Here is a 115,343-nt window from a genome sequence, read left to right as displayed (position 1 = left end):
GCGTGAACGGGGTTTTTTCCAGCAGGCGGCGGAAGAAATCGCGTTTTTCCTGATAGAAGGCGGCCAGTCCGAGATGGCGCGAGGCATCCTGCATGTACTCGGCGATCGCCAGTTGCGACGGCCCATGCACCGTGAACACATTGAACTGGTGCACCTTGCGGAACTCCGCCATCAACACCGCCGGACCGACCACGTAGCCGATCTTCCAGCCGGTGATGTGATAGGTCTTGCCGAAGCTGGAAACGACGATGCTGCGCCCCGCCAGTTCGGCATGGCCGGACAGGCTGAGGTGCGCCGCGCCATCGAAGACGATGTGTTCGTAAACCTCGTCGGAAAGGATCACGATGTCGGTGCCGCGAACCAGCGCCGCCAACTGCTCGAGATCGGCCGCGGTGAGCAGGCTGCCGGTCGGATTGTGCGGCGAGTTGACGATGATCATCCGCGTTCGCGGCGTGATCAGTTGCGCCACCTGCGCCCAGTCCGGCGCGTAATCCGGGAACTTGAGCTGGGCATAGACCGCCGTGCCGCCGACCGTTTCGATGGCCGGCACGTAACAGTCGTACACCGGCTCGAAGACGATGACCTCGTCGCCCGGCCGGACGAAGGCGGCGATGGCGGTGAAGATGGCCTGGGTCGCGCCGGCCGTCACCGTCACTTCCGACTCGACATCGAAACGCGTCCCGTACAGCGCCGCGACCTTGTCTACGATGGCCTGGCGCAACTCCGGCACGCCCGCCATCGGCGGATACTGGTTGCGCCCGGCGCACATGTGGCGATGCACCGCATCGAACAGCACCGGTTCGGCCTGAAAGTCCGGAAAGCCTTGCGACAGGTTGACCGCGCCACATTCGGCCGCCAGCCGCGACATCACGGTGAAGATCGTGGTGCCCATGGCCGGGAATTTCGAATGCACTGCAAGCTGCTGATTTTCGATCATGGAAGAGACGCCATCAAATAAGGGGTGGGATTACGCCCGGTATTGTTGAAGAAGCCCGGCCATTGATCAAGCAAAACCGCCGCTAGGCCGGCACAGCGGATGACCGGCCCAGCCCTGCTGGGCGATGATTTTCAGCCGATATCCTGCTACCCTGTGGAGTACCCGAAAGCACCATCCGGAGCAGCATGAACAGGTTTCTTCTCGATCGTCGCTACTGGCTCGTCCCGCTAGCCTTGTGGAGCGCGATCGTGCTGGCCTCGCTGGCCTGGAACCTGTTCGTGATCCAGCGCCAGGTGCTCGAACTCAGTACCAGCCAGGGTCGCGAGGTGTTCCACATGATGGACGCGATGCGCCTGTGGAATGCCCGGCATGGCGGCGTTTACGCCAGAGTGACCGAGGACAACCCGGCCAACCCCTATCTCGACGTTCCCGACCGGGACGTGGTCACCCGCGACGGCGTCCGCCTGACGCTGCTCAACCCGGCCTACATGACGCGCCAGGTGACGGAGACCGTCCGCGAACTGACCGGCGTCCAGATCCATATGACCAGCCTCAAGCCGATCAATCCCGGCAACCTGGCCGATCCCTGGGAAACGGCGGTGCTGCGCGACTTCGAGCGCGGCGTCCGGGAACGCGCCGAACTGATCGAGCAGCAGGGACGGACTTTCGTCCGCTTCATGGCACCGCTCGTCACCCGGCAGGCCTGTCTCGGCTGCCATGCCAAACAAGGCTACCGGATCGGCGACATCCGCGGCGGCATCAGCGTCACCTTCGATACCACTCCGTTCGCCGAGCCGCTGCGTCACCAGAAACGCAATTCCCTGCTGGTCCATCTGGTCGGCTGGGCGCTGTTTGCCGCCCTCACGCTGTTTGCCCTGAGCCGCTCGCGCCAGCAGGTCCTCGCCCTGGACCGGGCGAAGAGCGAGCAGGAGGCCCTGGTCGAGCAGCGGACCGGCGAATTGCTCCGCGAAGTGGTCGAGCGCCGGCAGGCGGAAACCCGCTTGCGGCTGCTGGTCGATGCCTCCGGCAACGGCATTTTCGGGCTGGCCGCCAATGGCGAATGCACCTTCATCAACCCGGTGGCCCTGCGCCTGCTTGGCCATGAGCGGGCCGACACCCTGCTCGGCCGGCCGATCCTCGACCTGATCACGCCGGACGCGGCGCGCGATCAGGGCCTGCACGACGCCTTGCGGCTCGGGCAGCGCCTGCACAGCGACGACTGCCTTTTCCAACGGGCCGACGGCACCGCCTTCCATGTCGAAATTCGTCTCGACCCGATCGACGACGAGGGGCCGATCGGCGCCGTGGTCAACTTCGCCGACATCACGCTGCGCAAGGCGGCCGAAGCCAACATCTGGCATCAGGCCAATTACGACCCGCTGACCGGGCTGGCCAACCGCCGCCTGCTCAGCCACCGGCTCGAACAGATGATCTCCGAGGCCCGGCGTTGCCGGGAAATCATCGCCCTGCTTTTCGTCGATCTCGACGGATTCAAGGCGATCAACGATGCATTCGGCCACGAAGCCGGCGACTATCTGCTGCAGCAGACCGCCCAGCGGCTGCAGGCCGGGATTCGCGAAAGCGATCTGGCCGGCCGCCTGGCCGGCGACGAATTCCTGATCGTCCTGCGCCACCTGGCGAGCCAGGAACACGCCGGCGCAGTGGCCGGCAAGCTGGTCGACGCGCTGGCCCTTCCCTGCCATTTCCGCGGCCACGAATTGCAGGTTTCAGCCAGTATCGGCATCGGCCTTTACCCGGATGACGCGAACAACGCCAACGAGCTGGTCAAGAACGCCGATCTGGCGATGTACCGGGCCAAGGAGGGCGGCAAAAACACCTACCGCTACTACGCCGGCGGCCGTTACGGGGCGAGCTGGTCTCCGGCAAGCTGAGAACGGCCGACAAAAACGCGTAACATTGGCGCCGTCGCTCCCCCGAAAACCTTCAACCCAGGCATCGCCCACCGGCCAGCACCGCTCCTGGCAGCGAGCCGCGAACATTTCCCCCGGTTAACTCATGAACATCGACGGCATTCCGACCCGCACCCTGCGCGCCCATCCCGAACGAGGCGCCATCGACATCATCGACCAGACCCGGCTGCCGCACGCCCTGCACTGGCTGCGCGTCGCCACGCTGGCCGAGGCGGCGCACGCCATCCGCGCCATGCAGGTGCGAGGTGCCCCGCTGATCGGCGCCACAGCGGCCTACGGCCTGGCCATCGGGCTGGGCGAAAAGGCAGACGACGCCGGGCTGCAAGAGGCTTTCGACACGCTGTGGGCGACCCGGCCGACGGCGGTCAACCTGCACTGGGCGCTGGCCCGCATGCACGGCCTGCTCGCCCCGCTGGCGCCGGCCGAACGCGGCGCCGCCGCCTGGCGGGAAGCGGCGGCGATCGCCGAGGAAGACGTTGCACAGAACCTGGCCATCGGCCAGCACGGCCTCGGCCTGCTTCGCCAGATTGCCCGGCGGCAGAGCAGCGCACTGAACATCATGACGCATTGCAACGCCGGCTGGCTGGCCACCGTCGACTGGGGGACCGCGCTGTCGCCGGTCTATGTCGCCCACGACGCCGGGCTGCCGGTGCATGTCTGGGTGTCGGAAACCCGGCCGCGCAACCAGGGGCTGCTGACCGCCTGGGAGCTGGCCCAGCACGGCGTACCGCACACCGTCATCGCCGACAACGCGGCCGGGCTGCTGCTGCGCCAGGGCCGGATCGATGCGGTGATCGTCGGCGCCGACCGCATCGCCGCCAACGGCGACGTCGCCAACAAGGTCGGCACCTACCTGAAAGCCCTGGCCTGCGCCGACAACGACGTTCCCTTCTACGTCGCCGCGCCGCGCTCGACGCTCGACTTCGACCTGCCGGAAGGCCGGCACATCAAGATCGAGGAACGCGATGGCGACGAATTCCGCCTGGTGCACGGGCTCGACGCGCGCGGCGTGCCCTCGGCCCTGCACCAGTTGCCGGCCGGCGAAGCGGTCGCCAACCCGGCCTTCGACGTGACGCCGGCCCGCCTGGTCACCGCCATCATCACCGAGCGCGGTGTCTGTCCGGCCAGCCGCGACGGCCTGCTCGCGCTCTACCCGGAAGAAAGCCATGGCTGACCGGCGCGCCGAACTGATCGCCACCGCCCGGGCCATGCAGCCGGCCGGCCTCAATCGCGGCACGGCCGGCAACGTCAGCGTGCGCCACGAGCAAGGCTTTTACATCACCCCGACCGGCATGCCCTATGCCGCGCTTGAAGCCGACGACATCCCGCTGATGGCGCTCGATGGCAGCCATCAGGGCCGGCGCAAGCCGTCCTCGGAATGGCGCTTCCATCGCGACCTCTATACCGGCCGGCCGGAAATCGGCGCCGTGCTGCACGCCCATTCGCCATTCGCCGTCAGCCTGGCCTGCCTGCGCTACGACATTCCGCCCTTTCATTACATGATTGCCCGCTTTGGCGGCGACAGCATCCGCTGTGCCGACTACGCGATTTTCGGCTCGGCCGAGCTCTCCGCCGCTGCACTGGCCGCCATGCGCGACCGCCGCGGCTGCCTGCTGGCCAATCACGGCCTGCTCGTCGCCGGCCGCGATCTGGCCGAGGCCCTGGCCCTCGCCGTCGAACTGGAAGAACTCTGTGAGCAATACTGGCGCGCCTGCCAGCTCGGCCAGCCGGTGCTGCTCTCGGCCAACGAGATGGCGGCCGTTCTGGAAAAATTCGCCGGCTACGGACAACAATGAACGCCAAGCACCACGACCTCTCGCGCTGGATCCACCCGCACCAGTTCTCGACCGGCAACCCGGCGGCCGAACGCGGCACCCGGCTGGTGCTGTGGATCACCCTGGCGACGATGCTGATCGAGATCGTCGCCGGCCTGACCTTCAACTCGATGGCGCTGCTCGCCGACGGCTGGCACATGAGTTCGCACGCACTGGCCATCGGCCTGTCGGCTTTTGCCTATGCCGCCGCCCGCCGCTATGCCAGCGACCCGAGCTTTGCTTTCGGCACCTGGAAGATCGAAGTGCTGGCCGGCTACACCAGCGCCATTTTCCTGCTCGGCGTCGCCGGCATGATGATCTTCGGCTCGCTGGAACGGCTGTGGGCGCCGCAACCGATTCATTTCCCGGAAGCCATCACCGTCGCCGTGCTCGGCCTCGCGGTCAATCTCGTCTGCGCCCTGATCCTCGGGCAAGCCCACGGACATGGCGGACATCAGCACGGGCATGGCGACGATCACGACCACCACCATCACGACGACCTCAACCTGAAGTCGGCCTACATCCACGTCATCACCGATGCCGCCACCTCGCTGCTCGCCATCGCCGCCCTGGCCGGCGGCTGGCTCTATGGCTGGAATTGGCTCGATCCGGCGAGCGGCCTGGTCGGCGCCGTGCTGGTCGGACTGTGGGCGAGGAACCTGCTCAGGCAAAGCGGCCGGGTGCTGCTCGACCGCGAAATGGATCATCCGGTGGTCGCCGAAATCCGTGAGGTGATCGAACAGTTGCCGGCGGCCGGCGACACCCGCCTGACCGACCTGCACGTCTGGCGCGTCGGCACCGGCGCCTATGCCTGCGCGCTCAGCCTGCTGACCCATGACGGCCAACTGACCCCGCAGCAAATTCGCGAGGCCCTCACCGTGCATCAGGAAATCGTCCATCTGACCATCGAAATCCACCGCTGCGATGAATGCGCCTGAGCGCCTGAGGCCGATGGAAACCAAGGCCCCTCTGGGCGGATCGCGCTAGACTCGACAGCCCATGAAAGCCCCATCAACGCGTCCCCAGATTTTCCTGCTGCTGGCCCTCTGCCTCGCCGCCATCTGGATTTCGACGGCGGCCGAACTGAGCCGCAGCAAGAAAAGCGTGCTGCGCGAAGCGGAATCGTCGCTGCTCCTCCAGTCGCAGGCCTTTGCCGAACATAGCCAGTCGACCATCAAGCGCCTCGACGAATTGCTGCTCGACCTGCGCGATTCCTGGCATGGCGATGCCGCCGCCTTTGCCGAACTGGTCAGGCGCCGGCAGGGCATCCTGGCGGATATCGCCATACAGATCGGCATCATCGGCCCCGATGGCATGCTGATCTTCTCCAATCTTCAGCCGATAACCACGCCGATCGACCTCTCCCAGCGCGAACATTTCCGCGTCCATCGCCAGGCTGGCGAGAGCGACCGCCTGTTCATCAGCAAGCCCCTGCTCGGCAAGGTCTCGGGCAAATGGTCGATCCAGTTCACCCGGCCGATCCTGCGCCAGGGGAAGTTCGCCGGGGTCATCGTCGTCTCGGCCAGCCCGGAAGTGTTTTCCGGCTTTCGCGGCTATCTCGAACTCAGCCCGGAAGGGATCGCCACGGTTGCCCGCGACGGGGCGATCCTGGCCCGCCTGCCGGATGGCGAGCCGTACTACGGCAAAACGCTGACCGGAGCGGCCTTTGACCGCCCGGACGCCGGGGGCGCCGGGGCCTTCGTCAAACGCGCCCAGACCGATGGCGTCGAGCGCCTCTACGGCTATTACAAGCTGCCGGAATACCGGATGATCTTCATGCTCGGCGAAAGGCTCGAGACATTGTTCCTGCCGCATGTCGCCCACCGCAACCAGGTGCTGATCACGGCCTCGCTCGTCAGCCTGATGGTCCTGCTGCTCATCGGCCTGGTCTTGCGCTCGCTGCAGGCCCGGGATACGGCAACCCAGGCCTTGTGGGCGAGCGAGGAGCGTTACCGCCAGTTCTTCCAGGTCAATACCGCGATCAAGCTGGTGATCGACCCGCAAAGCGGCCTGATTACCGATGCCAACCAGGCCGCCTTCGACTTCTACGGCTACCCCCGCGACACCCTGCTCGGCATGCCGTTCGCGCGGATCGACGGCCGCTCGGCGGAAGCCTTGGGGCTGGCAGCGAAGAGCGCCGACAGCGAACATCGCCGCTACGACAATTCCCGTCACCATCTGGCCTCCGGCGAAATTCGCGATGTCGAGGTGTATTCCGGCCCGGGCGAAATTGACGGCCGGCCGATGCTGTATTCGATCATTCACGACATCACCGAACGCAAGCGGCTGGAGGCGGAGAGCCGTCTGCTCAGCGCCGCCGTCACGCAAAGCAATGCGGCCATTATGATGACCGATGCGGCCGGCAATATCTCCTTCGTCAACGATGCCTTCGAACGGACGACCGGCTACCCCCGGGCCGAGGTGATCGGCCTGACCCCCCGCCTGCTGCAGTCGGGAAGGACGCCGCAGGCGGTTTACCAGGAACTCTGGCAAACCATCATTGCAGGCCGGACCTGGCGCGGCGAGATCTACAACCGCAAGAAAAGCGGCGAGTTGTACTGGGAAATGACCACCATTTCGCCGGTCGCCGATGCGGCGGGAACGATCACCCACTTCATCGCGGTCAAGGAAGACATCAGCTTGCGCAAGCAGCACGAAAGCGAACTGCTGACCGCCAAACAAGCCGCCGAAGCGGCCAATCTGGCGAAGAGCCAGTTCCTTGCGACGATGTCGCATGAGATCCGCACGCCGCTCAACGGCATTCTCGGGATGGCCCAGATTCTGCTGATGCCCGGCCTGGAGCCCGACGAGAAACAGGAGGCGGCGCGGACCATTCTCAATTCCGGGCAGACGCTGCTGACCCTGCTCAATGACATTCTCGACCTTTCGAAGATCGAAGCCGGCAAGCTGGAACTGGCCCGCAAGGCCTTCGCGCCGACCCGTCTGATCAGCGATACGGCAACCCTTTTCCAGGAAAGCGCGAGAGCCCGCGGCCTCGCCCTGGAAACCAGCTGGCCGGGCAACCCCGATCAGCGCTACTGGGGCGATCCGATCCGCATCCGCCAGATGCTCTCGAATCTGGTCAGCAACGCCATCAAATTTACCGAAAAGGGTTTCCTGCGCATCGAGGGCGAGGAAAGAACCGGCCGCGACGGACAGGTGGTTCTGGTGTTCACGGTGATCGACTCGGGCATCGGCATCGGCCCCGAGCAGCAGGCGAATCTCTTCCAGCCCTTCTCCCAGGTCGACAGTTCGAACACCCGCAAATTTTCCGGCACCGGCCTCGGACTTTCGATCGTCCGGCGGATCGCCGAACAGATGGGCGGCGCGACCGGTGTCACCAGCGAAATCGGCCGCGGCTCGCGTTTCTGGTTTGAAATTCCGGCCGAGCGCGTCGCCGATAATGAGGACAGCCGCCAGAGCGAACGCCAACCGGCCAGCCTCCCGCTCGGCGAAAAGACACCGAAGTCGGCGCTGATCGTCGAAGACAACGGGATCAACCGCCTGGTCATCCAATCCATCCTGAACAAGAACGGGATTGCCACCGTCTGCGTCGAGGATGGGGAACAGGCCGTGCGGGCCATTACCGGCGATGGCCTGACCCCGGATATCGTCCTGATGGACTGCCAGATGCCGGTCATGGACGGCTTTGCGGCGACGCGCCAGATTCGTCAGTGGGAACAGGCGAACAACCGCCCGCCCCTCTACATCATCGCCCTCAGCGCCGCCACCTACGAAGAAGATCGCCAGCGCTGCAGCGCCGCCGGGATGGACGATTTCGTCGCCAAACCGATCGATGTCAAGGCCTTGCTGGCGACGCTCGGCAGACTCGCCCGACGCTAGCCCATCAGCTTCGTTCGCGCCGCTCGCGTTCGAGTTTGTCGATGTAGCGCTGGATGCGATTCTCGGCGGCCGGCGGCAGGTCGTTGAAGCGCAGGCCGACATGCCACTGCTGGCCGCCGGAACGGCTTTTGCGCTCGCTCAGGTTGCAGATCGTGGCGCTGCAAAACAGCTCCTGCGTTTCTTCCGGCAGGGCAAAATGGCAATTCGGCAGAACCATGCCGATCGTCAGATCCTCCGGCAACTCGCTCGCCGAAAGACCGATGCCGGTCACTGAAATGTCGTGAGTCGGCAGGTTGAGCAGTTTGCCGTCCGGCAACCGGCCGAAGAATTGCAGCGGCCGGGTGAGCGGCGTCTGGGCGCGAAACGATTCGCGGCGCTGCAGCCGGACGAGGAATTTCGGCAACGGGGCGGCGAAAGCCGCGGCCCGCTCATGGACGACCTCGACTGCGGCGCCGGTCGAGAACTGGACATGGATGCCACCAGGCCGGCCGATAAAGACATTGTCCTTGCTCTGCAGCAGGCGACGATTGGTTTCCGGGCTGCCGCTGCAATCAAAAATCAGCTGGCCCTTTTCCGGCAGCACGGCAAGCAGCTTGGTCGGGAAAAAATCCCCCTCCAGTTGCACCGTGAAGGAATCGCCATCGCGGACGAAACCGGCCAGCATGAAGGCCACCGGCCGGGCACCGGTAACATGGTAGCGCTCCTCGATTTCCGCTTCGGATAACAGGGCGATCTGAGTCATCGGGTTTCCAGTACACGTAACAGTGAAGCCGTATCGTCGCGGCCCCAGTCTTGCGCCATCAGCGCATTCAGTTGTTGGCCGACGGCCGCGGTCAACGGCATGGCCACCCCGCTGGCGCGGGCCGCTTCGAGCACCAGGCCAAAATCCTTGTGATGCAGCCGGGCTTCGACCCCGGCCGAGAAATCGCGGCGGACCATGCGTTCGCCCATCACCTCAAGCACCCGCGAGGCCGCCGAGCCGCCGGCCAGGGCCTGTTTCACCTTGGCGCAATCGACGCCGGAAGCGGCCGCCAGGCGCATTGCCTCGGCCACCGCTTCGATGGCGGCGACCATGACCATCTGGTTGCAGGCCTTGGCAACCTGGCCGGCCCCGTTCGGGCCGACATGGACGATGCGCCGGCCCAGGCACTCGAGCAGCGGCCGGACCTTTTCCAGCACGCCGGCATCGCCGCCGACCATGATCGCCAGCGTCGCGTCGATGGCGCCCTGGGCGCCGCCGGAAACCGGGGCGTCGAGCATGGCGATGCCCTTTGCCGCGAGTTGGGCGGATATCTGCCGGGCGGCGTCGGGCGCGATGGTCGAGCAATCGATCAGCACCGAGCCGGGCGCCATGCCTTCGCTTAGGCCGTCGGCACCGAGGGCGAGAGCGGCGACATCGGCGCTCGAGGTAACCATCGTGAACACCACCGCGCAGCGCCGCCCGAGTTCCGCCGGCGTCGCGCAGGTGATCGCCGGCAAGCCGTCGGCCGCAGCCGGGCGACGCGCCCAGACCATAAGTTCATGCCCGGCCCGCTGCAGATGCAGCGCCATCGGGCGCCCCATCACGCCGAGTCCGATGAAACCGATCTTCATGCCTGGCCTGAGAGCTTTTCCAGCAATTTGAGCACGGCGATCGAATCCTCTTCGCCCAACCCGGAACCGACCATGGCGTTGAACATCTGGGCCGTCGCGGCCGAGCCCGGCAGACAGAGGCCGAGTTCGTGCGCCGTCTGCATGACGATGTTCAGATCCTTCTCATGCATCCAGCTTTTGAAACCCGGCTTGAAATTGCGGTCGAGCATGCGCTGGCCGTGGTTTTCGAGAATCTTGGAAGAAGCGAAACCGCCGAGCAGCGCTTCGCGCACCTTGCCGCAATCGACGCCGTTCTTGGCAGCAAAGGCATAGGCCTCGGCAACCGCCAGCACGCCCATGCCGGTGACGATCTGGTTGGCCGCCTTGGTCACCTGCCCGGCGCCGCTGGCCCCGACATGGACGATGTTCTTGCCCAGGCACTCGAAGGCCGGCAAGGCCCTGGCAAAGGCGGCAGACGAACCGCCGGCCATGATCGACAGGGTGCCGGCAATGGCCCCGACTTCGCCGCCGGAAACCGGGGCGTCGAGAAAATCGACCCCGGCGGCGGCCAGTTCCTCACCGATCCGCCGGGCGGCGGCCGGTGCGATGGTACTCATGTCGACGGCGACCAGCCCCGCTTCGGCACCGCCGGCAACGCCGCGCATCACCTCGGCGACATCCGGCGCATCGGCCACCATGGAAATCACCAGTTCCTGGCCGCGGGCGGCATCGGCCGGCCCGGTCGCGGCTTTCGCCCCGGCTTCGAGCAGCGGTTGCATCGATGCGGCGCGCCGTGCCCAGACGGTCACCGAATGACCGCCCTTGAGGAGATTGAGGGCCATCGGGCGCCCCATGATGCCTAAGCCGAGAAATCCGATTTTCATACTGAACTCCGAGTCAGGGATGGCCGGATTTTAGCAGGCCACCCGGCCGAAGAATCAGGCGGCGCCTCGGGCAAGCCGGATAATTTCGCTGACGGCGGCGACTTCTTCTGCGACCACCGGCCGGAAGAAGTGGAAACCCTGGACGCGCTGGCAATCGAGGGCCCGCAAAAAATCGGCCTGTGCCGAATTCTCGACGCCCTCGGCTACCAGATGCAGGCCCAGCGAGCGACCGAGCGAAATGATCGAGGAGACCAGCGAGGCGGCGTCGGTGTCCGACTCGACATCGGCGACGAAGGCGCGGTCGATTTTCAGGCGATCGATCGGGAAACGCCGCAGGTAGGCGAGCGACGAATAGCCGGTACCGAAATCGTCGATCGCCAGCTTGACGCCCATCCGCTTCAATTCGGCCAGCGTCTTGATCGATGAGTCGGCGCTGTGCATCACCGTGCTCTCGGTGATTTCCAGTTCCAGCCGCTCGGGCGGCAAGCCGGTTTCGAGCAGGATGGCATGCACCGACTGGGCGAATTCCGGTTGGCGGAACTGCAGCGCCGAGATATTGACGGCAATTTCGCCGATATCGACCCCGGCGTCGATCCAGGCCTTCGCTTGGCGGCAGGCGGTGAGCAGGACCCAATGACCGAGCGGCAGGATCAGGCCGCATTCCTCGGCGACCGGAATGAATTCGCCCGGCCCGATCATGCCGCGGACCGGGTGCTGCCAGCGCACGAGCGCCTCGACGCCGACGATGTTGCCGCTCGGCAGATCGATCTGCGGCTGGTAGTGCAGCAACAACTGATTCTGGGCCAGCGCATCCCACAATTCGGTTTCCAGATGCAGGCGCTTGTTGGCTGCCGCATTCATCGGTTCGGCAAAAAACTGGTAATTGTTGCGGCCATTCGACTTGGCGTAATACATCGCCGTATCGGCATTGCGGACCAGCGTCTCGGCCGTCTCGCCATCGATCGGATAGAGACTGATGCCGATCGACGGGCTGGTATGCAGCAGGTGATCATTGACCTGGCAGGGTTCGGTAAACGCCCGCTCGATCTGGTGTACCAGCTCGACGACGGTTTCGGCCTGATTCGCTTCTTCGAGCACCACGACGAACTCGTCGCCGCCGAGGCGGAACAGCCGGCTCCCGACCTCGAGAATGGCCTGCAGTCGGCGGGCGATTTCGCCGAGCAACAGGTCGCCGGCGTGATGGCCGAGCGAATCGTTCACCGTCTTGAAATGGTCGAGATCGATGATGATCACCGCCACCCGGCTGGCACTGCGGGCCGCCGCGCCAAGCACGTCGGCGAGATGGATGTCGAGGGCGAGGCGGTTGGGCAGGCTGGTTAACGGATCGTGGTGCGCCAGATAGTCGATGCGCGCCTCTTGTGCCTTGTGCGCACTGATGTCGGAGAAGACCGCGACGTAATGCGAAACGCGCTGCTGGCGCCCCTCGCGAACCGCCCGGATGCGCATCTGCTTGGGGTAGATCTGGCCGTCCTTGCGGCGATCCCAGGTCTCGCCCTCCCACTGGCCGGTCTCGGCGACCCGCGCCCAGATCGCCTGGTAGAACTCCGGACCATGCCGGTCGGAACTCAGCATCAATGGCGTCCGGCCGATCACCTCGGCGGCCGGGTAGCCGGTAATTTGCTCGAAGGCCGGACTGACGGTGAGGATGCGCTGCGCCAGATCGGTGACCATCATCGCCTCCGAGGTATGGTCGATGATCATCCGCTGCAAATGAAGCTGCTCGAGCATCTGCCGCAATATGCGGAAGACGAAGCGACCGCCGAACACGGCGAGGACCGAGAGCAGGAAGCCGGCGACGAGCAGCGGCAGCATTTTTGCGGCGACGTCGCCCTCCGTCTCACTGCCCGACAGGCTGGCCGTTGCGCCGCTCGGTCGCAAATGGAGGGCCCATAGATCAAGGCCGATCAATAGCCAGACGAGGGAGATTGCGGCCAACATTACCAGGACGATTTTGTTGCCGCACAGGGCCGGGCGTTGCTTCAAGATTAACTACCAAAACCATAGACGGGGAGGCAGTGTAACCGACCGCCCGCATTGTTTCAGCGACTAATTTTGGCCCCAAAAAATATAGACCAAATGCATATATTACAAGTGCTTACGGCACCTTTTTAAGGTCTGATATTAGTGCCGATTCTGATAATTTTGCTAACCGCAGCAACTGCCGCCGCTACCCTTTTTGACGCCCAGTTTGGTCAGCAATTTTTCCGGCGGACAGAAGCCGGTAAAGCCACTTTGCAGCAGGTTGAAACCGACGAAGGCGGTAAAGGCGAGGAACCACTTGCTGACGAAAATCGGGCTGCCGTCGAATCCGAGGGCCAGCGAGAGCAGGATGAAGAAACCCGCCATGATGCGGATGATGCGTTCAGTGGTCATGCTTGATGCTCCTTGCGAAAGGCTGAGAAATAGAGAACCGGAATCACCACCAGCGTGAGCAGCGTGGAGACCAGGATGCCGAAAATCAGGCTGAGAGCCAGACCGTTGAAGATCGGATCGTCGAGAATGAACAGCGCGCCGAGCATCGCGGCCAACGCGGTCAGCGCGATCGGCTTGGCGCGCACGGCGGCCGACTGGACGACCGCTTCGGCGAACGGCATGCCGGCGGCAACCTGCAGCTTGATGAAATCGACCAGCAGGATTGAATTGCGAACGATGATGCCGGCCAGCGCGATCATGCCGATCATCGAGGTCGCAGTGAATTGCGAGCCGAACAGCGCATGACCCGGCATGACGCCGATGATGGTCAGCGGGATCGGTGCCATGATGATCAGCGGCACCAGGTAGCTGCCGAAGTGGGCGACGACCAGCAGGTAGATCAGGATCAGCCCGACGCCATAGGCCAGGCCCATGTCGCGGAAGGTCTCGTAGGTCACCTTCCATTCGCCGTCCCACTTGACGCTGTAGCCAGCATAGGGATCGCTCGGCTGGCGGATGAACCATTCGCCCAGCGTGCCGCCTTCCTTGAGCTCCATGCCCTTGATCTGCGAGCGGATGTCGAACATGCCGTAGAGCGGCGAATCGAGCTTGCCGCCCATGTCGCCGACGACGTACACCACCGGCAGCAGGTCCTTGTGGTAGATGGCCTTCTCGCGCGCCGCATCGCGCACTTCGACGACTTCCGAAATCGGCACCAGCTGGCCGCTCTGCGCCCGGACGCGGAGTTTCAGCAGGGCATCGAGATTCGACTGCTGCTCGGCCGGCAAGGTGACGCGCACCGGGATCTCGAACTTGCTGTCGGCGTTGTGGGCCGGCGTCACGTCGAGGCCGGCCAGGCCGGTGCTGACCACTTCGATGATGTCGCTCTGCGCCACGCCGAGCAGCGCCGCCTTGCTTTGCAGCACATGCAGCACGGCCTTGCGCGCATCGGCCTCGATGTAGTCGTCGACGGCAACGATGTCCGGCGTCTTTTCGAAGACGGCGCGCACCTGCTTGCCGACGCTCATCTGGCCCTTGTAGTCCGGGCCGTAGATTTCGGCGAGGATCGGCGACATCACCGGCGGCCCGGGCGGCACTTCGACGACCTTGGCGACGCCGCCGTTCCTCTTGCCGATGGTCTCGATGCGCTGGCGCACCGAGACGGCAATCTCGTGACTCTGCCGCGAACGGTGATGCTTGTCGGCCAGATTGACCTGGATATCGCCCTTTTCCGGCACGGCCCGCAGGTAGTACTGACGGACCAGACCGTTGAAATTGATCGGGCTGGCGGTGCCGGCGTAGGCCTGGTAATTGGTCACGTCGTCTTCCCTGGCCAGTTCGCTGCCGATTTCATGCAGCACCCGCGCCGTTTCCTCGAGCGGAGTGCCGACCGGCATGTCGAGGATGACCTGAAATTCGCTCTTGTTGTCGAAGGGCAGCATTTTCAAGACGACGAGCTGGAAGTAGGCGAGCGACACCGAACCGAGAATCAGCAGCCCAATGGCGATGCCGAGCTTGAGGCGCATCGCGGCCCCCTTGAGCGGATCGAGGAAGGGCGTCAGCAGCTTGCGGAAAGTCGAATCCAGCTGGCTGTCGAGTTTCGAGACCGGCGGTACATGGCCAGCGGCGTGCGACTTCATCAGCTTGCCGGCCAACCAGGGCGTGACGACGAAGGCGACGGCCAGCGAAATGGCCATGCCCATCGACGAATTGATCGGAATCGGGCTCATGTAAGGGCCCATCAGGCCTGTCACGAAAGCCATCGGCAACAATGCGGCGATTACCGTCAGCGTCGCCAGGATGGTCGGGCCGCCGACTTCATCGACTGCCGGCGGAATGATTTCCAGCAATTTCTTTTCGGGATAGAGGCCCTGCCAGCGGTGGATGTTCTCGACCACGACAATCGCATCATCGACCAGAATGCCGATCGAGAAAATCAGCGCGAACAGCGACACGCGGTTCAGCGTGAACCCCCAGGCCCAGGAAGCGAACAGCGTGGCAGCCAGGGTCAGCGTCACCGCGACGCCGACGATCACCGCCTCGCGCTTGCCGAGGGCAAAGAAGACCAGCAGTACGACGAAGGCGGTGGCAAAGACCAGTTTGCCGATCAGCTTCTGCGCCTTGTCGGTCGCGGTTTCGCCGTAGTTGCGCGTCACCGTGACCTCGACCCCTTCCGGAATCACCGCGTTTTTCAGGTCGTCGATGCGCTTGATCGCCGCCGTTGCCACATCCGCAGCATTGACGCCGGGCTGCTTGGAAATCTGCATCGTCACCGCCGGGAATTCGCCTTCCTTGCTGCCGAACCAGGCATAGGCCTTGGGCTGATCGGGGCCATCCTCGACCTTGGCGACGTCGCTCATGAATACCGGCTTGCCCTCGTGTACCGAGATCACCAGCTGTTTCACGTCAGCCGCCGATTCGAGATAGGTGCCGGTCTGGACCAGGATTTCGCGGTTGCCGGCGGTCAGGCTACCGGACGACTGCAAGGCGTTGGACATTTTCAATGCGCCGGAGATATCCTGCGGCGTCACGCCGTAGGCGGTCATCCGGTCGGCATCCATCAAGACGCGAATGGCGTGATCCGGACCGCCGATGGTGGACACGTCGCGCGTCCCCTTGATCCGCTTCAGTTCGATTTCGACGGCGCGCGCCACCTGCTGCAGGTCGAAGGCCGAATGCGCCGGATCCTTGCTCCAGAAGGTCAGCCCGACAATCGGCACATCGTCGATGCCGCGCGGCTTGATGACCGGCTCCATGACCCCGAGATTGGGCGGCAGCCAGTCGCGGTGCGAATGCACGGTGTCGTACAGGCGAACGACGGCGTCGTTGTATTTGACGCCGACGTCGAACTGCACGGTGATCACCGCCATGCCGGGCCGCGCCATGGAATAGACATGCTCGACGCCATGCATCCGCGACAGCACCTGCTCGGCCGGCCGGGCGACGAGATTCTCGACATCCTTGGCCGAGGCGCCCGGAAAGACGACCATGACATCGGCCATCGTCACATCGATCTGCGGTTCCTCCTCGCGTGGCGTAACCAGCGTGGCGAACAGGCCGAGCAGGAAGGCGACCAACGCCAGCAACGGCGTCATGCGCGAATCCTGGAAGGCGGCGGCGATGCGTCCCGAGATACCCATAAAAAGCTATTTTCCTTTCAGTTTCATGATACCCATGGCATCAAGAATGAATTTTTCGTAGAAGGTTTCGCTGCTGCCCTTCTTGATCTTGTGCATGAAGTATTTCTCGAAACCGATCTTGGCGACATGCACCCACTTGCCTTCGCCGAACCAGTTGACGTTGCGCGGCGGAATCTGCGGCAGGGCGACGAAAGCCGCGCCGCCATCGCCGAAATCGGCGAGGCAGATGGCGTTCCAGGTGGCCTTCTCGGTCGGCGCCCGACCGTCGAGCGCCGCCCGGACATTCTTCGAAGTCGCCGTGACCATCGATTCGATCATGTAGCCGGTCTTCGGCGTACCGGTCGGCACCGGCGTCACTTCGACCGGCGGAATGGCGACGCAGACGCCGATGGCGTACACGTTCGGATATTTCGGATTGCGCTGGTACTGGTCGATCAGCACGAAGCCGCGCGGATTGGTCAGGCCCTCGATGCCGAAAACCGCATCGATCCCCTTGAAGGCCGGCAGCAGCATCGAATACTTGAAGGGCAGCACGTGCTCCTTCTTCGGCTTGCCTTCATCGTCGTGCTCGGTGACGAACATCTGGCCGGCTTCGACCTTGCTCACCTTGGCGTTGCAGATGGCCTTGATGTGCTTGCTGCGGAACATCGATTCCATCAGTCCCTTCGAGTCGCCGACCCCACCGAGGCCGAGATGGCCGATGTAGGGTTCGGCGGTGACGAAAGTCATCGGCACCTGGTCGCGGATCTTGCGCCGGCGCAGGTCGGTTTCCATGATCATCGTGAATTCGTAAGCCGGCCCGAAGCAGGAGGCCCCCTGCACGGCACCGACGACGATCGGCCCGGGATCGGCGACGAAATCCTGCCAGCTCTTTTCGGCCGTGACCGCGTGATCGACGTGGCAGATCGACTGGGTGTGGCCTTGCGGGCCGAAACCCTCGATTTCGTCGAAAGCCAGCTTTGGCCCGGTCGACAGGATCAGAAAATCGTAGTCCAGGAAACGGCCGTCATCGAGTTCGAGCTGGTTACGTTCCGGATGCAGGCGCTTGACCCCGACCGGAATGAAATCGATATTGCGCTTTTCCAGCACCGGCCCGACCTCGACCTCGATGTCCTCGCGCTTGCGCCAGTCCACCGCCACCCAGGGATTGGACGGCACGAAATGGAATTTCGGATTGTTCGATACGACGGTAATGCGGTCGCCCGGACGGGCGTCGGCGCGCATTTCGAACGCCATGGTCATGCCGCCCAGACCACTTCCTACGATGATGATGTGTGCCATGGATGTCTCGCTCCTCGACGGTGGTGAAAGCAATGCGGCTTTTTGTGAAGCAACCGCTTATTTGCCTGAATTCTGCTTCTGGGCGATGCCGGCCTTCACCGGGTCGGTCACCACCTTGTCGCCAGCCAGCAGACCGGCCAGCACTTCGATCTCGCCCGGCCCGACCAGATCGCCGAGGCGCAGCTGGCGCAGACTCAGGCGACCATCGGGCATCTGCACGTAGACGGCGGCGACTTCGCCCCGGCGCAACACGGCGACCGCCGGGACGGTCAGCTTTTCGGCCTGGCCGATCACGAAATGGACGCGCGCGAACATGCCCGGCGTCGCTTCCGGCAATGGCGGCAGCGCGACGCGGACCTGCGAGACATGGGTCGTCGCATCGGCGGTCGGCAGCAGATTGACGCCGGTGGCGTCGACCCACTTGCCGAGTTCGGGGAACTCGACGCGCGCCGTCCTGACGTTGCGCATTTCCTTCAGCCGGTACTGCGGCACGCTGGCGGTGACCCGCAAGCTGCCCGGTTCGTAGATGGTGAACAAGGGCTTGCCCGGCGTCGCCATGTCGCCCTGCTCGGCGTGGCGCCGGGCGACGATGCCGTTGATCGGCGAGACGATGCTGGCGTGGCTCTGGCTGGCCCCGGCCGCGGCACGATTGGCGGCGGCGGCGTCGAAATCGGCACGGGCCTTGTCGAGCGCGGCCGAACTCATGAATTTCTGGGCGACGAGACTTTTCGTCCGCTCGTAACTGACCTTGGCATTGGCGTACTGCGCCTGCGCGGCGCGGGCCATCTCCTCGGCCTCGCGGGCATCGATGCGCATCAGCAGTTCGCCTTTCCTGACGACCTGCCCGGCATCGGCCTTCACTTCGAGCACGCGCCCCGCCACCTGGGCGCCGACCGTCGTCTGCTGCACGGCCTCGACCAGCGACTCGGCAGGAAAGCTCAGATCGACCAGATGCCGTTTCACCTGCACGACCGGCAAACCCTCGGCCGAGATTGCCGGGGTCGCTGCCACGAAAAGGCCAAGAATCAGGCTGCGAAAGAAGTATTTATTCATGTATATAAGAATACGCTAATTTATATAGCCAGCGCAAGAAGACTCCCCAGCGCAGCGTCGCTCCCTACCCTCACGCCATCTCGATTCCAGAAGGCATCGGGACCACCATCCTGCCTGACGCCCCCCCCTCATTTCCAGACCACGAGCCATCTTTACTCGCGCAAATACGGTCAGTTCATCTTTACCTTATTTTTATACCCCGGCCCCCAATTTCTTGAGAATTTTGATAGTGCTTTTCATACGATGAGCATGTCGCAATACTTATTTGGGGTGTGTTTATGGATCTCGTCTATCTTGCCGGTATCGGGCTGTTCTTCGTCCTGATCCTCGGCCTCGCCGCCGGTTGTGCCCGGCTTGGGGGTGCCAAATGACCTGGCTTTTCGTACTGAGCGGCGCGGTCGCCGTCGGTCTGCTGGTCTACCTGATCGCAGCGCTTATCAATCCGGAGGATTTCTCATGAGCAATCATGCCTGGATTCTGCTCGGGATTTTTCTCGCCATTCTTCTGGTGACCGTCAAGCCATTGGGCACTTACATCGCCAATGTGATGGAGGGCCGCTTCCGTCTCGCCGGCAAGATCGAGAGCCCGCTCTATCGCCTGTGCGGCATCCGTCAGGACGAGGAAATGGGCTGGCTGAAATACGCCTTTGCCATTCTTTTATTCAATCTTCTCGGCTTCCTCGCGGTTTACGCCCTGCAACGCCTGCAGGCCTACCTGCCCCTCAATCCGCAGGCTTTCGCCAATGTCAGCCCGGATTCGTCATTCAACACGGCAATCAGCTTTGTCGCCAATACCAACTGGCAAGGCTACAGCGGCGAAGCAACGATGAGTTATCTGACCCAGATGCTGGGTCTGGCAGTTCAGAACTTTCTCTCGGCTGCCACCGGCATTGTCGTGGTGATCGCCCTGATTCGCGGCTTTGCACGTCATTCGGCGAAAACCGTCGGCAACGCCTGGGTCGATCTGACCCGTGCCACGCTGCATATCCTGCTGCCGCTTTCTGTCCTTTGTGCGCTGGCCCTGACCAGCCAGGGCGTCATCCAGAATTTCGATGCCTACAAGGACGTGACGACGCTGGAAGTAACCAGCTTTGACAATCCGAAACTTGATGATGCCGGTCAGCCGCTCAAGGATGACAAGGGCGTTGCCATCACCGAACCGGCCCAGACGCAAACCCAGACCCTGCCGATGGGTCCGGTCGCCTCGCAGGAAGCGATCAAGATGCTGGGGACCAACGGGGGCGGCTTCATGAACGCCAATTCGGCGCATCCCTATGAAAATCCGACGCCGCTGAGCAATTTCATCCAAATGCTGGCCATCTTCCTGATTCCGGCGGCGCTCTGCTTCACCTTCGGGCGCATAGTCGGCGATACGCGCCAGGGCTGGGCCGTGCTCGCGGCGATGACCCTGATGTTCGTCGCGCTGGCCTATGCCGCCATGCATTTCGAACAACAGGCCAATCCGCTGCTCACCCAACTATCTGTCGATCCAAGCAGTGGCAACATGGAAGGCAAGGAAACCCGCTTCGGCATCGCCGATTCCGGTCTGTTCGCCACCATCACCACGCTTGCCTCCTGTGGCGCAGTGAACGCCATGCATGACTCGTTCACCCCGCTCGGCGGTCTGGTCCCGCTGATCGACATGCAACTCGGCGAAGTGGTCTTCGGCGGAGTCGGCACCGGTCTCTACGGCATGCTGGTCTTTGCCATCCTGGCGGTATTCGTGGCCGGCCTGATGATCGGCCGCACGCCGGAATACCTGGGCAAGAAGATCGAAGCCTTCGAAATGAAAATGGTCTCGATTGCCATCCTGGTCACCCCGCTGCTCGTGCTGGTCGGTACGGCCATCGCGGTGATGGCTGTCGACGGCCGGGCCGGCATCGCCAATCCGGGCGCCCACGGCTTCTCGGAAATCCTCTATGCCTTCACCTCGGCCGCCAACAACAACGGCAGCGCCTTTGCCGGCCTGTCCGCCAATACGCCCTTCTACAACGTGATGCTCGGCATCGCCATGTGGTTCGGTCGCTTCGGGGTGATCGTCCCGGTGCTCGCCATTGCCGGCGCGCTGGCCGCCAAGAAACGCATCGCCGTTGGCGCCGGCACCTTGCCGACCCATGGCCCGCTGTTCGTCACGCTGCTGATCGGCACCGTGCTGCTGGTCGGCCTCCTGAATTACGTCCCGGCGTTGGCTCTCGGCCCCGTCATCGAGCACCTGGTGCTCTGGGCCGCTCACTAAGCGCTTGGGGAGAAAATAATGACACGCAAGACTTTTACCCTGTTCGACCCGGATCTGGCCCTGCCGGCCATCGCCGATGCTTTCCGGAAGCTCAATCCTACTGTGCAGTGGCGCAATCCGGTGATGTTCGTCGTCTACGTCGGCAGCATCCTGACCACCATCATCTGGATGCAAGCCCTTGGCGGTCAGGGCGAGGCGGGCGTCGTGGAAAATCCCGGCTTCATCCTGGCGATCTCCGTCTGGCTGTGGTTTACCGTGCTCTTCGCCAATTTCGCCGAAGCCCTGGCCGAAGGCCGCAGCAAGGCCCAGGCCGCTTCGCTACGTGGCCTTAAAAAAGAAACCTGGGCCAAGAAACTGATGGAGCCACACCATCAGGCCAAGTGGGTACTGACTCCGGCGAGTGAGTTGAGAAAGGATCACGTTGTTCTGATCCAGGCTCATGAAACCATCCCTGCCGACGGCGAAGTCATCGAAGGTGTCGCCTCGGTCGATGAATCCGCCATCACCGGCGAATCGGCTCCGGTCATCCGTGAATCCGGCGGCGACTTCTCGGCCGTCACCGGCGGCACCCGCGTGCTGTCCGACTGGATCGTCGTGCGGGTTACGGTCAATCCCGGTGAAACCTTCGTCGACCGGATGATCGCCATGGTCGAAAACGCCAAGCGCCAGAAGACGCCGAATGAAATCGCCCTGACCATCCTGCTGGTGGCGCTGACCATTGTCTTTCTCGGCGTCACGGTGACCTTGTTGCCGTTCTCGATGTTCAGCGTCGAAGCCGCCGGGGCCGGTACGCCGATCAGCATTACCGTGCTTATCGCGTTGCTCGTCTGCCTGATCCCGACCACCATTGCCGGACTGCTGTCGGCCATCGGCGTGGCCGGCATGAGTCGCATGCTGCAGGCCAATGTCATCGCCACCTCCGGGCGGGCCGTCGAAGCCGCCGGCGACGTCGATGTCCTGCTGATGGACAAGACCGGCACGATCACGCTGGGCAATCGCCAGGCGTCAACCTTCCTGCCGGCCGACGGCGTGACTGAAGCAGAACTGGCCGACGCCGCCCAACTGGCATCGCTCGCCGACGAAACACCGGAAGGGCGCAGCATCGTGGTTCTGGCCAAGCAGCGTTTCCAGTTGCGGGAGCGCGACATCCATGGGCTGGATGCCCACTTCGTGCATTTCTCGGCCACTACCCGGATGAGTGGGGTGGACATGGCTGGGCGCGAGATTCGCAAGGGTGCGGCCGAGGCGATCAAGAAACATGTCGAAGCCCTGGGCGGTGTGTTCCCCAAATCGGTTGTCGGCAAGGTGGATGAAGTCGCCCGCCGGGGCAGCACACCGCTCGTCGTCAGCGATGGCACGCGAATCATGGGTGTCATCGAACTCAAGGACATCGTCAAGGGCGGCATCAAGGAGCGGTTCGCCGAACTGCGCCAGATGGGCATCAAGACCATCATGGTGACCGGCGACAACCGGGTGACGGCGGCCGCCATCGCCGCCGAGGCCGGGGTCGACGACTTCCTGCCGGAGGCAACGCCGGAAGCCAAGCTGGCACTGATCCGCCAGTACCAGGCGGAAGGGCGGCTGGTAGCGATGACCGGTGACGGCACCAACGATGCCCCGGCACTGGCCCAGGCCGATGTCGCGGTCGCCATGAACACCGGGACACAGGCCGCCAAGGAGGCCGGCAACATGGTCGACCTGGATTCGAACCCGACCAAGCTGATCGAGGTCGTCGAAACCGGTAAGCAAATGCTGATGACCCGTGGTTCGCTGACCACGTTCAGTATCGCCAACGACATCGCCAAGTACTTCGCCATCATCCCGGCGGCTTTCGTGACGACCTATCCGCAACTTGCGGCGCTCAACGTCATGGGCTTGGCCAGTCCGGCCTCGGCCATCCTGTCGGCGGTGATCTTCAATGCCCTGATCATCGTCTTCCTGATTCCGCTGGCGCTGAAAGGCGTCAAGTACCGTCCGCTCGGCGCCGCCACGCTGCTCCGCCAGAACCTGGCGATCTACGGCCTGGGTGGCGTCATCGTTCCCTTTATCGGCATCAAGCTGATCGACATGGCAATTGCCGCCGTCGGCCTGGCCTGAGGAGAAATCTCATGAAAACCCTGTTACGCCCCGCTGTCAGTCTATTCGTCCTGCTTACCGCCATCACCGGCGTGGTTTACCCGCTGGCCGTCACCGGTCTCGCCAAGGTCGCCTTTCCCGAGGCGGCCGACGGCAGCCTGATAATCAAGGATGGCAAGACGGTGGGCTCCAGCCTGATCGGGCAGAACTTCACCGATCCCAAGTATTTCTGGGGTCGCCCCTCGGCCACCGGGCCGATGCCGTACAACGCATCGGCTTCCAGTGGCTCCAATCAAGGGCCGCTCAATCCAGCATTGACCGACGCCGTCAAGGGGCGGATCGAGGCCTTGAAGGCCGCCGATCCGGACAACAAGCTGCCCATCCCCGCCGATCTGGTCAACGCCTCGGCCAGCGGCCTTGACCCGCATATCAGTCCGGCAGCGGCGGCCTATCAGGTGGCTCGCATCGCCCGCCAGCGCCATCTGCTGGCTGCCGATCTCAAGGCTCTCGTCAGCCAACACACGGAAGGCCGCCAATGGGGCGTCTTCGGCGAGCCGCGGGTCAACGTCCTGCAACTCAACATCGCACTTGATTCACTTCGCTAAAAACACGGAGAACTATTTATGAAAAAGAATGCCGCTTCCCTTCCTTCCCTGGTCACCCTTGCCGTGACCGCCGCTTTTTCGGCACCGCTGCTGGCCGACGAGGTACCGACCTCCGAGCACACGCTGACCGGCAACCTCGGCCTGTTCAGCAGCTACCGCTTCCGCGGCATCGACCAGACCTTCGGCAAACCGGCCCTGCAAGGCGGCTTTGATTACTCGCATGCCAGCGGGCTCTATGTCGGCAACTGGAACTCCAATGTGTCCTCCGGTGCCGGTTATCCGGAAGGCAATCTGGAAATGGACTTCTACGGCGGCTACAAAGCCAGTTTCGGTGATTTCGGGATCGATGTCGGCGGTCTTTACTACTACTACCCCGGCACGGACTTGACCATCGCCAATAATGGCAAAACCAATACCGGCCGGGTCGACAACACGGAAATCTACCTGGCCGCCTCCTGGAAGTTCATTTCCCTGAAATACTCCCATGCCATCAGCGACTACTTCGCCATGCCGGACAGCAAGGGCACGGGGTATCTGGATTTGTCCACCAATTACGATCTGGGCAATGGCTGGGGCGTGAATGGTCACGTTGGTCGCTTGCATTTCAGGAACGTAAGCAACGGTAGTTATACCGATTGGAAATTCGGTGTGACCAAGGATATTTCAGGCTGGGTGGTCGGAGCCGCCTATGTGGATACCAATGCCAAGGGTGATTGCGGCATTGGCGAATACTATTGTTTTTCCAATTCCCTGAATAACCAGAACAGCCAGAACGGCAGCAAGACCAAGGATGCCGGTCGCGGCATTGCCGTTCTTTCCGTCAGCAAAACGTTCTGATCTGGCGGGGGCTGGATTCAGCCCCCTTTCCAGACACTATGCAAACCTGCATTGAGTGGAGATACCCAGTGAATATGCTCGCCGAGCTACTGTCGACAAAGGACATCATTCTTGACATGGAAACACCCAGTCAAAGCCGGTTGCTTCAGGAAATTGCCCGACATATGGAGCGCATGCATGGCATGCCCCAGGAGTGGGTTTTCCAGAGCCTTTCCCGTCGGGAAAAAATCGGCTCGACGGCCCTTGGCGGCGGAGTCGCCCTTCCCCATGCTCGCGTCAAGGATCTTCAGCATATCCAGGTCGCCTACATCCGTCTCAAATCGCCAATTTCCTACGATGCGCCGGACGGCAAACCGGTCGCCGACATCCTGACACTTCTGGTACCGAAGGAAGCGACCGAGGAACATCTCCGAATTCTTTCGGAAGCGACGCAGATGTTTTCCAACCCGCAGTTTCGCCAGCGCTTGCACACCTGTTCCGATGCCGAGCAAACGCGACAACTGTTCGCTGACTGGCCAGTTCCCGCTTGACCTTCGAACGGCAATCTTTACGTTCTTTTTACAGCCAGACTCCGGAATTTTTCAGAATCTTGAAATCGGCTTGCCTAGTATTGCTGTTACTCCAGACCAGTTAAGGAAAGAAATCATGGATGCCGTCCATTTTCTGTTGGCAATCGCTGCTTTCCTCGTTCCCTTGATGTTGGCCTGGCTGTTTATCAATCGAAAGTGAAGGACAGAATGAACTCAGACCTATGCATCGGTATCGCCTCAACCCACGACTCGCTTGAAATCGCGGCCCTGGAGCCCGGCAAGACTGCCGTCGTCATGAAGTTTCCTGCCACGGGAATCGGCATGGAAGGTATCCGGATCTTTCTGTCTGGCTACGGCAAACCCGTGCGGCTGGCCGTCGCCGGGTTCGCGGCGTTGAGTCTGGCGCTGAGCCTGGGTAGTGCATGCGGCGGAGATACATTCATCGTCTCGTCGGCAACTGCCGAGCAGGCGGTAGCCTTGGCGCGTTATGCAGAACATGCGGCATAAGACACCATGGCACTACACACTTGCCCGGTTTGCGGTGGTCGGCATGAAGTTCACCCGGTACTTGATCGCCTCGCCTACGGCCGGCAACTGACCTGCTCGCCCCACTGCAAGACGGTATTTCCAGGATTGGTGCGGGCCCGAACGCTCGCTGAAATTGCCCAAAACATGCAGGATGAGGGCCACCGGCAAGCTGTCCGACGGTCGGGGGCCGGCGGTCTGTGCCAACAGCCGGGATTGCTTCCGCGATGTCTATGATCACCTCGCCCGGATCAATGCCTCGCTCGATACCATCCGGGACACCATCGGTACCGCGATTCAGGTCAAGCTTTCCATGGTGACCATCGAAGAAAGCGAAGTGAACAAGAAACTGGCCGCCTGGGCCGGTATTTTTGCCGTCGCCACCGCATTTGCCGGCATCTGGGGTGTCAACTTCAAGGCGATGCCCGAGTTGCAATCGGATTACGGTTACCCCATGGCCCTGTTTGCCACCAGCGCCGCCTGCCTCGCCTGGTATTTCAATTTCAAGCGCGTCGGCTGACTTTAGGAAACAAAATCAATGCCAGACCAACGCCCGGACCCCGATCAGTTACTCAGCCGCCTGAATGAAGAGGAGGCCAAGGCCAAGCGCGGCAAACTCAAGATATTTTTCGGCGCCTCGGCCGGTGTCGGCAAGACCTACGCCATGTTGGGCGCCGCCCGGCAACAGCTTCTGGCCGGCGTGGATGTCGTCATCGGCATCGTCGAGACCCACGGCCGGATGGAAACGGAAGTGATGGCCGACGGACTTGAATACCTGCCACTGCGGGATATTCCCTACCGTGACCGTATTCTCAAGGAATTCGATCTGGACGGCGCCTTGCGGCGCAAGCCGGCGCTCATCCTGATGGACGAGCTGGCCCATTCCAATGTTGCCGGCTCGCGCCATGCCAAACGCTGGCAGGATATCGACGAGTTGCTGGCAGCCGGCATCGATGTCTATTCAACGGTCAATGTCCAACATCTGGAGAGCCTGAACGATGTGGTCAGCGGCATTACCGGCATCCGGGTCTGGGAGACGGTACCGGACAAGGCATTCGATGCCGCTGACGAGGTTGTGCTGGTAGACCTGCCCCCCGACGAACTCCTGCAACGCCTGCAGGCCGGCAAGGTCTACCTGGCCAATCAGGCGGAGCGGGCGATTCGCAATTTTTTCCGCAAGGGCAATCTGATCGCCCTGCGTGAATTGGCCCTGCGCCGCACGGCTGACCGGGTTGATAGCCAGATGCTGCAGTATCGGCGCGACCAGCTCGTTTCATCGGTCTGGCAAACGCGCGATTCACTGCTGGCCTGCATTGGCACCGGCTCCGGCGCCGAGAAAGTGATCCGGACAACAGCCCGGATCGCCAGCCGCCTGGAGGCTCCGTGGCACGCCATCTATATCGAGACCCCTGCCTTGCAGCGCCAGCCGGAGCAAAGCCGCCATCGCATCCTGCGTAACCTGAAACTGGCCGAGGAGCTGGGCGCCCAGACGGCAACGCTGTCCGGCGGAGAAGCCGACGAGATGGCGATCAAATATGCGCGCGACCACAATCTGGCAAAAATTGTCGTCGGCCGGAATCATTCGCGTCTCCGGCGCCCCTGGCACCGTTCCTTTGCCGACCGGATCGGCCAACGGGCGCCCGATCTCGACGTACTCCAGGTGGCGCGCTCCAAGAACGAGCAAGATTCCGCCAAGTCGATTCAGGAGAGAGGCGACGAAAACACCTTCGAGCAGTGGTCAGCCTACGCCAAGGCGGCCCTTGGCTGTGCGCTGGCCGGACTCGCTGCCGCCCTGCTCTTCCCGATTGTCGAATTACCCAACATCGTCATGGTCTTTCTGCTGGCCGTGGTGCTGGTCAGCATGCGCTACGGCCGTGGTCCGGGTGTGCTGGCGTCCTTCCTGTCGGTTGCCATTTTTGATTTTGCCTTTGTGCCGCCGCGCTTCTCCTTCGCCGTCACCGACGTGCAATACCTGATGACCTTCGGCGTCATGCTCGCGGTTGGACTGATCACCGGCCAACTCACGGCCGGCTCGAAGTACCAGGCGAAAGTGGCGATGCGCCGGGAACAGCGGGTACGTTCCCTCTATGAAATGTCGCGCGACCTTTCGGCAGCGCTGATGCCCGAGCAGATCGCCGAAATCGGCGAACGCTTCATCGTCGCCGAACTGAGCGCCAAGGCTGCATTCATGCTGACCGATGAGAACGACCAGCTGCAGCCGGCGCTCGCCTCCGCCAATGGTCTTCCTGCCGTCGACATGGGCATCGCCCAGTGGGCTTTCGATCATGCCGAAGCGGCCGGCCAAGGCACGAATACGCTGGCCGCCAGCCCCATCCTGTATTTGCCGTTGAAGGCGCCGATGCGCCTGCGTGGCGTGCTGGCGCTCGAAATGCGCAATACCGACCGCTTGTTGATCCCGGAGCAACGGCGCTTGCTTGATACCTTTGCATCGCTGATCGCCATTGCGCTGGAACGCGTCCATTACGTCGAGGTTGCCCAGAATACAACCGTGCAAATGGAATCGGAGCGCCTGCGGAATTCCGTACTGTCAGCCATCTCCCATGATTTGCGAACGCCGATGAGCGTATTGGTCGGCCTGGCCGATTCGATGTTTTTGACCCAGCCGCCCCCGACCGGGCCACAGGCCGAGATTGCCCGCTCCCTGAAGGAAGAAGCACTGCGGGTCAGTGACCAGGTCAATAACCTGCTTGACATGGCCCGGCTACAGGCCGGCCGGGTCGAGTTGAACCGGCAGTGGCAACCATTGGATGAGGTGGTAGTCAGTGCCCTGAAAACCCTTGAGCGATCCTTCGCCAAATACCAGATCAAGATAGCCCTCGACGAAAGCCTGCCCCTAGTGAATATTGACTCCGTCCTGATGGAGAGAGTCATCTACAATTTGCTGGAAAACACCGTCAAATACACGCCGCCTGGCAGCGAGGTCGAAATCGGAGCCCGTGCCACAGAAAGAAGCATCGATATCTGGGTCGACGATAACGGTCCCGGCTTGCCCGAAGGAAAAGAAGAAATGATCTTCAAGAAATTCGAACGTGGCCAGCCGGAGGGGACGACCCGCGGGGTCGGTCTTGGGCTGGCGATTTGTCGCGCGATCGTCGAAGCACATGGCGGAGAAATACATGCCGAGAATCGCCCGCAAGGCGGTGCCCGTTTCGTCCTCTCGCTGCCCAAAGGCAACCCGCCACAGCTCGACATGGACGATGAACCCGAAGTCCAGGGGGAACACTGAATGTCTGCTGCAACTCCGACCGTAATCGTCGTCGAAGACGAAGAGAACATAAGGCGCTTCATCAAGCTGGCCCTGGAAGCGGAGCACCTGATAGTCCATGAGGCCGACTCGGTAAGCCGCGGCCTGATCGAAGCCGGCACGCGGCAACCCGATCTGGTCGTTCTCGATCTCGGTTTGCCGGATGGCGATGGCATCGACCTGATCCGTGACCTGCGCACCTGGTCGGAAATACCGATTATCGTTCTCTCGGCCCGCACGGCCGAAACGGAGAAGGTGGCAGCGCTCGATGCCGGGGCCGATGATTACCTGACCAAGCCGTTTGGTGCTGCTGAACTGCTGGCCCGCGTCCGGGCGAACCTGCGGCGATCCTCGAAGGCCGGCTCAACAGGCTTGTCGGTATTCGAGTTTGGCACGGTTCACGTCGACCTCGGCAAACGCATCGTTGAGAAAGACGGGCTCCCGATTCACCTGACGCCGATCGAATTCAGGTTACTCGCCTACCTGATTGCCAATCCCGACTCGGTACTGACCCATCGCCAGCTATTGAAGGCGGTCTGGGGCCCTTCTCATGCCGAGGACAGCCACTACGTTCGCGTCTATATGGGGCATCTCAGGAAAAAAATCGAGGGCGATCCGACCCGGCCGAAATACATTCTTACCGAGTCCGGAGTGGGTTACCGCTTTGTTACCTAGCGTGACGCTGCATCTGGTTTTGCACTTAAACGGCAGTTAGCGCGAATGATCATCCGGAGAACGCCCGCACGCTTCCGGGGACACAAGGTCGCGCTGAGCACGACTCGCCAGATGAGGCAATCGGCGGCGGCAGCCCATCGGCCGATCTCGGCGGCTGGTTGGCGCTAGAATCGGGCAGGAGCCGCTCAATGATGGGCGAGCCGGCAGAAAAACATTCGTCAGCAGGGGGGGCCAGATCGTGAGTACAGAAATGCCGGATGCCGACAAGCAGGTCGAACTGTTCCACGGCAGCCTGATCTGGCCGCTGCAACTCGAACCGCTCGCCGCCGACGGGACGGAAGGTCGGCACTGGGAAGTCTTCGGGGCAATGGAAGGGCAGCCCTGGACCCGGGTCGACGACGAATTCACCGCCGACCCGGCGCAGTTCAAGGAGCGCCATTACCGCGAATTCGTCTCCTTCCTGCCCTACGTCCAGCGCTTTCTCTATGGCGAGGGACGTTCCCGGCGCCTGAACCCGGACGATCCGCCGGGCGATTCGCCGGTGCACGTCTATCGCCGCAAGGATGTCGCCGGCCTCCGCCTGACCCTGCAACCGGGCGACGAACCGGTCGAGCTGCACGTCGTGCACCTCGACCTCTATTTCTTCCACGACCTCGACCTCGCCCTGCTCAATATCGAAGTGCGCGGCGACCACCTGCCGCTCGCTACCGTCCGGGAAATCCTCTTTCGCTTCGGCCGGGCCTATCCGTCGGGCTGGGACGAGGCCGGCCGGGGCTTGCACAACGTCCATCTCGCCGAGTGGCTGGATGCCGACGGGCAGGTCATCGCCGTTTCCGACGCCGAGCGCCGCTCGAAATACCTGGAATATGTCTGCGAACATCGCAGCCCGTGCATCTCCGAACACTGGGCCTGCATCCTGCAACCGCTGGTGCTGGCCCATTCCGACGAACCGGGCGAGTTGCGTTACCGGCTGATCGAATACCACCGCATGCCGGTCATGGCCTATCTGGCGATCACCGAGCCGCGGCGCCTGACGCGCGAAGAATGGGTGCGCATCGGGCTGGCCACGGTGCTGCATCCGACCGAGCCGTTGCCGGTGAACGAGCCGGCGGTGCAGGAATTCGAGACGCGCTACTGCCAGGACCGCTATTGGCAGGATTCGGAAAGCGGGCCGAATACCCGTTTCATCTGCACCGGCAACGTCCTGACCGTGGTCGGCAATGTCCGCGATGGCTTTTTTGTCGATGCCGAGCGTGGCGTGCTGGCCCAGTTCAGGCACCAGTATTTCGTCGTCTTCCTGATCGCCCACCTGCACCGGGCGGCCCTGCTGGTCTTTTCCGAAGTGCTGGTCGATGCGGTCAACGATCTCGATATTCGCAACGATTCATCGGTCCGCCGCTTCAAGCAGCGCATCCGGGCCAATTTCGAAACCTTTCTCCGCTTCACCCACCGCTACTGGTTCCACGAGCTGTCCGAGCGCCCGCACGTCCAAGCGCTGTTCCGGCTGTGCTCCAATCACCTGCACAACGATGCGCTGTACGACGAGGTGCGCGACGAAATCCGCGAAATGAGCCAGTACCTGGACAGCGACTCGCAGCGCCGGCAATCGAATACCGTCGTCCGGCTGACCGTGATCACCATTCTCGGTCTGATCGCCACGGTTACCACCGGCTATTTCGGCATGAACATCATTGCTTTCGGTACCGGGCCGATCGGTGAAAGAGTGGCGCATGGCCTGATCGCAACGCTGATTTTCATTGCGCTGGTGCTGTTCGCCGTCGCCCGCTCGAAACGCCTGGCCAATTTCCTCGAGGCGATTGCCGACGAGAAACTCGGACTCCGGGACAAGTTGCGTGCCCTCGCCGGCGTCGTGCTGCCCGGCCGGAGAGAATAATGGTGGAAGCGCTGCAGCGCCCCGACCCGGATGCCCTGCTCGCCCAACTGGAGGCCGAGGCGGATCAGGCCCGACGCGGTAAGCTGAAAATATTCTTCGGGGCCAGTCCGGGGGTCGGCAAGACCTATGCAATGCTCGGCGCCGCCCGCCAGTTAATTGGTCAGGGCGTCGATCTGGCGGTCGGCGTGGTGGAAACGCACGGCCGTTCGGAAACGGCGGCCCTGCTTCAGGGACTGGAACTGATCCCGCTGCGCCAGATCGACTACAAGGGGCATCAACTCCAGGAATTCGATCTCGATGCCGCCCTGGCGCGCGCCCCGGATCTGATCCTGATGGACGAACTGGCCCATTCCAACGCGCCCGGTTCGCGCCACCCCAAGCGCTGGCAGGATGTCGAGGAACTGCTCGGGGCCGGCATCGACGTCTTCACGACGGTCAATGTCCAGCACCTGGAAAGCCTGAACGACGTGATCGGCGGCATTACCGGGACGAAGGTCTGGGAAACGGTGCCGGATCACGTTTTCGACAGTGCCGATGAAATCATCCTGGTCGATCTGCCACACGAAGAACTGCTGCAGCGCCTGAAGGATGGCAAGGTCTATATTCCGCAACAGGCCGAGCGGGCGGTGCGCAATTTTTTCCGCAAAGGCAATTTGCTGGCCCTGCGCGAACTGGCGCTGCGCCGCACGGCGGACCGGGTAGACGACGACGTCCAGGCCTACCGCCGGGAAAAATCGGTGACCACCGTCTGGCAAACCCAGGAATCGCTGCTCGTCTGCCTCAGTGCCGGCCTCGGCAGCAACAAGCTGATTCGCAGCGGCGCGCGGCTGGCGGCGCAATTCAACGTTCCCTGGCACGCCATCTACGTCGAGACGCCCAGGCTGCAACGTCTGCCGGCCGAGGCCCGGGCGCGCATCCTGCGAACGCTCAAACTGGCCCAGGATCTCGGGGCGACGACGGCCAGCCTTTCCGGCCACGACCCGATCGCGGTGGCAGTGGCCTACGCCCGCGACCATAATTTGGGGAAAGTGATCATCGGTCACGACAGCGAAAGACTCTGGCCCTGGCAACGCAGTTTTGCCGAGCGCATGGGCCGGGCCTGTCCGGAACTGGATGTGATTCTCGTCGCGCGCCACCGCGACGAACGGGAAGGCACTTCGCCCGCACTAGCCGACACCAGCCCACCGGATGCTCTTGCCCGGCATTGGCCGGGCTATGCCTGGGCGAGCCTCGCCGTCGCGCTGGTCACGGTCGGCACGGCACCCTTGGTGCGCTATCTCGATCTGGCCAATATCGTCATGGTCTTTCTCCTTGCCGCGGTGCTGGTCGCCTATAAGCTTGGCCGCGGGCCGGGCGCCTTGGCCGCCCTGCTGTCGGTCGCCGCCTTCGATTTCTTCTTCGTCCAGCCCCGTTTTTCCTTCACCGTCAGCGATGTCCAGTACCTCCTGACCTTTGCCATCATGCTCGGCGTTGCCCTGCTGATCGGCCAGCTAACCGCCGGCCTGAAGTTTCAGGCGATGGTGGCGGAGAATCGCGAGCAGCGCATGCGCGCCTTGTTCGAAATGGCCAGGGAACTGTCCAGCGCGCTGACCAACGAGCAGATCGCCGAAATCAGCGAGCGCTTCATCCAGCGGGTGTTCGCCGCCCGCTCCATGCTGCTGGCCCTCGACACCAAGGACAAGCTGGTCCGGATCAGCGAACTGGATACCTTGCCCGAACTCGATGCCGGCATCGCGCAGTGGGCTTTCGATCACAACGAACTGGCCGGCCTGTCCACCGGCACACTGCCCTCGGCACCGGTGCTCTACGTGCCGCTCAAGGCGCCGATGCGGACCCGCGGTCTGCTGGCCCTGCTGCCGACGCTCGGCCAATGGACGGCGGCACCGGAACAACAACGGCTGCTGGAAACCAGCGCCACGCTGATGGCGATCGCCCTCGAACGCGTGCATTTCATCAGCGTCGCCCAGGAAGCCTTGATCCAGATGGAGTCGGAGCAGCTGCGGAATTCGCTGCTGTCGGCGCTCTCGCACGACCTGCGGACGCCGCTGACCGTGCTGACCGGCCTCGCCGATTCGCTCAGCCTGGCCGGCCCGCCCTTGCCCAAGGCGCAGGCCGACATCGCCCAGGCGATTCGCGAAGAGGCGCTGCGCACCAGCGCCCTGGTCAGCAATCTGCTCGACATGGCGCGCCTGCAGTCGGGCAACGTCAAGATCAACCGCGACTGGCAGCCCCTTGAGGAAATCGTCGGCGTCGCCCTGCAATCGCGCGCCCAGCTGTTGGCCGGTCATACCGTCCAGGTGCTGCTGCCGGCAGATTTGCCCTTGCTCTATTTCGATCCGATCCTGATGGAGCGCGTCTTCTGCAACCTGCTGGAGAACGCCGCCAAATACACCCCGGCCGGCAGCACCATTACGCTGTCGGCCAGGCAAAGCGGCGATTCGGTTGAAATCATTCTCGAAGACAATGGCCCTGGCCTGCCGGCCGGCAAGGAAGAAGCGCTGTTTGCCAAGTTTGCCCGGGGCAAGAACGAATCGACGGTGACCGGCGTCGGCCTCGGGCTGTCGATTGTCCGCGCCATCGTCGAGGCCCACGAGGGAACGGTCAGCGCCGAGAATCGGGCGAGCGGCGGGACGCGCTTTGTCATTCGCCTGCCGGCCGGGCAGGCGCCGGAAGTCCCGAAAGAGGTGATCGAGTGAGCCCTGGCGCCAACCCGTACAACGTCATCATCATTGAGGATGAAGTGCAGATCCGGCGCTTCGTGAGAACGGCGCTCGAGGCCGAGAACTGCGCGGTGACCGAGGCCGCGTCGGGCGAACGCGGCATCATCGAAGCCGGAACGCGCAAGCCCGATCTGCTGGTTCTCGACCTTGGCTTGCCGGACTGCGACGGCATCGAGGTGATCCGCGAAATACGCAGCTGGTCGGCCGTGCCCATCCTGGTCCTTTCCGCCCGCAGCATCGAAAGCGAAAAGGTGCGGGCGCTCGATGCCGGCGCCGACGACTACCTGACCAAGCCGTTTGGCATCCCCGAGTTGCAGGCGCGCGTCCGGGCCTTGCTCAGACGGGCCGCCCATTCGGCCGGGACGGAAAGCCCGCAGACCACGCTCGGCGACATCCAGATCGATCTGATCAAGCGGCAGGTCTGGCGCGGCGCCGCTGAAATCCATCTGACGCCGATCGAATACAAGCTGCTGGTGATGCTGCTGACCAACCTCGGCAAGGTGATAACGCATCGGCAACTGCTGCGCGAGGTCTGGGGGCCAAGCCATGTCGACGACACGCATTACCTGCGGGTGTATATGGCCGGCCTGCGCCGCAAGCTCGAGGTCAATGCCAACCTGCCCCGGCATCTCCGCACCGAGCCCGGCGTCGGCTACCGCTTGGTCGAATAGGCCATGCCGCCATTGGGCACCATGCGACGCTTCTAGCGCCGCAACTGCAGCTGGCGCAGGCCAAGATAGACGGCCACTGCCGCCAGCAGCGATACCAGCGAAATGACCGCCGCTTCAATCAGCAGCGAGCGCCGTGAATGCCAGCCCGTCTCGGGTGCAACGCTGAGCATCCATTCGCCGTTGGGGACCGGAATCGCTATGTCGACCGGCCGCTCCAGCGGCTGATCCGAGGAGCTGGCGAAAACATGGCGGACGCTGTTGTCGGGCCGCAAGCGCCAGAGTTCGTAGCGGTATCCGGCGCGTTCGATGGCATCGAGGCGGGTGGCCAGCAATAGTTCGGGCAGCCGGATCAGCACCTGGACCAATCCCCAGAACTGCTCGTTGCCGTCTGCATCCTTGATGAAAACCGGGTTGCGCCCGACGATGCCGACGCCGCCCTGGCGCAAATCGACCGGGCCGGCCAGCCCGAGCTGACGCCGTTCGATCACCTGCCGCGTTTCCGGCCCCTGGACGGGATCGTTGAGCGGACTGAAGCCGATCACCCGCTCGTTGCCGGCCAGCGGCTCGACCGCCCTGATCGTCCCGTCGGGCGCCAGTTGCAGGGCGGCAATGCCGCCAAACTGGCCGATCAGTTCCTTGGCGAGCAAGGGAAAATTGTCGATCTTTCCGTTGCCCTGCCGGATCACCGCACTCAAGGCAATGGCGGCGGACAGCGAACGATCGAGACGGCCGCCGAGATCGTGGGCGACCGCCACGGCCAGTTGGCGGGCCTGGATTTCATGCTGCTGATGGTCCGAACGCTCGATGCCGAAAGCGACCAAGCCGCCCAGCAAGGCCGTCAACAGCCCGGCGAGGGCCGCTGCCAACAAGGCTCGGCGTTGGCCTTGCGCATTCCCGACAGCGGAGATCCAGTAGCGCAAGGTTAACCTCCAAACTTTATCCTGATCCCAGTCTAGCCGGATTTCCAGATGTTGCGACAGCGGGTTTCCCTAACCCACCAGCACGAAGCGGCCCCCAGCGTCGCGGCCACGGTGACCACCAGCAGCCCGCTCCGCCACGTCGCCAGATCATAGAAACGTGCGCCGCCGAACAGTTCCCCCTGCCAGCCGAGATCCATCACCCAGCCGACGAGCGGTTGCAACAGCGCGCCGGCCATGAAGCCACCCATATTGGCGACGCTGGTGGACATGCCGGACAACAGCGGCGGATTGACTTCCTTGGCGCAGGCCCAGGTCAGGCTGAAGCCGGCGGTGGCCAGCCCGAACAGCGCAAAGACGATGTAGGACAAAGTCAGCGGCAGCGGTGTGCAGGAGAACAGCAGCAACCAGATCGCCGCATAGAGGTGCGAGGCCACGATCAGGACCGGCTTGCGCCGCCCGAGGCGGTCGGACAGCGTGCCGATGAAGAAACAGCCGATGGCGAAGCCGCCGAACCACAGCGACAAATGCGTCGCCGCCACGGCCCGGGCCAGGCCGTGCACCTGCATCAGGTAAGGCGTTGCCCAGAGGCCGGCAAAGGTGAAGAAGGAGCCGGACATGCCGGTATTGACCAGGGCGGCCGGCCAGGTATCGCGGTTCTTGAGCACCGACCACAGGCTGCCCAGGACGACTGTCCGGTCGACGCGCGGCCGCGCCACCCCGGCCGAGGATTCAGGGCTGTCGCGCACGATGAGCCAGCACAGGATGCCGAGGACCAGCGACAGCGCGCCGACGCCGACAAACACGCCGCGCCAGCCGGAGACCTGGGCGAGGGCCGAGAGCGGCGCGCCGGCCAGCACCGAACCGAGGTTGCCGACCAGCATGCAGACGCCGACCATGGTCGCGAAACGATCTTCCTCGAACCACACGGCAATCAGCTTGAGCATGGCGATGAAGGTGACCGAAACCCCGAGGCCGACCATGGTCCGGCCGACCAGCGCCAGATCGAGGGTCGGCGCTAGGCCGAACAGGAAGCTGCCCAGCCCGCCGACGATGCCGCCCAGCGCGAGGATCCGGCGCGGCCCGAAGGTGTCGGCCAGGATGCCGGTCGGCACCTGCATCAGCGTGTAAACGTAGAAATAGGTGGCGGCCAGCACACCGAGCGAGGTCGCCGAGGTCTGGAACGATGACGCCAGATCCTGCGCGATGCCGGCCGGGGCAAAGCGCTGGAAAAAGGAGAGAACGTAGGCCAGCGCGACAATGCCGATGACCAGCCAGCGCCGACGCTGCTGTTCCGGGCTAAGGGTTTTCATGCTGGCTCATCGGCAAAAATCCTGTAGAAAAGACGAGAGCCGCCACAGCGACTCTCGGAGTCCCGTCCCCGCCGGAGCGGGTCGGGGAAAACGACTCGAAACGGCGCTTTACTTGAGCGTCAGAATCCACTTGGCCAGCGTCGCCGCTTCGGCATCGGTGACATTGTTCGGCGGCATCGGCACCTGGCCCCACTCGCCCTTGCTGCCGCCCTTGATCTTTGCGGCCAGGGCTGCTTCGACCCCCTTCTCGCCGCCCCGTTTGGCGACGATGTCCTTGTACGACGGACCGACAATCTTTTTGTCAGCCGAATGGCAGGTCAGGCAGTTCTTGGCTTTTGCCAGATCTTCCGAAGCCATGGCGCCACCCGCCAGCAGAAATGAAACCCCGATTATTGCGACAATTTTTTTCATTGTTTTCTCCGGATAGTCATGACCGGCAACACCACCGGCCAGCAGACGCAGTCTAACCCGAGACCGCGGGCGAATATAAGCTCAGGACGCCATCTCGATGAGCAGCGCCTCGATCTCCATGCGGCCGACCGAATTGGCCATGGCGATCAGGACAAAGCCGGGCTTGAGCAGAAAGTCCTTGTCCGGATTGAATTGCCAGTTGCCGTTCCGCTCGCGCACCGCCAGCAACACGTAATTGGCACTGCGCAGCTTCAAGGCGCCGAGCGGCTTGGGAATGAAGCCGGCCGGCACCATCACCTCTTCGACGCGCAGGTTCTTTTCCGACTTGAGCATTTCGTCGAGGAAAGAGACCACGTGCGGACGAATCATTGCCGAGGCGATCCGCATGCCGCCGGTAAAGTCGGGGGAAACGATGGCATCCGCCCCGGCCTTGCGCATCTTTTCGACATTGCGCACTTCCTGGCAGCGGGCGACGACCCGCACGTCGGGTTTCAACTGCTTGGCGGTGATGACGATCATCAGATTACGCGAGTCGTCGCCGGTCACCGCGAAAATCCCCTTGGCGTCCTCGAGATCGGCCGCCACCAGCACGTCGTCGTCGCTGGCATCGCCATGCAGGTAGAGCAAGCCGGGATTCTTTTCCTTATATTCCTCGAGGCGGGAGAGGTCTTCGTCGATCGCCACGTAATGCCGGCCGGTGGCCTCCAGCTCGTGGGCGATGTTGCGGCCGACCCGACCGAAACCGCAAAGCAGGTAATGGTGTTTGAGTTTCTTGATTTGTTTTTCCATACGTTTTCTCCGCAGGGTTCCATTCAGATCGGTTTCGAGCAGCGCGACGGTCACCACCGAGAAGAGCAGCGACAGGTTGCCGGCGCCGAGTATGCCGATGACGACGGTGAGAATCCGGGCCGGCTGGTTGCTCGACATGTCGATGATTTCCGCGAAACCGATGGTGGCCACGGTAATGAAGGTCATGTAGAAACAGTCGAACCAGGAATACTTGCCGTCGGTCAGGTACATGTAGCCGATTGCACCGAACAGATGCACGGCGAAGAGCATGCCGAGGGCGATATAGACCAGCCGGAAGATGTACCCGGTCTGCGAGGGATTGATCACGGACACCGGCCGGCCGCCTAATCGGAAATGGGCACGGACTGGGTCATGAAGATCACCGCCTTGCCGCCATCCATATTGACGTGCAGCGACTCGACCAGCGGCGGATTGATCGCCTGTTCGGCATCCCACTTGACGATGAAATTGGCCCCGGAACCGCCGGAGGCGTCGTTCAGCTCGACAAACAGCTCAAGCGTCCCGAGGGGCGGCAGGACGACCGGCGTCGGCACGCGCTCGCCGAGCAAGGTGCCGTGGGTATCGAAGTAACGGGCCGATACGACGCGCAACGGCCGGCGGGTATCGGTATTGCGGATGCTAACCAGCGTCGACAACAGGACGAACGAGGGCTTGCCGCTCTTTCCCAGGTTGCCATAGAGCATGTGCGAATAGATCGGTAGATAGAGCGTTTGCGCCTTGACCAGCGGCCGCAATTCCTGCCCGACGACGACGCTCGAAGCGCCGCAAAAAAACAGGGCGCAGAGCAGCGCCCGCCATGATTTTTGATGTTTTTTCATCTCTCCCCACCCTTTTTTCGCGGACCGACCATCGCCCGATTGTTCGCCGACCTGCCGCCGATTCTGCCACAACCGTCGCCCAAGCTGCGGCACAAGGGCCGGAGAAGGATTACCATCAGCACAAAAGAGCGACCAGCACGGAGGGGGAATGCAACAGTTCTTCAAGAAGACGGACCTGACCGGAGATTTCTGGGGCGGCCTGGCGGCCATGCTGGTCGCCCTGCCGGCCGCCATCGCCTTCGGGGTCACCATCTATTCGGCCATCAGCCCGGCCCATGCGGCGCTTGGCGCGCTGGCCGGGATCATCGGGGCGACGGTGATCGGGCTGATCGCCGCCATCCTCGGCGGTACCGACCGACTGATCAGCGCCCCCTGCGCGCCGGCCGCCGCCGTTCTCTCGGCCTTCGCCATCGGTCTGGTCCAGGACGGCGAGTCGGCCGGCAACATCGTGCTGATGCTGCTCTTGCTCGGCATTCTCGCCGGCCTGTTTCAGGTGCTGTTCGGCATGGTCGGCATCGGCCGCCTGATCAAATACATTCCCTACCCGGTGGTCAGCGGCTATCTGACCGGCGTCGGGCTGATCATCATCGGCAGCCAGATCAGCAAGCTGTTCGGCACCTCTGGCGAAATCTCCTGGTATCAGAGCGTCACTTCGCCCTGGCTGTGGGACTGGCGGGCACTCGCCGTCGGTGCGGCAACGATTGCCGCGATGCTGATCGGACCGAGCATCACCCACCGCTTTCCCGGCACCATCCTCGGCATCGTCGCCGGCCTCGCCACTTACTTCGGCCTGGCCACCCAGGATGCCAGCCTGCTCGAGGTGGCCGGCAACCCGTTGCTGGTCGGCCCGCTCGGCGCCAGCAGCGAAGGCTATTTCGCCTCGATTGCCGGGCGCTGGCATGAACTGGGCGGCATCCATCTGGCCCAGGTCGCGGCCCTGCTCGGCAGCGCCCTGACGCTGGCCGTGCTGCTCTCGATCGACACCCTGAAAACCTGCGTCGTTCTCGATCAGATGACGCGCAGCCAGCACGAGCCGAATCGCGAACTGATCGCCCAGGGCGTCGCCAACATCGCCTCCTCGTCGATCGGCGGCATTCCCGGCGCCGGGACGATGGGCGCCACCCTGGTCAATCTGTCGAGCGGCGCAACGACCCGCGCCTCGGGCGTCGTCGAGGGCATTTCCGCGCTGGTCTTCGCGCTGCTCCTGAGCAATTTCATCGCCTGGATTCCGGTCGCCGTGCTGGCCGGCATCCTGATCGCCGTCGGCCTGCGCATGATCGACCGCGAACCCTTGCGCTTCATCCAGTCGCCGGCCACCGTCTTCGATTTCGCGGTGGTCCTCGTCGTCATCATCGTCGCCTTGAGCATCGGGCTGATTGCCGCTTCCGCGGTCGGCGTCGCGATGGCGATCGTGCTCTTCCTGCGCGAGCAGATCGGCGGCTCGGTGGTGCGCCACAAGTTCTACGTCAATCAGATGTCGTCGACCTGGCATCGGCCCGAAGCGGAAACCCGCGTTCTTGAGCACAAGGGCGACCAGGCGGTGATCTTCACGCTGCAGGGCAGCCTTTTCTTCGGCACGACGCAACAGCTCAATGCGCTACTCGATCCGGAGATCAAGACGCGCAATTTCATCATTCTCGACATGAAGCGGGTCCAGTCGGTGGACGTCACGGCCGCCCATCTGCTGCGTCAAGTCCGCGATGCGCTGGCCGAGCGCCACGCTCTGCTGATCCTCTCCAATGTCCATGAAAAGCTGCCAAATGGCCGCAATCTGCGCGAGTTTCTCGAACAGACCGGGGTCACCGAGAACAGCGACACGGTGCGCCTGTTCCCCGAACTGGACAGCGCCATCGAATGGGTCGAGGACCGCCTGCTCGGCGAAGAGGAACGCGCCCAGACGGCGCCGGAAGTGGCGCTGCGCCTCGACGAAATGGAGCTATTCAAGGATCGCAAGGACGAAACCCTGGCCGACCTTGAAGCCAGCCTGGAAAATCGCGTCTATGCGGCGGGCGAAGCGATCTATTCACTCGGCTCGCCGGGCGATGCGATCTACCTGATCCGCCGCGGCTCGGTCAAGATTTTCGCCCCGCTCGGTGCCGGGCGAACCCGCCACATCGCCACCTTCGGGCGCGGCGATTTCTTCGGCGGGCAGGCCTTCCTGGACGGCCGACCGCGCGGCAACGACGCGATTGCGGCAAGCGAAACGGAGTTTTTCGTGCTCTCGCTGGAACACTTCAACAAGCTGGCCGACGAGCACAAGAAACTGGCCTTTACGCTGCTGGCGGCGATCTCCCGCTCGCTGGCCATGCGCCTGCGGCATGCCGATACCGAAATCGCCATGCTGCAGGAGTATTGATTCAGCCGGCCGCCAACGGCCGCGCCGAAGGGTCGGTCAATTGACCGGCTTGTCGTTGGGATACTCGATCGCCGTCTTGAGCAAGCTGGACATCGGCAAATCGAGGCGGGCGTTGTTCGGCGGGATCGGGCCGCCGAACCATTGGTCGTAGATCCGCGCCAGTTCGCCGCTTTGCATCAGGCCGCGCAAGGTTTCATCGACCACTTGCTTGGCCGCTGGATCGCCGTAGGGCAGCATGACGGCCCACGGTTCGGCCGCCAGAGCACCGTCGAGCAAGCGATAGTCGGCACTGCCGGCGCGTTGCACGGCCAGCGTCGCGCCTTCGCCGATATAGGCATCGACCTCGCCCTTGACGAAGGCCGCCATGGCTTCGGCCGGGCTGTTGGCCAACTGGTACTGGAGCGTGATATTGCCGCTCAGCGCGGCCTGTTTCACCTGCCGTTCGGCAATGCCGCCGGCCAGAACGACCACACGCTTGCCGGCCAGCTGGTCAAAACTGGCAATCGCGGCACTGTTTTTCACCATCACCCGCGCTTCGTTCACGTACAGCGTCAAGGAGAAAGCGACCTGCTTTTGCCGCGCCACCGAATTGACCGCCCCGCCGCAATCAAGATCGACGACGCCGGTCTTGAGCAGCATGATGCGGGCGTTTTCGGTGACGGCAATCGGCACGACCTTGAGCTTCTTGCCCAAACGGATCTCGATGGCCGAGACGACATGCGAACAGATTTCCCAGGTGTAGCCAACCGGACTGCCCTGCCCCGCCGGCAGGTAGGTGAAGGGCTCCGCCGCTTCGCGGTAGCCAAGATGAATGCTGGCCCGCTGGGCGATCCGCTCGAACGTCGGGCTTTCCTCCGCCGCCACGTTCAGGCTGATGGCAAGCAAGCTGGCAAAAATCAGGCGCGGCAGACCACACATATCGTTTCCCCTTAAGCCCCGTTGGAGCGTCGCAGCGCCTCCGGGAATGTTGAAAATCCGGCCGAATTGTACTGCCTGGCCGGTTTTGCATGGCCGCTGTCCACCCGAACAATGGCCAGCCCGGCACCGGGCAACTAAGATGGTCGTTGCCCACCGACGCGAAGGAAACACCATGCAGGCCTTTCAGGATTACTACCCGGAGAACGTCGCCCATTGCTACGGCTGCGGCCGGCTCAATGCCGACGGACATCAGATCAAGACTTTCTGGGAAGGTGACGAAACCGTCACCCGCTTTCAACCAAAACCCGAACACACGGCGATTCCCGGCTTCGTCTATGGCGGCCTGCTCGCCTCGCTGATCGACTGCCACGGCACCGGCACGGCCGCCGCCGCGATGTACCGCGCCGAAAACCGCCCGATGGACAGCCTGCCGGCCTTTCGTTTCGTCACCGGCTCGCTGCAGGTCAGCTACCTGAAACCGACACCGCTCGGCCCACAACTGGAAATCCGCGGCAAGGTAAAGGAGATCAAGGGCCGCAAGGTCGTCGTCGAAGCCACTGTCTACGCCGACGGCATCGCCACCGCCCGCGGCGAAGTCATCGCCCTGCAGATGCCGGACAGTTTCACCGGCTGAGCGGAAAATGTGAAACCCGGCTCTGGCCGGTCGGCTTTCTGGCGAAACAGGCTGGCAAGGATCATCGGCTGGACTGCGCTATTGAACTCGGTGTGAATTGGTCGAGAGGCAGCCTACGGCCAAAACCTGCCGCTCAAGAAAGTGCCCAATACCCGACATTCGCACTCTTCCTAGACATCGATTGGTTTACTTGATATTCCATTTGGTTCACGGGACGATGCGCAGATGAAGATACTTTTTCTACGGCGTCGTTAACCGCCTAATGTCAGCACCAACTATCGCAGAGACTTGGCACTCTTCCTTTGGCGCGGCACCGCCTGTCGGATACCTGTGTCGAACGACTCTGCGAGATCGATGGATGCGGATACACAGCCTTCCCGAGTCAAAGAGGTACCCAGAGACAAAAGTTGAGCGTGACGAAGTTTTACATCGCCAAAATGCTGCCGCTTGCTACGCATTGGGTGAAGGTTCTGAGTGCATCCTCTTCATAACCCAGTACGGCGAGAGTCGGCATTGGCCCGATTACTACGTTGAAAGTTCAAGATACGCTGCTGAATTTTTGGCGTTAGATCGTTTCGCGCCTGAGTACGTGCAATCGTATGAGAGGGGACAGGACGGGCCATTGCAGCTCTTTGCAACCCGTCAGCGCTGGTACACGGGTGCCTTTGATGAACTGATTTTGATGTGTGCCGACGGAACTGCGGGACCCTATCTGTTCGCGAATATCGACAGGCGGAATGCATATGCGCCCTACGACGGTGGCGCCGATTTATTCTTTTCAGCTTCAGATGCCGTTGTCGAAGCACGTCAGAAGTTTTCGGACTGGCTCTCTACAATTGAGAGTGGCCTATGAGCCTGACGGCTAACAGTTGCTCGTCGCGGCCAATGCTGCCTGCCGGACAGCGCCGACGTTGAACGTCCGGTTTCCAAAACCTGAGTGACCGGAAAGGGCACGAAGCAACCTTTCATTGAATGTGTCACGCTCATCCGCGCAAACCGAACCGGCCATAAGGTGATGCTCCTTGGCCAGAGGCCCTGCAGTTAAACGCTCAAGGCCATGCGATCCGGAAACCATCGTCGATCCTCGACACCCCCGCCAAGCCTACCGCATCGATTCAATAGCCTTTCAAGCCGATAATCGCGGCAACTCGATCTCGACGACCAGGCCTTGGCCCGGCATTTTCCGGGCGTAGATCCGGCCGCCGGATGCCGTGATCGCCCGCCGGGCGATGGCCAGGCCGAGACCGTAGCCGCTCCCGAAGGTGCTTCCTTCGCCGCGGAAAAAAGGCTGGAAGATGGACTCCAGTTCGTTCTCCGGCACCCCGTGTCCCTGATCGGCGATGGTTATGTGGAGCGCGCCATCATCCGGACTGCTGACCTGCAGGCGCACCGTGCCGCCGTCGGGCGAATGGCCGATGGCGTTGCGCACGACGTTCTCGATGGCCCGGTGCAGCAACTCGGCGTTGGCGCTCACCTCGGCGCTCGGGCCGGGGGTGAAGGCGATGGCGATCTGTCGGGCACTGCCTTCAAAGCGCGCATCCTCGGCGATGCTGGCGAGCAGTTCGCCGATATCGACCGCTTCCAGTTCGCCGGTCACCCCCGCTTCGACGCGCGACAGCGTGAGCAGTTCGCCGATCAGCTGGTCCATCCGGTCGCCTTCGCGTTCGATGCGTTGCAGGAAATCGTCGATGCGTGCCGGCTGCTGGCGGGCCAGGCCGATTGCTGCCTGCAAGCGGGCGAGCGGCGAGCGCATTTCGTGGGAGACGTCGTGCAGCAGGCGTTGCTGGCCTTCGATGAAGCTCTGCAACTGCGCCGTCATGCGGTCGAAATCCTTGCCGAGATCGGCCAGTTCGTCGCGGCGGCCGCCCATGCCGGGCGTCACCCGGACGTCCAGATTGCCGTTGGCCGCGGCATCGAAGGCATTGCGCAACTGGCGTATCGGTTTGGCGAAATACCAGGCCAGACCGGCCGCACAGAGCAGACTGGCGAGCAGCCCGACGATCATCGGCAACACCGGCAACGGGCCGCCCGGCGGCCGGCCACGGGGTGGCGGCAGGCCGCGGGCAAACTCGGGCGGCGGATGATCGGCGAATTCGGGCGGCGGTGGCCCGGGATAGTGCCTATCCCCGATGCCCGGCAGATGGTTGGCAAACTGCTGGCGCTCGACCCAGAACAGCGCCCCGGTGCCGAGAATGCCGGCGAGCTGGGCCAGCCAGATGAAGACGAAAAACTTCCAGAACAACCGCCCCATGCTATTCCCGGATCAACTGATAGCCCTGGCGATAGACGGTCTGGATGCAGGACCGGCCGTCGGCCAGGGTGCCGAGCTTGTGGCGGATGCTCGACAGATGCACATCGATGCTCCGGTCAAAGCGGGCGAGCGGCCGACCGAGCGCGATCTCCGACAGTTCGCTCTTGCTGACCGGCCGCCCGGCATGGCGGGCCAGGGCTTCGAGCAGGTTGAACTCGGTGCCGGTCAGGTCGAGCACGCCACCGGCCCATTCGGCGCGGCGCAACTCCGGACGGACAGTCAGATCGCCGACGACGATCGGTGCGTTGGCCGGCTCGCTGGCCGTCGCCGTGCGCCGCAGGATGGCCCGCAGACGGGCGGCCAGTTCGCGCGGCTGGCAAGGCTTGGGGACATAGTCGTCGGCCCCCAGTTCGAGGCCGATAATGCGATCGAGGTCGTCGCCTTTCGCCGTCAGCATCAGCACCGGCAGCGCGCTGACCGCCCGGATGCGGCGCAACGCCTCGATGCCGGACAGCTGCGGCATCATCACATCGAGTACCGCGATGGCGAAATCGCCGCTCAGGGCGGCGTCAACGCCGCTCGCCCCGTCGTGCACGGTGCTTACCTGAAAACCATCCTGGGCCAGGTAATCGCCGAGCATCTCGGCCAGTTCCACGTCGTCATCCACCAGCAAGACTGCCGCCATTCTTCCATCCATCGTCGCCATTTACCGGCTGCATCATAGCCAATGCAATGGCCGGCCGGCTTTGTATTTACAGAGTTTTACCCGGCCGCGGCTGGCCGGGCGGCAAATATTGCCGCCCCCCGGAATTTGCCGCCCGAATGGCCGAAATCAGCGGCAATTTGCGAAAAGCTGGGGGCGCGACGATATTTTTCGCCGATTTCTTAACAAAGCTTTACTCCGCTTAACCAAAACCGCCGTCAGGTAGCGTGTTTTCGGGCCGATAACTTGCAAAAGGGAATACACCTGGCCCCGGCCACGGCTTTTTCAACTCAACGCAAGGAGCGAATCATGGTGAGCAGCATCAGTCAAACATCCCAGATAGCAAGCCAGCTGTTTTCCAAGCTGGACACCAAAAATCAGGGCTATATCGAGAAGAGCGACCTGGCCTCGGCCTTCAGCCAGATCGGCGGGACGAGCAACGACGACACCAGCGTCGAAGACGTTTTTGCCGCACTGGACAGCGACAGCGACGGCAAGGTCACGGAGAGCGAACTTTCCAGCGTAATGAGCAAGCTCCAGGATGAGCTTGAAAGCCAGTTCAATCAGATGCGCATGCAGGGCATGAGCGGCCAGAGTTCGCAGGGCATGAGCGGCATGCCGCCGCCCCCGCCGCCGGGCGGCGATAGCGGGTTCACCAAGGAGGAACTGACGCAGCAATTGTCGGAGGCCGACAGCACCGACAGCGCGCGCAGCAGCCTGATCTCCAAGGTGGTCAGCAATTTCGAAGCGGCCGATACCGACGGTGACGGCAAGGTGACCTTCCAGGAAGCCACGGCCTACGATCAGTCAACGCAGAGCGCGACGACCAGCGATACCAGCAGCAGCAAAACGGCCGAGAGCAGCGATGCGCAGATCATGAAGAAGATCATGGAGCTGATGCACGCCTACAGCAGCCAGACCGACACGACATCCAGCCTCAGTTCGCTGCTGTCCGTTTCGGCCTGACGCATTAATCAGGCGGGGCCGTTGTTTACCGGCCATTGCCCGCCCGGGCAATGGCCGATTTTCTGTCCGCTCCCGGCGATGCACCGGGGTAGGCCGTCAGAAGGGCAACTCAGCCTGCCCGCCGGGTCGATCGCCGGCGGCTTCGGCCAGCGGCAACAAGCCGCTGGCCCGGACGCCGAGCAGCCGGATCTTCTGGTCGAGCGGCACGCGCCGCAGGCATTCGCCGGCGGCCTGGCGAATCAGCCGGCCATCGCTGACCCCGTTGGGCAAGGTGATATCGCGGGTCACCGAATGAAAATCGGCATAGCGCAGCTTGATGCCGATGGTCCGGCTGGCGTAGCCCTTGCGCTGCAGGTCGGCCGCCACCCGCTGGCAGAGTCCGGTGAAAATCTCCGACAGCTCGGCCTTGTCCTGGCGGGCATGCAGATCGCGCTCGAAGGTGCTTTCCCGGCTGATCGACTTGGGTTCCGAGGCGGTGACCACCGGTCGGTCGTCGAGGCCGTGCGCGACGCGGTGCAGCCAGCCGCCGGTGGAGCGGCCGAACTGGCGCACCAGGAATTCCGGCGCGGCGGCGGCCAGTTCGCCGATGCTGGTGATGCCCAACCGGGTCAGCTTTTCCGAGGCTTTCGGGCCGATGCCATTGATTTTCTTGGCCGGCAGCGGCCACAGTCGGCTGGCGATATCGTCCAGGCCAAGAATGGTGATACCGTCCGGCTTGTCGAGGTCAGACGCGATTTTGGCGAGCAGTTTGTTCGGGCTGATGCCGATGGAACAGCTCAAGCCGGTAGCGGCGAACACTGCCTGCTTGATGCGGCGGGCGAGCGGCAGCGTTTCTTCCGGAATGGCGCTGAGGTCGATGTAGATTTCATCGATGCCGCGATCCTCGATCTCCGGCGCAATACTCGCCACCGCCGCCTTGAAGCGGCGCGAACAGTCGCGATAGGCATCGAAATTGGCCGGCAGCAGGATGGCGTCCGGCGCCAGTTGCGCCGACTTCATCAGGCCCATGCCGGAAAAGACGCCGAAAGCCCGCGCCTCGTAGGTCGAGGTGGTAATCACCCCGCGCCCGACGTAATCGCGCAGCCGGGCGAAACGCTTGGTGCCATCGGCCTGCTCGACCGGCTGATCGGTATTGCGTCCGCCGACCACCACGGCCTGACCGCGCAACTCCGGATAGCGCAGCAATTCGACCGAGGCGAAAAAGGCGTCCATGTCGAGATGAGCAATGCGACGTGTACTGTTCATAAAAACAGTATAACGTGAAACACTGGTCACCAGCGACGCTGGCGGCGGCAAGCAAAGCGGCAGAGAAATCGACGGCCGGCCACGCGATCTTCGCCCAGATCAAAGCGCGTATTAACGCTTGGAGGATACTGACCAACACCACGCGCAAGCATTTTTCGCGAGTTTCGGGCGAGGCGGTGCCCCGCCGATTTTTTGGAGAACGCCATGGCCTCCTGGGGCTGTCCACACGAAATCAACGGCAAGTGCACCAAGGTCAACAACCTGAGCTGCGATCCCGGCATGAAGGGCTGCGTGCTGGCCGGCCGCTATGTCTTCGCCGGCAATGAAGAGAAGAACAAACGCCTGCGCGAAAAACAGGCGCGCCAGGCGGCGGAAGACAAGAAGCCGGATCAGTCGGCCTGACGCCGGCGGGAAATCCGGATGGTGCCGGCAATGCCCTCCTGAACCGGCCGCCCATTGACCACAAGCGTCAATGCCAAGATGATGGCCATCCCCACCCCAACCGGACTGAGCCCGATGCAAATGCCACCCATCTACCGCCTGCCGATACAGGGACTGCTCCTGGGCTGCCTGCTTGGTGCCGCAGCGGCCCCGGCCGAAGAGAGTAAGGTCGTCGTCACGCTGAAGGACGTTCGGGAGACCAGCGGCAACCTGCGCGCCTCGCTTTATCGCGACCCGGAAACTTTCCGCAAGGAAGACAAGGCGGTGCAGGTCGTTGCGATCCCTGCCGTCAAGGGCGACGCCCAGCTGGTTTTCGAGGGTTTGCCGCCGGGCCGCTACGCCATCATGGCCTATCACGATGCCAACCAGGACGGCAAACTGAACCTCCGCCTCGGCATGTTCCCCATCGAAGGTTACGGCCTGTCCAACAACCCCAAGGTCTTCGGCCCGCCGAAGTTCGCCGACAGCGCCTTCGAGGTGGCTGGCGGCGATACTGCGGTCAATATAAACATTTCCTACTGAACGCGATTCAGGCCGCCACAGGCCTCAGGTTCGGCCGGCCAGTTTGCGATACAAGGTCCGCTGGCTGACCCCGAGTTGCCCGGCCAGGGTCGCCGGATCGCTGCCCGGCCGGGCTTTCGCCCAGTCGATATAAAGCCGCTCGAGGCTGACCAGATCGACGATCCCGGACAGCTGGAAGGCATCGCCGGACTTCGCCGGAGCCGGCGGCAGGTCATCGGCCATGTCGGCCAGGTGCGGCAAATCGATGATGTCGCCATCGGCCAGCAGCGTGGCGCGTTCGATCAGGTTGCGCAGTTCGCGGATGTTGCCGCTGAACCGGCGAGTGGACAGCCAGAACAGGGCGGCCGCCGAGAATTTTCGCTTGCTCTTGCGGTCGACCCGCTCGAGCAGGGATATCGCCAGTAGCGGAATATCGTCGGCCCGCTCGTGCAGGGCCGGCGTGCGAATCGGGAAGGTGTTGATGCGGAAGTAGAGGTCGCGGCGAAAGGTTTCGGCCTGGACCATCGCCCGCAGATCGCGGTGGGTGGCGGTGATCAGCCGGAAGTCGGCGGGCAGCCACTCGAGTCCGCCGACCCGCCGGTAGGTGCCGGTTTCCAGCAGGCGCAGCAGCTTGACCTGCAAGGAAAGGGGCAATTCGCCGATTTCATCGAGGAACAGCGTGCCACCGTGGGCCGCCTCGACCAGACCTTGCTTGCGGTGCGTCGCGCCGGTAAAGGCGCCTTTTTCGTAACCGAACAATTCGCTCTCGAACAGGCTTTCGGTCATGCCGGCGCAGTCCACCGCCACGAACGGCCCCTCGTCGCGTGCGCTGGCTTCATGAATGGCATGGGCGACCAGCTCCTTGCCGGTGCCGGTTTCGCCAAGCAACACCACCGCCGCATCGGAATTGGCGACGCGCAACACCTTTTCCAGCATCGCCACGAAAGCCGGCGAACGCCCGACCAGCCCCTGGGCCGCCGGCCCGCTGCTGGCCTGGCGGACGACGCGCATGGTTTCGACAAAGTAGGCAATCTGCCCCTGATCGTCGCGGATCGGCGTCGTTTCGACATCGACATGCTCTTCGCCGCGCGGCGTGTGATGCACATGCAGAACCCGCTGCGGCGCGCCGGACTCGAGGCTGAGCTTGAGCGGACAGGATTCGCCAGCTTGATCGCACGGCACATCGAAACGATGCGACACCTCGTAACAGGTGCGCCCGGCGATCGCCTGGCCGCCTCCGAAGTCGCGAACATAGGCGGCATTGGCCGCGACGATGCGGTATTCGGCATTCATCACGATGCGCGGCTCGGGCAGACCATCGAGAAAGGAAAGCAACTCACTGGGAAAATGCGCAGTCATGCCAGATTCGACACCATTGACAAATAGATGCGACAATACTGACACAGCGTCGCCTGAAACAACAGCCAGCAAACCGTAAATATCAGATAACAAATTGATTTACATGCGAATTACCAAACAGGCAGAAGCAGGCACGCATCTTGTTAATAAGTAAGCAGGAAACCGGTGATAATCTCCAGCCCATAGCGCTCTCCACCCATTTTGGGCTGGCGATGGTCAACCGGCATGTGGTCTGGCGGCATTTCCCCCTTAGTTCGCCCCGCAGGCATGCTTGATGCAGCCAGGCCACAAAAGGTCCCGTTAACACCGGTTTCCAACCTTTTCGATTTGTCGCCAAACAAGAGAATCAATGAGCCAGCCCGAACCTAGCCAGCAACAAGTCCCGTCCAGCCCCGTCTCGTTCTACGAAAAACACAAGGTCATCTACGCCAAGGGCGTGCGTGGCTTTTTCGACAACTGGCGGATTGGCCTCGTCATCTTCACCCAGCTCATTTTCTATGTGACCCCGTGGCTGCAATGGAACGACCGTCAGGCCGTCCTGCTGCACCTGGTCGAGCGCAAGTTCTACATCTTCGGCGTGGTGTTCTGGCCGCAGGACGTCATCTATCTGTCGGCCCTGCTCATTGTCTCGGCCTACGGCCTGTTCCTCGTCACTGCCATTGCCGGTCGCCTGTTCTGCGGCTACGCCTGTCCGCAGACGGTCTATACCCAGATGTTCATGTGGATCGAGAACTGGGTCGAAGGCGCCCGCAACGATCGCGTCAAGCTCGACAAGGCGCCGCTCGATGCCCGCAAGATCCGCATCAAGGGCACCAAGCACCTGCTCTGGCTCCTGCTCTCGTTGTGGACCGGTTTCACGCTGGTCTGCTACTTCACGCCAGTCAGCGAGTTGATCGAATCCGTCCGCACCGGCAACCTGAGCGGCTGGGAAACCTTCTGGATCTTCTTCTACGGCGGCTTCACCTACCTGATGGCCGGCTTCATGCGCGAACAGGTGTGCAAGCACATGTGCCCGTATGCCCGCTTCCAGAGCGTGATGTTCGACCCGGATACGCTGATCATCACCTACGATCCGCAACGCGGCGAAACCCGCGGCGCCCGCAAGAAAGGCGTCGATCCGAAAGCCGCCGGTCTGGGCGATTGCATCGACTGCGGCCTCTGCGTCCAGGTCTGCCCGACCGGCATCGACATCCGCAACGGCCTGCAATACGAGTGCATCGGCTGCGCCGCCTGTATCGACGCCTGCGACCAGGTGATGGACAAGGTCGGCCTGCCGCGCGGCCTCGTCCGTTACTCGACGGAAACCGCGATGGCCAGGCACCTGACGCGCAAGGAGATTCTCAGCCATATCGTCCGGCCGCGCATCCTGCTCTACACCTTCATTCTCGCCATCATTCTCGGCCTGACTGCCTGGTTCCTGGCGCACCGCATCCCGCTCAAGGTCGACATCATTCGCGATCGCTCGACGCTGGCCCGCGAAGCCGACGACGGCCGCATCGAGAACGTCTATACGCTGCAGATCATGAATACCGAAGAGCAGGCGCACCGCTACACCATTACCGTCGAGGGCCTGGAAGGCGCCGAACTGGCCGACGGCAACACCGTCGAAGTCCCGGCCGCCACGCTGCAGTCCTACATGGCCGTCGTGCGCGTTCCGCCGGAAGCCGGCAAGAAGGGGGCGAATCCGATCCATTTCGGCATCGTTGCCCAGGAAAACCCCGACATCAAGGTGCGCGAGAAAGCTTCTTTCCTGCAGCCCTGAGGCCAGCCGGAAGGCGTCAAGAAAGCGGGAGCCGGTCTCCCGCTTTTTTTTCGTCCGCCGTCCGCCGAGCCGCCGCCGGCCCGGCACACCGCCGGTCAATGGCCATCTTTGCTATAGTGGCCATCATTCGCCCGCCGCAGAGATGTCGAGACAATGCTCTCGTTCCCCCCAACAAGCCTTCCTCGCCGCCAGCTCTTGCGTAGCTTGATGGCTTTGCCGCTGCTGCCGGCCGTCGCCGGCTGCAAGCCGATGCCCCCGCTGGCCGTCGCCAGCCACGTCTGGCCGGGTTACGAGCTGATGTTCCTGGCCCGCAGCGAGGGATGGCTCCCCGGCGAGGCGCTCCGGCTGCTTGAAACCCGCTCGGCGACGGACTCGATTGCAGCCTTGATGGAACACCGTGCCGAGGCTGCCGCGCTGACGCTGGACGAGGTCTTGCGCGTTCGGGCCGGGGGAATTCCCCTGACCGTCGTTCTCGTTTTCGATATCTCGGCCGGCGCCGACGTCGTTATCGCCAAGCCCGAAATCCGCCGGTTGGCGGATCTCAAAGGCAAGGTCATCGGCGCCGAGACTTCGGCGCTCGGCGCCCTGATACTGGTCAGGCTGCTTGCCAAGGCGGGTTTGACCAAGGACGACGTGAGCATCCTGTCGCTCACCCCGGACAGCCATTTTGATGCCTGGCACGATCGGCGCATCGATGCCCTGATCACCTACGAACCGACGGCCAGTCGCCTGCTTTCCGAAGGTGCGAAACGCCTGCTCGACAGCCGGCAGTTCCCGGAAACCATTTTCGACGTTCTGGCAGTACGCAGCGATCTCGCACACCAACACGAAGCGGCACTGCGGGCGCTGATCGGCGGCCACTTTCGCGGCATCCAGCGATTGCGCCAGAGCCCGCAGGATACCGCCTACCGCCTCGCCGGCCGTCTGGCCCTGCCCGGCGACCGGGCCCTGCAGACCTTTCGCGGACTGCAGCTGCCAAGCCTCAGCGAGAACAAAAGCCTGCTCGTTCCGACCGGGCGCCTGCTGGCGGCAAGCCGGGAACTCAACACACTGATGCTGGCAAACGGCCTGCTTGCCAAGGCGGACAATCTGCTCGACCTGGTCAGCGACGCCTATCTGCCCGACCAGGAAAGCGCCTGAACATGCGTCGTCTCACCTGCGTTGCCGCGCTCCTGCTGCTCCTGCCCGCCCTCGGCATGGCCGAGGAAGTGTTGCGCCTCGGCCTCTTTGCCAACCGTTCGGCCGACCAGCTGGCCAGCCGCTGGCAACCGCTGGCCGATTATCTTGGCCAGGCCATCCCCGGCCACCGGATCGAGTTGCGGGTGATGAGCCAGGATGAAATGGACGCCGCCCTGCGCAAGAACGAACTCGACTTCGTCATTACCAATCCGACCCATTTCATCCAGTTGCGTGAAGCGAACAGCATGACCGGCGCCCTCGCTACCCTGTCGCGGATGGAGAACGGTATTCCGGCGGCGGCCCTGGGCGGCGTCATCATTCGCCTGAAGGAACGCGGCGACATTCGCCAACTGGCCGATCTGCCCGGCAAGAAAATCGCCGCCCCTGGCCCCACTTATCTGGGCAGCTATGTCGCACAAAAAGTCGAACTGGCCCGCCAGCAGATCAAGATCGACGATGCCGACGTCACGTTCACCGGCCTGCCGCTCGACCTCGTCGTCGACGCCGTACTGAGCGGCAAGGCCGATGTCGGATTCGTCCGGACCGGCACGCTGGAAAGCATGATCAAGGAAGGAAAACTGGCGCCGGACCGGATGGTCGCGATCAACGTCCAGCCCTTTTCCGGTTTCCCGCATGTCGCGTCGACCCGCCTCTACCCGGAATGGCCCTTTCTCGCCATGCCGCATGTCGACCAGCAGGTGGCGCGCCAGGCCGTCGCCGCCCTGCTCGCCCTCGACCAGAACCACCCGGCCGCCCGGGCAGCCGGACTGGAAGGCTTCAATGTGCCGGCCGACTACTCGCCAGTCGCCCAGGCGATGCGCACGCTGCGCCTGCCACCTTTTGCCGCACCGCCAAACTTCACCTGGCAGGATGTCTGGCAGCGCTACCACAACCTGCTCGTAACTTTCGCGCTGGCCGCGCTGGCCATTGCCTTTCTCGCCACCCGGCTGATCGTCAGCAACCGCAAACTGGCGCGCTCCCAACAGGAGATCGCCCATTCCGCCGCCACCCTGGCCCAGGAACGCAGCATTCTGAAAACCCTGATCCAGACGCTGCCCGACCTCGTCTGGCTGAAAGACATGAACGGCGTCTATCTGGCCTGCAACCCGATGTTCGAGCAGTTTTTCGGGGCCCGCGAAGAGGCCATCGTCGGCAAGACCGACCATGATTTCGTCGCGGCCGAACTCGCCGAGTCTTTCCGGGAGAACGACCGCAAGGCGATCGCCGCCAACCGCCCGAGCATCAACGAAGAATGGGTAACCCTGGCCAGCGATGGGCGCCTGCTCCTCCTCGAGACCACCAAAGTCGCGATGCTTTCCCCCGACGGCCAGCCGATCGGCGTGCTCGGCGTCGGCCATGACATCACCGAGCGCAAACGGACCAACGACGAGCTGGAGCAGCATCGGCATCATCTCGAGGAACTGGTTCACCAACGCACCTTCCAGTTGAAGGAGGCGCGCGATAGCGCGGAAGCCGCCAACATCGCCAAAAGCAGCTTCCTGGCCAACATGTCGCATGAAATCCGCACGCCGCTCAATGCCATCACCGGCCTCTCCTACGTCATGAAGCGCAGCGGCCTGACCCGCGAGCAGGCCGAACGCATCGACAAGATCGACCGGGCCGGCCAACATCTGCTCGGAGTGATCAACAACATTCTCGATCTGTCGAAAATCGAGGCCGAGAAATTCTCCCTGGAAGAGATCGATTTCTCGCTGGTCAGCATTTTTGCCAATGTCACGTCGATCATGGCCGACCGGGCGCAAGGCAAGGGCCTGACCCTGCGCCTGGCACCGGACATTCCGGCGCAACGGCTGCGCGGCGACCAGACCCGGCTGCAACAGGCCCTGCTCAACTACACGGCGAACGCCATCAAATTCACCGAACACGGCTCGGTCACCCTGGGCTGCAGCAGCGTCGAGGAATCCGAACACACCGCCCTGCTGCGGTTTACCGTCAGCGACACCGGCATCGGTATCCCGCCCGAGATGCGGGACCGGCTGTTCGAGGCATTCGAACAGGCCGACAGCTCGACCACCCGGAAATATGGCGGGAGCGGCCTGGGGCTGACCATCACCCGCAAGCTGGCCCGCTTGATGGGAGGCGAGGCCGGCGTCGACAGCTCGCCGGGCAGCGGCAGCACGTTCTGGTTCACGGCGCTGCTGACCAAAATCGACAACGCCGGCCAGGCGCAGCCCGACGCCCGCCCCCTCGACCGCAACGCCGCGCTTCACGCCCTGCTCCGCGACCATGCCGGCCGCCGCGTGCTGCTGGCCGAAGATGAACCGATCAATCGGGAAATTGCCCAGGAGCTGCTAAGCGAGGCCGGACTGGTCATCGACCTTGCCGAAAACGGCCGGCAGGCGGTCGAACAAGCCGGTGCCCGACCTTATGCCCTGATCCTGATGGACATGCAGATGCCGGAAATGGACGGCCTGGAAGCGACCCGGCAGATCCGCCGCTTGCCGGCCGGCGCCACGCTGCCGATCCTGGCGATGACCGCCAACACTTTCGCCGATGACCGGGGACGCTGCCTGGAAGCGGGCATGGACGACTTCATCGCCAAGCCGGTGGAACCGGAGACGCTCTACGCCACGCTGCTCAAATGGCTAAGCCTGCGGTCGTGAGGCGAGCGGCACAGCGCTGACAACGGCCAAGCAGGTGGTGGGAACAAACTCGATGGGGCGCTGAACCATTACCCATCGACCGGCATCCAATCGATTAAGCCTGTAGACTGCGGCCCAATACAGAATAAGGAGGGGGAAACCATGACAACACGAAATGAGCGACGCGCCATCGACGACCGGCGCCTCCGCGACGACGGCCCTCCGCTCGGCTGGATGGACAGGCGCCGCAGCACCGAGCGCCGGATCCCGATGATCGACGAATTCGAAGTCTCGGAAGCCGAATGGCTGCTCTATTTCGGTACCACCAAGCGCCCCGAAACGCCCGTCCATGATGCCTCGGCCGACATTCTCGGGCGCGCCCGCGACTGAGGAATTACTCGGCGACCAGTTCCACCGTTTCGCCGGCAAACGTCACCGACTGGCCGGGCCGCAATTTGGCTCGTTTTCGGGTATCCACCACCGCATCGACGCGGACCCGTCCTTCGGCGATGGCGGCATGCGCAGCGCCGCCGGATTCGCACAAGCCGGTGGCCTTGAGCAGTTGATCGAGCTGGATGTATTCGCCGCGCACGGCAAAGGGGATGGTCATGGGTCGCCTGTCAGTATCGGATGCTCCAGCCACGGCCGATGGCCGTCCGGGAGCAAGGGTTTGTTCAAGGCCGGCAGTCAGCACGGCGCCGGACAAACCTGTTTTTTCAAAGTACGCATTGTATAGGTTCTTCATTTTGCCTGTCCGCCACGCGGCAATACGCCCCATCAAGGTGCATGCCACCGGGAAAGCGCACCAGCAAAGCGCCCCGGCGTCATAAACCCCCGATTTAGGGCAGGTACGCTACTTGCTGCAGTTCTGATCAATCCATTCGGTAATACCTTTCCCCGTGCATTTTCGTCCCAAACGCCAAGACCCCAGCGCTAGCCCAAGCAATCCAGTGAACCATTCAAGAGTCCTCGACACCCTCGTCAAGAATCTCGAAGGCATGGCCTACCGCTGTCTTCACGACCGCCACTGGACAATGATCTTCGTCAGCCAGGGCTGCCAGGAACTCTGTGGTTACGCGCCGGCCGAGATGGTTGAGAACAACACCGTTTCATGGGAGGAAATCACCCATCCCGAGGACCGGCTACGCATCCGCCAACAGATCGAAGCGGCCGTCCGCAGCGGCCAGCGCTTCGCCGTTCAGTACCGGATCGTCACCCAGTCAGGGCAGGTCAAATGGGTCGCCGAGCGCGGCATCGCGATCCATGACGAGCAGGGCGAAGTGGCGATCGAAGGCTTTATCGAGGACATTACGGCCCGCCGGGCGACGCTGGAGGCGCTCGGCGAAGCCGAACTGCGCTACCGCCATATTTTCGAGCACGCCTCCGAAGGTATCTTCCAGTCCACCCGCGACGGTCGCTATCTCGCCGCCAACCCGGCCCTGGCCAGGCTCTATGGCTACGAAAGCGCCGCCGAGCTGATCGCCGACCTCGGCGATATCGAGCGCCGCCTGTATGTTCTGCCGAACCGCCGGCGCGACTTTCTCCACCAGATCGAAACACACGGTGCGGTGCTCAACTTCGAATCGGAGGTATACCGGCGTGACGGCTCGCGCATCTGGATTTCCGAAAACGCCCACACCGTGCATGACCCGAAGGGCGAATTCACCTGCTACGAAGGCACCGTGCAGGATATTTCGGAACGCAAGAAAACCGAGGCACACCTGCGTCTGCTCGCCATGGTCTTCTCGAACAGCAACGAAGCGATCATCGTGACCGATGGCGACAACCGGATCGTCGCAACCAATCCGGCCTTCAGCGTCCTCACCGGCTACCAGCCGGAGGATGTGATGGGCAAAAACCCGCGCGTCCTGTCGGCCGGCACCACGCCGCCGGAAGTGTTCAAGGAAATGTGGACCGGCCTGCAGCAGGATGGCGCCTGGCAGGGCGAATTGTGGGATCGGCGCAAGAGCGGCGAGGCCTACCCCAAATGGCTGTCGATTTCGCTGGTCCGCGACGAAGCGGGACAGGTGCGCAACCACATCGGCAGCTTCATCGATATTTCCGAACTCAAGGCGACGCAGGAGCGCATCCGCCACCTGGCCCATCACGACACGCTGACCGACCTGCCCAACCGCTACAGCCTGCAGAAAAAGCTTGAACAGGCAGTCGCCATCTGCAAACGGAACCACATGCAGATGGCGCTGATGCTGATCGATCTCGATCGCTTCAAGACCATCAACGACACGCTCGGCCACCAGGCCGGCGACGAATTGCTGATCCAGGTCGCGCAACGGCTGAACGGTGCCGTGCGTGAAAGCGATATCGTCGCCCGGCTGGGTGGCGACGAATTCGTCGTCGCCCTGCCCGGCATCAGCTCGCCGGCCGATGCCGCCCACCTGGCCGACAAGATCGGCCGGGAAATCTCCCTCCCCTATCAGATCAACGGCCAGGAGCAACGCACCACGCCAAGCATCGGCATCTGCCTGTACCCGGGCGACAGCACGGAAATCGGCGACCTGCTGAAAAATGCCGACGTCGCGATGTATCACGCCAAGGCCAAGGGCCGGGGCAATTTCCAGTTCTTCACCGAAGACATGAACGTCGCGACGACCGAGCGCATGAGCATCGAGGCCGACCTGCGCCTCGCCCTGGCGCACGGCGAGTTCCTGCTGCATTACCAGCCGCAGCTCGATTTGCGCAGCGGCACCATTGTCGGCGTCGAAGCCTTGATCCGCTGGCAGCATCCGACGCGCGGCCTGGTCCCGCCGGGCGACTTCATCCCGATTGCCGAAGAAAGCGGCATGATCGCGGCAATCGGCGACTGGGTGCTCGAAGAAGCCTGTCGCCAGCTCAGCGTCTGGCAGCAAAAGGGAATCTCCCACCTCCGCATGTCGATCAACCTGAGTTCCGGGCAGTTTCTCGACAAGACGCTTCCCATCCGCATCCATGAACTGCTGGCCAGCAACAATCTGAGCGCCCATCTGCTCGACCTGGAAGTCACCGAATCGATGTCGATGGCCTCGCCGGACGAGTCGATCAGCGTCATGAAGACGCTGAGAAGCAGCGGCCTGACCCTGTCGATCGACGATTTCGGGACGGGCTACTCGTCGCTGGCGTATCTCAAGCTACTGCCGATCAATACGCTGAAAATCGACCGTTCCTTCGTCAAGGACATCGAATCGGACCCGAACGATGCGGACATTTGCGACGTCACCGTGCTGCTCGCCCACAAGCTCGGCCTGGAAGTGGTGGCCGAAGGCGTCGAAACCGAAGCGCAGTTGAAGTTCCTGCTGAGCATCGGCTGCGAAAAAATCCAGGGCTATCTGATCAGCAAACCGCTGGCCGCCGAACAGGCCGAACAGTTCATCCGCAACAACCGGCCGATGGCCGACCTGGGAACCATCGACTTGTGGTCCTCGGCCGAACCGTCCGAACTTGTCCCGGACTACGCCAAGGCCTGACCGGCCAAGCGGTGCGGACCGATCGCCTTACGCCCCGGCGATCAGTATCAGATGCACCCGGCACGGCCCGTGGGCGCCAAGGACGATGGTTTGCTCGATGTCGCCGGTGCGTGACGGACCGGAAATGAAATTGATCGCCCGCGGCAACCTGTCGCGTTCGGTGCGCAGCAGCGCAAAGGCATCTTCCATGGTGGCGACGATGCGCGACACCGGGACCAGGGCAATATGGGTTTCCGGCAACAGACTGACCGTCGCCGGCGTCTGCGCGCCGGAGAGCAGCATCAGCGTGCCGGTTTCGGCAATGGCGCAGAAACAACCGGAAATCCCGACGCGGTCGGCATCGACCGCCGGCCGGGCGGCGACGGCAAGACCACTGGCCGCCCAAGGAAGGCCGGCGAGGTCCGGGCTGATCACCGCCTGCAGACCAAGGCCGCCGGCCGCCAGATAGCGCACCACGGCAGCCGGCGCGGCATCCGCTTCGACCACGCTATCGACGCTGCTCGCCAGGCTTTCCGCCTTGGCCTGAAAACGGACCGCCAGTTCGTTGCCGATGCTCGGCTGCGGGCCACAGGTCCGGCCGGCCAGATAAGCTTCGGCCACCGCCCGGCGGGCGGCGAAATCGTCCTTGCCGACGCCGGCCCGGACGCGTCCGAGAATTTCGTCCTTGGCGCTCATATCACCCGATTCTGCGGCGTGCCGGCGACGAAAGCTTCGATATTGGCGATCAGCTGGTCGGCCAGCGCCTGCATCGCCGGCCGACTGGCCCAGGCGACATGCGGTGTGAGCAGAAAATTGGGCAGCGCCAGCAATTCCGGATCAACCATCGGATGCCCGACCGGTGGCGGCTCGGCGCTCAGCACGTCAAAGCCGGCGCCGCCGATCCAGCCCTCCTTCAGCGCCCGGACCAGGGCCGGCTCGTCGACGATGCCGCCACGCGCGGTATTAATCAGCAGCGCCGAGCGCTTCATCTGCCGCAATTCGGCTTCGCCGATCAAGCCCAGGGTTTCCGGCATCAGCGGGCAATGCAGGCTGATCACGTCGGCCTCGGCGAGAACCTCCGCGAAAGCCGTGTAATCCGGCCGCACGGCCGCGGTCGCCCGGCGTTCGGCACGCAACACGCGCATGCCGAAGGCTTCGGCCAGGCGAACCACGCCATTGCCGAGACTGCCGCTACCGATCAGGCCGAGAGTCGCACCGTGCAAGTCGCGAATCGGATGATCGAACAGGCAGAACTGCCCGGACTGCTGCCAGCCCCCGGCCTGCACCGTCGCACGCCAGGCGAACAGGTTGCGCGACAGCGCGAGGATCAGCGCCAGCACATGTTCGGGCACGGTGTGTTCGGCATAGCCGCGAATGTTGCTGACGACGATGCCGCGGGCCTTGCAGGCATCCAGATCGACGATGTTGGTGCCGGTCGCCGCGACCGCCACCATTTTCAGGTCGGGCAGCGCGTGCACTGCCGCCGCCGGCAAAGGCACCTTGTTGATGATGGCGATGGTCGCCCCGGCCAGCCGGTCGACGACCTGTTCCGGCAAGGTTCGCGGATACTCTTCCCAGACATGGGCGAAAGATGGGCGCCGCACGTCGGCGATCATCGATGCGCTCTCCAGGTAGACGATGCGCTGCATCAGGCCGGCAACATCACATACGGTGTGCCGGCGGCATCGGCAATCGCCCCAATGTCCACGCCGAGCGCCGCGTTGCCGCGATAGACCAGGCGATCGATACCGGCGGTGCACAAGCCGTCGATGGCAGCGGTATCGCCCTGCAGCAGATTGAGCACGCCGGCCGGCCACTCGGCGCGCGCCGACAGCTCGCACAGCGCATAAGCCGCCGACGGGGCGCGCGGACTCGGTTTGACGACCACCGTGGCACCGGCCATCAGGGCCGGGGCAATCACTTCGGCAATATTGGCCAGCGGGCGCGCGGCATCGGTGACCAGCGCGAAGACGCCGGTTTCGCCCACCGCCGCCCCGCGCAATGCCACGACCGCGGCGGCCACCTCGGCGAGGGCAGCGGCTTCGTCGATGGCGACGTCCTGCATCAACAACTTGGCGAAATGGCCGGCGTAATTCTCCAGCGCATCGGCCAGCTTGGCCAGGCAAACGCGACGCGGCGCCAGGCCCATCTCGGCCCAGGTCGTCTGCGCCGCCCGCGCCGCCGTTACCGCCGCCGTTGCTTCGTTTGTCCCGCACAACGGGACACGGCGAAGGGATTCGCCGGTCGTCGGATGGGTCACGTTGTAGAACGATTCGGTAACGGTGAGAAAGGCGTGGCCATTGATCCACAAGGGGATGGCCAGCGGGCCGTCGGGGGAAAATTCCATGCTCAGACTCTCTTTCTTGCTGCGTAAAGTTCGTGAAAAGTCCGGCCCGACGCCACCGGCAGATCGCGTCCCGCGGTCCACGCCGGCGCCAGGCCAAAAATTCGAATGCGCCCACTGCCCTCGGCCAACCAGTCGAGATAACGCGCCGCCCGCCGGGCCACCCAGCGATACAGGGCGGGCCGCCCGGCCACCCAGGCCCAGGCCTTGAGCGCCAGACGTTCGGACCACGGGCGCAGGCCGCGCTCATTCTGCTCCTCGCGCAGCCGGCGCATCAGCTCGGGCAGCGGAATCCTGACCGGGCAAACGACGCCGCACTGGTTGCAGCCGGTCGATGCGTGCGGCAGGTCGAGCGCGTTCTCGATGCCGGTATACAGCGGCGTCAGCACCGAACCCATCGGCCCCGGATAAACCCAGCCGTAGGCATGGCCGCCGAGCGAAAAGTACACCGGGCAATGGTTCATGCAGGCGCCGCACCGAATGCAGCGCAGCATGTCCTGGTACGGCGAGCCGAGCAGCGCGGCGCGGCCGTTGTCGACCAGGATGAAAACAGTCTTCTCCGGGCCATCGCTGTCGCCCGGCTGCTTGGTCCCGGTCAGCAGCGACACATAGTTGGAAATCGTCTGGCCGGTGGCCGACCGCGGCAGCAGGCGCATCAGTGTCGCGAAGTCCTGCAGCGTCGGGACGATCTTCTCGATGCCGGTAATCACCACATGCACCTTGGGCAGCGTCGTCACCATCCGGCCGTTGCCTTCGTTGGTGACCAGCGCCGCCGTACCGCTTTCGGCGATCAGGAAGTTGGCGCCGGTAATCCCCATTTCGGCGCTCAGGAAATGCTGGCGCAGCACGCCACGCGCCTCGCGCGCCATCGCCGGAATATCGACCGACGAACGGGCCTCGACCGGCCGGCCGTGCTCCTTGGCGAACAGCGCCTCGACTTCGCCTATCGTCTTGTGCACCGCCGGGGCGATGATGTGCGAGGGTGTCTCCCCGGCCAATTGGACGATGTATTCGCCGAGGTCGGTTTCGACGGGCCGAATGCCGGCAGCGGCCAGCGCCTCGTTCAGATGCGCTTCTTCCGAAAGCATGGATTTCGACTTGGTGGCCTTGGTCACGCCATGCCGGCGGGCCACGTCGATCACCAGATCGCAGATTTCATCGCCATCGCGGGCCCACAGCACTTCCGCCCCGCTGGCCCGGGCCCGCTCCTCGAAGATGTCGAGCCAGACATCGAGATCGCGCAGCACGCGGTTGCGGATCTCCTCGCTGGCCAGACGCAAGGCTTCGAATTCGAGGCCGTCCTCGGCCAGCGCCGCGATGCCCTTGGCGCGCTTGCCGACGAACAGCGGCTTGGCTTTCTGCAGGGCCTGCTGGAGAACCTTGTCGCGCACCTTGGCCCCGGCTCGCGCCTGGAAGAACATCGCCTGCGAGTGTTTCGCGCCGGCCATCAATTTTCGCTGCCGCCAGCCAGCACTTCGGCGATGTGCAGAACCCGCGTCGTTTCGTCGCCGCGGCGGCGCAAACGGCCTTCAATGTTCATCAGGCAGCCGAGGTCGCCACCGACCACCGCAGCGGCGCCGACACTAGCAATCGAGGCGCACTTGCGGTCGACGATCTGCGTCGACACCTCGCCGAACTTGACCGAGAAAGCGCCGCCAAAGCCGCAACACTCCTCGCAATCCGGCATCTCCTGCAGGCTCAGGCCGCGCACCTGCAACAACAGTTGCCGCGGCTGCTGCTTGATACCCAGCGCCCGCAAACCCTTGCATGAGTCGTGATAGGTCACCTGGCCGGCGAATTCGCCGGGCGGTGCAGAAAAATGCAGGACATCGGCGAGAAAAGCCGTCAGCTCGAAGCAGCGTTCGGCCAGCGCCCGGGCCCGCGGCCCCCAGGCCGGGTCATCGGCAAACAGCAGCGGATAGACATTGCGCAACTGGTCGGTGCAGGAACCGGAAGGAATCACCACGTAATCGTAATCTTCCAGCTCGGCGATCGCCTTGCGTGCCAGATCGATTGCTGCACTGCGATTTCCCGCACTCCAGGCCGGTTGACCGCAGCACGTCTGGCCCTCCGGAACGATCACTTCGCAGCCGGCCGCCTCGAGCAGGCGCAGGCTCGCAAAGCCGATGGATGGACGCATCAGGTCGACCAGACAGGTGACGTAGAGGGCTAAGCGCATGCTAATATTGCGGCGCACAAGAAAATAAAGTGGCTAATGCTACTCAAACGGCACCAATAAAGGAATCCAGTTGTCTGAAGCTGCCAGCGGGCCGGTCAAAAATCCCGGCTCCATCCAGGTCATCGAGCGCATGATTTCGCTGCTCGACGCGCTCGCCGACTCATCCGAACCGGCCAGCCTGAAGCAACTGGCCGCCGCGACCGAACTCCATCCGTCGACCGCCCACCGCATTCTCGCCGCAATGAGCAATGCGCGCTTTGTCGAACGTCAAGACGCCGGCACCTATCAGCTCGGCATTCGCCTGCTCGAACTCGGCGCCATCGTCAAATCGCGCATCAACCTGCGCGAAGTGGCACAGCCCTTCATGCAGGAACTGCACGAAAAGATCGGCGAGGCGATCAACCTCGGCAGCCGCCACGATGACGAAATCGTCTATCTCGAACGCACCTCCTCGGGTCGCTCGCTGGTTCGCGTCGTCTATCTCGTCGGCGGCCGCGCGCCGCTGCACCTGACCTCGCTCGGCAAGCTGTTTCTGGCCGCCGATGGCGCCCAGAAAGTTCGCGACTATGCCAAGCGCACCGGCCTGCCCGGCAAGACGCCGCACTCGCTGACCACCCTCACGGCGCTGGAAAAGGAACTCGACAAGGTGCGCCGGCACGGCGTCGCCTACGACGACGAGGAGGCCGAACTCGGTCTCAAGTGCGTCGCCGCGCCGATTCACGACGATGAAGGCAATGTCGTCGCCGCACTGTCGGTATCCGCCCCGGCCGACCGCCACGACCCGAACTGGGCCGATCAGGTCAGGCAGGCGGCTGATGCCGTTTCGCACGCCCTCGGCTACACCCGCCCGAAAAAATAAAGGCCGCCCTGCGGCGGCCTTCAATCGGCAGTTCAGGCCATCAGGCCGGGCGACGTTCCTGGCTCAGGCTGGCACTTTCCATCCAGCGCTTGATCCGGTTGGCATCGCCGACGCGGGTCATCTTGCCGACCGAGTCGAGCAGCACGATGACCACCGGCTTGTCGGCGACCCTCGCCTGCATTACCAGGCAGCGCCCGGCTTCCGAGATATAGCCGGTTTTTGAGACACCGATTTCCCAGTTGTCGCTGCGCACCAGCGCATTGGTGTTGTGGAAATCGGTAATGCGCCCGTTCAATTCCACCTTGGCTTCAGCCGTCGTCGAAGCGGCACGGATTTCCGGGTAGCGCGCCGCCGCTGCAACCATCCGGGCCAGGTCATGCGCCGTCGAGACGTTGTTGCTGGACAAGCCGGTCGGCTCTTCGAAACGCGAGTTGTACATGCCGAGCGACTGGGCTTTTTTGTTCATGGCATGAACAAAAGCCGGCAATCCGCCGGGGTAATGCCGCCCAAGCGCATTCGCCGCACGGTTTTCCGACGACATCAGGGCGAGCAGCATCGCCGTTTCGCGGGTCATCGTCGTACCGACCGGCAAGCGGGAGCGGGTGCCTTTGAGGCCGTCGACATCCTCGCTGCCAATGGTGATCAGGTCATGCAAATCGAGCTTGGCATCGAGCACCACCATGGCCGTCATCAGCTTGGAAATCGAGGCAATCGGCAACACCGCATCCGACTGCTTTTCCAGCAAGGCCTGACCGGTATTCTGGTCGATGACCAGCGCCGAGGCCGAATAGAGGGCCAGGCGGCCCGGGTCGATATCGACCATCGAGACGCGGCGCACCGACTTCCGCTCGTTCGGCCCGACGTGCAAGGACTTGCCGGATGTCTTGACCTGGGTCGATTTGCCCAAAGACTTGGACGGTGCAGCGGCGGTCTTTTTCGGCGATGACTTGCCGACAGTTTTGCCGACTGCCTTTTTGCTTGTCTGCTGTTCAGTTTTCTTGGCTGCCACGGCCTGCGAAGGTCCGCCCAGCCCGGCGCTCAACAGCGCGCTGACCAGCAACGCGACTTTGATTTTCTGTTTCATTGACGATCTCCTGCGACTCCGGGAAATTGTATCCCAGTTTCGCAGGAGAGGGGGGAACATCAATTAAATTAATCAGATACAACAATAACTTAAAGAACTAATTTATACGGCATCGACGACCGTTAACGCGGTCATGTTCACAATCCGCCGCACCGTCGCGGTCGGCGTCAGAATATGAACCGGTTTGGCCGCGCCCAGCAGGATCGGACCGATGGTCAGATTGTCGCCGGCCGCCACTTTCAGCAGGTTGAACGAAATATTCGCGGCATCCAGCGTCGGCATGATCAACAGATTGGCCTGCCCCTTCAGACGCGAATTGGGGAAGGTGGCGCGGCGGATCTGTTCGTCAAGGGCCGCATCGCCGTGCATTTCGCCTTCGACTTCGAGTTCCGGCGCCCGCTGATTGAGGCGCGCGAGGACTTCGCGCATCTTCAGCGAGGTCGGCGTATCTTCGGTGCCGAAGGTCGAATGCGAGAGCAAGGCCACCTTCGGCTGGATGCCGAAATTGCGGATTTCCTCGGCGGCGAGCAGCGTCATGTCGGCCAGTTGCTCGGCGGTCGGGTCGTAATTGACATAGGTATCGCCAATAAACACTGTCCGTTCCGGCAACATCAACAGGTTCATCGCGTAATAGCGATCCAGTCCGGCCTGCGTTCCGATCACGCTCTGCACATATTCGCGGTGCGTTTCGTGGCGACCGAAAGTGCCGCAGATCAGGCCGTCGGCATAGCCGAGGTGGACCATCAACGAACCATACAGCGTCGCCCGGCGACGCACTTCACGACGGGCGTAATCGGGCGAGACGCCCTTGCGCTCGGTCAGGCGATGGTAGGTCTGCCAGAATTCGTCGAAGTGCTCATCGAAGAAGTCGCAATCGTCGCCATGGATGATTTCGAAATCCTCGCCTTCGCGGATGCGCAACCCGGCCGCTTCGATCCGCCGGGTGATTTCGCTGCGCCGGCCGATCAGCAGCGGCTGCGCAATACCTTCGTCGCGCACGACCTGGACGGCCCGCAGCACGCGCTCGTCCTCGCCTTCGGCAAAGACGATGCGCTTCGGCGCCAGCTTGGCCTGCGAGAAGAGCGGCTTCATGATCAGGCCGGAGTGGTAGACGAATTCATTGAGGCCCTGGATGTAGGCGTCCCAATCCTTGATCGGTCGCGTCGCGACACCGGAATCCATGCCGGCCTTGGCGACAGCCGGGGCGATCTTGACGATCAGCCGCGGATCGAAAGGCCGGGGAATCAGATACTCCGGGCCAAAGGGGGAAACTTTTTCGCCATAGGCCGAGGCGACAACCTCCGATTGCTCGGCGCGGGCCAGTTCGGCGATGGCCTTGACGGCGGCCATCTTCATTTCCTCGGTAATCGTCGTCGCCCCGACATCGAGGGCGCCGCGGAAAATGAAGGGGAAACAGAGCACGTTATTGACCTGGTTCGGATAGTCCGAGCGGCCGGTACAGATGATGGCGTCGCTGCGTACGCTTCTGACCAGTTCCGGGGAGATTTCCGGGGTCGGATTGGCGAGCGCCATGATCATCGGGTTGGCCGCCATCTTGGCCACCATTTCCGGCTTGACCACACCGCCGGCGGACAGACCAAGGAAGACGTCGGCCCCTTCGATCACTTCCGACAGCGTCCGGGCCTCGGTTTGCTTGGCATAACGCGCCTTGATCTCGTCCATTTCCTCGACGCGACCTTCATAGACGACACCCTTGATGTCGGTGACCCAGATATTACTGACCGGCGCCCCGAGCATGACCAACAGGTCGAGGCAGGCCAGCGCCGCGGCGCCGGCTCCGGAGGTGACGATCTTGGCGGTCGATAAATCCTTGCCGATCAGGTGCAGGCCATTGAGGATGGCGGCGCCGACGACGATCGCCGTGCCGTGCTGGTCGTCATGGAAGACGGGAATCTTCATCCGCTCGCGCAGCTTCTTCTCAATATAGAAGCATTCCGGCGCCTTGATGTCTTCGAGGTTGATACCGCCGAAGGTCGGCTCGAGCGAGGCGATGGTATCGATCAGTTTGTCCGGATCGCGCTCGTCGATCTCCAGATCGAAAACGTCGATGTTGGCGAACTTCTTGAACAGCACGCCCTTGCCTTCCATCACCGGCTTGGCGGCGAGCGGGCCGATGGCGCCGAGGCCGAGGACGGCCGTGCCGTTGGTGATGACGCCGACCAGATTGGCGCGCGAAGTCAAGGTGCTGACTTCGGCCGGATTGGCGACGATTTCTTCGCAGGCAAACGCCACGCCGGGCGAATAAGCCATCGACAGGTCGTACTGATTAGTCAGTTGTTTGATCGGGGTAACCGCAATTTTGCCCGGCTTGGGCTGGCGGTGGTAATAGAGCGCGGCTTCGCGCAATTGACGGGAATCCATGTCTGCCTCCGTTTTATATCGTGAAATGCAATTTCGAATCGCGAAAGATCATATCATGCATTGAAGGTACTTTCACCCCCGGTAGTCACGTAGCGCCACAAAGTCAAGTGGATGTAAACCCTGAGTTGAGGCATAATTATGGGCTTCCCAGCCGACGGCCTTCAGCCGCTATCAGTCTTGGTGGTGGCCCCCGGCGACTGGCGTTAAACCTAGCTATTTCAGTAACTTGGAGAGAGACACCCCATGACCGCACCGCTGAATGCACCAGATTACGTCAAACATGAAGGCCTGAAAAAATGGGTCGCCGAAATCGCCGCCCTGACCCAGCCGGACCGCATCCACTGGGCCGACGGATCGCAGGAAGAGTATGACCGCTTGTGTGCCGAAATGGTAGAAGCCGGCACCTTCATCAAACTGAACGAAGCGAAGCGTCCGAACTCCTACCTCGCCTTCTCCGATCCGTCCGACGTCGCCCGCGTCGAAGACCGCACCTACATTTGCTCCGCCAAAAAAGAAGACGCCGGCCCGACCAATAACTGGGAAGAACCCGCCGTCATGCGCGAAACCCTGAACGGTCTGTTCAAGGGCTGCATGAAAGGCCGTACGATGTATGTCATCCCGTTCTCGATGGGTCCGCTCGGTTCGCCGATCGCCCACATCGGTTTCGAAATCACCGACTCGGCCTACGTCGTCACCAACATGCGGACGATGACCCGGATGGGCAAGAAAGTCTTCGACGTGCTCGGCAGCGACGGCGAATTCGTCCCCTGCATCCACACCGTCGGCGCGCCGCTCGAGCCGGGCCAAAAAGACAGCAAGTGGCCGTGCAACCCGACCGTCAAGTACATCGTGCACTACCCGGAAACCCGCGAAATCTGGTCCTACGGTTCCGGTTACGGCGGCAATGCCCTGCTCGGCAAGAAGTGCTTCGCCCTGCGCATCGCTTCCAACATGGCGCGCGAACAAGGCTGGCTGGCCGAACACATGCTGATCCTCGGCGTCGAATCGCCGGAAGGTGAAAAATCCTACGTCGCCGCCGCCTTCCCGTCGGCCTGCGGCAAGACCAACTTCGCCATGCTGATTCCGCCGAAGACCCTCGACGGCTGGAAGATCACCACCATCGGCGACGACATCGCCTGGATCAAGCCGCGTGTCGACAAGGACGGCGTCACCCGCTTCTACGCCATCAACCCGGAAGCCGGCTTCTTCGGCGTCGCCCCGGGCACCTCGGAAAAGACCAATTTCAACGCGCTGGCCACGTTGAAGGAAAACATCATCTTCACCAACGTCGCGCTGACCGACGACGGCGACGTCTGGTGGGAAGGCCTGACCAAGCAGGCCCCGGATCACCTGATCGACTGGCAGGGCAAGGACTGGACGCCGGAAGACGGCAAGGCCGGCAAGAAGGCCGCCCATGCCAATTCCCGCTTCACCGCGCCGGCTGCTCAGTGCCCGTCGGTTGATAGCGCCTGGGAAGATCCGGCCGGCGTGCCGATTTCCGCCTTCATCTTCGGCGGCCGTCGCGCCACCACCGTGCCGCTGGTATACGAAGCTTTCAACTGGAACTACGGCGTCTACATGGCCGCCACCCTCGGTTCCGAAACCACCGCTGCCGCCTTCGGCCAGCAGGGCGTTGTCCGCCGCGACCCGTTCGCCATGCTGCCGTTCTGCGGCTACCACATGGGCGACTACTTCAACCATTGGCTGAAGATGGGCAAGACCGTCGATGCAGCGCCGAAGATCTTCTGCGTGAACTGGTTCCGGATGAACGAAAAGGGCGAATTCATGTGGCCGGGCTTCGGCGACAACATGCGCGTCCTGAAGTGGATCGTTCAGCGTTGCAAGGGTACCGTCAGCGCCAAGGAAACCGTGCTCGGCTGGATGCCGCAATTCTCCGATATCGACTGGACCGGTCTGGAAATCACCAAGGCCGAGTTCGATGGTCTGACCAAGATCGACGCCGATGCCTGGAAGGCCGAACTGGCCGGCCACAAGGAATGGTTCGACAAGATGGGCGAGAAGCTGCCGCGTGAATTCACGCTGAAGCGCGAGCTGTTCGAAATGGGCATCTTCAAGGATGCTGCCTGATCTTCGCCGCTAAGCTATGATCGAACGGCCACCTGCGGGTGGCCGTTTTCATTTGGAGAGCCTTATGTATCGTCCCGCCCAACGCCTCGCCGAGATCGCCCCTTTCCATGTCGTCGAACTGCTGACCCGCGCCCGCCAGCTCGAAGCCGAAGGCCGCGACATCATTCACATGGAAGTCGGCGAGCCCGACTTCCCGACGCCGGAACCGATCGCCAAGGCGGCCATCGCGGCGATTCAAGGCGGCAAGACGCTGTACACCGAGGCGCTCGGCCTGCCCGAACTGCGCGAGGCGATCGCCGGCTTTTATCGTCAGCGCTACGGCGTCGCGGTGCCGGCCAAGCGCATCGCCGTCACCAACGGCGCCTCCGGCGCGCTCAACCTGGCTTTTGCCTGTCTGGCCGATCCGGGCAGCGAATGGCTACTGGCCGACCCAGGATACCCGTGCAACCGGCACATTTTGCGCACTTACGAAGGGCGGCCGTTGAACATCCCGGTCGGCCCGCAAACCAATTTCCAGCCGACGCCCGAGTTGCTGCAGCAACACTGGACGGCGCAAACCGCCGGCCTGCTCGTCGCCTCGCCGGCCAACCCAACCGGCACGCTGCTGACGCTGGATGAAATCCGGGCGCTCGCCGCCGTCTGCCGCCAAAAGAACGCTCACTTCCTGGTCGACGAGATTTACCATGGTCTGACTTACGAATGTAACGCCCCCTCCGCCTGCGCCGCCGGCGACGACATCTGGGTCATCAACAGTTTCTCGAAGTACTTCCAGATGACCGGCTGGCGCCTTGGCTGGATGGTCATCCCCGAGCCTTATGTCCGCGATGTCGAGAAACTCGCCCAGAACCTCGTGCTCTGCCCGTCGACGCCAGCCCAGTACGCCGCGCTGGCGGCCTTCGAGCCGGCCACCATCGCGATCCTCGAAGCGCGCCGCAGTGAGTTCCGCAAGCGCCGCGATTTCCTGGCACCGGCCCTGGAAAGCATCGGCTTCCGGATCACCGCCCGGCCGGAAGGCGCCTTTTACCTGTATTGCGATTGCTCGGCGCTGAGCGGCGACAGTTTCGCGCTGGCCCGCGATCTGCTCGAAAAGACCGGGGTTGCGGCAACGCCGGGACTCGATTTCGGCAGCAACGAACCGGAAAAGCACATCCGTTTTGCCTACACCACCGGCGTCGATCGGCTGGCCGAAGCGGCCGAGCGCCTACGCCGCTACTTCGGCCGGTAAAGCCAGCGCCGGATAACGGGCGGCCACCGCCGCCCAGTCGAAACAAGGCCCCGGATCGCTCTTCCGCCCGGGCGCCACGTGGCAGTGACCGGCGACGGCGGCAATCGGGTAGCGTGCCTGCACGGCATCGAGCAGGGGCCACAGGGCGGCATACTGGGCGCCGCTAAAGGGCTGCGTATCAGAACCTTCCAGCTCGATCCCCACCGAGTAGTCGTTGCAGTTGTCGCGCTCTCCCCAGCACGAATTGCCGGCATGCCAGGCGCGCTGGTCGCAGCCGACAAACTGGATGACCCGGCCGTCGCGCCGGACATAGAAATGCGCCGACACCTGGAGATCGGCGATCGTTGCGAAGTACGGGTGGGCGGCCGGATCGAGCTGGTTGAGAAAGAATTTCTCGACCCAGTCGCCACCGAATTCATCCGGCGGCAGGCTGATGTTATGAATGACAACCAGCGACACCGCGCCAGCCGGCCGCTCGCCGAAATTCGGCGACGCCAGCCAGGTCACCCCCTGCAGCCAGCCATCGGCCTGCCAGTTCATCAGTCGATGCCCAGCCGTTCCAGGCGATAGCGCATCGAGCGGAACGTCACCCCGAGCAGGCGGGCCGCCGCCGTGCGGTTGCCCTCGGTTTTCTGCAAGGCTTCGAGGATGGCCTGGCGCTCCAGGCGATTCAGGTAGTCATCGAGCGTCTCGCTGCCGCGCCCGACTGCCTCGCCGGCCGCTTCTTCCGGATCGAGATGGAGATCCTCGCCCTCGATGCCGTCGCTCGAACTGAGCGCGGTGGCCCGCTCCAGGATGTTTTCCAGTTCGCGCACATTGCCGGGGAAGGAGTACAACTCGAGCGCCTTCAAGGCTCCGGCCGACAAACGCGGAGGCGCCTCGCCACAGAGGCGGCGGAGGATCGAGTCGACCAGCGGCGCGATGTCTTCAACCCGCTCGCGCAACGGCGGCATGCGCAACTCGATGACATTCAGGCGGTAATACAGATCCTGGCGGAAACTGCCTTTGTCGACGCAGTCGCGCAAATTGCGGTGCGTCGCGCAGATGATCCGCACATCGACGGCCTCCTCGGCGACGCAGCCGACCTTGCGGACGCGCTTTTCCTGGATGGCGCGGAGCAGTTTAACCTGCATGGCGAGCGGCAGATCGGCCACTTCGTCGAGAAACAGCGTGCCGCCATTGGCCGCCTGGAAGAACCCTTCGCGGTCGCTGTCGGCGCCGGTGAAAGCGCCTTTCCGGTAACCGAAGAACTCGCTCTCCATCAGGTTTTCCGGAATCGCCCCGCAATTCACCGGGACGAACGGCCCGGCGCTGCGCGCGCTGCGCGTATGGATCAGGCGGGCCGCCAGTTCCTTGCCGCTGCCCGATTCGCCGGAAATGTAGATCGGCGCCTGGCTGCGCGCCAGCTTCTCGATCATCGCCCGCACCTGCTGCATGCTCGGCGAATCGCCGATCAGCGACTGCAAGGGATCGACGCTCTCCGACCCGCCATCCGGCAGGCGCAGCGCCGATTTGACCAGGGCGCGCAACTGCTCGAGGCCGACCGGCTTGGCCAGATAGTCGAATGCTCCGGCCTTCAGCGCGGCCACCGCATTTTCGGCGCTGCCGAAGGCGGTGATCACGGCGACCGGCGTCTGGGCATGATGCTCGCCAATGTGGCGGACGATATCCAGCCCCTCGCCGTCCGGCAGGCGCATGTCGGTCAGACACAGCTGAAAGCTCCCGGCACTCAGCGCCGCCCGCGCCTCGGCCACCGAACCGACGCACTCGGCGGCCAGCCCCATGCGAGCCAGCGTCAGGTCGATCAGTTCGCGGATATCGGCTTCGTCATCGACGACAAGAATCCGCGTCAGTTCGCCGCGCGGACGTCGTTCGGTTCTGGCAACAGACACGTGTCGTTTCTCCCAACAATAATGAAATGCCCGCCACTCGGCGCTGGCGCCAGTTGCAGGCTGGCCCCGTTGGCCACGCACAACTCGCGGGCAATGAACAAACCCAGCCCGGTGCCCTGGTGGTGGGTCGTGAAGAACGGCTCGAAGACCTGCTCGCGAACCGACTCCGGGACGCCGGGACCATCGTCCACGACATGCAATTCTACCCGCCCCTCGCCATTTGCACCGACCGTGGCGATGCGCACCGCCCCCGGGCCGCGGCTGGAATGGCGAAAGCCGTTGCTGACCAGATTCCACAAGACCTGATGCAGGTGCGACCGGTCGAAACAGATGGCCGAGCCGGCGGCCATTTCCAGGCGGACCGCATCGGCCGGCAGGTTTTCGGCCGCCAGAAAGTGTTCGACGAAGGCGCCACAGAACTCGTCGAGATGCACCAGTTCCGGCTGGGCCCGCTGTTGCCGGCCGAGTTCCAGGACGTCCTTGACGATGCGGTCGAGGCGGACGACGTTGTCGTTCAGGATGCGCAACAGGCGATCCTGCATTTCCCCGCGGCGTTCCTCGCGCAGCAATTCACCGGCATGGCTGATGGCCGACAGCGGATTGCGGATTTCGTGGGCGATGCTGGCGGTCAGCCGCCCGAGCGAAGCCAGTTTCATCTGCTGGGCGCGTTCCTTGAGCCGCCCGACATCTTCGAGAAAGACCAGGACCTCGCCGTCGGAACTGGTGGTCCGGGCAAAACGGGCATGCAGCTCGCTTCCTTCCGCCGCGCAAAACTGCACCGCCTCATGGCCGGCGCCCGCCCCCCAGGCGTCCAGCGCGGCGGCCAGGGTCGGCGCACTGGATGCCAAACTCGCCGCGCCCGCCTCCGGCAAGCCGAGCATTGTCCGGGCCACCGGATTGTGCCGGACGACCAGGCCATTGGCGCCAACGATCAGCACACCATCCTGCATCCGTTCGACGACGCGCTGACTGATGCGGATCTGGTTGTCGAGCGCGATGCCACGCCGCCGCGCCAGATCTTCATTGACCATCGCCCGCTGGCCGAGCAGCCGGGCGAGGATGGCGGTGGCAAAAAAACCGGCCGACAGGAAGCCGGCCTGGACCACCGAAGCCGAATCGAAATCGGCGGCAAAAACCCCGTAGATCTCGCTGCACAGCACCGCCAGCGTCGCCTGCGCGGCGTAGAACAGGACCAGCCGGCCGCGCCCGACCAGGCTGGCCGCCGCCAGCGAGACCAGCAGCAGGATGCCGAGGCCGCTGCCGACCCCGCCGGCGAGATACATCATCAGGCTGACCACGGTGACGTCGAACAGCACCTGCAACGACAACTGGAAGTTGAAGCGTTTTTGCCAGTAAGTCGACAGTAGCAGGCCGCCGATCACTCCGAGCATGTAGCCGCCGGTCAGCGCAAAAATGCCGGGCGACGGCAGCAGATTGAGCCGCGCCGTCCATTCGTGCGGGAACAGCATGGTCAGAAAGATCAGGCTGGCCAGCACCAGGCGGTAGGTATTGAAGTACTGGAAGGAGCGCCAGTTGGGCTCCCAGGTCGAGGAAAGCCAGTCGGTCATCAGGACCGGGCGGCGCGCGCCGCATCGCGATGCGCCGGGCTGCAATAAACGGCCTGACCATCGACGACGCTATCGCTCTCCGGCATATGGACCCCACAATGGGCGCAAACCAGCATTTTTTCCGGCGCCGGATCGCGCCGGACCTTGGCCTCCGGCGGTGGTATCGCACTGCGCTTCTTCCAGCTCCACCAGACCACCGCGAGCAAGGCAAACAACAGCAGGTATTTCATCATCGGGCGCCTAAAAATAAGGTCAATCTTACGTCTTCGCCAGCCGAACAGGAAATCGCCGGCACGCCCTGGAGGTGCGGCGGTTCGATCGCTGAGTCGGGCCCGGCCGGTCAGTCGGGCTGGCGGAACTCGTCGTCGATCCAGGCGGTGGCGCTGGCCATGCCAAGCTTGAACTGCGGCCCGACACGCACCTCGGCGAGCAATTCGCCATCGGCCCCCGAGGCGCCGAGCACGGCGTGCGGATCGTCTTCATCGGGAACGATGTCGAGGCTGATGGTGAGGCGGCCGGATGGCGTCGCCACCGAGATTTTCTGGTGCAGCATGGCATGCAGATGGTGCTCATGGCGGCGCAGCACTTCCGAAGCCGTCTTGACCAGCGTACCGAAAGCCGTGGCATCGAGCGGCTTGGGATTCTTCTTGTCGCGCCCCATCGTCCACGGGCCTACCAGCGCCGGCTCGGATTCGCCGTCCTTGATCATCGCCACGGCCCAGCCTTCGTCGTCTTCATTCTTGATGACCCGCGCCGTCCACCCCTTGTTGCGCCAGAGCAGCGGCTCGAAGACCGAGTCGGCCTCGTTCATTGTGTTGTCTGTCATGGCTGGACTCCGTTCCGGTCGGGGTGATGCCGCAGACGCTGGCCTGATGATCGGCAGAAGGGGCAGCATGTTGCGGCTTTTCGCCGGACCGATCAACTATTACCTGCGCCGGCGGCTCACCCGATCGCCGGCACGGCAATCATCATCCGACGCCCAGCCGGTTTTGAACTTAAAATCGGACTCGCCCCTCGAAAACAACTCTCGATCCGGAACCAGCATGAAGCAGACCGCTTTCCCCAGAACGCCCTTGTTGGCGGGCCACGATGCCGAGCAAACGCGCCGGCAGATCCTCGACTACTTTCACGCCACCTTCGATCGCTACGAACAGCTGTTCGAGGTGCTGAACGGCGCCGAGGCCTACTACGTCAAGCCGATTGCGCTGCGTCACCCGCTGATTTTCTATTTCGGCCATACCGCCACCTTCTTCATCAACAAGCTGGTGCTGGCCGGCCTGCTGGCGCAGCGCATCGATCCGAAGTTCGAATCGATGTTCGCCATCGGCGTCGATGAAATGAGCTGGGACGACCTCAACGAGGTGCGCTACGACTGGCCGACCGTCGACGCCGTTCGCGCCTACCGGCAACAGGTGCGGGCCGCGGTCGGCCAGTTGATCCGGACGGCGCCGCTGAGCCTGCCGATCACCTGGGATCACCCGTGGTGGATCATCGTGATGGGGATCGAGCACGAACGCATCCATCTGGAAACCTCGTCGGTGCTGATCCGCCAGCATCGGTTGTGCTATGTCCAGCCGCATCCGGCCTGGGAGCCTTGCCGGAGCAGCGCGGCGGCGCCGCAGAACGGGCTGGTCGACATCCCGGCCGCCAGCTTCCAGGTCGGTCGTGAGCGGAGCACGCCGGAAATCTACGGCTGGGATAACGAATTCGGCCGCCATGAGGCGTCCACCGCCGCCTTCCAGGCCAGCCGTCATCTGGTTTCCAATCAGGAATTTCTCGCCTTCGTCGACGCCGGCGGCTATGCCGACGACTCGCTGTGGCCGGCCGAAGGGCTGGCCTGGAAAAAATTCGCCCGGGCCAGCCAGCCGACTTTCTGGGTCAAGGATGGCAGCCAGTGGCGCCTCCGGCTGATGCTGGAAGAAGTGGCGATGCCCTGGGACTGGCCGGTGGAAACCAATTACCACGAGGCCAAGGCCTTCTGTAACTGGCAGGCCCGCCGCACCGGCCAGCCGGTACGCCTGCCGAGCGAAGATGAATGGCAGGCCATGCGGCATTTTGCCGGCATCGGCGACCTGCCGCTCGCCCCCCCGGCCGCCGCCAACATCGAACTGGATCATTACGCCTCGGCCTGTCCGGTCGGCCAGTTTGCCCATGGCCCGCTGTTCGACGTCATCGGCAATGTCTGGCAATGGCTGGAAACGCCGACCTATCCGTACGATGGCTTTGCCGTCCATCCGATCTACGACGACTTCACGACGCCGACTTTCGACGACCGTCACAACCTGCTCAAGGGCGGCTCGTGGATTTCCTGCGGCAATGCCGCCGTGCCGCAATCGCGCTACGCCTTCCGCCGCCATTTCTTCCAGCACGCCGGTTTCCGCTACGTCGTGGCCGACGCGCCGGCCAGCCAGCCGGCCTCGCATTACGAAACCGACCGGCTGATCTCGGAATACATCGAATTCCACTACGGCGAGGAATATTTCGCCGTACCCAACTTCCCGCGCGCCCTCGCCCGGCTGGCCATCGAGGCGATGGCCGGCAAGCCGGCCGGCAAGGCGCTCGATCTCGGCTGTGCCACCGGCCGCGCCACGTTCGAGCTGGCCCGGCATTTCGACCAGGTCACCGGCATCGACTTCTCGGCCCGCTTCATCGGCGTCGGCACCCAGCTCCAGGAACAGGGCCGCCTGCGCTACACGCTGGTCGAGGAAGGCGAGTTGGTCGCCTACAAGGAGTGCGCACTGGGCGCCCTAGGCCTGGCCGATGTGGCGGCCAAGGTCGAGTTCTTCCAGGGCGACGCCTGCAACCTGAAGCCGGTGTTCGCCGGCTACGACCTGATTCTGGCGGCCAACCTGATCGACCGCCTGTACAGCCCGGCGGCCTTCCTGAAAACCGTGCATGAGCGCCTCAATCCCGGCGGCCTGCTGTTGCTCGCCTCGCCCTACACCTGGCTGGCGGAACATACCAAACGCGAAGAATGGGTCGGCGGTTTCAAGCGGGACGGCGAAAACGTGACCACGCTGGACGGCCTGAAAACCATGCTGGGCGGTCATTTCCGGCTGGTCGACGGGCCGCGTTCGGTACCCTTCGTGATCCGCGAAACGAAACGGAAATTCCAGCACACGCTGTCCGAAGTGACGATCTGGCAGCGGATTTGATGGGGGCAATTGCTTAAAAGTCGGGCGGGTGCTAATTTGAACCGGCATAAACTTTACACCTTAAGGCCGACATGAACGCAGCCCCCAATCCCCTCCCGACCCCCGATCAACTGCGCGACGTGCTGCGGGTCGTCGTCGACCCCGAGGTGGGCGTCAACATCGTCGATCTCGGGCTGGTCTACAACGTCGCGGTCAGTCCGGCGGCGGTCAAGGTAGACCTGACCATGACCTCGCCGGCCTGCCCGCTCAGCGACCTGGTGATCGCCGATGCCGAGGCGGCCTTGCACGCTGCCTTGCCGGAAACCTGCGCGGTGAGCATCGATCTGGTGTGGAATCCGCCCTGGGACCCGACGATGATGAGCGACAAGGCGCGCGAGAACCTCGGCTGGTAACGACATGACGTTCCGCGAGCTTCCGCCGGCCTGGCGCCTGCCGCTGCTGCTGATGGGCATGGCCAGCCTGGTGATCGGCGTGCTCGGCGGCCTGGCCCGACTGGCCGTCGACGTCCCGCTGTTCGCCCAGGTGCGGGCCGGTGGTCATGGCGCACTGATGATCGCCGGCTTTTTCGGCACCGTGATCTGTCTCGAACGGGCGGTCGCCCTGCACCGCCTGTGGCCTTATCTGGCGCCGCTCGGCGCCGCGCTCGGCGGCATCGCTTTTCTGGCGCAGGGCCCGTGGTGGCTCGCCCCCGCGCTGTTCTCGCTGGCCGGCTGCTGCTTTGTCGCGGCCAGCCTGACCGTCTATCGGCAAATGCCGGCGCTGTTCACCGTCACGCTGCTGCTCGGCGCCCTCGCCTGGCTGGCCGGCAACCTGCGCTGGCTGTTTACGCAGGAGATCGGCTCGGCGGTGTTGTACTGGATGAGTTTCCTGGTTCTGACCATCGCCGGCGAACGCCTGGAACTGACCCGCTTCATGCCCGCCAAGCCGGTCGGGCGCCGGCTGTTCATCGCCATCCTGCTGCTCATCTGCGGCGCGGCTGCCATGCTCCCGTTCGCCGCCGGGCCGGGCGGCCGGTTGCTGGCCGTTGGCTTGCTGCTGCTGGCCGCCTGGCTGCTGCATTACGACATCGCCCGGCGCACCGTGAAACAGGCCGGCCTGACCCGCTTCGTCGCCAGCTGCCTGCTCGCCGGCTATGGCTGGCTGGCCTTCGGCGCCCTGCTCGGCACGACCGGTGCCTTCGAACCCGGCCATCCGTGGCGGGACAGCGCCTTGCACGCGATCTTTCTCGGTTTCGTCTTCTCGATGGTCATCGGCCATGCGCCGATCATTTTTCCGGCGGTGATGCGGGTCAAGATTCCTTACCACCCGTTCTTCTACCTGCCGCTGGCCGCCCTGCACCTCTCGCTGCTCGCCCGCATCATCGGCAATCTCGGCGACTTCGCGCCGTGGCGCCAGAACGGCGCGCTGCTCAATGCGCTCAGTCTGGCGCTGTTCGTCCTCACCCTGCTGGTCAGCGTGGCGCGGGGCGCCGCCTCTCAGCGAAAGGCAACGCCATGAAACGCTCAGCGGCCCTGATCAAGCTCTCCCGCGAACACCACACGGCCCTCAGTCTCGCCCTGCGTATCGAGCGCGGCGGCGATGCAGCCGCCCTGGCTGCCCTGCAGTTCAAGGTACCAACGATCTTTCGCGAAGAACTGGAAGCGCATTTCCAGGAAGAAGAAAACAGCCTGTTGCCGCAACTGCTGCTGGCCGGCGAGGCAACGCTGGTCAACCGGACCTTGGCCGAGCATCGCCAACTGCGTCAGTTGGTCGACCGGATCGCCGCTGGCGATCTTGCCAGCCTGCCAGCCTTTGCCGAGCAGCTGCGGGCCCACGTTCGGTTTGAAGAACGGGAACTGTTCATGGTGGCCGAGCGGGTGTTGCCGGCCAGCGCCCCACCCGCCTGAGACTGAAGGCTGCCCCCGGCTAACGCCGGACAGTTTTCCCGGCCCATGCGCGACGGGCCAATTGGCCGAGCACGACCAGGGCAAACAACAATGCCAAGGCCCATTTCAGCAGCGCACAACTGGCCGACAGCGCGATGAGTGGCGCGCCGCTGCCAGGGGCCTGCGCCAGCAGATGAATATGCGCGGCGTTTTCGCAGAGGTCGAAAAAGCCGGCAAGCGGCAGCATCAGCAGGGCGGCGCGATAGATTGCCGGGGACTGGCCGGCAAACAGCGACGACCTGGCCACCAGCAGATAGCCGAAAGCCCCGTAAATGAAGGGATGGAGGCTATCGAAGACGAAGTGCGCGCGATAAAGGGCAAGCCCGGCGGCGCCCCAGGCATCGACAATCGACCAGAACGACACAGCGGTGAATGCCAGTTGCAGGGCGAAAACGCTCGGTTCAAGCGGCGCCAGCATGAGCACGATATTCAGCTGCGACGCCACGAAGAGCGCTGCAGCGAAGAAGACGATCCAGCGATCGCCGGTTTTCATCGGGCTAGACCTTCTCGTCCCAATGAAAATGGTGCATCAGCCGATGCAGTATCGGCGTGAATAGCAGCGCGGCGGTAACGATGAAGGCCAAGCCGGCGTACAGCGCATAGAGCCCGGCGAAGAGCTTGCCGGCCGAGGTCTGCGGCGGATCGACCGGCCCCATGCCGCCCAGCAGCATGGCGGCATTCAGGAAGGCGTCGATCCACGAGAGGTTCTCGAACAGCACGTAGCCCAGCATGCCGACGGCCAGCGATGTCGCCAACAGGCCAAAGGCCACGGCAAGGTGACCGATTAGCCGGAGCAGGAAGTTGCCTGGCGAGATGGGCGCTTCGCGTCGGGATTCGTACATGGTCTGGCGTTACCCTCCTGGCTGGGCCGGACAGGCCGTTGATTGGCGCTGAGACTAGCGCAAACGTCACGGCCCATCAACGCCGCTGACGGTCGCTGCGGCTCAAAGCCCGCAAGTCGCTGAGCGATTCCGGGAACCACCTGGCCGATTCATCCATCCAAAAGGTGTGCGTGCTATTCGGGCGCCTTGCGCTGCGCCATGGAGCCACCATGGCTGACTTCCAAAAGGCAGGTCATGAACGAAAAATTGCTGGCAGGCATATCCCCGGTCGGAGAAGACCCGTTTCGCCGGGTAGTCGAATGGGCGCCGACGGCGATCGTCATGGTCAATGCCAAGGGCAACATCGTCCTGAGCAACGCCCAGGCGGAACGGATTTTCGGCTATGCACGCGACGAGCTGCTCGGTGAACCGATCGAAAAGCTGGTGCCGGAACGCTTTGCCGGACATCATCCGGCCTATCGCAGCGACTTTTACGCCGCACCGCATCCGCGGCCGATGGGCAGCGGCCGCGATCTTTATGCGCGGCGTCGCGACGGCAGCGAATTCCCGGTCGAAATCGGCCTGACCCCGATCGATTCCGACAACGGCCCGATGGTCCTCGCGGCGATTGTCGACATCACCGAGCGCAAGCGGCTCGAAGAGCGCTTTCGCCGGGTCGTCGAATACGCCCCCAGCGCGATGGTGATGATCGAGCGCAGCGGCCGCATGGTTCTGGTCAACGCCCAGACCGAGCAGCTTTTCGGCTACCCGCGCAGCGCCTTGATCGGCGAACTGGTCGAGATGCTGGTGCCGGAACGGCTGCGCGGCGAACATGTGCACTTCCGCGGCTCCTTTCTCGAGGTCCCCAAGGCCCGCCCGATGGGCGCCGGCCGCGACCTCTTCGCCCGCCGCGCCGACGGCACCGAGTTTCCGGTTGAAATCGGCCTCAACCCGATCGAAACCGAGGAAGGGGCGATGGTGCTCGCCTCCATCGTCGACATCACCGAACGCCAGCGGGCCCAGCAGAAACTGGAAAATGCGCTGCAGGAAAAAACGGTGTTGCTCAACGAGGTGCATCACCGGGTGAAGAACAACCTCCAGGTCATTTCCAGCCTGCTCAACCTGCAGGCGACCCATGCCAGCGATCCCCGCCTGCGCGCCATCCTGGCCGAGAGCCAGAGCCGCGTCCGGGCGATGGCCCTGACCCATCAACTGCTCTACGAGCGCAAGGACTACTCGCGGATCGATCTCGGCGAATACCTGGAGCGCCTGGCCCAGTTGCTGATCGGTAGCTACCGCGAGGACGGGGCACGTATCACGCTGCGCCGGATACTGCCGGAAACCCCGCTGTTCCTCGATTTCGAGCGGGCGATTCCGTGCGGGCTGATCATCAACGAACTGGTGACCAACGCCTTCAAACACGCTTTCCCCGCCGGGCGCTCCGGCGAAGTCCGCATCGAACTGCTCGCCGTGGGCGACGAGCTCGAACTGGTCGTCGCCGACAACGGCGTCGGTCTGCCGGCAAGCTTCGACCTGACGAACCTGAAATCGCTGGGTCTGCAACTCGTTCCCCTGCTCGCCGATCAGCTCGGCGGCAGTTTTACCGTGCATGACCACCAGGGACCGCGCTTTTCGTTGCGCTTCCCGAGCAACCCCACCGGGCGGAGAGCATCATGAATACAGACAAACAAATCAACCTGATGCTGGTCGAAGACGAACGCGTCGTCGCCTTCGATCTGAAGAACCAGTTGCAGGCACTCGGCTACCGGGTCGGTGCGATGGTCGGCAGCGGCGAGCAGGCCGTGCAGTGCATCGGCCAAATCGCCCCCGACCTGGTGTTGATGGATATCCACCTGGAAGGCGCCATGGACGGCGTGCAGGCGGCAATCAAGATTCAGGAGGAGCACCAGACCCCGATCATCTACCTGACCGCCTTCGCCGAGGACGATACCCTGCACCGCGCCCTGGCCAGCCGGCCCTTCGGCTATCTGGTCAAACCTTGGGACATTCGCGAATTGCACGCCTCGATCCAGATGGCGCTGGCCCGGCGGGAAGTCGAGATCGCCGTCGAGAGTAGCGAGCTGCGCCTGAAACTGGCGATGGATGCTGCCTCGCTCGGCGTGATCGAATGGCTGCCGCTCTCCGGCCGCCTGCATGGCGACGGCCACCTCGGCGCCCTGTTTGGCGACCGCCAGATGCCGCTAGACGAATCCTGGGCGTCTTTCCTCAGCCGCGTCAGCGACGATGACCGGGCCCGCGTCGCGGCCAGCCTCGATACGGCGCTGGCCAGCGGCTTGCCGGTATGCATCGAGTTCTGCACGGTGCCCAACGGCCGACCGCATTTCCTCGAAGCCAACGTCAAGGCCTACCCCGGCGCCAACGTCGACCGGCGCATCGTCGGCGTCCTGCAGGACGTCACCGAACGCCACCTGACCGACGAACGGCTTCGCCAGTCCAGCGTCGTGTTCCATACCTCGGCCGAGGGCATCGTGATCGTCGATACCGAGCGCCGCGTCGGGGCGATCAATGCGGCTTTTACGCGGATTACCGGCTACCGCGAGGCCGATGCCGTCGGCTTCGATATCGACGTGCTGCTCCGCACGCAACGCGACGCCGTGGACAGCGCGAGCTTTTTCGCCGAAATCGCGGCCAGCGAGGAAGGCTACTGGCAAGGCGAGGTCAATTGCCAGCGCCTCGGTGGCGCGATCTTTCCGGCCTGGCAGAGTTTGAGCGTGGTCCGCGACACCAAGGGGCGGCTGAGCAATTTCGTGATGGCCTTCTCCGACGTCAGCGGCATGCATGTCGCCGAAGAAAAATTCCATCACCTGGCCCACCACGACCCGCTGACCGGCCTGCCCAACCGCCTGCTCTTCGACGACCGCCTCGATCATGCGATCGAACTGGCGCACCGCGACAGGCAGCACTGCCTGGTGCTGTTCCTCGATCTCGACAGTTTCAAGGTGGTGAACGACACCCTCGGCCACAGCGTCGGCGACGAACTGCTGCGCATCATGGCCAGCCGCCTGCGCGCCGCGCTGCGCAGCACCGATACGATCGCCCGGCTGGGCGGCGACGAATTCGTCATCCTGGCCGGCGACAGCAGCGCCGCCTATGCCGCCGAACTGGCCCAGAAGGTCCTCAATACGGTGCGCGCGCCAGTCAACCTGGCCGGCGACAGCATTACCGTGTCCGGCAGCATCGGCATCGCTGTCTATCCCGACAACGGCAGCGATCGCCACCTGCTGATGCGCGCGGCCGATATCGCCATGTATTCGGCCAAGGAGGCCGGGCGCAACCGCTATCGCTTCTACTCACAGGAAATGGCCGACCGCAGCGCCGAACGGATGACACTCGAGCAGGGCTTGCGGCGAGCCATCGAGGAAGATCAACTGGTCGTCTATTACCAGCCGCAGATCACGCTGGCCGACGGGCGGACCTTCGGGGTCGAGGCACTGGTCCGCTGGATGCACCCGGAACTGGGGATGATTCCCCCGATCCGCTTCATCCCGGTGGCCGAGGAAAGCGGCGTCATCGACAGCCTCGGGCACTGGGTGCTCGAACGGGCCTGCAGCGAAATGGCCGGACTATCCGCCGACGACGGCCAGCAGCTGCGTCTGGCGGTCAATGTCTCGGCGCGCGAGTTCATGCGTGACGACTTCATCGACGCCGTCCTCGACACGCTGGCGCGGACCGGTTTTCCGGCCAGCGCACTGGAACTGGAGATCACCGAAAGCACCTTGCAGGTCCTCGAACGCAGCGTCGAAATCCTCGGCAAGCTGCACAGTTTCGGCATCACCGTCAGCATCGACGATTTCGGGACCGGCTATTCCTCGCTCAGCGTGCTGCGCGACCTGCCGATCGACCGGATCAAGATCGACCGCTCGTTCATCCTTCAGCTGCCGGACAACAGCGAGGGCATCGCCTTCGTCGAAGCGATCATCGCGCTGGCCGGCTCGTTGCGCATGGAGATCATTGCCGAAGGCATCGAATACCCGGCGCAGGCGGCGATTCTGAAGGAAATGGGGTGCAACGGCGGTCAGGGCTTTCTGTTCAGCCGGCCGGTCGCCCGTGAGGATCTGCTCCCGCTGCTCGGCGCCGCCCCGCCCAGCCCGACTGTCATTTGACCAGTCGCTTGGCGCTCCACCGGCGATCCGCCTCGCCCCGCGGCTGGCGGCGGCGATCGACATGAGCGCGGCTTTTCAGCTTGCGGTCGTGGCGCAGGCGAATGGCGGCGGCCAGATTCAGCAGCACGAGGCCGACCACCACGGTGACGAAAACCCAGGGGGCATCGGCGATTCGCTGGATGACTACCGGAAAACTCATCGATTCTCCATGGGTCTAGCGATGCACCGGTCAGCGCCGGCGCGTCGGCGGCCTATTTGCCATTGCTCGGCTTGCCCGGCAGCAATTGCCCGCGCAGCTCGCCGCCCTTGTATTTTTCGCTGTGCACATTGACGTACAGCTCGCCGGCCAGATAAGCCCGGTACTCGGCTTCGTTCAGCTTGCTGCCGTCCGGCACCCGCCAAACGTCGTCGCTGCTGCTCGTCAGCGTAACGATCACCGGACCGTTGGTCCCGACCTTGCCGTGATGAATGTGCGCCATGCTTGCCTTGATCCCGGAAGTCATCAGCGTACCACTGACGGTCATGTCCTTGCCCACCGTGATGGCGCCGTTACCGGATGCCGTGGTCGCTACCGGAGGCACTTCCGCCGCGCCGGAGAGTTTGAATTTCAGCTCCTGGGCCGTGGCAATCGCTGAAAAAGCGGCCAGCCCCAGGCTGACGGCGACGAGCAGGCCCGCTACGGCGGGACGGGAGATGCGAACAAGCTTCATGACTGGCCTTTCCAGTTAACGCGGGGAAAATGCTGAGTGAAGGGGATTGAACGCACGAGGACCGATGGATTCAGCAGCGACGGGTGGAGGAAACCCTGACCGGAACCATGGGCCACTCGTGCGTCCATGCTGGAAGCTACTACGTTGACCGGGCCCGGTCCGTACGCTATCGAACACAAGCGCGCGATGCACGGCGGCTCAGTCGAAGCGATGGTCACGAATCTGCACCCGACCCTGATCGAGGCGCACCGGAAAGATGGTGATCGGTTCGCAGGCCGGCAGCGACAGCGCTTCGCCGGTGCGCAGCGAAAAGCGCGCGGCGTGGCGCGGGCAGCTTATTTCCAGACCGTTCAGCGGGCCGCCGGAGAGGGTTTCGGCCTCGTGGCTGCAGACGTCCTCGATCGCATAATAATGGCCGTCGATATTGAATACCGCGACCGCGACGCCATTCAGGTCGAGCCGGCGAAAACTGCCCGGGAGAAAATCCGCCGCCGCGGCGACATCGGTCCACTCATCCACTTTCCGTCTCCTCGCTCACAACAACCCAAGCTCCAGCCGGGCGGCCTCGCTCATCATCGTCTTGTCCCAGCGCGGCTGCCAGACCAGCTCGACCTGCACGTCCTCAACGCCGGGCACCTCGCCGACCGCCTCCGCGACCAACGCCGGAAAAGTCTGGGCGACCGGACAGCCGGGCGCCGTCAGGGGCATCCGGATATGCACGGCGCCGCTGTCGGGCGCCATGGTCAGTTCGTAGATCAGGCCGAGGTCGTAGATATTGACCGGGATTTCCGGATCGAAAATGGTCCGCAAGCGGGCGATGACCGCTTGTTCCAGTTCGCTGGTCGACGCGGCCATCGATCTACTCCGTCGTCACCGGCTGCTGCGCCTGATGCAGCGCGGCGAGCAACGTATGCCAGGCCAGCGTGGCGCATTTGACACGGGCCGGAAACTTCCGCACGCCGGCCAGCACGGCCAGTTTGCCGAGATCGGGGGGACTTTCCGGCTGGTCGCCGGTGAGCATGGCGTGAAAACTGTCGAACAGGGTTTCGGCCTCGGCGACGCTGCAGCCTTTCAGGGCCTCGCTCATCAGCGAGGCGGAGGCGGTCGAAATGGCGCAGCCGACACCGTCGAAACGGACGTCCTGGATGATGCCGTCGACCACCTTGAGCTGTAGGTTGAGGTGGTCGCCGCACAGCGGATTGAAGCCTTCGGCCCGGTGGCTGGCCTCGGGCAACGAACCGAAATTGCGCGGCCGCCGGCCGTGGTCGACGATCACTTCCTGATACAGATCGTGCAGGTCGGCGATCATGCGAACATCTCCCGTACCTTGCGCAGGCCGCCAAACAGCGCATCGACCTCGCTCCGCGTGTTGTAGAGGGCAAAGGAGGCCCGCACGGTGGCCGGCACCCGGTAGCGTTCCATCACCGGCATGGCGCAATGATGGCCGGTCCGCACGGCGACGCCCTGGGCGTCGAGGATGGTGCCGATATCGTGCGGATGGATGCCGGCCAGCGTGAAGGAAAGAATCGCCCCCTTGTCGCCGGCCGTGCCGATCAGCCGCAGGCCGTCGCAACGCTGCGCCTGCCCGGTCGCATAGTCCAGCAAATCGGCCTCATGCGCCGCGATGGCCGGCCGATCGGCGGCCTGCAGATAGTCGATGGCGACGCCGAGGGCGATGCCGCCGGCGATATTCGGGGTGCCGGCCTCGAATTTGTAAGGCAGGTCGTTCCAGCTCGAACCGGCGAAACTGACCTGGCGGATCATGTCGCCACCGCCCTGCCAGGGCGGCATGGCGTCGAGCAGGGCGGCCCGGCCATAGAGCACGCCGGTGCCGGTCGGGCCGTAGAGCTTGTGCCCGGAGAAAGCATAGAAGTCGCAGCCGAGATCGTTCACATCGACCGGCAGGTGAGCGACCGCCTGCGCCCCATCGACCAGCACCACGGCGCCGACGCGGTGGGCCATGGCGACCAGTTGCTTGACCGGGTTGATGGTGCCCAGCGCATTCGACATATGGGTGATCGCCAGCAGCCGGGTGCGCGGATTGAGCAGCTTTTCGAACTGTTCCAGATCGAGCTGGCCGGCCTCGTCGATCGGCGCCACCCGCAGCACGGCGCCGATGCGCTGGCAGAGCAGTTGCCACGGCACGATGTTGGAGTGATGCTCCATTTCGCTGACGAGGATTTCGTCGCCGGCCCGCAAGCCGTTGCCATAGCTGTTCGCCACCAGGTTGATCGACTCGGTGGTGCCGCGGGTGAAGACGATTTCCTCGCGGGCTGGCGCCTGGATGAAAGCCCGCACCTTGTCGCGCGCCCCTTCGTAGGCCTCGGTCGCTTCCTGGCTCAGACGGTGCACACCACGGTGGATATTGGCGTTGTAATGCGCGTAGTAGTGGCGCTCGGCCTCGATCACCGACCACGGTTTCTGGGTGGTGGCGGCATTGTCGAGGTAGACCAGCGGATGCCCGTCGACCCACCGCTCAAGGATCGGAAAATCCTGACGCAACCGGGCCACATCGAGTTGCGCTACGGCTTGCAGTTCGCTCACGGCGGCCGGCATGGCGTTTTCCTTCACGAGCGCGGCAGCTTGTGCTGCAGCAGGTCGTCCAGCCTTTCCTGCAGCAGCAGGATGCGGACGCGGTCGATGACTTCCATGGCAAAGGCCCGAGTCAGCAGGCTCCGGGCGGCGGCTTCGCCGATGCCGCGGGAGCGCAGGTAGAAGATCTGGGCCGGGTCGAGCTGGCCAACCGTCGCGCCGTGGCTGCATTTGACATCGTCGGCCCAGATTTCCAGTTGCGGCTTGGTATCGATCTCGGCGTTGTCGGACAGCAACAGATTGCGGTTCGATTGCACGGCATCGCTGCCCTGGGCATCGCGATAAACGACGACGCGACCGTTGAAAACGCCGTGCGCCGCCCCGTTGAGCACACCTTTGTAGAACTCCCGGCTGGTGCAGCCGGGTTGCCGGTGATCGATGCAGGTATGGTGATCGACATGCTGCGGGCCATCGACCACATAAAGGCCGTCCAGATCGCAGGCGGCACCCGCCCCTTGCAGCCCGACCGTAATATCGACGCGGGCCAGTTGCGCGCCAAGGGAAAAGGAACCAGAGACGAAGCGGCTGTCGGCCTCCTGGGCGACATTGACCGCGGCAATGTGGAACGCCGCCGGGCTTTCCTGCTGCAGCTTGTAGTGTTCGATGCCGGCCCCCGGCGCCAAGACGATGTCGGTCACCGTATTGGTGAAATAGCTCGGCGCGCCGATCGCGGCATGGTGCTCGATGATGCTGGCCGAACTGCCGGCCCCGGCCAGCACCAGATTGCGCAAGTGGATGGCGAGATTGGCCTCGCTGGTCAGGAAGAGCAACTGGATCGGCCCCTTGACGTGCGCTCCGGGCGGCAGGCGAATATAGGCGCCGTCGGCCATCAAGGCGAGATTCAGGTCGCTGAAGGCGGATGCGCCGTCGGTGGCGGGCAGCTCTTTTTCCAGTTCGCCAGGATGCTGGTCAAGGCTGTAGGCCAGGCTGCCCAGCACGATGCCCGCCGGCAGCCGGCCGAGGTGGCTCAAGCCGGTCTCCAGGCGACCATTGACGAAAACCAGCAAGTGACTGCCGGGCAGCGCCAGGCGGCTGACCTGGGCGGCCAGACTGGTGCCGATCGGGGGCGGCAACAGGTCGAACTCGCCTTTTTCGATGGCCGCCACACTGGTGTATTTCCAGTCCTCGTCGCGCCGCGTCGGAAAGCCACGCCGGGCAAAGCGCTCGATGGCCGACTGGCGGGCCCGGTCCAGCCAGCTGGCGCCGTGGCCGGGCAAGGTGGCGGCGATGCGGCTGTAGGCGTCGAGATAACGATCGGCGGCAACCGACAACGGGGCGTTCATGGCCGCGCCGCCACCCGATCCGGCAGGTCGGCCGGCCGGCCGTAGCCGGTGCGTTCGAGTTCAGTCGCCAGCTCCGGGCCGCCGGAGCGGGCAATCCGCCCATCGGCCAGAACATGCACCCGGTCCGGCTTGACGTAGTCGAGCAGGCGTTGGTAATGGGTCACCAGCAGCGCCGCCCGCTGCGCGCTCCGCCAGTTGTTGATGCCGCAGGCGACGACCTTGAGGGCGTCGATGTCGAGGCCGGAATCGCTTTCGTCGAGCAGGGCCAGCGTCGGTTCGAGCAGCGTCATCTGGAGGATTTCGTTGCGCTTCTTTTCGCCGCCGGAAAAGCCTTCGTTAACCGGGCGATAGAGCAGCTTTTCATCCATCTCGAGGAGTTTCAGTTTGGCCCGGATCAGCGTCAGGAAATCGATGGCGTCGAGTTCCGGCTGGCCCCGGTGCCGGCGCATGGCATTGAGCGCCGCCTTGAGAAAATAGACATTGGCGACGCCGGGAATTTCGACCGGATACTGGAAGGCGAGAAAGACCCCCTCCCTGGCCCTTTCCTCCGGCGCCAGTTCAAGCAGGTTGCGGCCTTGATAAATGACTTCGCCGGCACTCACCTGATAGCCCTCGCGGCCGGCCAGAACATGGGCCAGCGTGCTTTTCCCGGAGCCGTTGGGGCCCATCACGGCATGCACTTCGCCGGCCTTGATGCTGAGGTCGAGGCCCTTGAGAATGGGCTTGCCATCGACACTGACGTGCAAGTTGCGGATGTCCAGCATGATGCCTGTTCTCCTTTAACCGATGCTGCCTTCCAGACTGACGCCCAACAGCTTTTGCGCTTCGACGGCGAATTCCATCGGGAGTTTCTGGAAAACTTCCTTGCAGAAGCCATTGACGATGATCGACACCGCATCCTCGGGCGACAGGCCGCGGCTCTGGCAGTAGAAAAGCTGCTCTTCGCCGATGCGCGAGGTGGTGGCCTCGTGTTCGACGCGCGCCGAGGGATGCTTGACCTCGATGTAGGGAAAAGTGTGGGCGGCGCATTTGTCGCCCAGCAGCAGCGAGTCGCACTGGCTGTAATTGCGCGCGCCGACGGCGCTTTTCGCCATGCGCACCAGGCCACGGTAGGCATTCTGGCCGTGGCCGGCCGAAATGCCTTTCGAGAGGATGTTGCTGCGCGTGTTCTTGCCGAGATGGATCATCTTGGTCCCGGTATCGGCCTGCTGGTAATGGTTGGTCAGCGCCACCGAATGGAATTCGCCCTGCGAGTTGTCGCCGCGCAGGATCACGCTCGGGTACTTCCAGGTGATCGCCGAGCCGGTTTCGACCTGGGTCCAGGAAATCCGCGAATTGGCCTCGCGGCATTCGCCGCGCTTGGTGACGAAGTTGTAGATGCCGCCTTTGCCCTGCTTGTCGCCGGGGTACCAGTTCTGCACCGTGGCATAGCGGATCTCGGCACCTTCCAGCGCGATCAGTTCGACGACCGCCGCATGCAGCTGATTTTCGTCGCGCATCGGCGCGGTGCAACCTTCGAGATAACTGACTTCGCTGCCCCGGTCGGCAATGATCAGCGTGCGCTCGAACTGCCCGGTGTTGATGGCGTTGATGCGGAAATAGGTCGATAGCTCCATCGGGCAATGCACGCCGGGCGGGATGTAGCAGAAGGAACCGTCGGAAAACACCGCCGAATTGAGCGCAGCGAAATAGTTGTCGGTGTAGGGCACGACCGAACCGAGATATTGGCGGACCAGATCGGGATGTTCCCGGACGGCATCGGAGAAGGAACAGAAAATGATGCCGAGCCCGGCCAACTGCTCCTTGAAGGTAGTCGCCACGGAAATGCTGTCGAATACCGCATCGACCGCCACCCCGGCGAGAATCGCCCGCTCCTGCAACGGCACGCCGAGTTTTTCATAGGTCCGCAGCAATTCGGGATCGACGTCGGCCAGACTGCGCGGGCCATCCTTGCCGGAACTGGGCGCCGAGTAATAGCTGATGCCCTGATAGTCGATCGGCGGATGGTGAATGGTGGACCATTGCGGCTCGCTCATCGTCAGCCAGTGGCGATAGGCCTGCAGGCGCCATTCGAGCATGAACGCCGGCTCGTTCTTCTTGGCCGAGATCAGCCGGATGACCGCTTCATCCAGCCCGACCGGCAGGCTGTCCGTCTCCAGAGCGGTGAAAAAACCATGCGGATAATCGCCGCTGATCAGTTCGTCGAGTTTCGTCGTTTCGGTGGCCATCAGTCGCCTCCTTCCGGGGTCTTACTTAGGACCGACTGACGACACCATTGTTCCGGCCGGCGACAAATCGAAGCGAAGCACCGCCTGCCGCGCCGATCACCCCCGACAAGGCCAAGTGTCGGAAAATCTTACACTGGCAAAAATCCTCGCCACCGCCCCAGAAAATCGGCGCCAACCCGCATGAAATGGTCATTCCGAAAATATGGCGAGGAGCGGAATAGCGCCGCCACTCCATAAACCGGTGGCGAATTCCCGATCAAGCTGCCGCGGTCGTGGCCGATCGTTTCACATCTGATACGAGTTCATTCAAAACGGGTATGGCACGCACAACAAGGCACCCACAAAAAAACATCAAACAATTGATAAATATAAGAATTTATTCAGCGCACCGTGGCTGGCACGCGTCATGCTCAATGAATCCCGCAACTGGCCGCATCAGATAGGTAATTAGTCCCCTCAATTTTTAAGACTCGGAGAAAATCATGAATAAAAAACTATTGGCAGTCGCGCTTCTTGCAGGCATCGGCTCTATGCCTGCAATGGCCGCACCGGCGCTGCCGTGGACTGTAAACGAACTGGCCGTCGACGCTGCCTCTGGCAACAATACCGTTGCAGTGCTGGCTGCTGCGTTGAATCGCCCGACGACATTCTCAGCCAACAACATGTCTTTGGTGTACGAAGCCACCATTACGCAAGGCGCCTTCAATCAGAATGGCGTGGCAAGCTTTACCGAAACCGGCCGTGTCCAGTTAAGCAACTACTACACCGGCTACGTTCCCGGAGGCGTCACGCAAGGGACGCAAGTATCTTCCGCTCTTGGTCAGGCATACAGCCTGTGGGCTACTTTCTCGATAACCGGCACAGCAACGATTAACGGAAATCAGTTGAGTGTCGCCGTGGCCAATGGTTCGTTTAACGCCTTTGCCGACTTTTCACCCATTGGTAATAGTTTATCCCAACTCACCGCTGATGCTGCACTGGGAAGCGCTTCGGCCCTCCTTTCCGGTGGTGCAGTGTTGACCAATCTCGGTAACAACGACGCGGCAAACGGCAGCTTTGAAGTGATCTGGGGTGATTTCACTCGCGCCAATCCGTTTGGTCTGGCTTTGTGGCCGGCGCCAAATCCTTTCCACATGGTACTGGATATCAATTCCGATGTTGATGGCGTTGCCGGCGCTTTCAATCCGGGCGGCACTGTCGCCCAGACCGGTGGACAAGGCAATGCTTACTTTGCCGTCCCGGAACCGTCGGCCATTGCCTTGCTGGGCTTGGGTCTGGTCGGCATGGGATTCACCTCCCGCAAACGTAAGGCTGTTTAAGCATTTTTCCCAGCCGTAGATTTCGAGGAAGCCGCGCGACGATGTCGCGCGGTTTTTTTTCGATAGTCTCGAGGTGTCTCAAACTTGACGAGAGAAGCAGCTTTTGATCGACCACTGCTCTCGCGGGCGAGATCTTTTTTATTTTTAGCGAGTCAGGATCCCCGCCACTCAAGCACCAACCCATCCATCACCGACACAATTTCCTGAATTTCATCAGCCCAATTGCCCCGGCCTGCCAACCGGCGGCTGGCGCGGCATCATTGACGCACAAGCGTGTTGAGACAGGGTAAATCCCCTATGCTGACCAGGCATTTTCCGGAGGTGGTCGAATGGCGGATAAAGCCTTAATGCGCAGGAACGGCAATGCTTGAAATCGCCGGTCTGGCCCGCAGTTTCAATGGCCGCAGCGTGCTGCGCGCCGTATCGCTGCGTTTGCAGCCCGGCGAGTACGTGGCCATCGTCGGCGAGTCGGGGGTCGGCAAGTCCACGCTGCTCAACCTGATTGCCGGACTGGATCGGCCCGATGCCGGCCGGCTCATCCTCGACGGGGTCGATTACTCGCGGCAGGATGAGGACAGCCTGACCCGCCTGCGGCGCGACAAGCTCGGTTTCGTCTTCCAGGCCTTTCACGTGTTGCCGCATCTGACCGTCCGCCAGAATGTGGCGCTGCCGCTCTGGCTGCAGGGGCTGGCCGGCGCCACGGCCGACGTACCGGCGCAAGCGCTGCTCGAAGCGGTCGGTCTCGGCGAGCGGGCCGCCAGCTGGCCGCGCGAGCTGTCCGGCGGGGAAATGCAGCGGGTCGCCATTGCCCGGGCGCTGGTGCACCGGCCGCGCCTGCTGCTGGCCGACGAGCCGACCGGCAACCTCGATCCGGCGAACGGCGCCAAGGTGCTGGCCCTGCTCGCCGAGCGCATCCGTCAATCGGGCGCCATCGGCATTCTGGTAACCCATTCGCCGGCCGCCGCGGCCACCGCGGATCGCGTGCTGCACCTGACGGCAAACGGCCTGGACGCATGAGACTGGCGCCGGTCTTTCTCGGTTCGCTGGCCCGGCGCCGGATGGCGACGCTGTTCTCGCTGCTCGCCATCGTTCTCGGGGTGGCCCTCGGCATGGCGGTCCAGGCCGTCCATCAGGCGGCCCTGAGCGAATTCGGCCGCGGCCTGCGCACGCTGGCCGGTCAGGCCGACCTGCAGATCGTCGGGCCACGGCGCGGCTTTGACGAAAATCTCTATGCCGTGCTCGCCAGCCGACCCGAGGTCGCCGAGGCGAGCCCGGTCATCGAACTGGAAGTCAAACGGGCGGCAAGCGAAGAAACCCTGCAATTGCTCGGAATCGATGTCTTCGCGCTGGCCCGGGTGACGCCGGCCCTGCTGCCGCGGCCCAACGAGCCGGCCGATCGTCTGGCGACGCTGGCCGAGGACGCCATCTTTCTCAGCCGCGATACGCAAACTGCCCTCGGCCTCCAGCCCGGCGAGCACATCGCGTTGCAGACGGGGACGCAGCGCACCAGCTTCCGGATTGCCGGCGACATTCCGGGCGCCGCCGAGAACCGCCGGCTGGCCGTGATGGATATCGCTGCCGTACAGACCCACTTCGCCATGCTTGGGCGGATCAGCCGCCTCGATCTCCGGCTGGCCGATGGCGTGCCCCCGGATACGGCCCGCCGAACCCTGCAAGTGTTGCTGCCGCCCGGCGTGCTGATTGAAGCACCACAGGCCGCGGCCGATCAGGCCGGCAATCTGTCGCGGGCCTATCGGGTCAATCTGACGCTGCTGGCGACGATTGCGCTGCTCACCGGCGGCTTTCTCGTCTTCTCCGCCCAGGCCCTGTCGGTCGTCCGGCGGCGGACCGAGTTCGCCTTTCTGCGCGCCCTCGGCCTGGCGCGGCGCAGCCTGTTCGCCTGGCTGCTCGGCGAAGGGGCCGTAGTCGGCCTGATCGGCGGGGTGCTCGGTGTCATCCTCGGGCACGGACTGGCCTGGGCGGCACTGGCCGCGCTCGGCGGCGATCTCGGAGCCGGTTATTTTTCCGGGCTGACGCCGACCCTGCAATTTCAGCCGGACGTCACCGCGGCCTATGTCGCCCTTGGCCTGCTGGCCGGCATCGCCGGCGCCTGGTTGCCGGCCCGCGAAGCGGCAACGGTAGCGCCGGCCCAGGCGCTGAAGGCCGGCGATGAAGGCGCGCTGCCCGGCGGCCACGGGCATCCATGGCTGGGCCTCGGCCTGCTCGGCGCCAGCCTGGCCGCCTGCGCCATTCCGCCGCTCGCCGGGCTGCCGGTCGGCGGCTATCTGGCGGTCGCCTGCCTGCTGGCCGGCAGCGTCATGTTGTTGCCGCGCCTGGCCGCCGGGATCGCCCGCCTGCTGCCGGCGCGCGGCCCGGTATCGGCCCGGCTGGCGGCGGCCCGTCTCGGCGCGGCGCCCGGCCATGCCGTGGTCGCGGCGGCCGGCGTACTGACCAGCGTCGCCCTGGCAGCGGCGATGGCCATAATGGTCGCTTCGTTCCGCGATTCGGTCGATCAGTGGCTGAACCAGATTCTGCCGGCCGATCTCTATCTGCGGGCCGGCAAGGCCCAAGGCAGCAACTATCTCGACGACACACTGCAAGCCGAAATTCGGGCGGTAAAGGGCATCGAGCGCAGCAACTTCACCCGCCACGACAGCCTGCGGCTGGCCGACGGGCAAGCGCCGGTCGCCTTGATCGCCCGGCCGCTGTCGCGCGACGGCAAGGAATTGCCGCTGGTCGGCACCAGCCGGCCCGATGGCGGCCCGGCGATCTGGATTTCCGAAGCGATGCAGGACATTTACGGCTGGCGCGTCGGGCAGCAGGTCGCCCTGCCGCTCGCCGGACGCCAGGTCAATCTGCATGTGGCGGGCGTCTGGCGCGACTATGCGCGGCAGACCGGGGCGGTGATGATCGATCTGGCCGATTACCAGCGCCTGAGCGGCGACCGGCTGATCAACGATGCGGCAATCTACCTGGCGCCGGGTGCCGATGCCGGCCAGGTGGCCGCCGCGCTGGGCGCGCTGGCTGGCCCCGGCGGGCTGGAAGTCGCCCGGCCGGGCGAGATCCGGGCGATCAGCCTAGGCATTTTCGACCGCACCTTCGCCGTCACCTACCTGCTCGAGGCGGTTGCCGTCGCCATCGGTCTGGCCGGCGTCGCCGCCAGTTTCGCCGCGCTGGCGGCAGCCCGCCGGCGCGAGTTCGGCATGCTCCGCCACCTCGGCCTCAGCCGCCGCCAGATCGGCTGGATGCTCGCCCAGGAAGGCGCCCTGGCGGCCGGCGTCGGCGTCATCGCCGGGCTGCTGGCGGGCGGGGCGATCGGCCTGGTGCTGATCGAAGTGATCAATCGGCAAAGCTTCCACTGGAGCATGGATCTCCGCGTTCCCTGGGGCTCGCTGGCCGTCTTCGCCAGCGGACTGATCGCCCTGGCCGCTCTGGCGGCGGTCCTCGCCGGACGGCAGGCGATGCGCCAGGATGCCGTTCTGGCGGTGCGCGAGGACTGGTGATGCAGCGGCGCGACTTTCTCCTGGCGCTGGCCGCACTGGCGACCCCGGCCGCGGCAGTCGAGTTCGCGCCGGTCCGCCCCGGCCGGCCGCTTGTCTTCCCGGCCGATCACGGCGCCCATCCGGATTTTCGTACCGAATGGTGGTATGCCACCGGCTGGCTGAGCCTGCCGGACGGCAGCCCGCTCGGCTTTCAGACAACCTTTTTCCGCGTACGCACCGGCATCGGCGAAGCCAGCGCCAGTGCCTTCGCGCCTCGCCAGTTGATCCTTGCCCATGCCGCCATCGCCGATCCCGGTCTCGGTCGCCTGCGCCATGATCAACGCGCGGCCCGGGTCGGCTTTGGCCGCGCCGGCTATGCCACCGACCGGACCAATGTCTGGATCGGCGACTGGCGTTTCGAGCAATCCCCCGACGGCTATCGCGCCACCGTCCAGGGCACCGACTTTGCCTATGCCCTGAGCCTCGCCCCGAGCGGTCCGCCGATGCTCAACGGCCTGGCCGGCTTCAGCCGCAAGGCGGCCGATCAGCGCCACGCCAGCTATTACTACAGCCGCCCGCAACTCAAGGTCGCCGGCACGGTCACGCTGGCCGGACGGACCAGCCGCGCCACCGGTCACGCCTGGCTCGATCATGAGTGGTCGAGCGCCTTGCTGCCGGAAGGCGCGCAAGGCTGGGACTGGATCGGCATCAATCTGGCCGACGGTAGCGCGCTGATGGCCTTCCGGCTGCGCGACCGGGCTCAATCGGCGCAGTGGTCGGCAGCCAGTTTCCGGCCGGCCGGCGGCGCAACGCACACATTCCCGCCGCACGCCGTGAGCTTTGAGGCCGTGCGCCACTGGCAATCGCCGCGCACCGCCATTACTTACCCGGTGGAATGGCGGATTCGCGTCGGCCGGCGGAATTTTCTGCTGCAGGCTCTGATCGACGATCAGGAACTGGACAGCCGGCCGTCGACCGGCGCCATTTACTGGGAGGGCGCTGTCCGGTTACTGGAAGATGGCCGTGACGCCGGCCGCGGCTACCTGGAGATGACCGGTTACGGGGAAAGCATCCGGCTCGGCTGAGTTTCGCCCGTCACCGCAGTCTCACGGCGCGAGCCACGATGCCGCCGGCGACGCTTTGGGGCGCGAGGTATCCAGTCGGGCATCCAGCGTGAGCTTGGTATTCAACAGCCTGGAAACCGGACAATCCGTCATGGCCTTGTTGGCCAGCGCCGCAAAAGTCGTCCGATCCGCGCCCGGGACGCTGGCCACCAGATCGAGATGGACCTCGGTAATCGAGAACCCGTCCTTGAGCCGGTTCAGGGTGACCGCAGCGCTCGTCTCGATGCGCTCCGGCGTCAGGCCCCACTCGCCCAACTGTGCGGCAAGGGCCATGTTGTAGCAGACGGCATGGGCGGCCGCAATCAACTCTTCCGGATTGGTGCCGGGTTCGTTTTCCAGACAGGTGCCGAAGTTGTACGGCGTGTTGATCAGGATGGTGCTCTGGGTCGTTATCTTGCCTTGGCCATCCCTGAGCCGACCGCTCCAGACGGCTGATGCTGTACGTTTCATGCCGGGCCTCTCCAATCAGAAATGCTTATCCAGAACGCCGCATTACTTCAGTGCCTTGATCCACTCGAGCAGCAGATTGCTGACCTGCTCCGGCTGATCGAGCGTAGACAGGTGGCCGCATTGCTCGATGATCTTCAACTCGGCGTGCTTGATCCCGGCGGCGATTTCCTCAGCCATTTCCGGCGGCGTGATCTGATCTTCGCGGCCGCAGATCACCAGCGTCGGACAGGCGATGCCGGCCAGCGTCGGCCGGCTGTCCGGCCGACTCATGATGGCCCGCTGCTGGCGGATGAAGACTTCCTTGCCGAGGCCGCTGGCCATCGACTGGATGACGCCGCGCACGGCCGGCTGATTCATCAGATCTGGATGCGAGAGGCGCGCCAGCAAACGCTCGGTGACCGCCTCGAGGTCGGTCTCGGCGAGCTTGATCAGTTCCTCGCGCAACGCGCTGGCTTCAGGCGTATCGGGCCGCGCCGTGGTATCCATCAGGACCAAGGCGGCGACCCGCTGCGGCGCCGTGCGCATGATTTCGAAGGCGACATAGCCGCCCATCGACAGGCCGACCAGCACCAGGCGACCGTCGGGCGCCCCGGCGAGGACGTCGGCGGCGAGCTCGCCGATGCTATCTGAACGCGTCAGGTCGCCAACCTGCACCGAACCCAGCGCGGAGAGGGCGACCATCTGCTCGGTAAAAAGGCTGGCATCGTTGAGCAGACCAGGCAGCAACAGGATTTTCGGTTTCATGGCTATTCCCTTAAAGGCGCTCACCGGGGAGGCAAGCCGCAAACCGCGCAAGCCAGTCGGTTGGCTCGCCATACGGCATTACCGCAGTGTTCGTCGATCGGCAATTTCGTTGACAGCATGCCCCCGGCCTGCGGTAAAAGTCTGTGCGCTATCGCACAGTTAAGGCCGGCGGCCTGGAATGGCGTTCAAGCCAGCTCCGGCGTGTGCCCGTCGAGCGTCGCCAGCAAGACAGCGAGGGGCGGACTTGGGCATGGCCGCCGAACCAAATGAGCTTTGGCATGTCATATATCGGTAGATCAAAAGTGAAAGGAGCAGTCCGATGAGTGACAATCCGAACGACCAAGACATGCACGTGCGGGCCGACAAGGATCTTGCCGCCGCCGTCGAGCGAGGCCTGGCCGTGGCGTTGTTGAATGGTCTGTCGGCCGGTGCGTTGGCGATGGACGTCGAAGGAGTCCCCCTGAGTATCGCGACCCGGGTTCTGCTGCATCCCGAGCGTTGCCGTGCCACCGACTGGCATCATTGATCTTATTTACCCGGCAATACGGATGTCCACGAACGTTGAAGCGGATGTAAGGGAAACCTGATTCCGGAGGTTTTCGCGTTCTGGTAGGGTGGTCCGCTATTACGCCTTTTAAATCCCTCCTCGAAAGCTCCCGTCTTTGCCCGCGATCGCCCCCCGCCCCTTTCGCTTGATTGACGCAAACGCCCTCTCCTGCCAGCATCGTCCGGCGGTCGAGAGATACACCATGGCAATCGGCATATCGGCGCTGATGCTGCTGATCCGGATGGCCTTTCTGCCGATCAGTAACGAACTGGCTTACCTGGCTTTTTATCCCGGAGTCGCCATCACTGTATTCCTCTGCGGCATCGGGCCGGGGATTCTGGTCATTGTCCTCGATGCGCTGATCGCCGACTTCATTTTTCATTCCCCGTACTGGACATTCAAGGATCTCTCAAGCACCGTCCAGAGCGCGGTTCCGTTCGTCATCTCGTCGCTCGGTATTGTGTTCACGGTCGCCTTCTTTCAGAAACGCACCATCCGGCGGGTCAGCCTGCTCGAGCACGAAGCGGCCAACCACAAGGGAGTCAAGGACGAGCTGGCCGACACCCGTATTCGGCTGGCTGGAATTATCGACTCGACGCTGGACGCGATCATTTCGGTAAATGCCGCGCAGCGGGTGATCATTTTCAACCCGGCCGCCGAACAGCTTTTTGGCTATACCAAGGCCGAGGTTCTCGGCAGCGGCCTGGAGCGGCTGATCCCGTGCCTCTATCAGGAAAAGCACGCGGAGCATTTCGCTTTCTTCCACGCTGGCGCCGTCTCCGGCAATGGCTCGGCGTCACGGACAGAACTGATCGGCGTGCACAAGACTGGCAACGAGTTTCCGATGGAAGCCTCCGTCTCGAAAAGCGCCGTGGCCGGGGAAGTGATTACGACCATAGTCCTGCGGGACATCACCAAACGGCGCGAAGTCGAGGATGCCCTGGTGAAAAGCCGGCGACAACTGGAAATTTTCATCAGGGAAGCCCCGATCAGCATTGCCATGTTCGACCGCGGGATGAACTACATCGCCCACAGTCGGCGCTGGCCAAGCAATCATGCCAGCAGTCATAGCGACCTGAGCGGGCGCAACCACTACGAGGTTTATCCGGACATACCGGAGCGCTGGCGGCAGATTCACCGCGACGGGCTGGCTGGCATACCCGCACATAACGACGAGGACCTGTGGGTTCTGGCCAACGGACAACGATGCTGGCTGCGCTGGTCGGTCATCCCGTGGCGCGACGAAAATGACGAGATTGCCGGCCTGATCATTTCCACCGAAGACATCACGTCGACCAAACAGATCGAATCGGCGCTGCGTCTCAGCGAAGAGGACCTGAACCGGGCCCAGGCCGTCGGGCGGATCGGCAGCTGGCGGCTCGACGTACGGCGCAATGAATTGACCTGGTCGAAAGAGAACTACCGGATTTTCGGTCTGCCCGAAGGCACGCCTCAGAGCTATGAGAGCTTTCTCGCCTGTGTCCATCCGGACGATCGGGCGATGGTCGACCGGGAGTGGCAGGCCGCCGTGCGCGATGCCGCCACCAACACGACGCCTTACGAAATCACCCACCGACTCGTCGTGGCGGGCGCCGTGCGCTGGGTAAAGGAAAAAGCCGAGCTGGAATTGGATGCCGCGGGCAATCTGCTCGGCGGCTTCGGCATCACCCAGGACATCACCGATATCAAACAGGTACGCGAGGCGCTGCTCGAAAGCGACAATCGTTTCAGCTCATTCATGAGCCATAGTCCGGTGGCATCGTGGATCGTCGATGCGGATGGCCGCTATCAGTACGTCAACCCGCGCTACTACACGATGTTCAATGTCGCGGTCGAGGATTTGACCGGCAAGGTGATCGCCGACGTATTTCCCAAGGATGAGGCGAACAGCGTCATGCGCGCCATCGGAGACGTCATCGCCACCGACCATCCGATCGAATTGATCGAGTCCTGCCTGAAATCCGATGGCACCCCCGGCGATTTTCTCAAGATCAGATTTCCCGTCCACCTCGCCGATGATCGTCTTCTGGTCGGCGGCATGGCCCTCGACATCACCGAACAACGGCAGGGCGAATGCCAGATCAAGGCCGCCAACGAACAGCTCTCGACGATCACAACCGAACAGGCCGCCCACCTGCGCGAACTGTCCGGCGAACTGACCCGGGCCGAACAGCGCGAACGCGATCGACTTTACGAACTATTGCACGATCACGTCCAGCCACTGCTGGTCGCCATGCGCTTCGAGCTGAGCGGGCTCAGCGAGCGGACGCCGCCGGAAAAACTATTGAAGATCGTCGGCACGGTACGGGAACAGATCACCGAGGTCATTCAGGCGGCGCGCAACCTCGGCACCCAGCTCAACCCGCCGCTGATCATGGAGCGCGGACTGGTTCCGGCACTGGAATCCCTGCGCAACTGGATGCACACGACCTATGACCTCGATATTTCCCTGAACAGCGCCCCCGGCATCGAACCGACGGATCTTTCCGTCCGCCTGTTGTGCTTCAATGCCATTCGGGAACTTCTGCTGAATGTCGTCAAACATGCCAACAGCGACTGCGTTGACCTGACGCTGACCCGGGAGAACGACGACATGTTGCAGGTGGTCGTGGCCGACCATGGTGTCGGCTTCGTCACGGAGGAGTGGCACGATGGCACGGGCCTGTCGAACATTCGGCGCCGACTGGAGATGCTGGGAGGCTGCTTGGACATCGAAAGCCTGATCGATGTCGGAACGGTGGCCACCCTGCGCGTGCCGCTCGGCCCCATTCGCCGGGAACGGCGATTGTCAGACCTGCGCAATCTCGGCAAAATAATCACACTGTCACGCCCGCCGGGCAATGGAAAGCCCGAATATTCCGAAAATGCGATGGGGGATGGCTCAAGATGATCAGGATCCTCATTGCCGATGATCACGCGGTGGTCGGTGGCGGACTCAAGCAGTTTCTCTCGGACGTCGGCGGTTTCGAAATCGCCGGCGAGGCGCGAACCGGACAACAGGCCTTGGACATGGCCCGTGCCCAGCACTGGGACTTGTTGCTGCTCGACATTGGTTTGCCGGATCTCGATGGCATCGAGGTCCTCAAGCGCATCAAGCGCGACCAGCCGGATCTGCCCGTCCTGATCTTCAGCATGTATTCCGAAGACGAATACGCGGTAGCCGCTCTCGATGCGGGGTCGGCCGGCTACCTGCCGAAAGACAGCGCCCCCGACGAAGTGCTCGCGGCGATTCGCCGGGCCAGCGGCGGCGGCCGCTACCTGAGTCCGGAACTTTCGGAAAAACTCTTGAGCGGATCGCTATCCAACGGTCGAAAACTGCCGCATGAGCGGCTTTCCCGCCGCGAGTTCGACGTCATGATGATGCTCAGCCGCGGCGTACCGCTGACCGATATTGCCGAATATCTCCACCTCAGCCCCAAGACCATCAGCACCTACCGCACCCGGGTTCTCGAAAAACTCGAACTCAAACACAATACCGAGATCACCCGTTACGTGCTCAAGCACAAACTGGATCATTTGCAAGAAAGCATTTAGACCGGCGCTGGATCCAGCATCTCCCGGTTAGCGGCCCCCCCCGCGAACGCCTGACATCCGCCTGGCGTGATTACGCCAGAATGTCAGATAAACCCTACAGCCAACCCGGCAATCGCTGACAGCCTTCGCGACTGCTACCGCTAGGATTTTCCGCAAGGAAATAGCACATTCAACTACAGAGAATGCGGCCGGGGGATCATCTCGAATCGATGATCAATGACGATCAAGAATAATGGCATCGGGTGGGATAGGGAAATGCAATGAAACAACGGAATATGCTCGCACTCGACCCGCACGGCAATTTATGCGACGAGTTGAGCCAGGTCTGTGCCGAAGATCAGGTATTCCACTGCGTTGCATCGGTCGCGGCAGCAAAAAAAATCCTGGCCCAAAATTCATGCAGTGTTGGCCTGGTCGTTTTCGATTCGCCAGCCGTCCTCAACCAGGACGAAGTCGAGCGAATGATCGCCTGCGCACCGACCACCGAATGGATTGCCGTTGTTTCAACCAAAGCCCTCAATTCCAAGGCGTTTCAGGCCTTCATCCTGAATGCCTTTCACGACTATCACACGCTGCCCATCGACCCGCGACGCCTCGCGATGAGCATCGGCCACGCCTGCGGCAAAGCCCGTCTGCGCCTTGCGCTCGCCGAAGGAAGCGAAGACTCCGGCCGTTTCGGCCTCTGCGGCGCCAGTCCGGTCATGGTCAGTTTCTTCAGCCAGATGGAGAAAATACTCGACGCGGATTTGCCGGTCCTCATCAATGGCGAATCGGGCACCGGCAAGGAACTGGTGGCACGTGCCATTCACGATTATTCGGCCCGCTCGGCAAAACCTTTCATCGTGGTCAATTGCGGGGCCATCCCCAGCCAGTTGATCCAGTCCGAGCTGTTCGGCCATGAAAAAGGCGCCTTCACCGGCGCCGTGCAACGCACGACAGGAAAAATCGAGGCCGCCAACGGCGGCGTCCTGTTTCTCGACGAAATCGGCGATCTGCCGCTGAGCCTCCAGGCCAATCTGCTGCGTGTCTTGCAGGAGCACACCATCACGCGGGTCGGCGGGAGTCAGGGCGTTGCCGTCGATTTCCGGCTGGTTGCGGCGACCCACGTCGATTTGCAGGAAGCCATCCGGCTCGGACGCTTTCGCGAAGACCTCTACTACCGCCTCAATGTCATCCAGTTGCAGTTGCCGCCGTTGCGCGAGCGGCGGGGCGACGTCCGCCTACTGGCCGAAAACGTCCTCCGGAACTACACCGCCAGTAATCCGAAATGCCAGGTTAGCGCTTTCAGTTCCGTGGCGATTCGGGCCATGAACGCCTACGACTGGCCGGGCAACGTGCGCGAGCTGATCAACCGGGTGCATCGCGCCATCATCATGAGCGACAGCCGCCTGGTCAGCGCCACTGACCTCGGACTGGAAACCCTGGCCCTGGACCCTCCCAGCGTCACCCTCGAGGCTGCCCGCGCCTCCTTTGAGCGCGACATCGTCGAATCGAGCCTGCGTTCCAACGACAACAACGTCACCAAGGCCGCCCAGCAGCTGGGCGTTTCCCGGGTGACGCTTTACCGGATCATGAGCCGGCTCAACATAGCGACCGGCGCCGAAAAAGCCGCCTGGAAGCTGGACGCCGGCGCGTGACGAGGCGTTCTCGACGATTTGCCCGAAGGTTGGCAGCGGCCAACGGCGCACGACAGGTGCCCTCATGACCGTGCCCAAGGGGCTGCTCCTGACCATCCTGATCACGGCCGTTGTCTGGTTCGCCAAGGACCATTTCGAGAACACCGCCAGGCTGAGCTATTTTGTCTCCGAGCCCATCGAGATCACGCTGGCCCCGGGAAGAACCGAATACGCCCAAGAGATAGCCGTTGTGAACGACGGGCGCAGCGCCGCCGAGTCGATATCGATCAAGGTGCCGCACGCTGTCTCGTCCTACCAGTTGAGAAAGCATTCGAATCTGGTCAAGGAAGCAGCCATTCCGGCAACCAACAGTTTTGAAATGGTCTATCCGAAGCTCCCGGCCGACCAGCGGATCTCCCTTACTGTCCGCTACGACGGCAGCCCCCTGACCAAGGAATGGATATCCGTCGCACATTCGGCCGGCAACGCCCAACTCCTCGAAAAGCAGCTTTATCCAGTCAGCCCGCTGTTCCTGTTGGGCATTTTCTGGAGCGGTTTCCTGATCGCCTATTTGCTCGATGTCCGCCGGCGACAGCGGGATACGTTCGTCCAGGCGGCTGACGAGGAAGACACGTTTTCCGACACCCGGCCCTGGTTTGCTTCGCCTGGCGAGTGGTCAAAGATCCAGGGCGAGGCCATCGAACGCGCGCTGCAGCGAAGCCGGACGCCGTCCCTGGAAAAGAGTCTCGCCTACCGCTTGCTCAACCGGCCAGCGCCGAAACTGATGCGCGACGAAGATTGGGAGGCGCTGAAAACGCTGGCCGCGGAAATACTCGAGGCCGAGTTCTCGCGGGCCATTTCAAGGTGTTCGAACAAAAACAAACTGAAGGATCTGACCAAGCTGAAAAAACCCGAGGATCTGCCCTGGCCGATCTGGGAGCGCTTCCAGGATGCGATTTTTGAGCGGCTGTATGCGCTCTTTCTGCCGGTGTACAAGTCGGAAGTGGATTTTGAAAACCTGCTGATTCCGAGTCGCGCGGTCCTCCGCGACATTCCGGAAGCGATGGCATCGGAAATTCGCGATACGGCCCAGATCCAGTATTTCCGCCATTTGCTCGAACAGGCCAGCGACACCTGGGGAGATCCGCAAGCGGTCTTGCAGAACGCCCGCCTCGACCTGCTGACCGCCGACCAGGCCAGCCGGCTTAGCCAGCATGTCGACCAGCTCTGCCGGATGCGCAAGATGCCGCGGACCTGGGACGTGGCGGAACTCCGGGTCTTTGTCGCGGCCGGGCGGCCGGACTGGATGCCGAAAACCGAGTTCCAGGCAATCGCCAATCTGATCGAGCGGTTCGATGCGCTGGCCAAGGAACGCGAATTGCTGCGCCGCCGAGAACAAAAGGCAAGTGCCGAGCAGGCAGAAGCCGAAAAACTCCGGAAACATGTCCTGGCGCAACTCGGCATCATCGACCGGGTACTGATGCAGCCGGAAGCCATCGACAAGCTGGAAGACCATGACCGGACCTTCGCCCCGGGCAACATGAAGAGCCTGGAGTACGTCGCGTCCTTGCTCAAATCGCACCGGGCGGGCAGGAGCCCGGAGAGCACCGTCTCGTAGCGCCTTGAAATAGCTGTTTCACATTTGATGATGTTCAATTCTTGGGGAGGTCAGAGTAATGCACGGCAAATCGCGATATCGGAATACAACCGGAAGAAGCACGCTCACCGGTGTGCTGGTCATGCTTTGCAGCGGTTTGGCGCAAGGGGCGGACCTGTCCTTTGAGCAGGAGAAGGAACTGCGCTCACAGATCAACGAGCAAACCAAACGCCTCGAGGCACTCCACCAGCAAATGGTCGAAGCGGATGCCAAACTGGCGGAAATCAGGAAGGTGTTGGGAATAGAAACGCTGCGCTCGACGCGGGGCGGCACGGGGAACAGCGCGACGATCAAGGACCCGCAGTCATTCGAACTGGCCCAGGCGCCTTCATCGACGCAGACCGAGGCGCTCCGCCGGGAACCGACGCAACCCGCCGAATCCCGCCCCCAGCAGGTCGCGCAGATTTTCGAACAACCGGGGGTGCTGACGCCGCGCGGCAAATTCGTGCTGGAACCGGGCTTGCAATACAGCTATTCGTCGAGCAGCCGGGTTTCGATTGTCGGCTACACCATCATTCCGGCATTGACGATCGGCCTGATCGACGTCCGCGAAGTCAAGCGCAATACCTTCACCGGCAGCCTGACCGGTCGCTGGGGGATTACCAACCGCTTCGAAATCGAAGCCAAGCTGCCTTATGTCTATCGCTCGGATGATGTCCTGGCGCGCCCCATCAACTCCGGTTCGGGCCGGGACGAGCTGTTCTCGAGTACCGGCAATGGCATCGGTGACGTCGAGGTAACCGGGCGTTACCAGTTCAACGACGGTGGCATCGACAAGCCGTATTACATTGGCACGCTGCGCTTCAAGAGCCGGACCGGCAAGGACCCCTTCGAAGTGCTGACCGACACCTCCTCGTCACCCAATGTGATCTCCAACGAGATCCAGAAGGAACTGCCAACCGGCTCGGGCTTCTACACCCTGCAGCCGGGCTTGACCATGCTCTATCCGACTGACCCCGCCGTGTTCTTCGGCAGCCTGAACTATCAGTACAACTTCAAGCGCTCGGGCGTGACGATGAATACGACGCAGGGGCCGGTATCGCTGGGCGACATCGAGCCGGGCGCCGTCATCGGCTTCAACTTCGGCATGGGACTGGCGCTTAACGAACGCTCGTCATTCAGTATTGGCTACGATCACGCCTCGGTCGGCCGGACCAAGATCAACGGGACAACCGCCCTCAACTCGGTACGCACCCAGCTGGGGACGCTGCTGCTCGGCTACTCCCAGCGCCTCGACAGCACCCGTTCGCTGAATGTCTCGGTCGGCGCGGGGGTAACCCGGGATACGCCGGACATCACACTGTCGGTCCGCTTGCCGATGTCCTTCTGAGATCGGCGGCCCGCCGACAGCAAAGAGGATGGGTCGCTTGCGCGGCCCATCCTCTTTAAATCGATCGCCCTCAACGTCGCAAGGAATTGACGATGCCGTTCTGGATGGCCGACTGCACGGACATCGAGCGCATCACTTGAATGCTGTTGACCGATGCGTTGATGGTGGTGACGTTCTGAATCGTTTGCCCATTCAAGGTGTTCTGGATGACAGTCCCGGCCAGATTGGGGCTGAGCTGGGTCGTTACGTTGTTGCCGACCCCGCTCTGAATGATGCCGAGAGCCCCGTTCGAGCCGGCCGGCAAGGTCAGCGGTGCGCCTCCGGCCCCGGCCATCAGCTTGAGATCCTTGACGTTGAGGACGGTTGAGGCGACCAGTTCGCCATTGATATAGACCGCCCGCTCGATGCCAAAGGACAACTTGAGATTGCTTCCGGCCAGTTCGAAACCGCCGCGCACTTCGTCGAGGGTGGCCGCATCGATGGCGGCGATCTGCTGGCCCAGGGGATTCTGATGCTCATCCAGCAACGGAGGCCGGGCATGGGCCGAGACGAGCGGGGCAGCCTTGGCCAACTCGCCGACGCTGACCGTCACCACGGCCGGAATATCGGCGATGACCTCGGGGACCGGCAGCATGTCGTCAACGACCGCCAGGGTTTCATAGCGGACAGTCATGCATTCGGTTGGCGCATTGGCGTCCAGCGGCCAGTCGGCAAGGGCCAGCAATTCCGGCGCCACTTCGATGGCCCGGCGCTTTGCCGCTTCGCATTGCGGACTGCCGTGATCGACCAGCACGACATTCACCTTGCTCGCACCATCGAAGCCCGGCTGCCCATCCTCGCCTTCGGCAATGACGGTCCGGACCCACCGGCCGGCGCTGAACTCCGGCGCGCTCGACAGCAGTTGCAGCGACAGGCCGACGCCAGCCATCAGCAGCAAGCGGGAAAGTCGCGGACGGGAGGTCATCGGCGGACGCATCAAAAATCGGCCGGACCACGCTTGGCAAAACCAAGCTCGGCGCCGCCTCGATAGATGCCGTCACCGACCGGTCCCCGGGGGGTCGCGTGCCAGTCGGCGGCGAGATTGAAGCGGGCCTTCTCCTGCCTGTTCTTGATCACGAACAGGATGTTGTTGACCCACATCTCCTTGAACTTTTCCTGCGGGATGGCGCGCGTGCCGGCGGACGGATCGCCGACCAAAACCCGCTCGTCGCGCAAGCCTTTGACGACGACGAAATGGTGATAGCCGCGCTCCTTGATCAGCGTAATGGCGGGCACGCCGGCGACAGCGAGTTTTTCGACATCGACGATGTAGCCATCCGACTGAAAGCCGTGGGCGGCGAGATAGTTTTTGATGTCGAGCAGCGAAAATCCTTCTTTCTTGATTTTCGCCTGGTCGCCGCGTTCGAACATCTCGCGGAAAACCTCCTGCTCGGTGACCGGAAAATCGTAGTGATAGGTCAGCAAGGTAGCCAGCGCCGCCGACCCACAGCTGAAATCGAATTGCTGATGGATGGTCTTCTGGAAGCGCATTTCCTTCATGCTGACCAGCGGCACGGAGAAAGCCCCGCCCGCCTGCAGCGGAATCTCTGCCCGTCCGCCCCCGGCCGAAGCGGCCAACGGGCCGCCCAGCAAGGGGAGCAGGCAGAGAAGCCGGAGCATTGCGTAAAACATCATTGAACCTGCAGGTTGATGATGGTGGCGTTCTGGATCAGGACGTTGTTGCCGGAGTTCTGGATCACCGTCGGAAAGCCCGAAGCGCCGGTAAACGACCCCTCGCTGACCCAGTTACCCCCAGTGGTCAGGTTCGACGCCTGGTTATCGCGAACGATGCCATCGCTCTTGATATCGTTAAGATAGAGATCGGCACCGCCGCGGAAGTTCTCCAGGGATTCTGCGAGTACGGCTGGGCTGCCAAAGATGTCGACCGGGCCAGTTGGCGACGGAACCGTTTCCTCCGCACCGGCCTGCAGTGGCCAGTAAGCAGCGCTGACCCACATGGCACCGAATATCAACCAACGGAAATGCGTAATTGCTTTCACGTTGTTTTCCTTTCACAAGATGCCGGAAAAGACCCCGGGGCCAATGACCCCGGAGTCTTCCTGAGCTTACTGCCGACCGACGGCCAGATTGGACTGGACGTTGACCGCGGTTTGCACCAGCGAATTGATGCCGCTGTTCTGAACCGCCGTCATCAAACCGGCAGCAGATTGCCCGACGCTGGTCATGTTGTTGGACATGTCGAAGACACCGGCCGAAACCGAGTTGGTTCCGCCATTGCCGCCGGCCCCGCCAAGTGCGCCGTTACCGACACCACCGGCGCCGCCGAGGCCGCCTTCGCCAACTGCACCGTTGCCGCCGACGGCACCGACGGCACCCGAGCCACCACTGCTCGAACCGCCTGTGGCACCGCTCGCCCCGGTTGCACCGTTACCGGCCGTTGCCGTCGCGCTGCCATTACTGGCCGTCGTTGAGGCGCTGCCGTTGGTCGCCGCACCGCCGGCACCACCGGTACCGCCGTTATTGGCGGCCGTACCGCCGTTACCGCCGGTCGACGTGCTCGCGCCGGAGGCGGCGCTGGCCGTGCTGGTACCCGTACCGCCACTGGCGGTCGTCGTGCCATTGCTGCCGGCGCCACCCGTCGAGGTGGCCGTACCGGTCGCCGTGCCGCTGCTCGCCGTCGCCGCGCCGCCCGTACCGGCGCCGCCCGTCGAGGTTGCCGTACCCGTGCCGTTGCCAGCCGTCGAGGTCGCCGTTCCGGTGGCGTTGCCGGCTGTCGACGTGGCCGTACCCGAGGCCGCCCCACCGGTATTGGTCGCCGTCGGCGTAACCGAACCGCTGGCGGCGGAGCCACTCGTGCTGCCCGACGTTCCACCGGTCCCGCTTGAGTAGCCGGCGTTTGCCGTACCACCGGCGCCGCCGGCCTGTTCGGCACTGGCCGCACCGCCAGGCGCCGAGGCCTTGCTGATCGCATCTACGCCACCGGTCTTGGCGCCGGAGATCGAGTCAGCCTTGCCGGTATAGCCCTTCTGGGCCGAACTGGACAGCCCTCCGAGGGCTGAGTCGTAAGATTTTGAAGAACCGCCCTTGGCGACATCGACCGCGCTGGATGAACCGCCCTTGGTGGCATCGATGGCTGCCGAATCGCCACCGCTACCCTTGGAAGCGGCGCCAGCCGAACCGGTCTTGGCGACATCGACCGACTTGGCGGCCCCGCCCTTGGCTACGCTGGTCGCATCCGCGCCGCCGACCAGGACCGCGTCGGAAGCCTTGGCGTTGCCGGTCGAGGCCGTTGCATCGCCGCCATTGGCGCCTCTGGCATTCCTGGCGTTGCCGCCGTCGCCGCCATTGCCGGCCGTGGCACTGCCGTTGGTGGAATCGCCAGCCGTCGCCGAGCCGTTTTCGGCCGTCGCCGAACCGCCGTAACCGCCGGAACCGCCCGAACCGCCAGCCCCGCCAGCGCCGGCGTTGCCACCGCTGCCGCCGGAACCGCCATTGCCGCCATTTCCGCCGGTACCGCCCCAAGCGCTACCGCCTTTGCCACCGATACCGGTGCCGCCTTTGCCACCCATCGCGCCGTTGGCGCTACCGGTGTTGTAGGCATTGTTGCCAATGTCGTGAACCTTGTTGCCGGTCACTTTGCCTTCCAGGTCGATCTTGGCGATAGCCTTGTTGGTGTTGAAGGCATTGGTGAAATTCGACGTGGCGTTGCCGTTGTTGGCTGCCGTGCCATAGTCCTCGGCCTTGACGCGACCGTTGTCGCCGAGGTTGTTGCCGGCCCGCTTGTCGTTTTCCTGATCGCTGTTGTTGGTCGTCGCACTGCCGCCATTGTTGGCGGCGGCGGCCTGATCCTTGGCCTTGGCAACGCCGGTGTTGTCGAAATTACCCGACTTGGTGACGCTCACGTTCTTCGTATCGGTATCGGTCTTGGTAATCGTCGTGGTCTTGGTGTCGTTGTCGTTAACGGTATTGTTGTTGGCCTGGGAGTTTTCATTGGCCTGCGGGCTTTGGGCGCCGCCCTGCGTGGACTTGGCGATCGCCACTTGCTTGAAATCGGCGCTCCCCCCGGGGGTCGATTCGGTGGTTCCAGCCGGCGAGCTTACCGTGACGCCACCATTGGTCGTATTGGACGGATTCGCCCATGCCGGAACTACGCTGTAGGCTAACGCGATTGCGGTCGCCAAAAGAGTCTTATTCATTTTCGGATCTCCTGTTCTGACTATGTGTGGTTGACCGCAGCACCATGCCACGTCCTCCGGACCGCCTATCAGCAACGCCTATGCCAATGGCTACAAATAAACACAAGCGATTGTTTTAATTGAATTAGTTGACAGGTGGCGAGAGCCGCCCCGGACGCAAGATGTTAATTTGTGTAAATCTACCGAAACGCCAACGACTTCCCGATGGCATGGTGAAGTCGGAAAAAATGGCCAAAGTTTCTGTGTTTGCCGGGGTTTTCGGCCGCTGTTGCGCAACCGATACACGGCCGAGTCAGCTATTTCCGCGCCGTCACGCGCAACAGCGCTTTTGTCCAGCCAATGCTGGGATCAGCGTCAACGGGGCCGAGTTACAGTAGGAAAAACCCCATTCGGAGGGGTAGTCGAAGACCTACGCATCTCCCGCCAATCGCTGACGTCAGGCACGAAAGCAACCGATTGGAATTGCGCTCTTGGGTCATAGACTGGGGAAGGCACCGCATGCGTCATTGCCATGTCATGCGGCAAGCAATCCAACCAACGCGAGGTAAAAGCATGTTTCCGCCACCAATTTCCATTTCCAAAAACGCCGAACTCCTTCGCCGTTTTGGCATGCAGACCGTCAGCAATTATGGCGAACTGATCGAACGGCAACTGGATATGTCCGGGCAATTGTTCATCCGCAATTGCCTTGCTTTGCAGGACCTGTTGGCCAGACAAGGGGCGGTCTCCAGCCTGGATGAGTGGGCACAGGCGACGCAAGAGGTACTCCAGTGTGCGGGCGAAATGACGCACGAAACGCTCGAGGCGATCTCTGCCCACAACCTCGAACTCAGGCGCCTGGCCCATAAGCATGCTGCCGAAGCACAACGGTTCTATTCGAATTCGCTGAAGGAGTTCGGGGCGACTGGCGCCGACCAGTTGATCAACGACCAGCGCACGGTGACAAAACTGGCGGCGTGAATCGGGCAGGGATTGCCAACGAAGACAGGGGAAGTTAACGGCAAGACAGCGAAAGAGAACATGCAAACGCATAACAAATTGGTTTGCCGTAGCGCCAGCCAGCTTGCCCGGGAAAATCGGGCCTGTCAGTGGCTGATCTGTTCGGCCGCCGGCGGTGGTTCTTCCCTGATCACCCGCGATGGCGTGATCTTCGGCATTCCGGATCGTTTTCAGCAGGATGCCATTCACGCCCTGGTCTGCCGGATGTATGCCAGACGCGGCATCCAGCCGCCGCCCCACCCGGACAGTTCATCCTGCCTAACACACCTCCCCTTGGCTGCCTGGCATGCCGGAATGCCGGTTGGAACGCTGACGCTGAGAAACGAATCGACCGGTAGTCTGTTGGCCGAGGAACTCTACGCCGCCGAGATCGACAAGCTTCGCCGGCGCGGCGCACATCTTTGCGAAATTACCCGGCTGGCCGTGGCGCCGGGCGAGAAGGCCAGGAAGGTGCTGGCCACACTGTTCCATTTACTTTGCCTGATTGCCCGCCAGGCGCGCGTCGTGACCGACGCCGTGATCGAGGTGCATCCGCGCCACGCCCGTTGCTACAGCCGCCTTGCCGGATTCAAGACAATCGGCGGATTGCGGATCTGCCAGCGGGTAGCGGCGCCAGCCGTACTCATGCATGCCCAAATCGGGGGTATCCAGGAACAACTGGCGCGACACCTGCAAGGCAACGACGATGAACGAAGCGCCAGCCCGGCGGGCGGATTGCATCGGCACCTCCTGTCGCCGAGCGAGGAATCGTTTCTCCTGCGGCGCCTTGCCGGACGCCAGTTGTCGCCCGGGTGTCAGATGGGCCTGCCCTGTCAGGCAATGCCTACACAGATCGATCTGATTGCCGACATGGCAAGCAGGTTCAACTGATATGACATTTTTTTCGACTGGTTAGACTCTAGTTTCCTAACCCAAGGCAATAAATTGTCGCTTTGGCGTTTTGCGGAAAAACTGGCGGCACAGACCAGAAGCACCCGGTTTTTGGCAACAACAGGACCGGCGCGCCCCAACCCCGATAGAGAACATCAAGCATCAATCGAGAACCGGCTGACCGCCAGACGATACACAGGACAGCCATCTGGAGGAGACATCAAGAATGTTCGACGAGAAGAGCAATATTCACTCGGAAGAAACACATGATCAGTTTGTTCGGCGAGCCAGTGCGGTATTTCCGCCGGAGCGCGCCAAGTCCTGGTCGCGCATCGAGCGCGCCGTGTTCAATCACTTGATGAGTCGATTGATTCACAACCGCGGCTACGCCTCGATCACCGACCAGATGCTCATCCAATCGCAGGCTGACATGGAAAAGATGCTCGGACGCTGCGGTCATGCCGCCGCCGACCGGACGAGCGAAGCGAACATTTCGCGCCAATAGTCAGCAAGCCCCCATAAATATGTCAAACAATTGAACTACGGGTGCAAAAAACAGACCAACTCAAAATATATCTGATCGCCAATGGTCGGGAGCGATAGCTGCCGGACACCAGCCACCCACCATGAGGAAGTGCCATGCCATCTACATTTCCACATGCCCCCAGGCAAAACCGCATTCTCGCTGCCCTGCCAACGGCTGAATACGAGCGGCTGGACGGCAACCTGGAGCAGGTCGACCTGGCGCTCGGCCAGGTTCTCTACGCGGCTGGCGGCACGCCGGAGTTCGTCTACTTTCCGACGACCAGCATCGTTTCCCTGATTTTTGCCACGGCAGATGGCTCGACCGCCGAGCTGGCCATGACCGGCAGCGATGGCCTGGTCGGCATCCCGCTGGTCCTCGGCGGAACCAGCACAACCCACCAAATGGTGGTGCAGTGCGCAGGTCAGGCCTACCGGCTGCGGGCCGAGCAGATGACGCGCGAGCTCGCCGAGTGTCGCCACTTGCAGCGTCTCTGCCTGCACTACGCCCAGGCGCTGATGACCCAGATGGCGCAGAGCGTCGTCTGCAATCGACACCATACCGTGGAACAACAGTTGTGCCGCTGGCTGCTGGTGAGCTTTGACCAACAGCCGGAAAATCTGCTCAACATGACTCAGGAGCTGATTGCCAACATGCTGGGCGTCCGGCGCGAGGCTGTCACCGAGGCCGCCGTAAAATTGCAGGCCGCCGGATTGATCCAGTATCGACGCGGCCATATTTCCATCACCGATCGCCCGGGACTGGAAGCCAGGGCTTGCGAGTGCTACCGCGTCGTCCGTTCGGAATACACCCGGTTGTTCAGCCTGCTCCCGACCGGCGAGGATGGGCGCGCCGAAGCAACTTCCTCTGTGCCTGGCCAGTCAGCCCTTCCCGAACCCGACAAATTGCTGCGTCAGCTTCAGGCTCATCAGCTTGAACTGGAAA

The 115,343-nt window shown here is 63.2% G+C and carries 101 protein-coding genes (2 of these 101 only partly in view); 52 read left to right on the top strand and 49 right to left on the bottom strand.

All coding sequences use genetic code 11. The annotated features are described in order from the left end of the window. Positions 1–937 carry the 5' portion of a pyridoxal phosphate-dependent aminotransferase gene (locus KI611_RS05510; protein WP_226418823.1) on the bottom strand. The gene continues 239 nt to the left of window position 1, outside the view, so the window shows 937 of its 1,176 coding nt (coding positions 1–937); it begins with the start codon at positions 935–937; its stop codon lies off the left edge, out of view. A 185-nt stretch (positions 938–1,122) separates the two neighbouring features. Between KI611_RS05510 and KI611_RS05505 the strand changes: the two genes are divergently transcribed. The 5 genes from KI611_RS05505 (at position 1,123) to KI611_RS05485 (ending at position 8,525) form a co-directional block, all read left to right on the top strand. Then, positions 1,123–2,829, top strand: a complete 1,707-nt coding sequence (locus tag KI611_RS05505) for a diguanylate cyclase domain-containing protein (protein WP_226418822.1) — start codon at positions 1,123–1,125, stop codon at positions 2,827–2,829. A 124-nt stretch (positions 2,830–2,953) separates the two neighbouring features. Next, a complete protein-coding gene (gene mtnA, locus KI611_RS05500) occupies positions 2,954–4,042 on the top strand; it encodes an S-methyl-5-thioribose-1-phosphate isomerase (RefSeq protein ID WP_226418821.1) in 1,089 nt (362 codons plus the stop codon). After that, positions 4,035–4,664: a class II aldolase/adducin family protein gene (locus tag KI611_RS05495; RefSeq protein ID WP_226418820.1), complete on the top strand. Its 630-nt coding sequence runs from the start codon at positions 4,035–4,037 to the stop codon at positions 4,662–4,664. Before mtnA ends, KI611_RS05495 begins: the two co-directional genes overlap by 8 nt. Beyond that, a complete protein-coding gene (gene dmeF, locus KI611_RS05490; RefSeq protein ID WP_226418819.1) occupies positions 4,661–5,620 on the top strand; it encodes a CDF family Co(II)/Ni(II) efflux transporter DmeF in 960 nt (319 codons plus the stop codon). The genes KI611_RS05495 and dmeF overlap by 4 nt, the downstream gene beginning before the upstream one ends. A gap of 61 nt (positions 5,621–5,681) precedes the next feature. Continuing rightward, entirely contained in the window at positions 5,682–8,525 is a 2,844-nt protein-coding gene (locus KI611_RS05485; protein ID WP_226418818.1) for a PAS domain S-box protein, read from the top strand. Between the two features lie 4 nt (positions 8,526–8,529). On the opposite strand, the gene KI611_RS05480 is transcribed toward KI611_RS05485, so the two are convergent. The 8 genes from KI611_RS05480 to KI611_RS05445 all read right to left on the bottom strand — a co-directional run bounded on the left by KI611_RS05480 (position 8,530) and on the right by KI611_RS05445 (position 18,888). Further along, positions 8,530–9,267, bottom strand: a complete 738-nt coding sequence (locus KI611_RS05480) for a flagellar brake protein (RefSeq protein WP_226418817.1) — start codon at positions 9,265–9,267, stop codon at positions 8,530–8,532. Next, a complete protein-coding gene (locus KI611_RS05475; protein ID WP_226418816.1) occupies positions 9,264–10,118 on the bottom strand; it encodes an NAD(P)-dependent oxidoreductase in 855 nt (284 codons plus the stop codon). Before KI611_RS05475 ends, KI611_RS05480 begins: the two co-directional genes overlap by 4 nt. Then, positions 10,115–10,981 carry an NAD(P)-dependent oxidoreductase gene (locus KI611_RS05470; protein WP_226418815.1) on the bottom strand — a complete coding sequence of 289 codons (867 nt, stop codon included), beginning with the start codon at positions 10,979–10,981 and terminating at the stop codon, positions 10,115–10,117. Before KI611_RS05470 ends, KI611_RS05475 begins: the two co-directional genes overlap by 4 nt. 54 nt (positions 10,982–11,035) lie before the next feature. Then, positions 11,036–12,985 (bottom strand): putative bifunctional diguanylate cyclase/phosphodiesterase, encoded by a 1,950-nt coding sequence (locus KI611_RS05465; RefSeq protein WP_226418814.1) that lies wholly within the window; start codon positions 12,983–12,985, stop codon positions 11,036–11,038. Between the two features lie 162 nt (positions 12,986–13,147). Beyond that, positions 13,148–13,375 (bottom strand): DUF2892 domain-containing protein, encoded by a 228-nt coding sequence (locus tag KI611_RS05460; protein WP_226418813.1) that lies wholly within the window; start codon positions 13,373–13,375, stop codon positions 13,148–13,150. Next, positions 13,372–16,554 carry an efflux RND transporter permease subunit gene (locus KI611_RS05455; RefSeq protein WP_226418812.1) on the bottom strand — a complete coding sequence of 1,061 codons (3,183 nt, stop codon included), beginning with the start codon at positions 16,552–16,554 and terminating at the stop codon, positions 13,372–13,374. Before KI611_RS05455 ends, KI611_RS05460 begins: the two co-directional genes overlap by 4 nt. A gap of 6 nt (positions 16,555–16,560) precedes the next feature. Next, entirely contained in the window at positions 16,561–17,835 is a 1,275-nt protein-coding gene (locus KI611_RS05450) for an NAD(P)/FAD-dependent oxidoreductase (protein ID WP_226418811.1), read from the bottom strand. A 57-nt stretch (positions 17,836–17,892) separates the two neighbouring features. Continuing rightward, positions 17,893–18,888 carry an efflux RND transporter periplasmic adaptor subunit gene (locus KI611_RS05445; protein WP_226418810.1) on the bottom strand — a complete coding sequence of 332 codons (996 nt, stop codon included), beginning with the start codon at positions 18,886–18,888 and terminating at the stop codon, positions 17,893–17,895. Between the two features lie 367 nt (positions 18,889–19,255). Here KI611_RS05445 and kdpF point away from each other — a divergent pair, with 367 nt between their 5' ends. From kdpF to KI611_RS05380, 13 genes are all read left to right on the top strand, one after another. Continuing rightward, positions 19,256–19,348: a K(+)-transporting ATPase subunit F gene (gene kdpF / locus KI611_RS05440; protein ID WP_226418809.1), complete on the top strand. Its 93-nt coding sequence runs from the start codon at positions 19,256–19,258 to the stop codon at positions 19,346–19,348. Further along, positions 19,345–21,123, top strand: coding sequence for a potassium-transporting ATPase subunit KdpA (gene kdpA / locus KI611_RS05435; RefSeq protein WP_226418808.1), 1,779 nt, complete (start codon positions 19,345–19,347; stop codon positions 21,121–21,123). Before kdpF ends, kdpA begins: the two co-directional genes overlap by 4 nt. 18 nt (positions 21,124–21,141) lie before the next feature. Continuing rightward, positions 21,142–23,220 carry a potassium-transporting ATPase subunit KdpB gene (gene kdpB, locus KI611_RS05430; RefSeq protein ID WP_226418807.1) on the top strand — a complete coding sequence of 693 codons (2,079 nt, stop codon included), beginning with the start codon at positions 21,142–21,144 and terminating at the stop codon, positions 23,218–23,220. Between the two features lie 11 nt (positions 23,221–23,231). Beyond that, entirely contained in the window at positions 23,232–23,804 is a 573-nt protein-coding gene (kdpC, locus tag KI611_RS05425; RefSeq protein ID WP_226418806.1) for a potassium-transporting ATPase subunit KdpC, read from the top strand. Between the two features lie 18 nt (positions 23,805–23,822). Beyond that, positions 23,823–24,641, top strand: coding sequence for a TorF family putative porin (locus tag KI611_RS05420; RefSeq protein ID WP_226418805.1), 819 nt, complete (start codon positions 23,823–23,825; stop codon positions 24,639–24,641). A 74-nt stretch (positions 24,642–24,715) separates the two neighbouring features. Then, a complete protein-coding gene (locus tag KI611_RS05415; RefSeq protein ID WP_226419877.1) occupies positions 24,716–25,171 on the top strand; it encodes a PTS sugar transporter subunit IIA in 456 nt (151 codons plus the stop codon). Positions 25,172–25,378: 207 nt separating this feature from the next. Next, positions 25,379–25,678 carry a hypothetical protein gene (locus KI611_RS05410; protein WP_226418804.1) on the top strand — a complete coding sequence of 100 codons (300 nt, stop codon included), beginning with the start codon at positions 25,379–25,381 and terminating at the stop codon, positions 25,676–25,678. Positions 25,679–25,850: 172 nt separating this feature from the next. Next, positions 25,851–26,216 carry a CorA family divalent cation transporter gene (locus tag KI611_RS05405; RefSeq protein ID WP_413464005.1) on the top strand — a complete coding sequence of 122 codons (366 nt, stop codon included), beginning with the start codon at positions 25,851–25,853 and terminating at the stop codon, positions 26,214–26,216. An 18-nt stretch (positions 26,217–26,234) separates the two neighbouring features. After that, positions 26,235–28,943: a two-component system sensor histidine kinase KdpD gene (kdpD, locus tag KI611_RS05400; RefSeq protein ID WP_226418803.1), complete on the top strand. Its 2,709-nt coding sequence runs from the start codon at positions 26,235–26,237 to the stop codon at positions 28,941–28,943. Beyond that, complete coding sequence (gene kdpE / locus KI611_RS05395) at positions 28,944–29,636, top strand: two-component system response regulator KdpE (protein ID WP_226418802.1); 693 nt, start codon at positions 28,944–28,946, stop codon at positions 29,634–29,636. 238 nt (positions 29,637–29,874) lie between these two features. Next, entirely contained in the window at positions 29,875–31,530 is a 1,656-nt protein-coding gene (locus tag KI611_RS05390) for a CorA family divalent cation transporter (RefSeq protein WP_226418801.1), read from the top strand. Beyond that, positions 31,530–34,226 carry a two-component system sensor histidine kinase KdpD gene (kdpD, locus tag KI611_RS05385; protein ID WP_226418800.1) on the top strand — a complete coding sequence of 899 codons (2,697 nt, stop codon included), beginning with the start codon at positions 31,530–31,532 and terminating at the stop codon, positions 34,224–34,226. The genes KI611_RS05390 and kdpD (KI611_RS05385) overlap by 1 nt, the downstream gene beginning before the upstream one ends. Continuing rightward, the gene (locus KI611_RS05380) at positions 34,223–34,921 is read left to right on the top strand and encodes a response regulator (protein ID WP_226418799.1); all 699 of its coding nucleotides are present in this window, start codon (positions 34,223–34,225) and stop codon (positions 34,919–34,921) included. Before kdpD (KI611_RS05385) ends, KI611_RS05380 begins: the two co-directional genes overlap by 4 nt. A gap of 32 nt (positions 34,922–34,953) precedes the next feature. Here the strand turns inward: KI611_RS05380 and KI611_RS05375 are convergent, their stop codons facing one another. The 5 genes from KI611_RS05375 to KI611_RS05355 form a co-directional block, all read right to left on the bottom strand. Beyond that, positions 34,954–35,841, bottom strand: coding sequence for a CHASE domain-containing protein (locus KI611_RS05375; protein ID WP_226418798.1), 888 nt, complete (start codon positions 35,839–35,841; stop codon positions 34,954–34,956). Between the two features lie 32 nt (positions 35,842–35,873). Continuing rightward, positions 35,874–37,151: an MFS transporter gene (locus tag KI611_RS05370; protein ID WP_226418797.1), complete on the bottom strand. Its 1,278-nt coding sequence runs from the start codon at positions 37,149–37,151 to the stop codon at positions 35,874–35,876. Between the two features lie 108 nt (positions 37,152–37,259). Beyond that, on the bottom strand, positions 37,260–37,562 hold the full coding sequence (locus KI611_RS05365) for a c-type cytochrome (protein ID WP_226418796.1): 303 nt from the start codon (positions 37,560–37,562) through the stop codon (positions 37,260–37,262). 81 nt (positions 37,563–37,643) lie between these two features. Beyond that, positions 37,644–38,684, bottom strand: coding sequence for a potassium channel family protein (locus KI611_RS05360; protein WP_226418795.1), 1,041 nt, complete (start codon positions 38,682–38,684; stop codon positions 37,644–37,646). Positions 38,685–38,695: 11 nt separating this feature from the next. Beyond that, complete coding sequence (locus KI611_RS05355; RefSeq protein ID WP_226418794.1) at positions 38,696–39,190, bottom strand: DUF3124 domain-containing protein; 495 nt, start codon at positions 39,188–39,190, stop codon at positions 38,696–38,698. A 148-nt stretch (positions 39,191–39,338) separates the two neighbouring features. On the opposite strand from KI611_RS05355, the gene KI611_RS05350 reads away from it, so the two are divergent. After that, the gene (locus KI611_RS05350; RefSeq protein ID WP_226418793.1) at positions 39,339–41,546 is read left to right on the top strand and encodes a SulP family inorganic anion transporter; all 2,208 of its coding nucleotides are present in this window, start codon (positions 39,339–39,341) and stop codon (positions 41,544–41,546) included. 36 nt (positions 41,547–41,582) lie between these two features. On the opposite strand, the gene KI611_RS05345 is transcribed toward KI611_RS05350, so the two are convergent. Beyond that, positions 41,583–42,464 carry an amino acid ABC transporter substrate-binding protein gene (locus tag KI611_RS05345; protein WP_226418792.1) on the bottom strand — a complete coding sequence of 294 codons (882 nt, stop codon included), beginning with the start codon at positions 42,462–42,464 and terminating at the stop codon, positions 41,583–41,585. Positions 42,465–42,636: 172 nt separating this feature from the next. Between KI611_RS05345 and KI611_RS05340 the strand changes: the two genes are divergently transcribed. Both KI611_RS05340 and KI611_RS05335 read left to right on the top strand, forming a co-directional pair. Beyond that, positions 42,637–43,098, top strand: coding sequence for a PaaI family thioesterase (locus tag KI611_RS05340; RefSeq protein WP_226418791.1), 462 nt, complete (start codon positions 42,637–42,639; stop codon positions 43,096–43,098). A gap of 622 nt (positions 43,099–43,720) precedes the next feature. Continuing rightward, complete coding sequence (locus KI611_RS05335) at positions 43,721–43,951, top strand: hypothetical protein (RefSeq protein WP_226418790.1); 231 nt, start codon at positions 43,721–43,723, stop codon at positions 43,949–43,951. Positions 43,952–44,224: 273 nt separating this feature from the next. Here the strand turns inward: KI611_RS05335 and KI611_RS05330 are convergent, their stop codons facing one another. After that, positions 44,225–45,349, bottom strand: a complete 1,125-nt coding sequence (locus KI611_RS05330; protein ID WP_226418789.1) for an ATP-binding protein — start codon at positions 45,347–45,349, stop codon at positions 44,225–44,227. Position 45,350: 1 nt separating this feature from the next. After that, complete coding sequence (locus KI611_RS05325) at positions 45,351–46,034, bottom strand: response regulator transcription factor (RefSeq protein WP_226418788.1); 684 nt, start codon at positions 46,032–46,034, stop codon at positions 45,351–45,353. 327 nt (positions 46,035–46,361) lie between these two features. Here KI611_RS05325 and KI611_RS05320 point away from each other — a divergent pair, with 327 nt between their 5' ends. After that, positions 46,362–47,018, top strand: a complete 657-nt coding sequence (locus KI611_RS05320; RefSeq protein ID WP_226418787.1) for an EF-hand domain-containing protein — start codon at positions 46,362–46,364, stop codon at positions 47,016–47,018. Between the two features lie 96 nt (positions 47,019–47,114). On the opposite strand, the gene dinB is transcribed toward KI611_RS05320, so the two are convergent. Then, a complete protein-coding gene (dinB, locus tag KI611_RS05315) occupies positions 47,115–48,263 on the bottom strand; it encodes a DNA polymerase IV (RefSeq protein WP_226418786.1) in 1,149 nt (382 codons plus the stop codon). A gap of 204 nt (positions 48,264–48,467) precedes the next feature. On the opposite strand from dinB, the gene KI611_RS05310 reads away from it, so the two are divergent. Continuing rightward, a complete protein-coding gene (locus KI611_RS05310) occupies positions 48,468–48,665 on the top strand; it encodes a hypothetical protein (protein WP_226418785.1) in 198 nt (65 codons plus the stop codon). Positions 48,666–48,779: 114 nt separating this feature from the next. Continuing rightward, positions 48,780–49,226: a DUF2141 domain-containing protein gene (locus KI611_RS05305; RefSeq protein WP_226418784.1), complete on the top strand. Its 447-nt coding sequence runs from the start codon at positions 48,780–48,782 to the stop codon at positions 49,224–49,226. 24 nt (positions 49,227–49,250) lie between these two features. Here the strand turns inward: KI611_RS05305 and KI611_RS05300 are convergent, their stop codons facing one another. Continuing rightward, entirely contained in the window at positions 49,251–50,564 is a 1,314-nt protein-coding gene (locus KI611_RS05300; RefSeq protein WP_226418783.1) for a sigma-54 interaction domain-containing protein, read from the bottom strand. Positions 50,565–50,913: 349 nt separating this feature from the next. On the opposite strand from KI611_RS05300, the gene ccoG reads away from it, so the two are divergent. The 4 genes from ccoG to KI611_RS05280 all read left to right on the top strand — a co-directional run bounded on the left by ccoG (position 50,914) and on the right by KI611_RS05280 (position 56,498). Beyond that, entirely contained in the window at positions 50,914–52,326 is a 1,413-nt protein-coding gene (gene ccoG, locus KI611_RS05295) for a cytochrome c oxidase accessory protein CcoG (protein ID WP_226418782.1), read from the top strand. 207 nt (positions 52,327–52,533) lie between these two features. Then, complete coding sequence (locus KI611_RS05290; protein WP_226418781.1) at positions 52,534–53,466, top strand: ABC transporter substrate-binding protein; 933 nt, start codon at positions 52,534–52,536, stop codon at positions 53,464–53,466. A 2-nt stretch (positions 53,467–53,468) separates the two neighbouring features. Then, the gene (locus KI611_RS05285; RefSeq protein WP_226418780.1) at positions 53,469–56,129 is read left to right on the top strand and encodes a PhnD/SsuA/transferrin family substrate-binding protein; all 2,661 of its coding nucleotides are present in this window, start codon (positions 53,469–53,471) and stop codon (positions 56,127–56,129) included. Between the two features lie 141 nt (positions 56,130–56,270). Then, on the top strand, positions 56,271–56,498 hold the full coding sequence (locus tag KI611_RS05280) for a hypothetical protein (RefSeq protein WP_226418779.1): 228 nt from the start codon (positions 56,271–56,273) through the stop codon (positions 56,496–56,498). Positions 56,499–56,502: 4 nt separating this feature from the next. Here the strand turns inward: KI611_RS05280 and KI611_RS05275 are convergent, their stop codons facing one another. After that, positions 56,503–56,718, bottom strand: coding sequence for an RNA-binding S4 domain-containing protein (locus KI611_RS05275; RefSeq protein ID WP_226418778.1), 216 nt, complete (start codon positions 56,716–56,718; stop codon positions 56,503–56,505). 340 nt (positions 56,719–57,058) lie between these two features. On the opposite strand from KI611_RS05275, the gene KI611_RS05270 reads away from it, so the two are divergent. Next, entirely contained in the window at positions 57,059–59,569 is a 2,511-nt protein-coding gene (locus KI611_RS05270; protein WP_226418777.1) for a bifunctional diguanylate cyclase/phosphodiesterase, read from the top strand. A gap of 27 nt (positions 59,570–59,596) precedes the next feature. Here the strand turns inward: KI611_RS05270 and KI611_RS05265 are convergent, their stop codons facing one another. The 5 genes from KI611_RS05265 to KI611_RS05245 are packed head-to-tail and all read right to left on the bottom strand — an operon-like array spanning position 59,597 to position 64,071. Next, complete coding sequence (locus KI611_RS05265; protein WP_226418776.1) at positions 59,597–60,244, bottom strand: LutC/YkgG family protein; 648 nt, start codon at positions 60,242–60,244, stop codon at positions 59,597–59,599. Then, positions 60,241–61,197: a D-2-hydroxyacid dehydrogenase gene (locus KI611_RS05260; RefSeq protein WP_226418775.1), complete on the bottom strand. Its 957-nt coding sequence runs from the start codon at positions 61,195–61,197 to the stop codon at positions 60,241–60,243. The genes KI611_RS05265 and KI611_RS05260 overlap by 4 nt, the downstream gene beginning before the upstream one ends. Then, a complete protein-coding gene (locus KI611_RS05255) occupies positions 61,197–61,895 on the bottom strand; it encodes an aldehyde dehydrogenase family protein (protein WP_226418774.1) in 699 nt (232 codons plus the stop codon). The genes KI611_RS05260 and KI611_RS05255 overlap by 1 nt, the downstream gene beginning before the upstream one ends. A 2-nt stretch (positions 61,896–61,897) precedes the next feature. Next, complete coding sequence (locus tag KI611_RS05250) at positions 61,898–63,340, bottom strand: lactate utilization protein B (protein WP_226418773.1); 1,443 nt, start codon at positions 63,338–63,340, stop codon at positions 61,898–61,900. Further along, a complete protein-coding gene (locus KI611_RS05245) occupies positions 63,340–64,071 on the bottom strand; it encodes a (Fe-S)-binding protein (RefSeq protein WP_226418772.1) in 732 nt (243 codons plus the stop codon). Before KI611_RS05245 ends, KI611_RS05250 begins: the two co-directional genes overlap by 1 nt. A gap of 64 nt (positions 64,072–64,135) precedes the next feature. Between KI611_RS05245 and KI611_RS05240 the strand changes: the two genes are divergently transcribed. Next, positions 64,136–64,930 carry an IclR family transcriptional regulator gene (locus tag KI611_RS05240; RefSeq protein WP_413463946.1) on the top strand — a complete coding sequence of 265 codons (795 nt, stop codon included), beginning with the start codon at positions 64,136–64,138 and terminating at the stop codon, positions 64,928–64,930. Between the two features lie 40 nt (positions 64,931–64,970). Here KI611_RS05240 and pbpG read toward each other — a convergent pair whose 3' ends face one another. Continuing rightward, positions 64,971–66,014, bottom strand: coding sequence for a D-alanyl-D-alanine endopeptidase (gene pbpG / locus KI611_RS05235; RefSeq protein ID WP_226418771.1), 1,044 nt, complete (start codon positions 66,012–66,014; stop codon positions 64,971–64,973). A gap of 102 nt (positions 66,015–66,116) precedes the next feature. Then, entirely contained in the window at positions 66,117–68,396 is a 2,280-nt protein-coding gene (locus KI611_RS05230) for an NADP-dependent malic enzyme (RefSeq protein WP_226418770.1), read from the bottom strand. A 243-nt stretch (positions 68,397–68,639) separates the two neighbouring features. Between KI611_RS05230 and KI611_RS05225 the strand changes: the two genes are divergently transcribed. Then, complete coding sequence (locus tag KI611_RS05225) at positions 68,640–70,484, top strand: phosphoenolpyruvate carboxykinase (GTP) (RefSeq protein ID WP_226418769.1); 1,845 nt, start codon at positions 68,640–68,642, stop codon at positions 70,482–70,484. A 64-nt stretch (positions 70,485–70,548) separates the two neighbouring features. Continuing rightward, a complete protein-coding gene (locus KI611_RS05220) occupies positions 70,549–71,709 on the top strand; it encodes a pyridoxal phosphate-dependent aminotransferase (protein WP_226418768.1) in 1,161 nt (386 codons plus the stop codon). Here the strand turns inward: KI611_RS05220 and ampD are convergent. From ampD to KI611_RS05195, 5 genes are all read right to left on the bottom strand, one after another. Next, the gene (gene ampD, locus KI611_RS05215; protein ID WP_226418767.1) at positions 71,686–72,249 is read right to left on the bottom strand and encodes a 1,6-anhydro-N-acetylmuramyl-L-alanine amidase AmpD; all 564 of its coding nucleotides are present in this window, start codon (positions 72,247–72,249) and stop codon (positions 71,686–71,688) included. The two genes, KI611_RS05220 and ampD, sit on opposite strands and share 24 nt — an antisense overlap. Then, the gene (locus tag KI611_RS05210) at positions 72,249–73,601 is read right to left on the bottom strand and encodes a sigma-54-dependent transcriptional regulator (protein WP_226418766.1); all 1,353 of its coding nucleotides are present in this window, start codon (positions 73,599–73,601) and stop codon (positions 72,249–72,251) included. Before KI611_RS05210 ends, ampD begins: the two co-directional genes overlap by 1 nt. Next, positions 73,559–75,169: a sensor histidine kinase gene (locus tag KI611_RS05205; RefSeq protein ID WP_226418765.1), complete on the bottom strand. Its 1,611-nt coding sequence runs from the start codon at positions 75,167–75,169 to the stop codon at positions 73,559–73,561. The genes KI611_RS05210 and KI611_RS05205 overlap by 43 nt, the downstream gene beginning before the upstream one ends. After that, a complete protein-coding gene (locus tag KI611_RS05200) occupies positions 75,169–75,402 on the bottom strand; it encodes a PP0621 family protein (protein ID WP_226418764.1) in 234 nt (77 codons plus the stop codon). The genes KI611_RS05205 and KI611_RS05200 overlap by 1 nt, the downstream gene beginning before the upstream one ends. Positions 75,403–75,509: 107 nt before the next feature. Next, complete coding sequence (locus KI611_RS05195) at positions 75,510–75,995, bottom strand: hypothetical protein (protein WP_226418763.1); 486 nt, start codon at positions 75,993–75,995, stop codon at positions 75,510–75,512. A gap of 217 nt (positions 75,996–76,212) precedes the next feature. Here KI611_RS05195 and ovoA point away from each other — a divergent pair, with 217 nt between their 5' ends. From ovoA to KI611_RS05175, 4 genes are all read left to right on the top strand, one after another. Continuing rightward, positions 76,213–78,324 (top strand): 5-histidylcysteine sulfoxide synthase, encoded by a 2,112-nt coding sequence (ovoA, locus tag KI611_RS05190; RefSeq protein ID WP_226418762.1) that lies wholly within the window; start codon positions 76,213–76,215, stop codon positions 78,322–78,324. 71 nt (positions 78,325–78,395) lie between these two features. After that, positions 78,396–78,716, top strand: a complete 321-nt coding sequence (locus KI611_RS05185) for a metal-sulfur cluster assembly factor (protein WP_226418761.1) — start codon at positions 78,396–78,398, stop codon at positions 78,714–78,716. A gap of 4 nt (positions 78,717–78,720) precedes the next feature. Continuing rightward, the gene (locus tag KI611_RS05180) at positions 78,721–79,821 is read left to right on the top strand and encodes a hypothetical protein (protein WP_226418760.1); all 1,101 of its coding nucleotides are present in this window, start codon (positions 78,721–78,723) and stop codon (positions 79,819–79,821) included. Further along, a complete protein-coding gene (locus KI611_RS05175; protein WP_226418759.1) occupies positions 79,818–80,210 on the top strand; it encodes a hemerythrin domain-containing protein in 393 nt (130 codons plus the stop codon). Before KI611_RS05180 ends, KI611_RS05175 begins: the two co-directional genes overlap by 4 nt. 19 nt (positions 80,211–80,229) lie before the next feature. Here KI611_RS05175 and KI611_RS05170 read toward each other — a convergent pair whose 3' ends face one another. Together KI611_RS05170 and KI611_RS05165 are read right to left on the bottom strand one after the other, a co-directional pair. Further along, complete coding sequence (locus KI611_RS05170; protein ID WP_226418758.1) at positions 80,230–80,742, bottom strand: hypothetical protein; 513 nt, start codon at positions 80,740–80,742, stop codon at positions 80,230–80,232. A 4-nt stretch (positions 80,743–80,746) separates the two neighbouring features. Continuing rightward, positions 80,747–81,091, bottom strand: coding sequence for a hypothetical protein (locus tag KI611_RS05165; protein ID WP_226418757.1), 345 nt, complete (start codon positions 81,089–81,091; stop codon positions 80,747–80,749). 234 nt (positions 81,092–81,325) lie between these two features. Between KI611_RS05165 and KI611_RS05160 the strand changes: the two genes are divergently transcribed. Both KI611_RS05160 and KI611_RS05155 read left to right on the top strand, forming a co-directional pair. Then, entirely contained in the window at positions 81,326–82,747 is a 1,422-nt protein-coding gene (locus KI611_RS05160; protein WP_226418756.1) for a sensor histidine kinase, read from the top strand. Next, positions 82,744–85,194, top strand: coding sequence for an EAL domain-containing protein (locus KI611_RS05155; protein WP_226418755.1), 2,451 nt, complete (start codon positions 82,744–82,746; stop codon positions 85,192–85,194). Before KI611_RS05160 ends, KI611_RS05155 begins: the two co-directional genes overlap by 4 nt. Here KI611_RS05155 and KI611_RS05150 read toward each other — a convergent pair. From KI611_RS05150 to sufB, 9 genes are all read right to left on the bottom strand, one after another. After that, positions 85,187–85,393 (bottom strand): hypothetical protein, encoded by a 207-nt coding sequence (locus KI611_RS05150; RefSeq protein ID WP_226418754.1) that lies wholly within the window; start codon positions 85,391–85,393, stop codon positions 85,187–85,189. The genes KI611_RS05155 and KI611_RS05150 overlap by 8 nt on opposite strands. A 52-nt stretch (positions 85,394–85,445) precedes the next feature. Beyond that, on the bottom strand, positions 85,446–85,904 hold the full coding sequence (locus KI611_RS05145; protein ID WP_226418753.1) for a CHRD domain-containing protein: 459 nt from the start codon (positions 85,902–85,904) through the stop codon (positions 85,446–85,448). A 198-nt stretch (positions 85,905–86,102) separates the two neighbouring features. Beyond that, positions 86,103–86,423, bottom strand: coding sequence for a non-heme iron oxygenase ferredoxin subunit (locus KI611_RS05140; RefSeq protein WP_226418752.1), 321 nt, complete (start codon positions 86,421–86,423; stop codon positions 86,103–86,105). Between the two features lie 15 nt (positions 86,424–86,438). Further along, positions 86,439–86,759 carry a DUF59 domain-containing protein gene (locus KI611_RS05135; protein ID WP_226418751.1) on the bottom strand — a complete coding sequence of 107 codons (321 nt, stop codon included), beginning with the start codon at positions 86,757–86,759 and terminating at the stop codon, positions 86,439–86,441. 4 nt (positions 86,760–86,763) lie between these two features. After that, positions 86,764–87,213, bottom strand: coding sequence for a Fe-S cluster assembly sulfur transfer protein SufU (gene sufU / locus KI611_RS05130; protein WP_226418750.1), 450 nt, complete (start codon positions 87,211–87,213; stop codon positions 86,764–86,766). Further along, positions 87,210–88,460 (bottom strand): aminotransferase class V-fold PLP-dependent enzyme, encoded by a 1,251-nt coding sequence (locus KI611_RS05125; RefSeq protein WP_226418749.1) that lies wholly within the window; start codon positions 88,458–88,460, stop codon positions 87,210–87,212. The genes sufU and KI611_RS05125 overlap by 4 nt, the downstream gene beginning before the upstream one ends. An 11-nt stretch (positions 88,461–88,471) precedes the next feature. Beyond that, on the bottom strand, positions 88,472–89,779 hold the full coding sequence (sufD, locus tag KI611_RS05120) for a Fe-S cluster assembly protein SufD (protein ID WP_226418748.1): 1,308 nt from the start codon (positions 89,777–89,779) through the stop codon (positions 88,472–88,474). Continuing rightward, positions 89,776–90,543, bottom strand: a complete 768-nt coding sequence (gene sufC / locus KI611_RS05115; RefSeq protein ID WP_226418747.1) for a Fe-S cluster assembly ATPase SufC — start codon at positions 90,541–90,543, stop codon at positions 89,776–89,778. The genes sufD and sufC overlap by 4 nt, the downstream gene beginning before the upstream one ends. A gap of 15 nt (positions 90,544–90,558) precedes the next feature. After that, the gene (sufB, locus tag KI611_RS05110; protein WP_226418746.1) at positions 90,559–92,007 is read right to left on the bottom strand and encodes a Fe-S cluster assembly protein SufB; all 1,449 of its coding nucleotides are present in this window, start codon (positions 92,005–92,007) and stop codon (positions 90,559–90,561) included. A 482-nt stretch (positions 92,008–92,489) separates the two neighbouring features. On the opposite strand from sufB, the gene pepA reads away from it, so the two are divergent. The 4 genes from pepA (at position 92,490) to KI611_RS05090 (ending at position 97,893) form a co-directional block, all read left to right on the top strand. Then, entirely contained in the window at positions 92,490–93,326 is an 837-nt protein-coding gene (pepA, locus tag KI611_RS05105; protein ID WP_226418745.1) for a flocculation-associated PEP-CTERM protein PepA, read from the top strand. Positions 93,327–93,689: 363 nt separating this feature from the next. Further along, entirely contained in the window at positions 93,690–94,343 is a 654-nt protein-coding gene (locus KI611_RS05100) for an ABC transporter ATP-binding protein (protein ID WP_226418744.1), read from the top strand. Continuing rightward, complete coding sequence (locus KI611_RS05095) at positions 94,340–96,829, top strand: ABC transporter permease (protein ID WP_226418743.1); 2,490 nt, start codon at positions 94,340–94,342, stop codon at positions 96,827–96,829. Before KI611_RS05100 ends, KI611_RS05095 begins: the two co-directional genes overlap by 4 nt. Continuing rightward, positions 96,829–97,893: a lipocalin-like domain-containing protein gene (locus KI611_RS05090; RefSeq protein WP_226418742.1), complete on the top strand. Its 1,065-nt coding sequence runs from the start codon at positions 96,829–96,831 to the stop codon at positions 97,891–97,893. The genes KI611_RS05095 and KI611_RS05090 overlap by 1 nt, the downstream gene beginning before the upstream one ends. Before the next feature lie 21 nt (positions 97,894–97,914). Here KI611_RS05090 and KI611_RS05085 read toward each other — a convergent pair whose 3' ends face one another. Together KI611_RS05085 and KI611_RS05080 are read right to left on the bottom strand one after the other, a co-directional pair. Then, the gene (locus KI611_RS05085; protein ID WP_226418741.1) at positions 97,915–98,382 is read right to left on the bottom strand and encodes an OsmC family protein; all 468 of its coding nucleotides are present in this window, start codon (positions 98,380–98,382) and stop codon (positions 97,915–97,917) included. A 42-nt stretch (positions 98,383–98,424) separates the two neighbouring features. Further along, positions 98,425–99,126 carry an alpha/beta fold hydrolase gene (locus KI611_RS05080; protein ID WP_226418740.1) on the bottom strand — a complete coding sequence of 234 codons (702 nt, stop codon included), beginning with the start codon at positions 99,124–99,126 and terminating at the stop codon, positions 98,425–98,427. Between the two features lie 319 nt (positions 99,127–99,445). Here KI611_RS05080 and KI611_RS05075 point away from each other — a divergent pair, with 319 nt between their 5' ends. The 6 genes from KI611_RS05075 to KI611_RS05050 all read left to right on the top strand — a co-directional run bounded on the left by KI611_RS05075 (position 99,446) and on the right by KI611_RS05050 (position 107,810). Beyond that, the gene (locus KI611_RS05075) at positions 99,446–99,652 is read left to right on the top strand and encodes a hypothetical protein (protein WP_226418739.1); all 207 of its coding nucleotides are present in this window, start codon (positions 99,446–99,448) and stop codon (positions 99,650–99,652) included. Positions 99,653–99,875: 223 nt separating this feature from the next. Next, positions 99,876–102,563 carry a PAS domain S-box protein gene (locus KI611_RS05070; protein ID WP_226418738.1) on the top strand — a complete coding sequence of 896 codons (2,688 nt, stop codon included), beginning with the start codon at positions 99,876–99,878 and terminating at the stop codon, positions 102,561–102,563. Continuing rightward, positions 102,560–103,207, top strand: a complete 648-nt coding sequence (locus KI611_RS05065; protein WP_226418737.1) for a response regulator transcription factor — start codon at positions 102,560–102,562, stop codon at positions 103,205–103,207. The genes KI611_RS05070 and KI611_RS05065 overlap by 4 nt, the downstream gene beginning before the upstream one ends. 260 nt (positions 103,208–103,467) lie before the next feature. Continuing rightward, positions 103,468–104,844: a sigma-54 dependent transcriptional regulator gene (locus KI611_RS05060; protein WP_226418736.1), complete on the top strand. Its 1,377-nt coding sequence runs from the start codon at positions 103,468–103,470 to the stop codon at positions 104,842–104,844. Positions 104,845–104,908: 64 nt separating this feature from the next. Next, entirely contained in the window at positions 104,909–106,441 is a 1,533-nt protein-coding gene (locus KI611_RS05055; protein ID WP_226418735.1) for a hypothetical protein, read from the top strand. A 121-nt stretch (positions 106,442–106,562) separates the two neighbouring features. Next, a complete protein-coding gene (locus KI611_RS05050) occupies positions 106,563–107,810 on the top strand; it encodes an acetate kinase (RefSeq protein WP_226418734.1) in 1,248 nt (415 codons plus the stop codon). A gap of 70 nt (positions 107,811–107,880) precedes the next feature. Here KI611_RS05050 and KI611_RS05045 read toward each other — a convergent pair whose 3' ends face one another. The 4 genes from KI611_RS05045 to KI611_RS05030 all read right to left on the bottom strand — a co-directional run bounded on the left by KI611_RS05045 (position 107,881) and on the right by KI611_RS05030 (position 112,006). Continuing rightward, positions 107,881–108,774, bottom strand: coding sequence for a hypothetical protein (locus tag KI611_RS05045; RefSeq protein ID WP_226418733.1), 894 nt, complete (start codon positions 108,772–108,774; stop codon positions 107,881–107,883). An 11-nt stretch (positions 108,775–108,785) separates the two neighbouring features. Beyond that, positions 108,786–109,484, bottom strand: coding sequence for a C39 family peptidase (locus KI611_RS05040; RefSeq protein ID WP_226418732.1), 699 nt, complete (start codon positions 109,482–109,484; stop codon positions 108,786–108,788). Beyond that, the gene (locus tag KI611_RS05035; RefSeq protein ID WP_226418731.1) at positions 109,481–109,849 is read right to left on the bottom strand and encodes a hypothetical protein; all 369 of its coding nucleotides are present in this window, start codon (positions 109,847–109,849) and stop codon (positions 109,481–109,483) included. Before KI611_RS05035 ends, KI611_RS05040 begins: the two co-directional genes overlap by 4 nt. Positions 109,850–109,915: 66 nt before the next feature. After that, positions 109,916–112,006 carry a hypothetical protein gene (locus KI611_RS05030; protein WP_226419969.1) on the bottom strand — a complete coding sequence of 697 codons (2,091 nt, stop codon included), beginning with the start codon at positions 112,004–112,006 and terminating at the stop codon, positions 109,916–109,918. Positions 112,007–112,558: 552 nt separating this feature from the next. Here KI611_RS05030 and KI611_RS05025 point away from each other — a divergent pair. The 4 genes from KI611_RS05025 to KI611_RS05010 all read left to right on the top strand — a co-directional run. After that, entirely contained in the window at positions 112,559–112,966 is a 408-nt protein-coding gene (locus KI611_RS05025) for a hypothetical protein (protein ID WP_226418730.1), read from the top strand. Between the two features lie 60 nt (positions 112,967–113,026). Then, on the top strand, positions 113,027–113,875 hold the full coding sequence (locus KI611_RS05020; protein ID WP_226418729.1) for an N-acyl amino acid synthase FeeM domain-containing protein: 849 nt from the start codon (positions 113,027–113,029) through the stop codon (positions 113,873–113,875). A gap of 226 nt (positions 113,876–114,101) precedes the next feature. Then, positions 114,102–114,380: a hypothetical protein gene (locus KI611_RS05015; protein WP_226418728.1), complete on the top strand. Its 279-nt coding sequence runs from the start codon at positions 114,102–114,104 to the stop codon at positions 114,378–114,380. Positions 114,381–114,514: 134 nt separating this feature from the next. After that, on the top strand, positions 114,515–115,343 hold the start of the coding sequence (locus tag KI611_RS05010; protein ID WP_226418727.1) for a diguanylate cyclase. Its footprint extends 1,805 nt past the window's final position; only the first 829 of its 2,634 coding nucleotides appear in the window; it begins with the start codon at positions 114,515–114,517; its stop codon lies off the right edge, out of view.

It is taken from the genome of Dechloromonas denitrificans (assembly GCF_020510685.1).
Lineage (GTDB): Bacteria > Pseudomonadota > Gammaproteobacteria > Burkholderiales > Rhodocyclaceae > Azonexus > Azonexus denitrificans_A.
Note: the sequence above shows the minus strand (reverse complement) of the source record. Positions and strands in the feature narration are given on the sequence as shown.

Coding starts and splice junctions, on each gene's coding strand:
- KI611_RS05155 (WP_226418755.1), top strand. CDS start 82,744: ATGAATACAGACAAACAAATCAACCTGATGCTGGTCGAAGACGAACGC.
- KI611_RS05410 (WP_226418804.1), top strand. CDS start 25,379: ATGAACTCAGACCTATGCATCGGTATCGCCTCAACCCACGACTCGCTT.
- KI611_RS05030 (WP_226419969.1), bottom strand. CDS start 112,006: ATGAATAAGACTCTTTTGGCGACCGCAATCGCGTTAGCCTACAGCGTA.
- KI611_RS05220 (WP_226418768.1), top strand. CDS start 70,549: ATGTATCGTCCCGCCCAACGCCTCGCCGAGATCGCCCCTTTCCATGTC.
- KI611_RS05020 (WP_226418729.1), top strand. CDS start 113,027: ATGCAAACGCATAACAAATTGGTTTGCCGTAGCGCCAGCCAGCTTGCC.
- KI611_RS05180 (WP_226418760.1), top strand. CDS start 78,721: ATGACGTTCCGCGAGCTTCCGCCGGCCTGGCGCCTGCCGCTGCTGCTG.
- mtnA (WP_226418821.1), top strand. CDS start 2,954: ATGAACATCGACGGCATTCCGACCCGCACCCTGCGCGCCCATCCCGAA.
- KI611_RS05265 (WP_226418776.1), bottom strand. CDS start 60,244: ATGAGCGCCAAGGACGAAATTCTCGGACGCGTCCGGGCCGGCGTCGGC.
- KI611_RS05040 (WP_226418732.1), bottom strand. CDS start 109,484: ATGATGTTTTACGCAATGCTCCGGCTTCTCTGCCTGCTCCCCTTGCTG.
- ampD (WP_226418767.1), bottom strand. CDS start 72,249: ATGAACTGGCAGGCCGATGGCTGGCTGCAGGGGGTGACCTGGCTGGCG.
- KI611_RS05170 (WP_226418758.1), bottom strand. CDS start 80,742: ATGAAAACCGGCGATCGCTGGATCGTCTTCTTCGCTGCAGCGCTCTTC.
- KI611_RS05300 (WP_226418783.1), bottom strand. CDS start 50,564: ATGACTGCGCATTTTCCCAGTGAGTTGCTTTCCTTTCTCGATGGTCTG.
- KI611_RS05205 (WP_226418765.1), bottom strand. CDS start 75,169: ATGACCGACTGGCTTTCCTCGACCTGGGAGCCCAACTGGCGCTCCTTC.
- KI611_RS05245 (WP_226418772.1), bottom strand. CDS start 64,071: ATGCGCTTAGCCCTCTACGTCACCTGTCTGGTCGACCTGATGCGTCCA.
- sufU (WP_226418750.1), bottom strand. CDS start 87,213: ATGATCGCCGACCTGCACGATCTGTATCAGGAAGTGATCGTCGACCAC.
- KI611_RS05185 (WP_226418761.1), top strand. CDS start 78,396: ATGAACGCAGCCCCCAATCCCCTCCCGACCCCCGATCAACTGCGCGAC.
- KI611_RS05250 (WP_226418773.1), bottom strand. CDS start 63,340: ATGGCCGGCGCGAAACACTCGCAGGCGATGTTCTTCCAGGCGCGAGCC.
- KI611_RS05090 (WP_226418742.1), top strand. CDS start 96,829: ATGCAGCGGCGCGACTTTCTCCTGGCGCTGGCCGCACTGGCGACCCCG.
- KI611_RS05455 (WP_226418812.1), bottom strand. CDS start 16,554: ATGGGTATCTCGGGACGCATCGCCGCCGCCTTCCAGGATTCGCGCATG.
- KI611_RS05370 (WP_226418797.1), bottom strand. CDS start 37,151: ATGAAAACCCTTAGCCCGGAACAGCAGCGTCGGCGCTGGCTGGTCATC.
- KI611_RS05125 (WP_226418749.1), bottom strand. CDS start 88,460: ATGCCGGCCGCCGTGAGCGAACTGCAAGCCGTAGCGCAACTCGATGTG.
- dmeF (WP_226418819.1), top strand. CDS start 4,661: ATGAACGCCAAGCACCACGACCTCTCGCGCTGGATCCACCCGCACCAG.
- KI611_RS05420 (WP_226418805.1), top strand. CDS start 23,823: ATGAAAAAGAATGCCGCTTCCCTTCCTTCCCTGGTCACCCTTGCCGTG.
- sufB (WP_226418746.1), bottom strand. CDS start 92,007: ATGGCCACCGAAACGACGAAACTCGACGAACTGATCAGCGGCGATTAT.
- KI611_RS05065 (WP_226418737.1), top strand. CDS start 102,560: ATGATCAGGATCCTCATTGCCGATGATCACGCGGTGGTCGGTGGCGGA.
- KI611_RS05325 (WP_226418788.1), bottom strand. CDS start 46,034: ATGGCGGCAGTCTTGCTGGTGGATGACGACGTGGAACTGGCCGAGATG.
- ovoA (WP_226418762.1), top strand. CDS start 76,213: ATGAAGCAGACCGCTTTCCCCAGAACGCCCTTGTTGGCGGGCCACGAT.
- pepA (WP_226418745.1), top strand. CDS start 92,490: ATGAATAAAAAACTATTGGCAGTCGCGCTTCTTGCAGGCATCGGCTCT.
- KI611_RS05150 (WP_226418754.1), bottom strand. CDS start 85,393: ATGAGTTTTCCGGTAGTCATCCAGCGAATCGCCGATGCCCCCTGGGTT.
- KI611_RS05290 (WP_226418781.1), top strand. CDS start 52,534: ATGGCTTTGCCGCTGCTGCCGGCCGTCGCCGGCTGCAAGCCGATGCCC.
- KI611_RS05275 (WP_226418778.1), bottom strand. CDS start 56,718: ATGACCATCCCCTTTGCCGTGCGCGGCGAATACATCCAGCTCGATCAA.
- KI611_RS05230 (WP_226418770.1), bottom strand. CDS start 68,396: ATGGATTCCCGTCAATTGCGCGAAGCCGCGCTCTATTACCACCGCCAG.
- KI611_RS05495 (WP_226418820.1), top strand. CDS start 4,035: ATGGCTGACCGGCGCGCCGAACTGATCGCCACCGCCCGGGCCATGCAG.
- dinB (WP_226418786.1), bottom strand. CDS start 48,263: ATGAACAGTACACGTCGCATTGCTCATCTCGACATGGACGCCTTTTTC.
- KI611_RS05025 (WP_226418730.1), top strand. CDS start 112,559: ATGTTTCCGCCACCAATTTCCATTTCCAAAAACGCCGAACTCCTTCGC.
- KI611_RS05280 (WP_226418779.1), top strand. CDS start 56,271: ATGACAACACGAAATGAGCGACGCGCCATCGACGACCGGCGCCTCCGC.
- KI611_RS05015 (WP_226418728.1), top strand. CDS start 114,102: ATGTTCGACGAGAAGAGCAATATTCACTCGGAAGAAACACATGATCAG.
- sufC (WP_226418747.1), bottom strand. CDS start 90,543: ATGCTGGACATCCGCAACTTGCACGTCAGTGTCGATGGCAAGCCCATT.
- KI611_RS05075 (WP_226418739.1), top strand. CDS start 99,446: ATGAGTGACAATCCGAACGACCAAGACATGCACGTGCGGGCCGACAAG.
- KI611_RS05330 (WP_226418789.1), bottom strand. CDS start 45,349: ATGGGGCGGTTGTTCTGGAAGTTTTTCGTCTTCATCTGGCTGGCCCAG.
- KI611_RS05355 (WP_226418794.1), bottom strand. CDS start 39,190: ATGAAAAAACATCAAAAATCATGGCGGGCGCTGCTCTGCGCCCTGTTT.
- KI611_RS05255 (WP_226418774.1), bottom strand. CDS start 61,895: ATGGAATTTTCCCCCGACGGCCCGCTGGCCATCCCCTTGTGGATCAAT.
- KI611_RS05485 (WP_226418818.1), top strand. CDS start 5,682: ATGAAAGCCCCATCAACGCGTCCCCAGATTTTCCTGCTGCTGGCCCTC.
- kdpC (WP_226418806.1), top strand. CDS start 23,232: ATGAAAACCCTGTTACGCCCCGCTGTCAGTCTATTCGTCCTGCTTACC.
- kdpD (WP_226418803.1), top strand. CDS start 26,235: ATGCCAGACCAACGCCCGGACCCCGATCAGTTACTCAGCCGCCTGAAT.
- KI611_RS05480 (WP_226418817.1), bottom strand. CDS start 9,267: ATGACTCAGATCGCCCTGTTATCCGAAGCGGAAATCGAGGAGCGCTAC.
- KI611_RS05200 (WP_226418764.1), bottom strand. CDS start 75,402: ATGATGAAATACCTGCTGTTGTTTGCCTTGCTCGCGGTGGTCTGGTGG.
- KI611_RS05320 (WP_226418787.1), top strand. CDS start 46,362: ATGGTGAGCAGCATCAGTCAAACATCCCAGATAGCAAGCCAGCTGTTT.
- KI611_RS05160 (WP_226418756.1), top strand. CDS start 81,326: ATGAACGAAAAATTGCTGGCAGGCATATCCCCGGTCGGAGAAGACCCG.
- KI611_RS05505 (WP_226418822.1), top strand. CDS start 1,123: ATGAACAGGTTTCTTCTCGATCGTCGCTACTGGCTCGTCCCGCTAGCC.
- KI611_RS05450 (WP_226418811.1), bottom strand. CDS start 17,835: ATGGCACACATCATCATCGTAGGAAGTGGTCTGGGCGGCATGACCATG.
- ccoG (WP_226418782.1), top strand. CDS start 50,914: ATGAGCCAGCCCGAACCTAGCCAGCAACAAGTCCCGTCCAGCCCCGTC.
- KI611_RS05225 (WP_226418769.1), top strand. CDS start 68,640: ATGACCGCACCGCTGAATGCACCAGATTACGTCAAACATGAAGGCCTG.
- KI611_RS05365 (WP_226418796.1), bottom strand. CDS start 37,562: ATGAAAAAAATTGTCGCAATAATCGGGGTTTCATTTCTGCTGGCGGGT.
- KI611_RS05345 (WP_226418792.1), bottom strand. CDS start 42,464: ATGTGTGGTCTGCCGCGCCTGATTTTTGCCAGCTTGCTTGCCATCAGC.
- KI611_RS05415 (WP_226419877.1), top strand. CDS start 24,716: ATGCTCGCCGAGCTACTGTCGACAAAGGACATCATTCTTGACATGGAA.
- KI611_RS05095 (WP_226418743.1), top strand. CDS start 94,340: ATGAGACTGGCGCCGGTCTTTCTCGGTTCGCTGGCCCGGCGCCGGATG.
- KI611_RS05310 (WP_226418785.1), top strand. CDS start 48,468: ATGGCCTCCTGGGGCTGTCCACACGAAATCAACGGCAAGTGCACCAAG.
- kdpF (WP_226418809.1), top strand. CDS start 19,256: ATGACCTGGCTTTTCGTACTGAGCGGCGCGGTCGCCGTCGGTCTGCTG.
- KI611_RS05045 (WP_226418733.1), bottom strand. CDS start 108,774: ATGACCTCCCGTCCGCGACTTTCCCGCTTGCTGCTGATGGCTGGCGTC.
- KI611_RS05070 (WP_226418738.1), top strand. CDS start 99,876: ATGGCAATCGGCATATCGGCGCTGATGCTGCTGATCCGGATGGCCTTT.
- pbpG (WP_226418771.1), bottom strand. CDS start 66,014: ATGAAACAGAAAATCAAAGTCGCGTTGCTGGTCAGCGCGCTGTTGAGC.
- kdpB (WP_226418807.1), top strand. CDS start 21,142: ATGACACGCAAGACTTTTACCCTGTTCGACCCGGATCTGGCCCTGCCG.
- KI611_RS05285 (WP_226418780.1), top strand. CDS start 53,469: ATGCGTCGTCTCACCTGCGTTGCCGCGCTCCTGCTGCTCCTGCCCGCC.
- KI611_RS05350 (WP_226418793.1), top strand. CDS start 39,339: ATGCAACAGTTCTTCAAGAAGACGGACCTGACCGGAGATTTCTGGGGC.
- KI611_RS05100 (WP_226418744.1), top strand. CDS start 93,690: ATGCTTGAAATCGCCGGTCTGGCCCGCAGTTTCAATGGCCGCAGCGTG.
- KI611_RS05050 (WP_226418734.1), top strand. CDS start 106,563: ATGCTTTGCAGCGGTTTGGCGCAAGGGGCGGACCTGTCCTTTGAGCAG.
- KI611_RS05060 (WP_226418736.1), top strand. CDS start 103,468: ATGAAACAACGGAATATGCTCGCACTCGACCCGCACGGCAATTTATGC.
- KI611_RS05475 (WP_226418816.1), bottom strand. CDS start 10,118: ATGAAGATCGGTTTCATCGGACTCGGCGTGATGGGGCGCCCGATGGCG.
- KI611_RS05340 (WP_226418791.1), top strand. CDS start 42,637: ATGCAGGCCTTTCAGGATTACTACCCGGAGAACGTCGCCCATTGCTAC.
- KI611_RS05470 (WP_226418815.1), bottom strand. CDS start 10,981: ATGAAAATCGGATTTCTCGGCTTAGGCATCATGGGGCGCCCGATGGCC.
- kdpA (WP_226418808.1), top strand. CDS start 19,345: ATGAGCAATCATGCCTGGATTCTGCTCGGGATTTTTCTCGCCATTCTT.
- KI611_RS05195 (WP_226418763.1), bottom strand. CDS start 75,995: ATGACAGACAACACAATGAACGAGGCCGACTCGGTCTTCGAGCCGCTG.
- KI611_RS05260 (WP_226418775.1), bottom strand. CDS start 61,197: ATGCAGCGCATCGTCTACCTGGAGAGCGCATCGATGATCGCCGACGTG.
- sufD (WP_226418748.1), bottom strand. CDS start 89,779: ATGAACGCCCCGTTGTCGGTTGCCGCCGATCGTTATCTCGACGCCTAC.
- KI611_RS05085 (WP_226418741.1), bottom strand. CDS start 98,382: ATGAAACGTACAGCATCAGCCGTCTGGAGCGGTCGGCTCAGGGATGGC.
- kdpD (WP_226418800.1), top strand. CDS start 31,530: ATGGTGGAAGCGCTGCAGCGCCCCGACCCGGATGCCCTGCTCGCCCAA.
- KI611_RS05135 (WP_226418751.1), bottom strand. CDS start 86,759: ATGGCCGCGTCGACCAGCGAACTGGAACAAGCGGTCATCGCCCGCTTG.
- KI611_RS05165 (WP_226418757.1), bottom strand. CDS start 81,091: ATGTACGAATCCCGACGCGAAGCGCCCATCTCGCCAGGCAACTTCCTG.
- KI611_RS05175 (WP_226418759.1), top strand. CDS start 79,818: ATGAAACGCTCAGCGGCCCTGATCAAGCTCTCCCGCGAACACCACACG.
- KI611_RS05145 (WP_226418753.1), bottom strand. CDS start 85,904: ATGAAGCTTGTTCGCATCTCCCGTCCCGCCGTAGCGGGCCTGCTCGTC.
- KI611_RS05055 (WP_226418735.1), top strand. CDS start 104,909: ATGACCGTGCCCAAGGGGCTGCTCCTGACCATCCTGATCACGGCCGTT.
- KI611_RS05080 (WP_226418740.1), bottom strand. CDS start 99,126: ATGAAACCGAAAATCCTGTTGCTGCCTGGTCTGCTCAACGATGCCAGC.
- KI611_RS05405 (WP_413464005.1), top strand. CDS start 25,851: ATGAGGGCCACCGGCAAGCTGTCCGACGGTCGGGGGCCGGCGGTCTGT.
- KI611_RS05305 (WP_226418784.1), top strand. CDS start 48,780: ATGCAAATGCCACCCATCTACCGCCTGCCGATACAGGGACTGCTCCTG.
- kdpE (WP_226418802.1), top strand. CDS start 28,944: ATGTCTGCTGCAACTCCGACCGTAATCGTCGTCGAAGACGAAGAGAAC.
- KI611_RS05445 (WP_226418810.1), bottom strand. CDS start 18,888: ATGAATAAATACTTCTTTCGCAGCCTGATTCTTGGCCTTTTCGTGGCA.
- KI611_RS05460 (WP_226418813.1), bottom strand. CDS start 13,375: ATGACCACTGAACGCATCATCCGCATCATGGCGGGTTTCTTCATCCTG.